General features: G+C 63.0%; 105 protein-coding genes, 1 other RNA gene and 7 pseudogenes (2 of these 113 running past the window's edge). 59 read left to right on the forward strand and 54 right to left on the reverse strand.

Annotated features, from left to right (window positions below; all coding sequences use genetic code 11):
* The 3 genes from G4G28_RS04985 to G4G28_RS04995 form a co-directional block, all read left to right on the forward strand.
* A protein-coding gene (locus tag G4G28_RS04985) for a TerD family protein (protein WP_182991085.1) crosses the window boundary here: on the forward strand, positions 1–385 show its 3' portion. Its footprint begins 191 nt before the window's first position; only the last 385 of its 576 coding nucleotides appear in the window; the start codon falls outside the window, past its left edge; its stop codon occupies positions 383–385.
* A gap of 62 nt (positions 386–447) precedes the next feature.
* A complete protein-coding gene (locus tag G4G28_RS04990) occupies positions 448–1143 on the forward strand; it encodes a TIGR00266 family protein (RefSeq protein ID WP_182991086.1) in 696 nt (231 codons plus the stop codon).
* 31 nt (positions 1144–1174) lie between these two features.
* Positions 1175–1756, forward strand: a complete 582-nt coding sequence (locus G4G28_RS04995; RefSeq protein WP_182991087.1) for a TerD family protein — start codon at positions 1175–1177, stop codon at positions 1754–1756.
* Between the two features lie 72 nt (positions 1757–1828).
* Here the strand turns inward: G4G28_RS04995 and G4G28_RS05000 are convergent, their stop codons facing one another.
* Genes G4G28_RS05000 through G4G28_RS05030 form a run of 7 tightly spaced genes read right to left on the reverse strand, consistent with a single transcriptional unit; the run spans position 1829 to position 6437 of the window.
* A complete protein-coding gene (locus G4G28_RS05000; RefSeq protein WP_183108099.1) occupies positions 1829–2608 on the reverse strand; it encodes a hypothetical protein in 780 nt (259 codons plus the stop codon).
* Positions 2541–3023: a hypothetical protein gene (locus tag G4G28_RS05005; protein WP_183108100.1), complete on the reverse strand. Its 483-nt coding sequence runs from the start codon at positions 3021–3023 to the stop codon at positions 2541–2543. Before G4G28_RS05005 ends, G4G28_RS05000 begins: the two co-directional genes overlap by 68 nt.
* Positions 2984–3745: an ABC transporter permease gene (locus tag G4G28_RS05010; protein WP_183108101.1), complete on the reverse strand. Its 762-nt coding sequence runs from the start codon at positions 3743–3745 to the stop codon at positions 2984–2986. Before G4G28_RS05010 ends, G4G28_RS05005 begins: the two co-directional genes overlap by 40 nt.
* The gene (locus G4G28_RS05015) at positions 3742–4206 is read right to left on the reverse strand and encodes a hypothetical protein (RefSeq protein ID WP_183108102.1); all 465 of its coding nucleotides are present in this window, start codon (positions 4204–4206) and stop codon (positions 3742–3744) included. Before G4G28_RS05015 ends, G4G28_RS05010 begins: the two co-directional genes overlap by 4 nt.
* 8 nt (positions 4207–4214) lie before the next feature.
* The gene (locus G4G28_RS05020; protein ID WP_183108103.1) at positions 4215–4601 is read right to left on the reverse strand and encodes a hypothetical protein; all 387 of its coding nucleotides are present in this window, start codon (positions 4599–4601) and stop codon (positions 4215–4217) included.
* A 47-nt stretch (positions 4602–4648) separates the two neighbouring features.
* Positions 4649–5590: a hypothetical protein gene (locus tag G4G28_RS05025; RefSeq protein WP_183108104.1), complete on the reverse strand. Its 942-nt coding sequence runs from the start codon at positions 5588–5590 to the stop codon at positions 4649–4651.
* Between the two features lie 7 nt (positions 5591–5597).
* Positions 5598–6437, reverse strand: a complete 840-nt coding sequence (locus G4G28_RS05030; protein ID WP_183108105.1) for an ABC transporter ATP-binding protein — start codon at positions 6435–6437, stop codon at positions 5598–5600.
* Between the two features lie 307 nt (positions 6438–6744).
* On the opposite strand from G4G28_RS05030, the gene G4G28_RS05035 reads away from it, so the two are divergent.
* Genes G4G28_RS05035 through G4G28_RS05045 form a run of 3 tightly spaced genes read left to right on the forward strand, consistent with a single transcriptional unit; the run spans position 6745 to position 9436 of the window.
* On the forward strand, positions 6745–7143 hold the full coding sequence (locus G4G28_RS05035) for a GntR family transcriptional regulator (RefSeq protein ID WP_182991092.1): 399 nt from the start codon (positions 6745–6747) through the stop codon (positions 7141–7143).
* Positions 7140–8012 (forward strand): ABC transporter ATP-binding protein, encoded by an 873-nt coding sequence (locus G4G28_RS05040; protein WP_182991093.1) that lies wholly within the window; start codon positions 7140–7142, stop codon positions 8010–8012. Before G4G28_RS05035 ends, G4G28_RS05040 begins: the two co-directional genes overlap by 4 nt.
* Entirely contained in the window at positions 8009–9436 is a 1428-nt protein-coding gene (locus G4G28_RS05045) for a hypothetical protein (protein ID WP_182991094.1), read from the forward strand. Before G4G28_RS05040 ends, G4G28_RS05045 begins: the two co-directional genes overlap by 4 nt.
* Positions 9437–9461: 25 nt before the next feature.
* Here the strand turns inward: G4G28_RS05045 and ggt are convergent.
* Positions 9462–11217: pseudogene (gene ggt / locus G4G28_RS05050) on the reverse strand (gamma-glutamyltransferase).
* 30 nt (positions 11218–11247) lie between these two features.
* Positions 11248–11637 (reverse strand): hypothetical protein, encoded by a 390-nt coding sequence (locus G4G28_RS05055; protein ID WP_182991095.1) that lies wholly within the window; start codon positions 11635–11637, stop codon positions 11248–11250.
* A gap of 140 nt (positions 11638–11777) precedes the next feature.
* Here G4G28_RS05055 and pstS point away from each other — a divergent pair, with 140 nt between their 5' ends.
* Positions 11778–12821 (forward strand): phosphate ABC transporter substrate-binding protein PstS, encoded by a 1044-nt coding sequence (pstS, locus tag G4G28_RS05060; protein ID WP_182991096.1) that lies wholly within the window; start codon positions 11778–11780, stop codon positions 12819–12821.
* A 326-nt stretch (positions 12822–13147) separates the two neighbouring features.
* On the opposite strand, the gene G4G28_RS05065 is transcribed toward pstS, so the two are convergent.
* The 6 genes and pseudogenes from G4G28_RS05065 to G4G28_RS05085 form a co-directional block, all read right to left on the reverse strand.
* Positions 13148–14071 (reverse strand): hypothetical protein, encoded by a 924-nt coding sequence (locus G4G28_RS05065; protein WP_229425465.1) that lies wholly within the window; start codon positions 14069–14071, stop codon positions 13148–13150.
* A 146-nt stretch (positions 14072–14217) separates the two neighbouring features.
* Positions 14218–14898 (reverse strand): TorF family putative porin, encoded by a 681-nt coding sequence (locus G4G28_RS05070; RefSeq protein WP_182991097.1) that lies wholly within the window; start codon positions 14896–14898, stop codon positions 14218–14220.
* Entirely contained in the window at positions 14856–16142 is a 1287-nt protein-coding gene (locus G4G28_RS05075) for a S8 family serine peptidase (protein ID WP_229507898.1), read from the reverse strand. The genes G4G28_RS05070 and G4G28_RS05075 overlap by 43 nt, the downstream gene beginning before the upstream one ends.
* On the reverse strand, positions 16139–16441 hold the full coding sequence (locus G4G28_RS25290; protein ID WP_229508134.1) for a hypothetical protein: 303 nt from the start codon (positions 16439–16441) through the stop codon (positions 16139–16141). Before G4G28_RS25290 ends, G4G28_RS05075 begins: the two co-directional genes overlap by 4 nt.
* Before the next feature lie 274 nt (positions 16442–16715).
* Positions 16716–16787, reverse strand: a pseudogene (locus G4G28_RS25295) (hypothetical protein); the annotation flags it as partial.
* Positions 16784–17371 (reverse strand): RNA polymerase sigma factor, encoded by a 588-nt coding sequence (locus G4G28_RS05085; protein WP_229425467.1) that lies wholly within the window; start codon positions 17369–17371, stop codon positions 16784–16786. The gene G4G28_RS05085 and the pseudogene G4G28_RS25295, both read right to left, overlap by 4 nt.
* A gap of 664 nt (positions 17372–18035) precedes the next feature.
* Between G4G28_RS05085 and G4G28_RS05090 the strand changes: the two genes are divergently transcribed.
* Together G4G28_RS05090 and G4G28_RS05095 are read left to right on the forward strand one after the other, a co-directional pair.
* The gene (locus tag G4G28_RS05090) at positions 18036–18455 is read left to right on the forward strand and encodes a hypothetical protein (protein ID WP_183108106.1); all 420 of its coding nucleotides are present in this window, start codon (positions 18036–18038) and stop codon (positions 18453–18455) included.
* Positions 18456–18521: 66 nt separating this feature from the next.
* Positions 18522–19706: a hypothetical protein gene (locus tag G4G28_RS05095; RefSeq protein WP_182991101.1), complete on the forward strand. Its 1185-nt coding sequence runs from the start codon at positions 18522–18524 to the stop codon at positions 19704–19706.
* A 183-nt stretch (positions 19707–19889) separates the two neighbouring features.
* Here G4G28_RS05095 and G4G28_RS28850 read toward each other — a convergent pair whose 3' ends face one another.
* From G4G28_RS28850 to G4G28_RS05115, 5 genes are all read right to left on the reverse strand, one after another.
* Positions 19890–20579, reverse strand: a complete 690-nt coding sequence (locus G4G28_RS28850; RefSeq protein WP_182991102.1) for a tetratricopeptide repeat protein — start codon at positions 20577–20579, stop codon at positions 19890–19892.
* A 153-nt stretch (positions 20580–20732) separates the two neighbouring features.
* Entirely contained in the window at positions 20733–21137 is a 405-nt protein-coding gene (locus G4G28_RS24885) for a hypothetical protein (RefSeq protein ID WP_210283284.1), read from the reverse strand.
* Positions 21138–21443: 306 nt separating this feature from the next.
* The gene (locus G4G28_RS05105; protein WP_182991103.1) at positions 21444–21761 is read right to left on the reverse strand and encodes a hypothetical protein; all 318 of its coding nucleotides are present in this window, start codon (positions 21759–21761) and stop codon (positions 21444–21446) included.
* Positions 21742–22212: a hypothetical protein gene (locus G4G28_RS05110; RefSeq protein ID WP_183108107.1), complete on the reverse strand. Its 471-nt coding sequence runs from the start codon at positions 22210–22212 to the stop codon at positions 21742–21744. The genes G4G28_RS05105 and G4G28_RS05110 overlap by 20 nt, the downstream gene beginning before the upstream one ends.
* A gap of 87 nt (positions 22213–22299) precedes the next feature.
* On the reverse strand, positions 22300–22545 hold the full coding sequence (locus tag G4G28_RS05115; protein WP_182991105.1) for a hypothetical protein: 246 nt from the start codon (positions 22543–22545) through the stop codon (positions 22300–22302).
* Positions 22546–22802: 257 nt separating this feature from the next.
* Between G4G28_RS05115 and G4G28_RS05120 the strand changes: the two genes are divergently transcribed.
* Genes G4G28_RS05120 through G4G28_RS05125 form a run of 3 tightly spaced genes read left to right on the forward strand, consistent with a single transcriptional unit; the run spans position 22803 to position 27280 of the window.
* Positions 22803–23690, forward strand: a complete 888-nt coding sequence (locus G4G28_RS05120) for an ABC transporter ATP-binding protein (RefSeq protein ID WP_182991106.1) — start codon at positions 22803–22805, stop codon at positions 23688–23690.
* Between the two features lie 12 nt (positions 23691–23702).
* Positions 23703–24557: an ABC transporter permease subunit gene (locus G4G28_RS27980; RefSeq protein WP_308601801.1), complete on the forward strand. Its 855-nt coding sequence runs from the start codon at positions 23703–23705 to the stop codon at positions 24555–24557.
* 35 nt (positions 24558–24592) lie between these two features.
* Positions 24593–27280 carry a M1 family aminopeptidase gene (locus tag G4G28_RS05125; protein WP_308601802.1) on the forward strand — a complete coding sequence of 896 codons (2688 nt, stop codon included), beginning with the start codon at positions 24593–24595 and terminating at the stop codon, positions 27278–27280.
* A 51-nt stretch (positions 27281–27331) separates the two neighbouring features.
* Here G4G28_RS05125 and G4G28_RS05130 read toward each other — a convergent pair whose 3' ends face one another.
* The 8 genes from G4G28_RS05130 to G4G28_RS05165 all read right to left on the reverse strand — a co-directional run bounded on the left by G4G28_RS05130 (position 27332) and on the right by G4G28_RS05165 (position 36388).
* A complete protein-coding gene (locus G4G28_RS05130) occupies positions 27332–28036 on the reverse strand; it encodes a LytTR family DNA-binding domain-containing protein (RefSeq protein ID WP_182991107.1) in 705 nt (234 codons plus the stop codon).
* Complete coding sequence (locus tag G4G28_RS05135; protein WP_182991108.1) at positions 28033–29118, reverse strand: sensor histidine kinase; 1086 nt, start codon at positions 29116–29118, stop codon at positions 28033–28035. Before G4G28_RS05135 ends, G4G28_RS05130 begins: the two co-directional genes overlap by 4 nt.
* 159 nt (positions 29119–29277) lie before the next feature.
* Positions 29278–30168, reverse strand: coding sequence for an RNA polymerase sigma factor RpoH (gene rpoH, locus G4G28_RS05140; protein ID WP_182991109.1), 891 nt, complete (start codon positions 30166–30168; stop codon positions 29278–29280).
* Between the two features lie 467 nt (positions 30169–30635).
* Positions 30636–31556: a permease-like cell division protein FtsX gene (gene ftsX, locus G4G28_RS05145; RefSeq protein ID WP_183108108.1), complete on the reverse strand. Its 921-nt coding sequence runs from the start codon at positions 31554–31556 to the stop codon at positions 30636–30638.
* A complete protein-coding gene (locus tag G4G28_RS05150; RefSeq protein WP_182991110.1) occupies positions 31553–32266 on the reverse strand; it encodes a cell division ATP-binding protein FtsE in 714 nt (237 codons plus the stop codon). The genes ftsX and G4G28_RS05150 overlap by 4 nt, the downstream gene beginning before the upstream one ends.
* Before the next feature lie 20 nt (positions 32267–32286).
* Positions 32287–33411 carry a signal recognition particle-docking protein FtsY gene (gene ftsY, locus G4G28_RS05155; protein WP_182991111.1) on the reverse strand — a complete coding sequence of 375 codons (1125 nt, stop codon included), beginning with the start codon at positions 33409–33411 and terminating at the stop codon, positions 32287–32289.
* A 229-nt stretch (positions 33412–33640) separates the two neighbouring features.
* A complete protein-coding gene (locus G4G28_RS05160; protein ID WP_182991112.1) occupies positions 33641–34414 on the reverse strand; it encodes a DUF4261 domain-containing protein in 774 nt (257 codons plus the stop codon).
* A 264-nt stretch (positions 34415–34678) separates the two neighbouring features.
* Entirely contained in the window at positions 34679–36388 is a 1710-nt protein-coding gene (locus G4G28_RS05165; RefSeq protein WP_182991113.1) for a thiamine pyrophosphate-binding protein, read from the reverse strand.
* Positions 36389–36605: 217 nt separating this feature from the next.
* Between G4G28_RS05165 and G4G28_RS05170 the strand changes: the two genes are divergently transcribed.
* Both G4G28_RS05170 and G4G28_RS05175 read left to right on the forward strand, forming a co-directional pair.
* The gene (locus tag G4G28_RS05170) at positions 36606–37496 is read left to right on the forward strand and encodes a hypothetical protein (protein ID WP_183108109.1); all 891 of its coding nucleotides are present in this window, start codon (positions 36606–36608) and stop codon (positions 37494–37496) included.
* 63 nt (positions 37497–37559) lie between these two features.
* Positions 37560–38051: a YcxB family protein gene (locus G4G28_RS05175; RefSeq protein ID WP_182991116.1), complete on the forward strand. Its 492-nt coding sequence runs from the start codon at positions 37560–37562 to the stop codon at positions 38049–38051.
* 306 nt (positions 38052–38357) lie between these two features.
* Here the strand turns inward: G4G28_RS05175 and G4G28_RS05180 are convergent, their stop codons facing one another.
* On the reverse strand, positions 38358–38648 hold the full coding sequence (locus G4G28_RS05180; protein WP_182991117.1) for a hypothetical protein: 291 nt from the start codon (positions 38646–38648) through the stop codon (positions 38358–38360).
* A 14-nt stretch (positions 38649–38662) separates the two neighbouring features.
* Here G4G28_RS05180 and pepA point away from each other — a divergent pair, with 14 nt between their 5' ends.
* On the forward strand, positions 38663–39289 hold the full coding sequence (gene pepA / locus G4G28_RS05185; protein ID WP_182991118.1) for a flocculation-associated PEP-CTERM protein PepA: 627 nt from the start codon (positions 38663–38665) through the stop codon (positions 39287–39289).
* A gap of 544 nt (positions 39290–39833) precedes the next feature.
* Here the strand turns inward: pepA and G4G28_RS05190 are convergent.
* Positions 39834–41003: a serine hydrolase gene (locus G4G28_RS05190; RefSeq protein ID WP_182991119.1), complete on the reverse strand. Its 1170-nt coding sequence runs from the start codon at positions 41001–41003 to the stop codon at positions 39834–39836.
* Between the two features lie 304 nt (positions 41004–41307).
* On the opposite strand from G4G28_RS05190, the gene G4G28_RS05195 reads away from it, so the two are divergent.
* The 5 genes and pseudogenes from G4G28_RS05195 (at position 41308) to G4G28_RS05215 (ending at position 44392) form a co-directional block, all read left to right on the forward strand.
* Positions 41308–41811 (forward strand): nuclear transport factor 2 family protein, encoded by a 504-nt coding sequence (locus G4G28_RS05195; protein ID WP_182991120.1) that lies wholly within the window; start codon positions 41308–41310, stop codon positions 41809–41811.
* A gap of 115 nt (positions 41812–41926) precedes the next feature.
* An RNA gene (gene rnpB / locus G4G28_RS05200) (RNase P RNA component class A) lies at positions 41927–42275 on the forward strand.
* Positions 42276–42330: 55 nt separating this feature from the next.
* Positions 42331–43828: pseudogene (gene glpK, locus G4G28_RS05205) on the forward strand (glycerol kinase GlpK).
* Entirely contained in the window at positions 43825–44145 is a 321-nt protein-coding gene (locus G4G28_RS05210) for a hypothetical protein (RefSeq protein WP_183108110.1), read from the forward strand. The pseudogene glpK and the gene G4G28_RS05210 overlap by 4 nt, the downstream one beginning before the upstream one ends.
* 7 nt (positions 44146–44152) lie before the next feature.
* On the forward strand, positions 44153–44392 hold the full coding sequence (locus G4G28_RS05215) for a PH domain-containing protein (protein ID WP_183108111.1): 240 nt from the start codon (positions 44153–44155) through the stop codon (positions 44390–44392).
* A gap of 12 nt (positions 44393–44404) precedes the next feature.
* Here the strand turns inward: G4G28_RS05215 and G4G28_RS05220 are convergent.
* Together G4G28_RS05220 and G4G28_RS05225 are read right to left on the reverse strand one after the other, a co-directional pair.
* Positions 44405–45101: pseudogene (locus tag G4G28_RS05220) on the reverse strand (fumarylacetoacetate hydrolase family protein).
* A gap of 76 nt (positions 45102–45177) precedes the next feature.
* On the reverse strand, positions 45178–46140 hold the full coding sequence (locus G4G28_RS05225) for an AAA family ATPase (RefSeq protein WP_182991125.1): 963 nt from the start codon (positions 46138–46140) through the stop codon (positions 45178–45180).
* 455 nt (positions 46141–46595) lie between these two features.
* Between G4G28_RS05225 and mraZ the strand changes: the two genes are divergently transcribed.
* From mraZ to lpxC, 19 genes and pseudogenes are all read left to right on the forward strand, one after another.
* The gene (mraZ, locus tag G4G28_RS05230; RefSeq protein ID WP_182991126.1) at positions 46596–47024 is read left to right on the forward strand and encodes a division/cell wall cluster transcriptional repressor MraZ; all 429 of its coding nucleotides are present in this window, start codon (positions 46596–46598) and stop codon (positions 47022–47024) included.
* A 7-nt stretch (positions 47025–47031) separates the two neighbouring features.
* The gene (gene rsmH / locus G4G28_RS05235; RefSeq protein WP_182991724.1) at positions 47032–47994 is read left to right on the forward strand and encodes a 16S rRNA (cytosine(1402)-N(4))-methyltransferase RsmH; all 963 of its coding nucleotides are present in this window, start codon (positions 47032–47034) and stop codon (positions 47992–47994) included.
* Positions 47991–48263, forward strand: a complete 273-nt coding sequence (ftsL, locus tag G4G28_RS05240; protein ID WP_182991127.1) for a cell division protein FtsL — start codon at positions 47991–47993, stop codon at positions 48261–48263. Before rsmH ends, ftsL begins: the two co-directional genes overlap by 4 nt.
* Positions 48260–50044, forward strand: a complete 1785-nt coding sequence (locus tag G4G28_RS05245; protein WP_182991128.1) for a penicillin-binding protein 2 — start codon at positions 48260–48262, stop codon at positions 50042–50044. The genes ftsL and G4G28_RS05245 overlap by 4 nt, the downstream gene beginning before the upstream one ends.
* Positions 50034–51579, forward strand: a pseudogene (locus tag G4G28_RS05250) (UDP-N-acetylmuramoyl-L-alanyl-D-glutamate--2,6-diaminopimelate ligase). The gene G4G28_RS05245 and the pseudogene G4G28_RS05250 overlap by 11 nt, the downstream one beginning before the upstream one ends.
* Positions 51579–52946 (forward strand): UDP-N-acetylmuramoyl-tripeptide--D-alanyl-D-alanine ligase, encoded by a 1368-nt coding sequence (murF, locus tag G4G28_RS05255; protein ID WP_182991129.1) that lies wholly within the window; start codon positions 51579–51581, stop codon positions 52944–52946. Before G4G28_RS05250 ends, murF begins: the two are co-directional and overlap by 1 nt.
* Positions 52947–54116 carry a phospho-N-acetylmuramoyl-pentapeptide-transferase gene (gene mraY, locus G4G28_RS05260; protein WP_182991130.1) on the forward strand — a complete coding sequence of 390 codons (1170 nt, stop codon included), beginning with the start codon at positions 52947–52949 and terminating at the stop codon, positions 54114–54116. It abuts the gene before it with no gap.
* Between the two features lie 26 nt (positions 54117–54142).
* Positions 54143–55632, forward strand: a pseudogene (gene murD, locus G4G28_RS05265) (UDP-N-acetylmuramoyl-L-alanine--D-glutamate ligase).
* Entirely contained in the window at positions 55632–56849 is a 1218-nt protein-coding gene (ftsW, locus tag G4G28_RS05270) for a putative lipid II flippase FtsW (protein WP_182991131.1), read from the forward strand. The pseudogene murD and the gene ftsW overlap by 1 nt, the downstream one beginning before the upstream one ends.
* A gap of 20 nt (positions 56850–56869) precedes the next feature.
* The gene (gene murG / locus G4G28_RS05275) at positions 56870–57934 is read left to right on the forward strand and encodes an undecaprenyldiphospho-muramoylpentapeptide beta-N-acetylglucosaminyltransferase (protein ID WP_183108435.1); all 1065 of its coding nucleotides are present in this window, start codon (positions 56870–56872) and stop codon (positions 57932–57934) included.
* Between the two features lie 20 nt (positions 57935–57954).
* Positions 57955–59394, forward strand: coding sequence for a UDP-N-acetylmuramate--L-alanine ligase (gene murC / locus G4G28_RS05280; protein WP_182991132.1), 1440 nt, complete (start codon positions 57955–57957; stop codon positions 59392–59394).
* Entirely contained in the window at positions 59391–60347 is a 957-nt protein-coding gene (locus tag G4G28_RS05285; RefSeq protein ID WP_275944334.1) for a D-alanine--D-alanine ligase, read from the forward strand. The genes murC and G4G28_RS05285 overlap by 4 nt, the downstream gene beginning before the upstream one ends.
* A gap of 2 nt (positions 60348–60349) precedes the next feature.
* On the forward strand, positions 60350–61168 hold the full coding sequence (locus G4G28_RS05290; RefSeq protein ID WP_182991133.1) for a cell division protein FtsQ/DivIB: 819 nt from the start codon (positions 60350–60352) through the stop codon (positions 61166–61168).
* Positions 61169–61180: 12 nt separating this feature from the next.
* A complete protein-coding gene (ftsA, locus tag G4G28_RS05295; protein WP_229507899.1) occupies positions 61181–62410 on the forward strand; it encodes a cell division protein FtsA in 1230 nt (409 codons plus the stop codon).
* Between the two features lie 148 nt (positions 62411–62558).
* On the forward strand, positions 62559–63752 hold the full coding sequence (ftsZ, locus tag G4G28_RS05300) for a cell division protein FtsZ (RefSeq protein WP_182991135.1): 1194 nt from the start codon (positions 62559–62561) through the stop codon (positions 63750–63752).
* A gap of 299 nt (positions 63753–64051) precedes the next feature.
* Positions 64052–64270 (forward strand): hypothetical protein, encoded by a 219-nt coding sequence (locus tag G4G28_RS05305; RefSeq protein ID WP_182991136.1) that lies wholly within the window; start codon positions 64052–64054, stop codon positions 64268–64270.
* 137 nt (positions 64271–64407) lie between these two features.
* Entirely contained in the window at positions 64408–64911 is a 504-nt protein-coding gene (locus G4G28_RS05310) for a peroxiredoxin (RefSeq protein WP_182991137.1), read from the forward strand.
* Between the two features lie 138 nt (positions 64912–65049).
* Positions 65050–65892, forward strand: a complete 843-nt coding sequence (locus tag G4G28_RS05315; RefSeq protein WP_182991727.1) for a DMT family transporter — start codon at positions 65050–65052, stop codon at positions 65890–65892.
* A gap of 104 nt (positions 65893–65996) precedes the next feature.
* Positions 65997–66932: a UDP-3-O-acyl-N-acetylglucosamine deacetylase gene (gene lpxC, locus G4G28_RS05320; protein WP_182991138.1), complete on the forward strand. Its 936-nt coding sequence runs from the start codon at positions 65997–65999 to the stop codon at positions 66930–66932.
* A gap of 266 nt (positions 66933–67198) precedes the next feature.
* Here the strand turns inward: lpxC and G4G28_RS27985 are convergent, their stop codons facing one another.
* Together G4G28_RS27985 and G4G28_RS27990 are read right to left on the reverse strand one after the other, a co-directional pair.
* The gene (locus G4G28_RS27985; protein WP_308601808.1) at positions 67199–67486 is read right to left on the reverse strand and encodes a hypothetical protein; all 288 of its coding nucleotides are present in this window, start codon (positions 67484–67486) and stop codon (positions 67199–67201) included.
* The gene (locus G4G28_RS27990; RefSeq protein WP_308601809.1) at positions 67474–67668 is read right to left on the reverse strand and encodes a hypothetical protein; all 195 of its coding nucleotides are present in this window, start codon (positions 67666–67668) and stop codon (positions 67474–67476) included. The genes G4G28_RS27985 and G4G28_RS27990 overlap by 13 nt, the downstream gene beginning before the upstream one ends.
* A 277-nt stretch (positions 67669–67945) precedes the next feature.
* Here G4G28_RS27990 and secA point away from each other — a divergent pair, with 277 nt between their 5' ends.
* The 3 genes from secA to G4G28_RS05340 all read left to right on the forward strand — a co-directional run bounded on the left by secA (position 67946) and on the right by G4G28_RS05340 (position 72669).
* Positions 67946–70726: a preprotein translocase subunit SecA gene (gene secA, locus G4G28_RS05330; RefSeq protein ID WP_182991140.1), complete on the forward strand. Its 2781-nt coding sequence runs from the start codon at positions 67946–67948 to the stop codon at positions 70724–70726.
* A gap of 183 nt (positions 70727–70909) precedes the next feature.
* Positions 70910–71938 carry an OmpA family protein gene (locus G4G28_RS05335; RefSeq protein WP_182991141.1) on the forward strand — a complete coding sequence of 343 codons (1029 nt, stop codon included), beginning with the start codon at positions 70910–70912 and terminating at the stop codon, positions 71936–71938.
* An 11-nt stretch (positions 71939–71949) separates the two neighbouring features.
* Positions 71950–72669, forward strand: a complete 720-nt coding sequence (locus G4G28_RS05340) for a hypothetical protein (protein ID WP_183108112.1) — start codon at positions 71950–71952, stop codon at positions 72667–72669.
* A 59-nt stretch (positions 72670–72728) separates the two neighbouring features.
* Here G4G28_RS05340 and G4G28_RS05345 read toward each other — a convergent pair whose 3' ends face one another.
* Both G4G28_RS05345 and G4G28_RS05350 read right to left on the reverse strand, forming a co-directional pair.
* Positions 72729–73751 (reverse strand): peptidoglycan-binding protein, encoded by a 1023-nt coding sequence (locus G4G28_RS05345; RefSeq protein ID WP_182991143.1) that lies wholly within the window; start codon positions 73749–73751, stop codon positions 72729–72731.
* A 22-nt stretch (positions 73752–73773) separates the two neighbouring features.
* The gene (locus tag G4G28_RS05350) at positions 73774–74508 is read right to left on the reverse strand and encodes a transglycosylase SLT domain-containing protein (RefSeq protein ID WP_182991144.1); all 735 of its coding nucleotides are present in this window, start codon (positions 74506–74508) and stop codon (positions 73774–73776) included.
* A 288-nt stretch (positions 74509–74796) separates the two neighbouring features.
* Between G4G28_RS05350 and argJ the strand changes: the two genes are divergently transcribed.
* The 4 genes from argJ (at position 74797) to G4G28_RS05370 (ending at position 78944) form a co-directional block, all read left to right on the forward strand.
* The gene (gene argJ, locus G4G28_RS05355; RefSeq protein ID WP_182991145.1) at positions 74797–76035 is read left to right on the forward strand and encodes a bifunctional glutamate N-acetyltransferase/amino-acid acetyltransferase ArgJ; all 1239 of its coding nucleotides are present in this window, start codon (positions 74797–74799) and stop codon (positions 76033–76035) included.
* Positions 76036–76048: 13 nt separating this feature from the next.
* The gene (locus G4G28_RS05360) at positions 76049–76936 is read left to right on the forward strand and encodes an ATP-binding protein (RefSeq protein WP_182991146.1); all 888 of its coding nucleotides are present in this window, start codon (positions 76049–76051) and stop codon (positions 76934–76936) included.
* Between the two features lie 263 nt (positions 76937–77199).
* A complete protein-coding gene (locus G4G28_RS05365; protein ID WP_182991147.1) occupies positions 77200–77610 on the forward strand; it encodes an NUDIX domain-containing protein in 411 nt (136 codons plus the stop codon).
* 32 nt (positions 77611–77642) lie between these two features.
* A complete protein-coding gene (locus G4G28_RS05370) occupies positions 77643–78944 on the forward strand; it encodes a D-amino acid dehydrogenase (RefSeq protein ID WP_182991148.1) in 1302 nt (433 codons plus the stop codon).
* Positions 78945–79123: 179 nt separating this feature from the next.
* Here the strand turns inward: G4G28_RS05370 and yidD are convergent, their stop codons facing one another.
* The 5 genes from yidD to G4G28_RS05395 form a co-directional block, all read right to left on the reverse strand.
* Positions 79124–79606 (reverse strand): membrane protein insertion efficiency factor YidD, encoded by a 483-nt coding sequence (gene yidD, locus G4G28_RS05375; RefSeq protein WP_182991149.1) that lies wholly within the window; start codon positions 79604–79606, stop codon positions 79124–79126.
* A 2-nt stretch (positions 79607–79608) separates the two neighbouring features.
* A complete protein-coding gene (gene yacG / locus G4G28_RS05380) occupies positions 79609–79797 on the reverse strand; it encodes a DNA gyrase inhibitor YacG (protein ID WP_182991150.1) in 189 nt (62 codons plus the stop codon).
* A 30-nt stretch (positions 79798–79827) separates the two neighbouring features.
* Positions 79828–80583 carry a cell division protein ZapD gene (zapD, locus tag G4G28_RS05385; RefSeq protein WP_182991151.1) on the reverse strand — a complete coding sequence of 252 codons (756 nt, stop codon included), beginning with the start codon at positions 80581–80583 and terminating at the stop codon, positions 79828–79830.
* 64 nt (positions 80584–80647) lie between these two features.
* Complete coding sequence (gene coaE / locus G4G28_RS05390) at positions 80648–81298, reverse strand: dephospho-CoA kinase (RefSeq protein WP_183108113.1); 651 nt, start codon at positions 81296–81298, stop codon at positions 80648–80650.
* Entirely contained in the window at positions 81256–82167 is a 912-nt protein-coding gene (locus tag G4G28_RS05395) for an A24 family peptidase (RefSeq protein WP_183108114.1), read from the reverse strand. The genes coaE and G4G28_RS05395 overlap by 43 nt, the downstream gene beginning before the upstream one ends.
* 331 nt (positions 82168–82498) lie before the next feature.
* Here G4G28_RS05395 and G4G28_RS05400 point away from each other — a divergent pair, with 331 nt between their 5' ends.
* The 5 genes and pseudogenes from G4G28_RS05400 (at position 82499) to G4G28_RS05420 (ending at position 88101) form a co-directional block, all read left to right on the forward strand.
* A complete protein-coding gene (locus G4G28_RS05400) occupies positions 82499–83173 on the forward strand; it encodes a hypothetical protein (RefSeq protein ID WP_182991154.1) in 675 nt (224 codons plus the stop codon).
* Complete coding sequence (locus tag G4G28_RS05405; protein ID WP_182991155.1) at positions 83166–83993, forward strand: RES family NAD+ phosphorylase; 828 nt, start codon at positions 83166–83168, stop codon at positions 83991–83993. The genes G4G28_RS05400 and G4G28_RS05405 overlap by 8 nt, the downstream gene beginning before the upstream one ends.
* Before the next feature lie 106 nt (positions 83994–84099).
* Positions 84100–85275, forward strand: a pseudogene (locus G4G28_RS05410) (aminotransferase class I/II-fold pyridoxal phosphate-dependent enzyme).
* A 534-nt stretch (positions 85276–85809) separates the two neighbouring features.
* Complete coding sequence (locus tag G4G28_RS05415) at positions 85810–86712, forward strand: phospholipase D family protein (protein ID WP_182991157.1); 903 nt, start codon at positions 85810–85812, stop codon at positions 86710–86712.
* 423 nt (positions 86713–87135) lie between these two features.
* Positions 87136–88101: a hypothetical protein gene (locus tag G4G28_RS05420; RefSeq protein WP_183108115.1), complete on the forward strand. Its 966-nt coding sequence runs from the start codon at positions 87136–87138 to the stop codon at positions 88099–88101.
* A 564-nt stretch (positions 88102–88665) separates the two neighbouring features.
* On the opposite strand, the gene G4G28_RS05425 is transcribed toward G4G28_RS05420, so the two are convergent.
* Both G4G28_RS05425 and G4G28_RS05430 read right to left on the reverse strand, forming a co-directional pair.
* A complete protein-coding gene (locus tag G4G28_RS05425; protein WP_182991159.1) occupies positions 88666–89007 on the reverse strand; it encodes a hypothetical protein in 342 nt (113 codons plus the stop codon).
* A 20-nt stretch (positions 89008–89027) separates the two neighbouring features.
* Positions 89028–90587 carry a hypothetical protein gene (locus G4G28_RS05430; protein ID WP_182991160.1) on the reverse strand — a complete coding sequence of 520 codons (1560 nt, stop codon included), beginning with the start codon at positions 90585–90587 and terminating at the stop codon, positions 89028–89030.
* Between the two features lie 789 nt (positions 90588–91376).
* Between G4G28_RS05430 and G4G28_RS27995 the strand changes: the two genes are divergently transcribed.
* Together G4G28_RS27995 and G4G28_RS28000 are read left to right on the forward strand one after the other, a co-directional pair.
* Positions 91377–91511 (forward strand): hypothetical protein, encoded by a 135-nt coding sequence (locus tag G4G28_RS27995; protein WP_308601819.1) that lies wholly within the window; start codon positions 91377–91379, stop codon positions 91509–91511.
* A gap of 21 nt (positions 91512–91532) precedes the next feature.
* Positions 91533–92087 (forward strand): porin, encoded by a 555-nt coding sequence (locus G4G28_RS28000; RefSeq protein WP_308602415.1) that lies wholly within the window; start codon positions 91533–91535, stop codon positions 92085–92087.
* 333 nt (positions 92088–92420) lie between these two features.
* On the opposite strand, the gene G4G28_RS05440 is transcribed toward G4G28_RS28000, so the two are convergent.
* On the reverse strand, positions 92421–93098 hold the full coding sequence (locus G4G28_RS05440) for a hypothetical protein (RefSeq protein ID WP_182991161.1): 678 nt from the start codon (positions 93096–93098) through the stop codon (positions 92421–92423).
* A gap of 300 nt (positions 93099–93398) precedes the next feature.
* Here G4G28_RS05440 and G4G28_RS28855 point away from each other — a divergent pair, with 300 nt between their 5' ends.
* The 3 genes from G4G28_RS28855 to G4G28_RS28860 all read left to right on the forward strand — a co-directional run bounded on the left by G4G28_RS28855 (position 93399) and on the right by G4G28_RS28860 (position 94369).
* A complete protein-coding gene (locus G4G28_RS28855; RefSeq protein ID WP_374039793.1) occupies positions 93399–93725 on the forward strand; it encodes a hypothetical protein in 327 nt (108 codons plus the stop codon).
* 115 nt (positions 93726–93840) lie between these two features.
* Positions 93841–94149, forward strand: coding sequence for a hypothetical protein (locus G4G28_RS05450; RefSeq protein ID WP_182991163.1), 309 nt, complete (start codon positions 93841–93843; stop codon positions 94147–94149).
* A gap of 91 nt (positions 94150–94240) precedes the next feature.
* The gene (locus G4G28_RS28860) at positions 94241–94369 is read left to right on the forward strand and encodes a hypothetical protein (protein ID WP_374011284.1); all 129 of its coding nucleotides are present in this window, start codon (positions 94241–94243) and stop codon (positions 94367–94369) included.
* A gap of 1092 nt (positions 94370–95461) precedes the next feature.
* On the opposite strand, the gene G4G28_RS05460 is transcribed toward G4G28_RS28860, so the two are convergent.
* Positions 95462–96733 carry a hypothetical protein gene (locus G4G28_RS05460; RefSeq protein WP_182991165.1) on the reverse strand — a complete coding sequence of 424 codons (1272 nt, stop codon included), beginning with the start codon at positions 96731–96733 and terminating at the stop codon, positions 95462–95464.
* A gap of 344 nt (positions 96734–97077) precedes the next feature.
* On the opposite strand from G4G28_RS05460, the gene G4G28_RS05465 reads away from it, so the two are divergent.
* Entirely contained in the window at positions 97078–97725 is a 648-nt protein-coding gene (locus G4G28_RS05465; protein ID WP_182991166.1) for a hypothetical protein, read from the forward strand.
* A 390-nt stretch (positions 97726–98115) separates the two neighbouring features.
* Here the strand turns inward: G4G28_RS05465 and G4G28_RS05470 are convergent, their stop codons facing one another.
* Complete coding sequence (locus G4G28_RS05470; RefSeq protein WP_182991167.1) at positions 98116–100044, reverse strand: UvrD-helicase domain-containing protein; 1929 nt, start codon at positions 100042–100044, stop codon at positions 98116–98118.
* Positions 100044–101993, reverse strand: coding sequence for an ATP-dependent endonuclease (locus tag G4G28_RS05475; RefSeq protein WP_182991168.1), 1950 nt, complete (start codon positions 101991–101993; stop codon positions 100044–100046). Before G4G28_RS05475 ends, G4G28_RS05470 begins: the two co-directional genes overlap by 1 nt.
* Positions 101994–102433: 440 nt before the next feature.
* Between G4G28_RS05475 and G4G28_RS05480 the strand changes: the two genes are divergently transcribed.
* Positions 102434–103578, forward strand: a protein-coding gene (locus G4G28_RS05480; protein WP_182989678.1) for an IS3 family transposase whose coding sequence is annotated in 2 segments (ribosomal slippage) — positions 102434–102692 and positions 102692–103578 — 1146 coding nt in all. Because the reading frame shifts where the segments join, the coding sequence is not laid out codon by codon here.
* A gap of 148 nt (positions 103579–103726) precedes the next feature.
* Here the strand turns inward: G4G28_RS05480 and G4G28_RS05485 are convergent.
* The 7 genes from G4G28_RS05485 to uraH form a co-directional block, all read right to left on the reverse strand.
* Entirely contained in the window at positions 103727–104962 is a 1236-nt protein-coding gene (locus G4G28_RS05485) for a type II secretion system F family protein (RefSeq protein WP_182991169.1), read from the reverse strand.
* Positions 104963–104991: 29 nt separating this feature from the next.
* A complete protein-coding gene (gene pilB / locus G4G28_RS05490) occupies positions 104992–106716 on the reverse strand; it encodes a type IV-A pilus assembly ATPase PilB (RefSeq protein ID WP_182991170.1) in 1725 nt (574 codons plus the stop codon).
* A 341-nt stretch (positions 106717–107057) separates the two neighbouring features.
* Entirely contained in the window at positions 107058–108626 is a 1569-nt protein-coding gene (locus tag G4G28_RS05495; RefSeq protein WP_183108116.1) for a methyl-accepting chemotaxis protein, read from the reverse strand.
* A 127-nt stretch (positions 108627–108753) separates the two neighbouring features.
* Positions 108754–109161, reverse strand: coding sequence for a hypothetical protein (locus G4G28_RS05500; protein ID WP_182991172.1), 408 nt, complete (start codon positions 109159–109161; stop codon positions 108754–108756).
* Between the two features lie 10 nt (positions 109162–109171).
* The gene (locus G4G28_RS05505) at positions 109172–110428 is read right to left on the reverse strand and encodes a hypothetical protein (protein ID WP_182991173.1); all 1257 of its coding nucleotides are present in this window, start codon (positions 110426–110428) and stop codon (positions 109172–109174) included.
* A 240-nt stretch (positions 110429–110668) separates the two neighbouring features.
* Complete coding sequence (locus G4G28_RS05510) at positions 110669–111226, reverse strand: ClpP family protease (protein WP_182991174.1); 558 nt, start codon at positions 111224–111226, stop codon at positions 110669–110671.
* A 254-nt stretch (positions 111227–111480) separates the two neighbouring features.
* Positions 111481–111834 (reverse strand): hydroxyisourate hydrolase, encoded by a 354-nt coding sequence (gene uraH / locus G4G28_RS05515; protein ID WP_183108117.1) that lies wholly within the window; start codon positions 111832–111834, stop codon positions 111481–111483.
* 121 nt (positions 111835–111955) lie between these two features.
* Between uraH and puuE the strand changes: the two genes are divergently transcribed.
* A protein-coding gene (gene puuE / locus G4G28_RS05520; RefSeq protein WP_182991176.1) for an allantoinase PuuE crosses the window boundary here: on the forward strand, positions 111956–112601 show its 5' portion. 302 nt of this gene lie beyond the right edge of the window; only the first 646 of its 948 coding nucleotides appear in the window; the start codon lies at positions 111956–111958; the stop codon falls past the right edge of the window.

Raw genomic sequence — 112601 nt, forward strand, 5'->3', positions numbered from 1 at the left:
CAACCTGAAATCAAGCGACGGCTCCGTGGTCCACTCGGGCGACAACAAGACCGGCGAAGGCGCGGGCGACGACGAAACCGTCGCCATCGACCTGACGAAGGTGCCGGCCGACGTCGACAAGATCGTGCTGGCCGTGACCATCCACGACGCCGACACCCGCCGCCAGAACTTCGGCATGGTCGGCAAGGCCTTCATCCGCTGCATCAATGCCAGCGGCGACGCGGAAATCGCCCGCTACGACCTGTCGGAAGACGGCTCGACGGAAGCTGCAATGATCTTCGGCGAGGTGTATCGTAACGGCGCCGACTGGAAGTTCCGCGCAATCGGCCAGGGCTTCCAGGGCGGCCTGGGCCCACTGGCCAAGAACTACGGCGTCAACGTCTAATTGATAGGTTTGCAGTCCCCGCCAGCGGGGGCTGTCTTTAAAAAAGAGGAAGCCTTAAAAAAATGCCAACTTTTACCGTGACCGGGGATGTCGATCCCTTCCTGCATGTGTCGATGAGGCGCGGCGAGACCATCTATTGCGAATCCGATGCGATGGTGATGATGGAATCGACGCTCGACCTGAAAGGCAAGATGAAGGGCGGGCTCGGCAGCGCGCTGATGCGTACCTTCGCCAACGGCGAGTCCTTCTTCCAGCAGCACATCGAAGCGACCCGCGGCGACGGCGACTGCCTGCTCTCGCCGACGCTGCCGGGTGCGATGCAGGTCGTCGATGTCGGCCCGAACAACTACATCATCAGCGACGGCGCCTTTGTCGCCGCCACGTCCGGCGTGGACCTGAAGGTGCGCACCCAGAGCGTCGGCAATGCGCTGTTCGCCAACAGCGGCGGCTTTTTTGTCACCGAGACCTCGGGTTCGGGCCAGGTGGTGGTGTCGGGATTCGGTTCGATGTCGGTGCTCGACGTGGAGCCGGGCAAGGACGCCATCATCGACAACTCGCACGTCGTGTGCTGGGACAGCACGCTGCGCTACGAGATCTCGATCACGACCGGTACCAGTGGCGGCTTCCTCGGTAACCTGATCAACAGCCAAACCAGCGGCGAGGGCATGGTCCTGCGCTTTTCGGGCAAGGGCAAGGTCTACGTGTGTTCGCGTAACCGTGCCGCCTTCAAGGCATGGATGCAGGCGCCCGCCAAGTAACGTCGCTCTTACGCGCACAAGGAGAAATACAATGACTGTCAGTCTGCAAAAAGGCCAGAAAATCTCGCTCTCGAAAGAGGGCGGCGGTTCGCTCACCCGTGTCACCATGGGACTGGGCTGGGATGCCATCAAGTCCAAGGGTTTCCTCGGCTTCGGCGCCAAAACCGAAAGCGTCGACCTCGACGCCTCGGTGGTGATGTTCGACGAATCGAACCGCGTGGTCGATACCGTCTGGTTCCGCCAGTTGAAGAGCAAGGACGGCAGCATCGTCCATACGGGCGACAACCGCACCGGCGCCGGCGACGGCGACGACGAGCAGATCAACGTCGATCTGTCCGCCGTGCCGGGCAACGTGAAATCGCTCGTCTTCACCGTGAACAGCTTCACCGGCCAGAACTTCTCGCAGGTGCAGAACGCCTACTGCCGCCTGCTCGACGCGACCGGCAACAAGGAAGTGGCGCGCTACGACCTGTCGGTGCAGGGCGCCCACACCGCCCAGGTGATGGCCAAGCTGTACCGCCACAACGGCGAGTGGAAGATGCACGCCATCGGCGAAAACGCCAGCGGCCGCACCTTCGACGACCTGATGCCGTCGATTACGCCCCACCTGTAATCTGATCGTTGTGTAAAAAAGACCGGGGACGCGTCCCCGGTTTTTTTGTTTACGTGCGCGAAAACTGCCGCTTCAGTCGTCGCTTGCCGGGTCCACCGGGAGGCACACCCATGGCTCATACATCATCACCGCTTCCACCCTGATGCCTGGCTGGAAGCAGATTTCGCCGCGCGTGATCAGGTCCATGGGCACCGCCGCGGAATACGTGCCCGATTCCGACCGGCTGGCGTAGCGGTGGCGATAGCTGGACGAGTCGGCGCTTTTGCCGGGCCGGTAGCGCACCAGCACCGTGGCATCCTCTGGCACGGGCAGGTCGAAACGCAGCGCAATGGCGTACGCGCCGTCCTCGTCCTCGTCCTCCTGTTCGACCAGGCTGCCGCGCGGCCGCGGCAATTGCGCGATCTGGCGCGCATACTTCGCTTCCAGTCCCTTCAGGTGGCGCGCATAATCGTCCAGCACGAGGTCGAGGTCGAACCCGGCCAGCTGGAACGCTGTCTGCCACAGCGCATAGCCGTTCAGGTCGCGCGGAAAATCCGCGCTTGCCAGGGCTTGCAGCAGGGTTTTCGGCGCTGCCGCGCCGTAGCGCTTGACCAGGCGGTCGACCAGAATCGCACCCAGCGGGTACTTGAGGTTGTCGTCCACCGTCCCGGCGAAGGCTTCCTGGTCGGCCAGCTGGCGCGGCGCGAGCATCCGCCGTGCCGAGACGGTGGCCGCCGCCAGCTCCTGCTTCGGGGTCACCCCGGCCTGCCGGTCCAGCGTGTTTTCCACCCATTCGGCCAGGCCTTCATTGAGCACCATCATCTTGTCCAGTTCGATCGAACGGGCGCCGCCGGCCAGGCGCGCCGCGAACACGTGGGCCGTCTCGTGCGCCAGGGGTGGAGGTCGCGTCCTTGCCGTTCACGTGCATGCGGATGCGGTCCTGGTAGGCCGTGCCGGCGTGGTTCTCGGTCGTGCCGGACAGGTCGACGTCGATCGGCGCCGCCCCTTCGATACCGAGCAGGGAGGCGACGGCGGCGAAGGTGCGGTCGGCCTCGTCGACCAGGGGACGCACCCGTGCGCTGCTCAGGGCCGGGTAGCTGAAGCTGTAGTGGCGCGTGCTCGCATGGGCACCGGCGATGGGCACGAATTCGAGGGCATCGGCGCGATCGCTGTCGCCGGCGCTCCCATCCTTGCCCTGCCTGTCGCGCTTGGCCACCAGCATGAAGCCCGCCAGCATGGCGGCCACCATCAGTGCGATACCGAGCCGCACGAGCCATCGGCGCGCCATGCCGATACGCTGCACCCGTGCGCGCGCACCTTGCCCGCGCTGGAGAACAGGACGAAGGAGAACGAGGCGAACAGCAGCGCCGCGCCGAGCTGGGTCCAGATGGTGGCCATGGGGAGCCGCCAGGTGGTCCCGGTAAAGCGCAGGCCCAGCAGGTCGGCGGTGTTGAGCAGCGCCGCGATCGACGGCGACCATTCCTGCAACAGCTTGATCCCGATCGCGCACAGCGCCAGTGCCAGCCAGGCCACATGGCGCAGGAAGCCCAGCAGCATGCCCGCCGTCAGCGCGACGGCAGTCGTCAGGCAGCACAGCGCGAACATCGTCAGCAGCAGCGTGGGCCGCAAGGCATGGTTGAGCGAGTCGTGCGTGGCCGCGTGCAGACAGGCGTGCATCAGCAGTGCGCCGGCAGGGAAGATCAGCAATACCAGCATCGCGGCGTTCAATTTCGCCATGAAGATGGCCCGGCGCGTCACGGGCAGGCCGTCGAGGAATTGCAGGGTGCCTTCGTCGATCTCCCGGATGAGCAGGTTGACGCCCAGGGCGAATCCCAGCAGGATCTGCATGGCCCCGAGCTCGTCGGACACCAGTTGCAGCCGGTCCGCGAAGGAATGGGTGCCGAAGGGGACGAGGAAAACATCGACGAGATCCATCAGCAGAAGCGCGAGCACGACCCAGACAAAGGGGCGCAGGCTGCGCAGCTCCTTGCGCAACAGGGCGCCGTTCATTTCACCTCCCAGCGCTGTGCCGCCAGCCTGGCACTGCAGCCGAGCAGCGCGTCGCGCCGCTCCACCGCGGTGAACAGGCGGGTGCCGCGCGCGAACGACGCCGGCAGCACGCCGGCGCGGGTGCTGTCGACCCTGGACAGCGCTTCCGGCGCGATTTCGCCATCCCATGGCCCCAGGGTCCGGTACAGGACCGAGAACGGCGGCACCTCGCCGGCCGCCGGCCCGGTCCGGTAATGCACCTCGAAGGTGTTCCCCGCCATGCGCTGCGCGCTGAAACGCACCTGCGGTACGGCGATCCGGTCGAGCGTGCCCGCCATGCGTGCCTGTTCGGCCTTGAACAGTGCGTCGAACTGCCGCGTCAACCTGGCCTGGCCCGGCGCGCCTGCCTGTGCCAGCAGCGCCGCAAAACCGGGGTCGAGCAGCGAGGCACGGGCGTCGCCCGGCGGGCGCTCGGCCAGCACCGAACGGCTCAGTACCGGAAGCGCGGCTCGCCCATCTGCTGGGCCAGCGAAGCGACCATCCTCCACGCCAGCGCATCGGCAAGGCAGGGGCCGAGCTCCTCGCGCACGCTCAGCCACGCGTGTACCGCGCGTTCGGCACCGCGGCCCCGGGCCTGCAACAGGCGCGCCGCGAAAGCGGCACGCAGCGCCAGCTTGTCCTGCTGTTGCGGCAGGTCGCGCGCCACCAGCCACTGCGCGGTACCGTCGAGCAGCCAGCGCCGGCTTTCCTCGGCGGCGCGGCCATGCGAATACCATTCCATCCACGAGGCCAGCGCATAGGCCCGGAATCCTTCGCGGTCGAAGCTGTCGCTGGTAAAAGCTGCGCGTACCACCACCCCGTCGGCATTGGGCAGCACCGCGCGCTGGAAGGCATCGCCATCGAGGGCATCGTCAGGCAGCGCCGTCAGTGCGGGAGTGTCGTGCAGGCCCAGAAAGCCTGCATGCGCGCCAGGTCGATTGAGATCGCATTGGCCAGCTGCTGGGCGACGCCTTCGGGGCCGGCGTCGCCGACCGCGACGGCCGGGCCGCCCTCGCTGCGCACCGCGTGCGCCAGTTTGTAGGGCGGCTTGGGTTTGCGTGCCTCGATCACCGTGAACGCCATGATCACTGCCAGGAAGCTGATGGTGACGGCGGATTTTTCGCGCGAGCGCATCCGGCGCGACAAGGCCACCACCAGCGAGCCTTCGGCCGACAGCGCCAGCGCGAAGGTCGCCACGACCAGCGCCGCGGCGATGCCGCAGGTGACCAGCACCTCCGACAGGGGCAGCACCAGCCTTTCGTAAACCATCGATTCCTGCGCCAGGTAGAAAGGCGCCCAGTTCTGGATAGCCAGTTGCCCGACGGCGTTCGCCGCCATCGTGCAGACAGCCAGCATGCTCCAGATGACGTAACGGTAACGGCCGGTCAAGCCGATGGCGAAGGCCAGTGCATAGCTGAACAAGGCGAAACTGGCGCTGCGGATGGCCACCATGGCGACGTAGTGCGGCGTCAGCGTGACCTTGTGGCGCGCCAGGAGCAGGGTTGCGCCCAGGCAGGCGCCCATCGCCAGCAAGAGCAGTGCGCACCCGAGCAGCCATTTCACCGCCAGCACCTGGGTACGGCTGACGGGCAGGGTTTCCAGGAACAGCTGGGTACGGCCCATGTATTCGCGCACGACCAGGCGGTTGGCCAGCACCAGCGCCATCAGGGGCACCATGATCGCGACAATTTTCTGATAGGCCACCATCGGGCTGCCCATGATCCCCGCCGCGCGCAAGGCGACAGCCTGCCCGAGCGCCAGCAACAGCAGCATGGCCAGCAGCACCCAGCGGTGCTCGCGCCACTCCTTGTAGAGGAGGGCGCGCATCAGGCGGTCACGCTGTCGGTGCGGGCAAAGGCCAGGAAGATGTCTTCCGGGACAGCCGCTCGGCGACGGCGCCTGGCGGCAAGGTGGCCCCGTCCCATAGCGTTGGATCGGCCTGCCAGATATCGCCGCGCAGCCGCGTGAAACCCTCGCCGGGAATCGCGTCGTCAAGCGCGACGATGCGCCGCACCTGCGTGCGCAAGGCACCGACTTCGCCCTCGAAACGGCAGCTGCCGGCCTGCACGATGCCGACGCGCTGTGCGAGCTGCTCCACCTCGCCGACCAGGTGCGAGGAAAACATCACCGTCGTGCCCTGTTCGCGCTGCAAGGCCTGCAATTGATCGTTGAACTCGCGCCGTGCCACCGGATCGAGCCCGGCCGTCGGTTCGTCCAGCAGCAGCAATTCCGGGCGCGGCGCCAGCGCCAGCGCCAGCCCCAGCTTGGTGCGTGTGCCGCCGGACATCTCCGACGCGCGCCGGTCGCGTGGCACGTCGAGCATGCGCAGCAGGCGCTGGAATTCGGGCGCGTCCCAGGTCGGATAAAAGCTGCCGACAAAATCGCCTAACTGGTCGGCCGTCATCCAGGGATAGAAATTCGGTTCCTGGCAAACGTAGCCGATGCGTTGCTTGAGCCCGGCCGGCATGCGTTTCACAGGGCGGCCGAGGACGGTGATGCTGCCGCTGTCCGGACGCAGCAAACCCATCAGCAGCTTGAGGGTCGTGGTCTTGCCGGCGCCGTTACGGCCGAGGAATCCGAACATTTCGCCCTGGCGCACGGTCAGGTTCAGGCCATCGAGGGCTTGCACCCGGCCATAACGGTGGGTGACGGATTCGAGCTCGACAGCGTTCATGTTGTTAACCGGAAATTAAGTTCGGTCATTATAGTATTGCCGATTGGTATTTTGGCAAGCTGTGCCGCGGGTTGCGGATCCGTTCGCAAGCGGATCATTCGTAGCGTAGGCGGGTTCCCCGCCTACGCGTTCAAGTTGTCCATGCTGACCGCTCTGGCGTCATGCAGGCATGGGTTGTACGCGTAGGCGGCGCATGGGCAACGGGAATGCGCACATTGCGGTCCGAGCCGCCTACCCTACGTTCAATATTTCTTGACATGATAGGGAAGCGAGTCTACTGTATTAATTAACTAATACAGTAGACACCATGACCTCCCACACCGCCCAGCTGTTTTCCATCACCACCGGCTCCTCCGAGCCGATCTATCGCCAGCTTGTCGAGCAGGTGCGGCGCATGGTGGCCGCCGGCCAGATGGCGCCCGGCGATGCCATGCCCTCGGTACGCGAAGTGGCGCAGTCGCTTGCGCTGAACCCGATGACCGTCTCCAAAGCCTACAGCCTGCTCGAAATGGAAGGCCTGCTGGCGCGCCGGCGCGGCATGGGCATGGTCGTCGCCGACCGCGTGCAGACAAGGCAAAGCGCCTTTGAACGCGCCGAACTGCTCAGACCCACATTAGAACGCGCCGCCATGGAAGCGCGTCAGCTCGAACTCGATCCAGACACCGTCCTCTCCCTCTTCACCCAGATCCTGAAGGAACAAGCATGAATACACCGATCGTCCAGCTGTCTTCGATCAGCAAGCAATTCGGCACTACCCCCATCCTCGCCAGCCTTGACTGGCAAGTGATGCCGGGCCAGGTCATCGGCCTGCTGGGGCGTAACGGCGCCGGCAAGTCGACCCTGCTCGAATGCCTGCTCGGCCTGCGCGAAACGGATGGCGGCAGCGTGCGCATCTTCGGCGAGGACGTGCGCAAGCTGTCCGACGCGAGCCGTGCCCGCATCGGCTACGTGCCGCAAAAGTCCGACCTGTTCGACTGGCTGACGCCGCGCCAGATGCTCGACTATTTCAAGGCCCTGTACCCGCGCTGGAACGATGCCAAGGTCGATGCGCTGCTGGCCCGCTGGGGCTTCGACCAGCGCATGCAGAACAAGGCGATCAGCAAGCTGTCGGGCGGCGAGCAGCAGCGCCTGTCGATCATCCGTGCGCTCGGCCCCGACCCGGATTTGCTGGTGCTCGACGAACCGGTATCGGCGCTCGACCCGATCGGCCGTCGCGACTTCCTGCGCGAACTGATCGACGGCGTGATCGAGCACGGCACCACGGTCGTGTTCTCGACCCACATCCTGTCGGACCTGGAGCGGGTGGCGCTGGACATCGCCTTCCTGAAGGACGGTACCATCACCCTGCAGGGCCAGCTCGACGAATTGCTGGAGGGCGCACGCCGCGTCACCGGCCCCGGTGCGATCCTCGACGGCGTGAAACTGGCCGGCGAATTGCGCCGCCAGCGTAGCCGTGACGGCACCGTCAGCGTGGTCACCCATGGCGGCGCCGTGCTCGGTGCGGTGGGCCAGCAGGCCGGCGTGCGCGTCGAGCCATTGAGCCTGGAAGACCTGTTCATCGAGGTGACGCAATGATCGCCGCCCTGAGGGATTACGCGATGCTGTGGCGTGCCGCGCTGGCGATCAGCCACCGGCGCACCAACCTGATGCTGGGCTGCATGGGCCTGGTGCTGGGCGCTACCGTCGCCACCCTGGTCATGCTCAAGAACGGGAATCCCGTCACCGCACTCGCCTACGCCCTGCGCGCCGTCTACGTGGTGCTGGCATTCGGCTGGCTGATGTATTTCGTTCCCGGCGCGATGAAGCTCAACACGCCGGCGAATGCCATCCTGGTGCCGCGCATGCGGCGCCGGCTGCGCGAGCTGACGGTGCTGGTGTGGGTTTCCGCGATCGTACTCAGTACCCTGATGACGATTGGCACGCCGATGCGGGTGTCGTATGTCTTCCTCGGCACCGGCTTCTGGCTGGCCGCCATGGCCCTTGGACGCAGCGGCAACTTCTGGGGCAAGTGCCTGCTGTTCGTGCTGCCGCTGTTCCCCATCCTGCATTCGTCGATACCGCCCGACTGGCGCGCGCTGCTCGTCACCGCACCGGTGCTGGCGGTGGCCACGATGCTGATGCTGGCGCTGGCGGCTTACACGCTGGAGACGATGTTCCCCAACGGTGGCGACCGTCATTACAGGCTGCAGGCCGAACAGAAGCTGATGACCGACCAGATGAGCATGGACGGCCAGTTCAGGCAGGCACGCACCCCGCGCCTGGGGCTGTGGGCCTACCAGGCGGTACTGCGTCGCGATATCGCAGGCCGCAGGGACGGGGCACTCCTGATGCACGTGCTCGGCCCGGCTACGCACTGGACCCAGCGCAACCTGTCGCTGCTGGCCCTGGTTCCGGGTGCCGCAATCGCCATGTTCCTGCTGCGCTACCAGTCCAGCGCCGCCACGCTCGAGATGATCGCCGAGGGCAGCTGGGTAGCCGCCTCATCGGCTCTGTTGGTCCAGCTGTTCGACTACGAGGGCCGCTCGATGCGTCTGGTGCACACCCGCGGCGAGCAGTCGCTGGTACGGCTGGCGCCCGGCATTCCGGGCAGCGCTGCCGCGTTCAACCGCAAGCTGGGCTGGCGCCTGCTGCGCGCTGCCTTGCTCGAGTGGGCCTGCATCACCGCGGTCGCGGTGGCAGTCGTCGCCATCACTGGCGGATCGAACGAGACCTTGTGGCGGGAACTGTTCATCTGCTGCCTGGCCCTGCCGCTGATTGCATCGAACCTGCGCGACCACGCCCGCCGCAGCGGCTCGGCCGGGTGGTGGATCGCGTTGGGGCTGGCCGCTTCGCTGGGCCTGTCGTTCGCTGTCGCAGTCCCGCTCGGGCGCATGCTGGATACGCCGGTCCTGCCGGTGGCAGCACTGGTGTCAATCGCGCTGGGAGCGCTGGCGGTAACGCTGCGCTGGCGCCGCGTGGCGGGCGCTCCCCACGCCTTCCCGGTGGGGCGCCTGGCCTGAACTGCAGCCGATGTTCAGCTGACCTTCAATGGCCGCGCTTCTGCACCAGCGCCGTGCCTACCCCGTGACGGCGGCCTTCGCTGACCGCCGTCACGGTGCCATCCGGATTGAACACGATGGCGTTCGCCGCGCCGATTTCCTCGGCCGGCTCTTCCCACTTGTGGCCGAAGGCTTCCAGCGCCTTCGCCTGCGCCGTGCCGGCGAAGCCCGGTTCGACCGAGGTGACGGCGCTATTTCTCTGCGAGAGGCGCGGGGCGTTCAGCGCCGCGTCCATCGGCATGCCGAGGTCGAGGTAATTGACGATGGTCTGGAGGACGGTGGTGATGATGGTCGACCCACCCGGACTGCCGATGGTGAAGGCGGGCTTGCCGTCTTTCAGGGCGATGGTCGGCGCCATGCTCGAGCGCGGACGCTTGCCCGCTTCCGGCACGTTCGGGTGCGGGCCTGAAAAATCGAAGTCGGTCAGCTCGTTATTGAGCAGGAAACCGTAGCCCGGCACGACGATGCCGCTGCCGCCCCAGGACTCGATGGTAAAGGTGTACGACACCACGTTGCCTTCCTTGTCCGACACTGTGAAGTGGGTCGTGTGCGCACTCTCGCGCTGCAGCGGGCGCGTTTGCGGACGCAGCGGCACGCTCGGATCCTGTTGGTAGCCGTACGGGTCGCCCGCCGCCACCACGCCGGCCGCGCGCTGCATGTCGATCAGCTTGCGGCGCTGGGCGGCGAAGTCTTTCGTCAGCAGCCCAGGCACCGGCGCATCGACGAACTCGGGGTCGGCCAGGTAGGCATTGCGGTCGGCGAAGGCAAGCCGGCTCGCTTCCAGGTACAGGTGTTCGGCCTGGGCGCGCGGCATCGCTTTCAGGTCGTAGCCTTCGAGGATGTTCAGTGCTTCGGCCACGGCCACGCCGCCGCTGCTCGGCAGGGGCATGCCGTAGATATCGTAGCCGCGGTAAGTGCTCTTGACCGGCTGGCGGATGCGGGCTTCGTAGTTGGCCAGGTCCGCCAGCGTCATGCCGCCGCTGCGCACGCGCAGGCCCGCTGCGACGGGTGGCTTGTTGACGGTGTCGACGATGGCGCGCGCCAGCGGGCCTTCATAGAAGGCTTTCTGGCCGTGGGCGGCGATCTCGCGGTAGGCCCTGGCCATGCCGGGGTTGCGCAGCAGCGTGCCGGGCTTGACCGCCTTGCCGTCAGGGCCGAGGTAGAGCGCGGCGCTCGTCGTGAACTGGGCGAATTTTTCTCGTTCAGCGCCGTCATGCTGGAAAAATGGTCGGTAACGACGAAACCCTTCGATGCCACGTCGATGGCCGGCGCCAGCACCTGCTTGAAATCCATGCTGCCATAGCGCGACAGCGCCTCGTGCCAGCCGCGCACGGTGCCCGGTACGCCGACCGAGGCGCCGCTGGCGACCGCTTGTTCGAAGTCGATGGGCGCGCCGTTTTCCGGGAACACGTTCGGCGTCGTGCTGGCCGGTGCCGTCTCGCGGTGGTCGATCGTCACCACGCGCCTGTCCTGGCAAGATAAATCACCATGAAGCCGCCGCCGCCGATACCGCAGCTGTACGGGTCGGTCACGCCCAGCGTCGCGGCCGCGGTCACGGCGGCGTCGATGGCATTGCCGCCCTTGTTCAAGATGGCGAGCGCCGACTGCGAGGCTTTTTCGCTGATGGTGGCGACGGCGCCGCCGCTGCCGGTAGCAACCGGGGTCCTGGCCAGCGCCGGCGGCGCCTGCAGGACAATGGAAAGGGTCAGGGTGCAGGCGAGGGCGGTGGCTGGACGGGTCATGGATGGGCTATGGTGGCTAGGAATGTGGACTCACGCCGGCTTGACGCGCAGCCTGACGGGAAGGGTTGGCGCCGCACCCTGCGGTGGCGGCGACGCGGCGATCGATTCGTCGAGCTCGATGCGGGCGCCGGGCAGCAGCGCGCTCGCATGGCCGGGTTTGCCGGGTTGCAGTTCGAAGCGTTCAGCGGGGCCGTTCTTGCCCTGCAAGCTGAAGTGGTAGGCGAGGACGCCGGCCCAGACGCAGTGCACGCCCGGCGGGCAGCGGCTGTCTTCGACGCTGTCGTAGGTCAGCGTGAGGCCGGGTGCAATCTGCGCACTCGCGTGCAGCGCCAGCGTGATGGGGCCCGGCGGCCCACCGCCGGGTGCGGCGCAGGCAGCCATGGCGGCGCAGAAGACGGGCAGGGCGAATAGATGGCGCATCTGGTCTCGGATCGCGAAGATGTCGGTCAGTGCAGGATAGCAAAAATGCCAGGCCACCGGCGCATGGTGCCGGTCATACAGGCGTCATATTCGCTCGCTAGACTGCGCTCGTCTCTCAACCAACCCGAGTTTCGCCAATAATGAAAACCAAGCACATGTTCAAGACGATGATTGCCGGCGCCGCCGCTGCCTTTGCGATGACTTCCTCGTTCGCCGCGGACGTCACCGGCGCGGGCGCGACCTTCCCGTATCCGATCTATGCGAAATGGGCGGAGAGCTACAAGGCCGCCACCGGCACCGGCATGAACTACCAGTCGGTCGGCTCGGGCGCGGGCATCAAGCAGATCAAGGCGAAGACGGTCGACTTCGGCGCCTCGGACATGCCCCTGAAAGCGGCCGAACTGGACGAAGCGGGCCTGATGCAGTTCCCGGCCATCATGGGCGGCGTCGTCGCCGTCGTGAATGTCGAAGGCGTGGCACCTGGCCAGCTGAAGATGACCGGCCCGGTGCTGGCCGACATCTACCTCGGCAAGATCACCAAGTGGAACGCGCCGGAAATCGCCGCCCTGAACCCGGGCGTGAAACTCCCTGGCGACGACATCACCGTCGTCCACCGCGCCGACAGCTCGGGCACCTCCTTCCTCTTCACCGACTACCTGTCGAAGACGAATCCCGAATTCCAGAGCAAGATCGGCGCCGGCACCGCCGTGAAGTGGGCGACGGGCGTGGGCGGCAAGGGCAACGAGGGCGTCGCCGCCAATGTCCAGCGCATCAAGGGTTCGATCGGCTACGTCGAATGGGCCTACGCCAGGAAGAACAAGCTGGCGCACACCCAGTTGAAGAACCGTGACGGCCAGTTCCTGCAGCCCGACGACGAGCACTTCAAGGCCGCCGCCGCCAGCGCCGAATGGACCAAGACCCCCGGCTTCGCCGTCGTGCTGACCGACCAGCCGGGCAAGGCCAGCTGGCCGATCACGGGCGTGTCCTACATCCTGATGCACAAGTCCCAGGAAGATGCCGCCAAGGGCAGGGAAGTCGTGAAGTTCTTCGAATACGCCTTCAGGAACGGCGCCGCCGCAGCGGCCGAGCTGGACTACGTGCCGCTGCCGGCATCGGTCATCAAGCTGGTGCAGGGCGTGTGGAAAGTGCAGTTGAAGGACGCGTCGGGCGCGGCAATTTACTGATTGCGGGCGGACGCAGAGCCGCAGATTTACCGTAGGGCTGGCGGCGGTCTTTTACAGGAGGCCGCCGTTTTTTTGGGGTGGGATTCTCGTAGGGTGGGCTCTCGAGCCCACGCGGTACGGCAGTCGATCAAGGAGCATGTTTGATCTCGCTGCTCCCGTTCACGGTGTGGCTGTCTTCATGCGAGTTCAGGAAGCGCCGTCTCATTAGTGATGAGACCGCGTGGGCACAGGTGCCCACGCTACGAAAACTGACCGGGTACAGGACAGGCCGCCAGTCTCAAACGATGACACCGCGTGGGCACGGAGTGCCCACCCTAAGAACAGCATTACTGCGGATAGCGCGGCTTCAGGCGATCCGCCTCGGCGACCGGGAAGGGCGAGCCCAGTACGGTCGATTCGCCGCGGGTGCGGTTGCGGGCCTGGCACTTGTGGGTGCAGACCGTTGCCGGCGGCGCGACCTCGGTGGCGTCTTCACCCATCACTTGCCCCATGCGGCCGCCGCTGGCGACCGACCATTGCGACACGCCGCCGCAATGGAGCACGTTGCTGATGGCGCCGGTGCGCGTCACGATCTGGTTGGTGCAGCTTGGTGCGGTGATGCGGTCGGCGAACTGCGGGCTGTCGCGGCCGACGAACTTGCGCGAGTAGTCGTTGCCGAAGTTGATGCGCGGCGTGACCTTCAGCGTGGTGTCCTTGTAGGCGACCGTGTCGCCCTCGCGGTTACGGAAGTTGCGGTTGTCGTAGTAGAAGGCGCTTTCGGCCAGCTTGTGCGTGAACACGGTCTTGGTCTCGTCGGTGCGCTGCACTTCCATCTGGAACAGGCCGCCGTTGGCGCAGTCCTTGGCCTGGATTTTCATGGTGAGGCCCGGACCGCTGCGGGTCAGCACCATGTCGGCCGAGCTGCTCAGTTCCACGCTGACGCTGCCGTTCAGGACCAGGCCGCGATGGTCGGGCATCTTGCTCTCGAATACCGGGGTCGCCTTGCCGCCGGTGATGTCGACCGGATTCGGCGCGCCCGTCATCGTGTAGTTCAGCACGCCGAAGCTGGCGGCGTCGACGTCGAACTGGATATATTTTCCCTGCACGCGAAACACGGAGCCCACGCTGCCGGCTGCGACGCTGGTCGTTTGCGAACCGCTCTTGCCGAGCACCGTGAAGCCGCCGCCTTCGCAGCCGGTGGAGTCGGCGGCAAAGGACGATTGTGCCGCAAACAGCAGGCCGATGCAGCAAGCCGAGATCAATTTTTTCATTCTTTTCTCCTGAGGGTTGGACCGGTGCAGGGACCGGTCCGTTGACGATGACGCTTCGTTCGCACCCGGCGCGTCGGCCTTGCCAGGTGCTTCAACCCGTTAATACCGGTCAGTCGCCCGAAGGTTCACGTCGCGGAGAAAAAAATTCAGAACTGCCGGCTGACGCTGGCGGTGAAGGCCGGCGCAGGGGCGGCCGGCAGGTAGGGATGCCAGGTTTTCTGCAGGCCCGCCTGCAGCAGGTAGCCCTTGGTGCGCGTGGCGAGCGCTGCGCGCAGGTCGCCGCCATCGCCAGTCGCATCGCGGTACTCGCCGAAGGGACGGCGCAGGCCGGCATGGACGGCCAGGCTCACGTTGTCGGTGAGGGGATAGGCATCGTTCAGGTCGAGGTAGACGCTGCGCCCTTCGCCGTAGTAGCGCGGCGAGTAGAACAGCCGCGCGCTGGCGCGCCCCATCAGCAGGCCGACATGGAGTTCGCTGTAGTCGAACTGGCTGCTGCGCGGGAAGGCGCTGCGGGTAATGCCGGCGTCCAGCGTTATTGTGGGCGAGATGCGCTGGGCGCGGCCGCCATAGGCGATCAACTGGCTGCCGCTGCGTCCTTCCAGCCGGACGGGAGACGCAAAGCCGCCCACATACCAGCCGGCCGCGGCGTCGTGCTCCACCCGCAACTGCAGCACCGGCCGCGTATCGAGGGCAACGCCACGCGCCGCATAGGCCGAGAGCAGGGACAGGTTGGCGCTGGTCTGGCCGTGCGCGCTGCCGGCGCCGCACAGCAGGACGAAGGCGGCTAGGGTGAAACGGCGCGGGTTGTGGCGGAGCTTTGGGAACATTGGCAAACGCAGGCGTCGAAGGCCCGCCGGAGGGCGGCGCAAGCGTCTATGTTACCAGCCGAGGAGGCCGCCGCGGCGTCGAGCATGCGCCGCAGCGACTGGGCGTTGGCGCGTGGCTGCAGCTGCGCCAGCAGGGCGGACAGGCCCGCGACGTGGGCGGCGGCATAGGACGAGCCGGACACGACGCCCCAGCGCGTGCCCGGCATGCAGCTGGGGATGTCGGTGCCGGGCGCATACAGCATGGTCGACAGCGGCAAGCGCCGTTCGCCGCCGCGCCCGACCGCGATCACGCCAGGGTGGGCGGCCGGAAAGCCGCCGTCGGCGCGCTGCGGATCGGCCGCGCCGACCACGATGACGCCGCGCGCCAGTGCCGCATCGAGCAGGCTTTGCAGCAGCCGGTCGGGTGGCCCGCCCAGGCTCAGGTTAATGATGCGCGCGCCGTTCTCGAGCGCGAAGTTGATCGCCTTGCCCAGCGTGAAGCTGTTGCAGCGCGCCGGCTGGCGCGCTTGTTCCCAGCAGGCGCGCAGCGCCATGATCCTGGCACCCGGGGCGACACCGGCGATACCGACGCCGTTGCCCGTCTGCGCGCCGATGACGCCGGCGACCGCGGTGCCATGGGTCTCGGCGGCATCGGGCACGTCGTCGACGAAATTGCGGCGCAGGACCAGCTGGCCGGCGAGATCGGGGTGCGATGCATCGACGCCGCTGTCGATCACGGCGATGTGCACGTTGCGGCCGGTGCTGATGCGGTGCAGGTCGGCCAGGTGCCAGTCGCGCGCGGCCGGCTGGATCGGGTAGAGCGGGTCGGCGCTGCCGAGGGCCCTGAAATCCTCGATCGATTGCGCCCACACCACGCGCGCATCGTGCGCCAGGGCGTCCAGCACCCGTTCGAGCGGCGTGTCGTCGGTTTCCTCCATCAGGAAGCAGTCGACGCCGATCGCCGGCATCGACCAGTTGTCGCGTACCCGCAGGTGGTGGCTCGCAGCGAGTGCCTGCGCCAGGCGGCGGCGTGCGGCGCCGCCGCTGTCGTCGTTGTAGCCGCCGCCGTAGGCGCCGTCGGCGTGGAAGTGGTCTGGCGGCAGGCGCAGCATGACCAGGAGCTGGCGCTGCGTCGCCGCGGGAGGAGGGGCAACCGCAGGCGCTGCCTCGGCCGCCGGCACAGGGTTCGCCTCCTGCGCGCCGGCACCGTCAGAGAAGGCCAGCATGAGGACGAAGGCCAGCAGCAGGACCAGGACGCGTGTCACGGCTGGCCTCCCGCGCCCAGCTGCTCGGCCAGGGTGACAGCCGGTTCGGCGCGCAGGCGGGTCACGGTCTTGCCCGGTTCGTCCTCGGTATCGAGCAGCCAGGCGCCGGTGACGGTCGGCCCGCCGACGACGCGTGCGCCGCTGGCCTGCACGATACGGCGCAATTCACGCTCCGGCGTATCGGGATTGAAGGTCACGACCAGGCTGCTGCGCTGGCCGGCATCGGCGCCGAGCAGGCGATAGGCATCCGTGTTTGCGTCGGGGCTTGCGGGCGCGCGTGCCAGCAGCAGTGCCAGCACGGCGATGGCGCCGAACTGCAGGGCGACGGCGGTACGCAGCCAGCGGCCGTCGTTCGCTGCAAGGCGTGCGCCAGCCTGGCACGGGCGGCGCCGGGTCCGCGACCGGCGGCAAGGCGGCCGGCGCGTCCAGCTGCGGCAGCAGGCGCGCCAGCGCCGCCTCGGCGTCGAGCTGGGGCGCTGGCGCCGGACCTGCGGCGCGCAGCGTGTGCAGCATCGACAGGTCGAGGCGACAGGCGGCGCACACCTGCAGGTGGGCTTGCACCCGGTCCCGTTCGGTGCCGGTGAGGCTGCCGTTCGCCAGCCAGGGCAGCAGCTCCTGGGCTTCCTGGTGTGCAGGGGTATTCATGGCCGGTTCTCCAGCTGGCCGTCGAGCAGGACGGCGAGACGTTTACGCGTGTGGAACATGCGCGTCTTGATCGTGTTGACGGGGCACTCCATGATGTCGGCGATTTCCGGATAAGTCATGTCATGATAAAAGGTCAGCTGGAAGGCAATGCGCTGCGCCAGCGGCAACGTGGCAAGGGCAGCGTCGACCGCATGCGCCAGGCGCCCCTGGTCGAACTGCCATTCGGGGCGGTCGCTCTCCAGGCCTTCGCGTTCGTCGGCAAGGGCCTCGACCGGTTCGTCCAGTGCCTGCAATGCCTTGCAGGCGCGCCGGTAGGCAATCGCGAAAACCCAGGTCGACACCTTGCTGCTGCCGTCGAAGGTCGCCGCCTTGCGCCAGACGGCCAGCAGCGTGTCGTTGACGATTTCCTCGATCAGCGGCGCGCTGCGCGTCATCCGCTGCAGGAAGCGCGTCAGTCGCGGGAAATAGGCGCGGTACAGGGTCTCGAAAGCGCGCCGGTCGCCGGCCGCAACCCGGCCGACCAGGCAGGCTTCGCCCGCCGGCGTCCTGGCCAGGCTTGCAATGTCATCGCTCGTTTTTTCCACGCACGTCTCTCCCCGCATCTTTCCGCTGCCCGGTATATACCCGCCGGCCTGGAAAAGGTTCAATGGGGTGTGCAACGTGGTATGCCTGGCGATTGTCGCACGTGGTGTGCGGGCTTGCTACATGGCAATTGCGACTATGTGGGGGAATTGCAGCATGCGCAGGGCGGCCAGGCGTTTCGATCGACTGCGTCAACGAACAATCTAGGGATTATTTCCGGATCACTGCCGTACGAGGCGATGATTTCGTCGATCCGGATGTCCGCAACTGACCCACAACCGACGGTCACTTCAGCCTTGAAAACGCCCGTCTCATAACCAAAACCAACTTACGGACAACTAATAAGACGATGGCGATGGCGAAAAAACCAAGCAGTAAAAATTCTCGAAGCCAAAAAGCGATGAAGGACTACAAGCTAATCGGTGGTCCACTGACTGAAGGGTATGTATAGGCGTAGTACATCAAAAATGCGAGCAAACAGACCCCACCGACAAGCTGCAATCCTTGATTTGCAGAGGGTGATTGTTTCCCTTCACCGTTACCCGTCTCATCCATGCAAATCCTTTTTGCAGCCGAAAATTGCCGTCGACGAGGGCGGCCCAACCACATTCCACTGAAGCCCGCATCCCAGTTTTGAAAAGCAGTTGAACAACGGCGATATTTTAGTTGCTGGCTTACCAACACTCCGGTAGAGTTCTTCGTGATGACTGTCCGCGCTGCCTAGCTCGATCACTTCCGCAACTTGTCGAACTCATACCTAAAAGTGATTCATGTTTTTCTTATTCACGCGTATGGGCGGGCTCGTTCGGTCGTTCGGGTGGTGTCACTCCCCAGGCGAGCAAGATTCTGCCCAAGCCGAACACGAGGTACGGCATCACGCTGAACAGGCCGGTAGGTGTGTTCCTGATGACGGCCGAGATATCGGCCCCGATTAAATATCTCGCCGGCTTGCTGCTCGATGGGAAAGGGTACGCGCACGATCACCCCTTTTTGGACGAAAAAAGTCATCCGTTGGGGCCCACCTCCAACCTGCTTCCCTTCGGGTATTTGGCAATCATGATTCCTGCCTTTATCGTCGTGTTCTGAGCAATCTTCACGCTGATCCAGCCGCACGCCGCACCTGCTTTCCTGCGCAACCAGAGACTTCTCTCAATGCTTTATATCTTCCTGCTGCTTATAGGCCTCATCATCCTGAACCTGTCCGCCAGCCGGTCGATCCGGCGTGGCGCCGACACCAGGTACAAACAGAACATGTTGATTGCGATGATCTGGCTGGTGCCCTTCATTGGCCTGTTCATGGCGACCGGCCACATCACGCAGCATGCGCCTACGGCCAGGAAGCATGAACCGCTGCAAGGTACAGTTGACGGCTCTGCGCCCATGATCGTTCGGGTTGCCGGCTGCCCCGACTTTGATGTCCAAAGGCAGCTCGTGGAAGTACACGGATTCCCCGTCATCTCTGCGGACGCGTTTGATCATTGGCTCGCCGCCAGCCCGCAGGCCTCCACAGCCGACATGGCCTGCGTTGCCAAGGCATGGCTGATGCACATGCGTGAAGCCTGTGGACCAGAGTTCCGGCTCTTTGAAACTGAGCACGCCTTTATCCTGTCGCCACTGGAAAGCGGCGTTCTGCGGGCGACCGGCATCTTCATGGCCACCACGCGCAGGCGCATTACGGCCGTGCTGCGTGACCTGGCCGTATTCCCGGCGGGTAGCAAGAGCGTTCTGCTGGTGCTGCATGACGAAGACGCGTACTACCAGTACGTATCGGCCTACTATCCGGACAACGGCGAATTCTCCTTCAGTAGCGGCATGTTCATTAATTCCAGTGTGCCTCACTTTGTCGTCCCGCTCGCCGAACTCGCTGCCATTGAAGCGGTGATCGCGCACGAGATGACCCACAGCGCGTTGTCGCACCTGACTTTGCCGCGATGGCTCGATGAAGGCCTGGCCGTGAATACCGAGCAGCGCCTGACCGGTGTGCCTCGCCTTATCTACACGCCCCACGAGCTGCATGAAAAGCACCTGCGCTATTGGGGCACGGCGGAAATGCAGCAATTCTGGACCGGCGAATCCTTCTTCCGCACCGACGATGGGAACCTGCTCTCCTACGAACTGGCACGCATCCTGGTTTCGCATCTTTCCGCTGACTGGGACCGCTTTACGCGATTCGTCACCCATGCACAGCGCGAAGATGGCGGCGGGCTGGCTGCCCGCGAGCACATGAACGTTGAATTGGGCGCATTGGTTTGCGCTTTGCTGGAGCAGCCTTTTTCGGCAGATTGGGAGCCTGTAGCGGTATCGCACGTCCAGGCTGCTTGTGCGCACGCATCGTGACACGTGTCGATGAAAAGTCTTGTAGCGTTGATGACGGCGGCAATGGTTGTTGGCTACGCGAGCGCGCTCGTCGCCGACCCGCGGCGCGAGCCGCCAGGGCTGAAATCCCTTTGTGACAATTCGTGTTCATCACAACAAGCGCAAGCCGTTCGCTAGTTTCTCGTAGGCGGCCTTGCTTCTCTACTAGCGAACCGCCTGACAAGCTTGTTTGTATCCTCCAGTGCACGAGCTCTTGAAAAGACGCTGCGCAGTAACCACGTCCCTGCGTACGCCAATTCCATTGTGATACAGGTATGCGAGGTCGCCGCATGCTTGCGCCGAGTTTCCATTGCAAGCCTTTCTGAGCCATGTGGCGCCCAGCACAGGGTCCGCGCTGACATTCTGTCCAAACACATACCTGATGCCGAGGTCCCGGCAGGCGACCATATCCCCGGCCTCGCAGCTCCTGCGATATAGCGCGAGTCCGGCTGCACTATTTGCTGGGACGCCGACACCTCTAAGCAGAAAGTCTGCAAGGTTCGTGCAGGCCATCATATCCCCGCCCTCACATGCCTTGCGATACAAGGTCGCGGCTTTCGGGTTATCTACCGGGGTTCCCATACCGCGGCCGTAGAGCGAACCGAGATTGGTGCACGCGAGGGCATAGGTGGCATCGCATGCTCTCCGGTAGTAAGGAAGCGCGGTAGCGGCCTCGTTCAACCTATACTCAAAATACGTTCCGGCTTTATAACAGGCCTCAGGAGATCCTCCGGCACATTGGGCCTCGAGCTTTTCGCGCTCGCCCGCCACGCACATACCGGCCACGGCTGTCAGAACGATCGCTAGCAATACGCCAGTTCGGCCTACACGCCTCGTTTTCTTCGATCTCATCATATTTGAGCGACTCGTTTCGACCCGAAACGAAACCGCGGTCTACCGGATTCGTTTTCTGTCAGGAAATTTTTATGGCGGAGACTTGGGTTGGCTGTCGAAGGTCTGCTCTCGACCCTATTGCAGACCTTGGGCACTGCGAAATCTGACACAGTTTCACGGTGCAGTGTTCGCTCCAGCATGTTCAAGCGGAGAGAGCCCAAGGATTGCTCTTAAAGACGAACCTGAAGCATAGATGATATCGGCAACGCGCACCCGCCCGGCAGAGCTGTAGCCTAGATAGCTGATGCATCGCCTTTCTGGAGCGGTCGATTCCAGGCACATCTGGACTCTACGCGATGAGGAAGTTCGCCTTATCGAAAGTGGGGCTTTGTAATCAGGGTCTTGGGAATCATAAAGGACGTCGAAATCAATTCGACAGACTTCTTTGGAAGCTTCAGCGCACTGCCTGTCACGAACAAGCGCGCGTGCCAGGTCTGGCCGGAAATACTTTTCAAGGATGGCTACCGACGCCTTCTGTACAGGCTCGTCGTTTCGATGCTCCGCATACAGGTTCTTCACCACCGTCTCAAGATCGTTCCCACCTTCGGCGGCAGAAGCGCAGCCAGAGGAAAAGAGTATGAACGCGCAAACGAGAACGCGATGTATCGCAGGCATACCGGTAGAGAGTCGCATTACGTTGAAATCCTTCTGCTTCGTTGTCGTAAAACGTCCGCTCCTGGCCGATGACAGTCCTTCGTGAAGCGGCCAGTGTACAGGACAGGTTGTCGGCAAGGATGTGTTTGCAAGTGGATGCCTGCCTGGTGGACATCCGCTACCGATCCATTGCGTACATTCAAATCGTCGAGTGAAAACCCGATGGAATCGCTATGCTTCGTCCAGAAGACGGAGAACATGGAGTCTGGAGAATACGGCAAACGCCCAGACAATGAACGGAATCAGCATTCCCCAAAACACGACATGCCAATAGCGAGCCTTCTTTTGGAAATACGGACGCGATGCACGGTTCCCGCTCCAAAAGAAAAGAGGTGCCGCGACAAGCCAGAAGAACAAGAATGGGTACCCAAGTCTGTCCGATGCAAGGAAACCATAAAGAAAGACAAACGGAAATCCCCAAGCTGGCGCGAAGTCGCGCCAGAAAATCCTGGCTGTTTTGATGAGCGTGTCAGGGCGTTCTTGCGTCATGGCTTTCAAATGCAGGGTTAATCGAAGCGATATCGACCGTTGGCTCCTGGCCGATAACAGACGTTCGTGCAGATGTCAGTGTACTAGCCTGCCCGCGCAAGCTTGCCCGGTTTCCTGCTTCCTCTTGCGTATCACTGTAGCGAGCGCTGATGCCGGCGTAGGTCAGCACGCCTGCAAGCAGCGTCCAAAGCACCAGGTCCGTCAATATCGCGCGTCTGTGCTTGCGTTTGCGGAGGGCAAACTGAACGGCGCTACCGACAACGAAGAACACGACAGCAATGCCAAGCCCGATCATCGCCATGAAGACCAGTGCGCCGAAGGCGTGCTGGCCATCGCCCGGATACGTTTCACCCCACCATAGATGAGAAAGCGGTAATACGCCTGCGAGCGATATTGCCAGGCACAGTCTCAGGGCCGCCTGGAATACCGGATGAGGTAGCGGAATGCGCATCGTGTTTCTGCCCATGTTCATGCATCGGCTGGTCGCTGGACATCGCCCGGCAGGCCGCCAGGAAGAAACCTCATCAACCAGAACGGGTTATTTCGTTACCAGGCTCTTTTTGTCTCGCGCATAATCTTTCAGTACCTCGGTGACGACCAATGCCACGCCGACGATCAAGAACATGTATTTCAGTGGCGCGGGGATCGCGGTCGGCAACAGCCTGTCGAACACCACGAACGCGGCAAAGCATGCGGACCAGGTGGCGTCCATCCAGCGCCGTCGCAGAAGCGACATGAACGTCGCCGCTATCCAGAGTACGACAGGCCAGTCATTCCAATCCATCGGTGTCTCCATGTGATATCGATGTGGTCCATCTGTTTCAGCAGGCCAGGGCTCGCATGCCGGGTATGCCAATTCCCGTCATCATAGCAATACGACCAGCCCGATAATGCGTGAATTGTCACCGCAAAAAGCCTGTCCACTCATCCCGGCTTTTTACCGTTCACCACGAAAAACCGCCACTCGTTGTTTCCAGATAGAAGCACACCGCATCCGCCGCTACCTTGAACGTATCCATTCGACCTTCAAGGAGCCCCGCCATGCTATCGATACACCAGCTTCATAAAACCTATGCCAACGGCGTGCACGCGCTGAACGGCATCAGCCTCGAGATCCCCACCGGCATGTTCGGCCTGCTCGGGCCGAATGGCGCCGGCAAGTCCTCGCTGATGCGCACCATCGCCGGGTTGCAGGAGCCGGACAGCGGCAGCATCCACTTCGACGGCCGCGACGTGCTCGCGGACAGGGACAGCCTGCGCCGTGAGCTGGGCTACCTGCCGCAGGAGTTCGGCGTCTATCCGAAAACCAGCGCGCTCGAGCTGCTGAACCATTTCGCGGTGCTCAAGGGATTCACGCGGCGCGGCGAACGCAAGGAGATGGTGGAGGCGCTGCTGCAGAAGGTGAACCTGTGGGATGCGCGAAAGCGTGCGGTGGCTGGTTTCTCCGGCGGCATGCGCCAGCGCTTCGGCATCGCCCAGGCCCTGATCGGCGCACCCAGGCTGGTGATCGTCGACGAGCCCACCGCGGGCCTCGATCCGGATGAGCGCAACCGTTTCCTGAACCTGCTGGCGCGCATCGGCGAACAGGTGGTCGTGATCCTCTCGACCCATATCGTTGAAGACGTGACCGACCTGTGCCCGCGCATGGCGATGATCGCGCGCGGCCAAGTACTGGTCTCGGGCAAGCCGCAGGAGGCGATCGCGCAGCTAGCCAGCCGCGTGTGGCGCAGTTGCGTGGACGAGGTCCAGCTGGACGAATACCAGCGCCGCTTCGCCGTGCTGTCGACGCGGCTTGTGGCCGGCAAGCCGCAGATCAACGTGTACGCCGAGACCCAGCCGGAAGAGGGCTTCACGATGGTCGACCCCAGCCTGGAAGACGTGTACTTCCTGCAGCTGCGCGCGACGCAGTCCAACGCCGCGCTGGCCTGAGGAGCTTCCAACATGTGGAAAGAATTCTTCCGTTTCGACCTGCGCTACCAGTTGCGCCAACCGATGCTGTGGCTGGTCATGGTGGTCCTCGCGGCCATGGCCTTCGCCAGCGCCGGCAGCACGTCCTTCCGCATCGGCGCCGGCCCCGCCGGCATCGGCAACGTGCACCTGAACGCGCCGGGCGTGATCGCCAACCAGCTTGGCGTGCTGTCCATGATCGCGATGCTGCTGGTGACCGTCTTCATCGCCGGCGCCGTGCTGCGCGACAGCGAAAGCGGCATGGCCGACCTGCTGTATGCCGCGCCTTTGAGGAAACGCGATTACCTGTTCGGGCGCTTCCTGGCCGGCTTCACGGTCTGTCTGCTGATCTTTGCCGCGATCACGGCGGCGATGATGGCTGGCTCGCTGCTGCCGTCGATCGACCCTGCGCGCCTGGGCGCGTTCTCGCTCTGGCCCTATGCCTGGAGCTTCGTCGTGCTGGTCGTGCCGAACCTGCTGTTCGTGGCGGCGCTGCTGATGCTGCTGGCGACCGTGACCCGTTCGATGATGATGGTGTACGTGGGCGTGCTCGCCTTCATGGTGCTGTGGTCGGTCGCGGCGGTGCTTGACGCGGGGAATGGCAGCGCGTCGCTTTCCCTGCTGCTCGATCCCTTCGGCGTGCGCGTGCTGGCACACCTGACCCGTTACTTTACAAGTGCCCAGTTGAATGCCGAGTTGCCGCCGCTGTCGGGCCTCCTGCTGGCCAACCGTGTGCTGTGGACCGTCATCGCCCTGGCCATGGCAGGCGCCACCGTCGCGCTGTTCAAGCCGCAGCATGCCGGCAGCGGCCGCCGCTTCGGCAAGGCGCGCAGCCAGCCGGCCCGGTAGGGGCTGCGCCGGCGTCGTTCGCCAGGGTCGCTCCGGTGCGCCGCATTGCGCCGCGCTTCGACGGCTGGACCGCCACGGGCCAGGCCTGGCATCTGCTGCGTTTCGACCTGCGCGCCACGATGCGCAGCCTGCCCTTCCTGGTCATGCTGCTGCTGGCGCTGGCCAACTTCATCGCCAACTACACCATTGGCGGTGCGCGCTTCGACAGCGTGCCGTATCCGCTGACGCGCCTGATGCTGGACGAGCTGGCCGGCGGCATCAACGCGATGCTGGTGCTGGTGCTGCTGTTCTACAGCGGCGAGCTGGTGCACCGCGACCGCCAGCTGCGCATCGCCGACGTCAGCGACGCCACGCCGGTGCCGGGCTGGATGCCGCTGCTGGCCAAGACCGGCGCACTCGCTGCCGTGGTGCTGGCCTTCCTGGGCGCCGGCGTGCTGACCGCGGTCGCGATCCAGCTGTTCAAGGGCGGTGCGCCGGTCGAGGCAGGGCTGTACGTGCAGGGCACGCTCCTCAACGCTGCGTACTTCATCATCGCCGGCATGGCCCTGCTGGCGCTGCAGACGCTGGCCAATAACAAGTATGCGGGCTACCTGCTGGGCGCCGCGCTGGTCGCATCCGGCAGCGTGCTGGGCCTGGAACACAAGCTGGTGAGCTTCGCCGCCATGCCGCAGCTCGTGTATTCGGACCTGAACGGCTATGGCCACGCTTTGGCCGGCTGGTGCTGGTTTGCGCTCTACTGGAGCCTGGTCGGCGCGGCGTTGCTGTTCCTGGCGCAGGCTTTCCGCGTGCGTGGTCCGGCCCCAGGCTGGCGCGCGCACCTCAAGAGCGGCCTGCGCGGCTTGCGCGGCGGCGCAGGCCTCGGCCTGGCGCTGAGCGTGGCCGCCAGCGTGGCGGTGGGTGGCTGGATCTACACCAACACGAACGTGATCAACCGCTATGAGTCGAGCGCGGCCCTGCTCGACAGGGCGGCCGACTACGAGAAGCGCTACCGCGGTTTCCTCGACCTGCCCAATCCCAGCCTGACGGCGGTGCGCGCCGATGTGGCGATCTACCCGGCCGAGCGCCGCGTCACCATCCGTGGCAGTTACCAGCTCCGCAACAAGACCGGTGCGCCGCTGGACACCCTGCGTATCCAGTTGGACCCGGCCGCCATCACCCGCCTGACCCTGGTGCCTGCGCACACGGTAACGCTGGACGATGCGCGCCATGGCATGCGCGTGCTGAAACTGCGCGAACCGATCGCGCCCGGCGCCAGCCTGCCCTTCGGCTTCACCGTCGAGGTGCAGGGGGAGGGCTTCACCAGCAGCGGGGCGCCAGACAACATCCACCATAACGGCACCATGTTCACGTCCGAGAACTTCTTCCCGAAATTCGGCTACGTGCAGGCAAACGAGATCGACGACCGCGCCGAGCGCCGCCAGCGCGGGCTGGGCGAGCCGCACCGCATGCCGCTGCTCGACGACCCGGCCGCACGCAAGGCCAACTTCTGGAAGCTGTTCGGCTTCGACGCCGACCTGGTCGACTTCGAGACCACGGTCTCGACCAGCGCCGACCAGGAAGCGATTGCACCCGGCACGCTCGTGCGCAGCTGGGAAGAGGGCGGCCGCCGCTACTTCCACTACCGGATGGACGGGCCGATCCTGCCTTTCTTCGTCTACCAGTCGGGCCGCTGGAACGTGAAACGCGCCGACTGGCACGGGGTGCCGATCAGCGTCCGTTACGATGCCAGGCACCCGTACAACGTTGACAGCATGGTAAAGGGCACCCGGCGCGCGCTCGACTATTACAGCGCCAGCTTCGGCCCGTACCCGCACAAGGACGTGCGCATCACCGAGTTCCCGCTCTACCAGCAGTATGCGCGCAGCTTCCCCGGCGTGATCCCGTTCTCGGAGTCGCTCGGCTTCATCAACGACCTGCGCGATCCCGATGGCGTCGACCACGTCTTCTACGTGACGGCGCACGAAGTGGCGCACCAGTGGTGGGGCGACCAGGTCATCGCCGCCAACGCCCAGGGCAGCATGATGGTGACGGAATCGGTGGCCGAGTATGCGGCGCTGATGGCGCTCGAGAAGGAGTTCGGGGCCGCGAAGACCCGCCGCATCCTGCGTTTCGACCTCGACCAATACCTGGCGGGACGCGGCAAGGAACTGGTGGTCGAGCAGCCGCTCGTCAAGGTGGAGAGCCAGCTGTACATCGGCTACCGCAAGGGCAGCATGGTGTTCTACCGCCTGCGCGAGGAAATCGGCGAGGCAGCCCTGAACCGCGCGCTGAAGAATTTCGTGAGCGCGCACCGCTACCAGACCGCTTCCTACGTCACCAGCCGCGACCTGCTGGCCGCAATCCGCGCCGAGACCCCGGCGGATAAGCAGGACCTGCTGACCGACCTGTTCGAACGCATCGTCGTCTACGACAACCGCGTGAAGGCGGCGGCCGCGGTGCAGCGCCCGGACGGGCAGTGGGACGTGACGATGCAGCTGCAGCTGGCCAAGCTGGAGGCGGACGGCAAGGGCAAGGAAAGCCTGCGCACCTACGACGAGCCGGTGGAAATCGCCGTGTTCGCCGGTGACCGTGAGCTGATGCGCGGGAAGCGCATGATGCCCAGCGGTGACTCGAGCGTGACCGTCACGGTCAGGGAGAAGCCGTCGGAGGTGGGTGTCGATCCCTACAACATCCTGATCGACCCGGTGCCAGGCGATAACCGCAAGGCGGTGAGCCTGAACTGAGACAGGCCGTATCGACAAGGCGGATGGTGCCGATGGCACGATCCGCCGGCATCACAATCCGTTGAGCTGCCTGAACTGCGCCGCACGCCGCCGCGACATCGGCACCTTCAAGTCGTCCTTCAGCGTCAGCACCATGCTCCCCGCTGCTGATGGCGCGATGCCGACGACGAAATCCAGGTTCACGATCTGGCGCCGGCTGACCCTGAGGAAGCGCTCCGGATCGAGCTTCGCTTCCAGCTGGTTCAGGGAGCGCAGCAGCAGCGGACGGTTGCGGTCGAAGTAGACCCGCGTGTAGTTGCCCTCCGATTCGAACAGCACGATCTGCTCCAGCGCCACGAACCAGCAGCGCTCCCCATCCTTGATGAACACCTTGCCGTCCGGCGCCTGGCGCTCGTTCTTCTGCGCGTCCGGTGCCCTCGAAGCCTTGTTCACGGCATGCGCCAGGCGCGCGGGCTCGATGGGTTTCAACAGGTAGTCGAGCGCGCTGACGTCGAAGGCACGCAAGGCGTACTGGTCGAAGGCGGTGGTGAAGATGACCGGCGGCGGATCGTCGAGGGAAGCGAGCAGGTCGAAGCCGCTCCCGCCCGGCATCTGCACGTCAAGGAAGACCAGGTCCGGCCGCAGTTCCTCGATGGCGCCGCGGCCATCGACCGCGTTCGCCGCTTCGCCCACCACCTGCAGGGCAGGGTGGACGGCAAGCAGCCGGCGCAGTTCGAGGCGTGCCAGGCGCTCGTCGTCGATGATCAGGACATTCATGTGCTCTCCAGTGGCAGGACCACGTGCGCGATGACCCAGCCATCGCGTTCGGCCAGGGTGCAGCCGGCGCGGGGGCCAAACAGCAGGGACAGCCGCCTGGCGGTATTGGCCAGTCCCAGGCGGGTGGAGTCGCTGGCCTGCGCGAGACGCCCCTCGTTGGCCACGGTCAGCTCGACCCCATCGTCCTTGCGGTGCGCCCCGATACGTAGTTCGCAAGGGCCGATGCTGGGCTCGACCCCATGCTTGACCGCGTTCTCGACCAGGGTTTGCAGCGCCATCGGCGGAATCGCGACGGCCTCCAGGCCCGGCTCGATGTCCATCGTGATGCGCAGGCGTTCGTCGAAGCGGTGCTTTTCCATGCCGAGGTAGGCCTCGACGGCCGCCAGTTCGTCCGCGAGCGGCACGGTGGCCGTCTGCCCGGCACGCAGGCTGTGGCGCATCATGCCGCCCAGCTGGCCGACCGCGCGCGCGGCGAGCTCTGGGTCGTGGAAGATCAGCGCGCGGATGCTGTTCAAGCTATTGAAGAAGAAGTGGGGATTGACCTGGGCCTGCAGGGCGCGCAGTTCGGCGTCCTTGACGCTGACCTCGAGCTGCAGCTTTTCCAGCTCGAAGCGCAGCGCGCGCCGCCGCGCCAGCATCGTCGAATAGCAGAGCGTCCAGACCGCGAACAGCGCGTACCACAGCAGGCAGAGTAAAAACAGCAGGCTTGGCGCCTCCGGATCGGCGAGCAAAGCCCCATGCCGGAACACCAGGTCGGACAGCGCCAGCACGCCGGTCTGCACCACGCTCAGGACCAGCAGGCCGCTGAGGATACCCTTGAGCGGTGGCGGGCCGTGGCGGTCGATCCAGCCGCGCCGGCGCAGGAACAGGCGCCAGCAGTGCGATACCAGCAGGCCGCTGACGATGCACATGAGCTTGGCGAGGACGAAGCGCAGGGCGGCCTCGCCGAAGTTGTTCAGGGTGGACAGGATGGCCACCAGGGCAAGGCCGCCCCAACCACTGAGTTGGAAAAGCCAGTAGTCGCGCGAGGAAGAGGTACTCAGCTCGGCGCCGCGGAAAGGGATGGTGCTCGGGCTATCCATGCATAAACGAGAACGTGTTCATTTATTCATGGTACTGCATTTGTTGCCGACAGAACAAAAATCGCGGGGCGGTGACGCTCCAAGCGCCCAATAAAAAACGGCGGCCCCTTGCGGAGTCGCCGTTCGGCGTTTGCCCAACGCCCGGTAAAAGCCTGATGCTTACACGTAGGCGGCCAGCGCGCCTTTCATTTTCTTCAGCGCCGCCGATTCGATCTGGCGGATGCGCTCGGCCGACACGCCGAATTCCTCGGCCAGCGTGTGCAGCGTGGCGCCTGAGCCGTCGTCGTTCGCCAGCCAGCGCGCTTCGACGATGCGGCGCGAACGCGGGTCGAGCTTGCCCAAGGCCGTTTCCAGGCCTTCGGACTGCAGGCGCGTGACCTGCTCGGCTTCCAGCACCCGGGTCGGTTCCTGCTGGTCCGACGACAGGTAGGCGATCGGCGAAAACTTGTCGTCTTCGTCGTCGGTCGGCGCTTCCAGCGCGATGTCGCGGCCCGACAGGCGGGTTTCCATCTCGATCACTTCTTCGCGCTTGACGTCGAGGAGCTTGGCGAGATCGTCCACCTGCGTCGGGGTCATCGCATCCAGGCCCACCTTGTTGCTGCGCAGGTTGAAGAACAGCTTGCGCTGGGCCTTGGTCGTGGCGACCTTCACAAGGCGCCAGTTCTTGAGGATGTACTCGTGCATCTCGGCCTTGATCCAGTGCATCGCGTACGATACCAGGCGCACGCCCTGGTTCGGGTCGAAACGCTTCACGGCCTTCATCAGGCCGATATTGCCTTCCTGGATCAGGTCGGCATGCGGCAGGCCGTAACCGAGGTAGCCACGCGCGATCGACACCACCAGGCGCAGGTGCGAGAGCACCAGTTTTTGCGCGGCATCAAGGTCGTTCGCTTCCCGCAGACGCTTCGCCAGCGAAACTTCTTCCTCATGGGACAGCATTGGCAGGCGGTTCACCGCGGAAATATACGCGTCGATGTTACCGAGATTGCCAGTGAAACCGAGTCCCAGAGCACGGCTGCCGGTTGGAACCAATGCGGATTGTGCGGACATGTTGTTTTCCTCGTAGAGTAATCTGTGCTGCGCCGGCACCCCGGCCGGGACAATCCCGACGGTGACCGCCCCATCTCGAAGCGGGCGCTCGCGATACCGTTTACATTCACTTGAACCATATATTAGCACTCTCACAGGGTGAGTGCTAGCGAGCCCCTGGCGACGGGCGGCTGTTTAAGTCTGGCTAAAGTATTGCGCTGAATCAGCTTTGTTCAGTCGCTATTGGATTCTCACTGTAGAGCGGAACAATGCGCGACTATTGATCTAAATCAAGCGTCTAGGGCGATAAATCACCTTAGGTCACAGCCTAAGTGGTCGCGACAGGCGCATTCTGTTAAATGCCGCACAGAGAGCAAAGTTCCGAATCGAGCGAGGCATCGTCCTACTTGTGCATTGCACGTTGACGCACAAAGCAGGACGGTTCAGGGAAATACTGGGAGGAAGGCAGCCAGTACTGCCTTTTGCACTTAATTCAAGCGCGCAAGATGGCGTTGCACAGACAGCAAGGCGCCGATCAGGCCGAGGCCGGCGCTGATGGCAAGCAAACCGGCGATTTCCAGGCCTCCCAGTGGTGCCAACTGGAATTCCGAGGCATACAGGCGTGCGAATTCGGCAATGGCCGCGTTCAACGGACGCAGGGCCAGCAGCACCGCGCCCAGCGCCACCGCGCCGGCGCAGATGCCGAGCAGGGCGCCCGTATAGTAGAACGGGCGGTGGATGAAGTTGTCGGTTGCGCCCAGCAGTTTCGACACGGCGATTTCCTCGCGCTGGGTCAGCACCTGCAGGCGGATCGTGTTGAACACGACGGCAATCACCACCACGCCCAGCGTGATCGCCAGCAGCAGCAGGGCCAGGCGCAGGATGCCCAGCAAGGCGGCCAGGCGTTTCACCCATGCGGAGTCGACTTGTACCGTATCGACACTGGGCAGGGCGCCCATCTGCTCGACGATGCTGTCGATGCGCGCCGCGTCCGCCGTACTGGAAAAGCCCTCGAGCTTCATTACATAGCTGTCCGGAAGCGGGTTGTCGCCCAAGGTGTCGAGCGCCGCCGACAGGCCGCTGCGTTCCTTCAGGTCTTCGAGCGCGCGCTCGCGCGGCACGAAGGCGATGCGGGCGTGGCTGCCCTGCAGGATCTGGCGCAGCTGGGGCTCGATTGCCTGCGCGTCCTCGCGCGAAGCGCCCGGCTTGACGAACAGGCTGATCTCGGGGTCCACCGACAGCTGCTCGGACATCGGCCGCACGTTGTCGAGCAGGGTGATGCCGGCGAAGGGCAGGGCCAGGGCCACCGCCACCACCAGCACGTTGAACAGGAAACTGCCCGGCGCCTTGCGCACATGGGCCAGGGCCGCGCCGAGGGCGAAGCGGTGTTGGCGGATCCAGGGGCTCATGCCGCACCTCCCTCGGAGGCGGGCGCATGGCCGGCATCGGCTCGGGCGTCGACGCGGCCGGCATCGACGAGTTGCCCATGTTCCAGCCGGATCACGCGTGCGGCGCCGTCGAGCACCTGCTCGTCGTGGGTCGAGATGACGCAGGTGACGCCGACGGCGTGGAAAGCGCGCAGGGCGTCGAGCACCTTGTCGGCGGCCACGCGGTCGAGATTCGCGGTCGGCTCGTCGGCCAGGATGATCTGCGGGCGGTTGACGATGGCGCGGGCGATCGCCACGCGCTGCTGTTCGCCGCCGGAGAGTTCCAGCGGGTGCGCGCGGGCGCGATCGAGCAGGCCCACCTTGTCGAGCGCGGCGCGGGCACGGCCCTCGGCCTGCGACCTCGGCGCGCCGGACACGAGCAGCGGCAGCATCGTATTGGCGAGGATGTCGCGGTCGTTCAGCAGGCGCTGGTGCTGGAAGATCAGGCCCAGCTTACGGCGCAGGAAAGGGATACCCGCTTTGCGCAGTTTGCCGATGTCCTGGCCGAACACCACCACACGGCCGCTGCTGGGGCGTTCGATGGCGGCCACCATTTTCATCAGCGTCGACTTGCCGGCGCCGGACGGGCCGGCCAGGTACACCAGCTCGCCCTTGTCGATGTTCAGGGTGACGTCGCGCAGGGCGGTGGCGTCGAGGGAATATTTCTTGGAAACGGAATGGAACTCGATCATCGGTTCAGTGGACCTTACTGTTATCCCAGCAGCGCTTCAACGAACTCGTCTGCACTGAAAGGCTGCAGGTCGTCCAGCTTTTCGCCCACGCCGATGAAGTACACCGGTACCGGACGGGTGCGGGCGATTGCGGCGATGACGCCGCCCTTGGCAGTACCGTCGAGCTTGGTGATGACCAGGCCGGTCAATTGCAGCGCATCGTCGAAGGCTTTCACTTGCGCCAGCGCGTTCTGGCCGGTATTGCCGTCGATGACGAGCAGGGTTTCGTGCGGGGCGCCATCCATGCCCTTGCCGATCACGCGCTTGATCTTCTTCAGCTCTTCCATCAGGTGCAGCTGGGTCGGCAGCCGGCCGGCGGTATCGACCATGACGACGTCGACGCCGCGCGCTTTGCCCGACTGCACGGCATCGAAGGCGACGGCAGCCGGGTCGCCCGATGCCTGGGAAATCACGGTGACGTTGTTGCGCTGGCCCCAGACCATCAGCTGCTCGCGCGCAGCGGCGCGGAAAGTGTCGCCGGCGGCCAGCAGCACCGATTGGCTGGAGCGCTGCATGTGCTTGGCGAGCTTGCCGATGGTGGTGGTCTTGCCGGCGCCGTTGACGCCCGCGATCATCATCACCAGCGGCTCGTGGCGGCCCAGCTCCAGCGGTTTTTCCAGCGGGCGCAGCATGTCGACCATGAGCTGCTTCAGTGCGGCCTTGACGGCAGCGGCGTCGAGCAGCTTGTCTTCCTTGACCTTGCGGCGCAGGTTATCGAGCAGGAACTGGGTGGCGTCCATGCCTGCGTCCGACATCAGGAGCGCGGACTCGAGTTCCTCGTACAGGTCTTCGTCGATGCGCGCACCGACGAACAGCAGCGACAGGTTGCTCGAGGTCTTGGACAGGCCGGCCTTCAGGCGCGCCATCCAGGATTTTTTCTTCTCCGCCTCGGTGGTCGGGCGCTCGGCCGTTTCCTCGATGAAAAGGGCCGCTTCGGAGATCGGGGCCAGGGCGCGGGTGAAGCCAGGCGCCGGCGTTTCCGCCACAGGCGCGGCGGCGATATCCTCGGCAGGCGAGTCCACTACAGGCCGATCCGGGACGGGCAGGTCCTGCGCCGGTGCCGGCGTTTCGGGGGCAGCTTTTTTTCTCTTGAAGAAACTAAACATGAATTGATTGGTGGAGGTAATGCATGCACATGCCGGACCTGGGGCCGGCACGATGAAATGGGGTCGCGCGTATTCTACCAGAGGGCAAACCTTCCGAATCGTCAAGTCCGGAGGCGCGAGCTGTGCACAAACGCGACAGTTGCGCGTGCCCGGTAGCCGGCCATGCGCTGCCGCTGCAGGCCGGACCGGGCCTGGAGCCGGCCCCGCAAGATCGTGACAGGGAGGGCGCTCAGTGCACCAGCCGGCCCCACCAGTTGCCCTTTTTCTCGGGCGCGACCGCTTCCAGCCGCCAGCTGCCATAAGGGTTGTTGAAGAGCGAGTCCGGACCGTAGTCGACCGGCGTCGCGGCGACGATGCGGTAGACCGGCGCCCCTTCGCTGACCGAGAAGGTATGCCCGACCTCGATGTCGTGGGCCTCGAGCAGGTAGCGCGTGAAGGTGCGCAGCAGGTCGGCGGCAGCGGTACGGTCGATCGATCCCTTGCCGATGGCCATGACGGCTTCCGGCAGGCCGAAGTTGTGCATGCCGCAGGAATACACCTCGTGGCCGGACACGACGAACACGACCAGGGCGCGGTGCGCGGTCAGCAGGGGCAGCTGCTCGCACATCTCGGTCCAGTAAGCGGGGCCATGGGCAATGCCGGTGCTTTCCACTTTCACGCCCAGCCCGCCGGCGTCGACCAGGGCCGCGCCTGCACGCATCATCGCCTCGGCCGCCTCGCGCGAGCCGCCCTTGCCGATCAGGTACACCACGCAGCGGTGTTCGCCCACGTCGTCCATTGCCCCTGAGGCGGCCCAATGCGGACCGGCCACGCGGAAGGCGGCGCTCACCTCGGGATCGGCGGCGCCGTACACGAGTTCGCAGGTAAAGCCTGTTTCGGCGTCGCGCAGCAGGTTTTCAATCAGCAGGTGGCCGCTGTCGCCGTCGGCGATGTCGTCGGCCAGCGCCTGCTGGCTGTCCCATGGTCCCGGTATGCACAGGATTAGTTCTGGTGTGTCGTTCATGTCGGTGGGTCTCCTCATGGCGCAGCCGGCCCATGGATATGGGCGGGATACGCAATCCAGTACAGGAAGAGTGTTGCACGAAAGGCAGATCGGGTGTCGCCCTGTATTGCCGAGCGGATTGATCAGCAGCGTGCGGGCAAAGACCCACGGGGCGAAGGCGTCCGAGCGGAACGCGCCGCGCTCATCCTTCGCACCCATGGGCCTGCGCCGCATCGCCGTTCACCGGGATGCGGCGCAGGCAGCGCCTCCGAGAGGCTGGAGGGCTCAGCCGGCCTTGGCGGCCTCGGCCGCCTGACGCATCGCGTCGAGCGTCATGTTCGGCGTAATCAGGTTGCCGTCGTAACGCAGTTCGATCAGCGCCGGCATTCCCTTGCCGTTGGCATGTTCGAGGGCCCGCGCCAGCGCAGGGGCGAAGTCGGCGGTGCGTTCGACGATTTCGCCATGGCCGCCATAGGCGCGTGCCAGGGCCGCGAAGTCCGGGTTATGCAGGGTCGTGCCCGACACGCGGCCCGGATAGGTCTTTTCCTGGTGCATGCGGATGGTGCCGAACATGCTGTTGTTGAAGACCAGGATGATGACGCCGGCGCCGTACTGCACGGCAGTCGCCAGTTCCTGGCCGGTCATCATGAATTCGCCGTCGCCGGCGAAGGTCAGCACCGTGCGCTCTGGATCGACGATCTTCGCCGCCACGCCGGACGGCACGGCATAGCCCATCGCGCCATTGGTCGGCGCCAGCTGGGTGCGCATGCCGCCGTAGCGCCAGAAACGGTGTGCCCACGAGGCGTAGTTGCCTGCGCCATTCGTGACGATGGTGTCGCGCGGCAGGGCGCTTTGCAGGTCTTGCACCACCTGCCACAGGTCGAGCGGGGCATCAAGCGGGCTCGCATCGCGGAAGATCGGCGGCTGCGCCTGCCAGGCGGCCAGTTCCGCGCGCGCTTCCTCGACCGTGTGGCGCCAGGCGCTGCTATCGACCGGTGCCATCGCCGCCAGCATCGCGCAGGCTTGCGGCGCGCCGCTGGCGATCATCAGGTCGGCCTGGTAGACGCTGCCCAGTTCCTCGGGGTCGGCGTGGATGTGCACCAGGCGCTGCTGCGGGACGGGCGAGGCCAGCAGGGTATAGCCGCCGGTTGTCATTTCGCCCAGGCGCGGGCCGATGGCAATGACCAGGTCGGCATTTTTCACGCGCGCGGCCAGCTTCGGATTGATGCCGATGCCGACGTCGCCGATATAGTGGGGGTGTTCGTTGTCGAGCAGGTCCTGGAAGCGGAAGGTGCAGGCCACTGGCAGCGCGTTCGCCTCGGCGAAGCGTTGCAGGTCGGCGCAGGCTTGCGCATTCCAGGTACCGCCGCCCAGCAGCACGACCGGGCGCTGCGCTTCGGCCAGCAGGCCGCGCAGGGTGTCGATCTGCTGCGCGGACGGCGCGCCCTGCACCGGCTGGTAGCTGCGCGTGTTGGCCACTTCAGCCGTGTCGATCAGCATGTCTTCCGGCAGGGCCAGCACGACCGGGCCGGGGCGCCCGCTGGTGGCCACCTGGAAGGCGCGTGCGATGTACTCGGGAATGCGGTCGGCGCGGTCGATCTGCGCCACCCATTTTGCCATCTCGCCGTACATGCGGCGGTAGTCGATTTCCTGGAAGGCTTCGCGGTCGACGAAGTCGTTGCCGACCTGGCCGATGAACAGGATCATCGGTGTCGAATCCTGGTAAGCCGTGTGCACGCCGATCGAGGCGTTGGTCGCGCCCGGACCGCGGGTGACGAAGCAGATGCCGGGCTTGCCGGTCAGCTTGCCGTAGGCCTCGGCCATGAACGCGGCGCCCCCTTCCTGGCGGTTGATGACGAAGCGGATATCCGAATCGTGCAGCGCGTCGAGCACGTCGAGGTAGCTTTCGCCAGGCACGCCGAAGGCGGTATCGACACCGTGGACGTGGAGCGCGTCGACCAGGATCTGGCCGCCGCTGCGGGAAGGGTGCGTCATGTCTCTGTCATCCTTGTGGATTAATAGTCAGGGCATTCTATGCGAGTGCCCCAGCTCAGGCTTTTGAAATGGCGACACGAAATTTCAGAAACGACAAGGGCCGGCGGTGCAGCCAATCGCGCCGAAAATAATTGTCGACCTGCAATGGTTCCCGCGCTAGACTTGTCAAATTAATCATTCGAGGGAGCGCGCGATGCCGATTTCACGACGCCAGCTGGTGCTGGGAGCATTGGCCGCGGGCACCGTCCTGCCCACCATCGGACATGCGGCCGGCGAGCATCCGCTCGACAAGGTGGCGGTCTGGCTGGTGCCGCTGGACGACTTCCCTGAAGAAATGGCTGCGACGCTGGCAAGAATCCTGCAGGCCGACCTGAAGATCAAGCTCAGGGCCAGCGGGCGCCTGCCGCCGCTGGATATCCCGACCCTGCCCGGGACCGACCAGGCCATCAGCGAAGAGTTGCTGCGCCTGGCCCTGCCGGCGTCAAAAATGGCGACCGGATCGGACAGCTATCGCGTCTTCCTCACCATGCGCGACATCAACGCACGCTCGGGCAACTTCCGCTTCCAGTTCGCCACCCACGCGCCCCGCCAGGCCTGCTCGGTGGTGTCGCTCGCGCGGCTGCTGGAGTACAAGGACGGCGAACCCCGCATGAGCGAACGCAGCGCGCTGCGCCTGCACAAGATGGTCAAGCGCGCGATCGCCGAACTGCACCTGGGCTGGCGCCGCTCGCCCGATCCGACGGACCTGATGTACGCGCCGCTGGTGAACCTGGCCGATATCGACCGCATCGGCCTCCCGGCACCGCGAGCGCGCTCCGGCTGGCGCGGCGCCGGCGCAAACGCCACGCACGACGACGATTTAAGTACTCAACCAAAAATAAATGTGTTTTTGGCTTCCAGAACCGGCGCGTTGCTGCGTCGGCTCGCGTCCGCTTGCGGGGCAGTGCTCGCACTGCGGCGCTCTCGCCGTCTTGCACCGCATCCGAACCGGCACGTCCGGTTCTGTTTGCCAAAATTCCCATTTATTTTCGGTCGAGTACTTAGCTGCAGGTTTCAGGCGCCTGGCGACACATCGGTTTGTTTTGGCAGCGACAATACCGTTTGGTGATCCATTCGAAGGTTTTTAATTGGCAGAAGTAGACGGTAGAAAACTCAACCAGACTCATACACCATGCCACTCGAAACAACCCTCATCTATAGCGAGTCGCTGATTCGGCAAGCGACGTTTGCCTACTGGCGTCGAACAGTCGGCGTATTTTTTGTGCCGGTGCTGCTGGCGCTGACAGCGTGCTTCCTTGTACTCCTCATGCAGCGCGATCTCTCGTGGATAACGGGGATGATCGGAACGGTCATTGGTTTCGGTTATCTCATCTCGGCCAGTCTGTATGTTGTTCACTACAGGAACTCGCTTGCAAAATTTCGTCGTTTCAAAGATGCGATGGTTACATTTCACGCGGACAATAACTCGTTCACGATGAAGTCCAGTGCTGGAACATCCACTCTTCACTGGGCTGCCGTGAAAGAGGTCTGGAAATTCGAAGACGTGTGGCTTCTGCTATTTTCGAAAGCCCAGTTCAGCACGCTGCCTGTCGCAAATCTTTCGCCGGAACTACGACAACTCATTGTCGGCAGTGTCGAATCAGCCGGCGGCAAGGTTCTCTGAACCGCGGTCAGGCCAGCTGGGGTCAGTCTAGCTGGGGTCACAGGCTAGCTGGGGTCAGGTCTGACATTTGGACACGATCTCAGCCATACATCTTGATGAAGTTTCCAAAAGTAGAGCTCGTGTCTATTTGTCAGACCTGACCCCGGCGTTTTGAGCCGTCGTTATTGCTGTCGTTATTGTGACTTCGTCGTTATCGCCGGCTGTTCAGGACTTGCGTGCACATGCAATCCAATGCGCCTTTGTTTGTCGACGACATTGACAGCTTGGACGGCTTCATAAAACCAGGTTCTATTAAGTACTTGTTATTTAAGCATCTTTGTGCTTGGCATGTAAATTGCTTGTTAGAAATTTTCTGTGCAACATCAATTTATCTCGGAAGACAAGATGAAAATTCTGAAGAAACTGGTTTACGCTGCGGCCGTTGCGATGTCGATGTGTACTGCCCACGCTGCTCCTATCGTCAATGAATGGGTATTCAACCCGAATGGCGGCGGCTTCGACAACGGTCAGCAGGTTTTTGAATACCTGGACGTGAACGGAAACAGCTTTTTTGCCCTGACGCGAACGGACGGGAATAGCTACACGTTCAGCCAGCATGCCGTCTCAACATCGTGCAAGCCGACTCGAACGGGAGGCTGTTCCCCATTAGCTACCCAGGCGGCAACATCACTGCGATGTTTGAAGCGGACGGCACAGGACGCTTTGGAGATGCGCTCAGTTTCAGCCGCGGGACGATCAGGATGTATCAGAACCCGACGAATTTGGAGTACGGCGGCACCAAAGGCATTTACGGCGCCAACCTTGGAAATCTCATCGCGAGCTTCGATGTGCTCGGCGGTGGAGGCGATGTTGACGCGAGCGGCAGCCCGACCGCGAGCGGTCAGGTCAATGTGCTGGCACGCGTGAACATGGACTCGCTCATGCCAGGTTATTTCTTCCGTGGCGACGGCAGCGACCTGTGGGATAAGACAGTCGTGCAATTCCGTTTCGCGAACGCAAATGTCATCGGCCTTCCCAATGCATTCCTGGTCGATGAAGTTGCATGCCAATACGCCGGCTTTACGGGCCCAGGGTGCAATGGTACGGAGTTCGCCAATGCGCCAGGCGAATACTTCTTCGTTGGAAATAACGGTCAATTTATCGTATCCGAAGTGCCAGAGCCGGGTTCCCTGGCCCTGTTCGGTATTGCCATGCTCGGCGCCGGTATCGTCGGCCGCAAGCGCGCTGCCCAATCCTGATCGATTGGCATCGATAATCAGGAAAAAGACGGCGCTTCCGAGGTGCCGTTCCAGCCAGGACAACTGGGGGAACACTGAGCATCTCCTGATGCTCAGGCGTCCGACCCCTGGGGCCCGGTAGCACGGTATGGGCGAGACGCGTGGCGAACCGGGGTCAGGTCTGACATTTGGACACGATCTCAGCCATACATCTTGATGAAGTTTTTAAACGTAGAGCTCGTGTCTATTTGTCAGACCTGACCCCGGCGTTATTTTTCAGACCTGACCCCGTGGCGAACTGGGGTCAGGTCTGACATTTGGACACGATCTCAGCCATACATCTTGATGAAGTTTTCAACCGTAGAGCTCGTGTCTATTTGTCAGACCTGACCCCGGCGTTATGAGCCCGCCGGTAGGAATGACCCCGCCGTTTAGGAACAGGCGAGGAGCAGGCCCTTGCACGGTGTCGAGGTCAATGCCTCAGCCAGGCTGCGGCACCGTGCGTACCGTTGCGCTCAGAGAAACCAGACCGGCGCGGCGGCTATTTCTCCACCGACAAAGCCGGTCATTTCGGTTTGGCCGGACTCAACTGCGCAAACAAACTCCCGGCCAAGCCCATCAACACCTGGTCGGCGCCCATGTCCGGCCCTGCATTGGCCACCATCAGTGCCCCGGTCCCTTGCTCGGGAAACAGCACTGCAATGGCCAGCCAGTTGCCGTCCGAGCCCTGATGCACCAGGACGGGACCCTGGCGGCCCGCGATCGATTGCTGCACCCCCCAGTCGAGGCCGGCTGGACTGCCCGGCTGCGCCGTCTGCATCAGCCGGTAGGACGCAGGCGAGAGCAGCTTGCCCTTGCCTGCCGCCCCGGCCAGCTGGTCCAGATTGAACTTCGCCCAGTCCTCCAGGCTCATGTGCAGGAAGCCCGCGGGCGCGTACATGCGGGGCGCGCCGTCGTTGAGTCGCGCCATGTGGCGCATCGGCTTACCGTGCTGGTGGCCACGATTCTGACCCTCACCGGTGTTGCCGAAGCCGGCACGCGTCATGCCCAGCGGCTTGAATACCTCTGCGCCCATCAGCTCCTCGTAGCTTGCATGCGCAGCGCGCTCGGCGATGACGGTGGCGACAATGAAGCCGGCGTTGCTGTAGCTGAAGGTGCCTGCTTTCGCTTCAGGCTTGTCCTTGAGTGCGACGGCTACATAGCTCAAGCGCTGCTCCGCGCTCGGGCGGCCGTCGCGGAAAAATTTCACCATCGTCTTATCGTTGCGCAGGTCGCGCGGAAAGCCCGCGCGGTGCGAGAGCAGTTCGACCAGGGTCACCTTGCGGTATTCCGGCCGCATGCTTCCCGCCATGTCGGGGAGCATGGCGTCGAGCGGAGTGTCCCATGCAAGCACGCCGCGTTCGACCAGGCGGGCAATCATGGCTACTGTCATGACCTTGCCCGTCGAACCGATCAGCCACACATCGTCGAGCGTCACCGCGGCCTTGCTTCCCGCCTCGCGCACGCCCAGCACGGTCTGCGCCGAGACGGCACCGTCGCGCAGGATGACGGCGCCGACAGCAGGCACTTTCGATCCGGACTTTGCCGATGCGATGGCGGCCGACAGCTCCTCCGATGGGGTCGCGGCAGCTACTGCAGCCAGGCTGAAGGCGGCAACGCCGAAGAGAAATCGTTTCAGCATACTGAATCCCTTTTTTTGATTTTGGTAGCCGAAGTGTAGCGGGCGCGATGGCAACCTGGTCTATATTGCGATGAGTGGAAGAATGCCGGCAATAGAATGCAGTAATTGCTGCCAAGCTCACTGGATACACGCAGTTTCTCCTCGGTCGTCCGGCCCTCAAGGAGTCAATAGCACCGGCATGGGGCCAGACGCGGCCTCTGAAGATCGTGTGGCAGGCTTACTCGCCTTGAAGCGCTGCGCCGTTTGTCGCCGACCAGTGCCGTTCAACCCATCGAGTCCACCGCTTGTCTCGGCAGGCTCGTGCTACGGTCACCGGCTGCATATGCTGTCGGCTCGATGAACTCACTCCAACCGGCATATGAAACTCGCTCTCACCGCGGCCTTGCTGGCCACGCTCGTCCATCCGCTCACCGCAGCCGCGCAAGTCACCAATGACAACTGGGAAACCACATTACGACAGTTTGACAGCGACTACTGGAAAGCCTTTAACAGTTGCGAAGTGCAGAAAATGACGATGATGAATGCCGAGGATCTGGAGTTCTATCATGACCTTGGTGGTCCGATGCGCGGCCGGCAGGCATTTGCGGATGCGACCAGCAGGAATATCTGCGGCAAGCCGGACTGGCGCCTGCGCAGGGGAGAAGTGCCCGGAACGGTCCAGTACTACCCGCTAAGGAACAATGGGACTGTATATGGTGCGGTCATCACCGGTGAGCATTACTTCTACCACCTGAACAAGGGCCAGCCCGAGCGGGTGGAGGGAAGGGCGCGTTTTACGCATACCTTGCTGCTCAAGGATGGGCAGTGGCAGGTTGGGCGGATGCTCAGTTTTGATCACGGGCCGGCAAAACAAGCAGAGTAATGACACCGTCACTATCCCGCCAGGCTGAACGCTCACCTGTAGCAGGCGTGTCAAGGTGTCGCCAGGCCATCTCCGATCGCCTGGAAGATCGCGCATCGGTTACAATGCTGACCGTGAAGCAGGCCAGACAGCCGCTGGCTGGCACCTGCAAGGGTGCCGGCGGGAGGAAGGTCCGGACTCCACAGAGCGGGGTGACGGTTAACGGCCGTCCGCTGAAAGCCAGGCGCAAGCCGGGTATAAGGCGAGGAACAGGGCCACAGAGACGAGCGTATTCAGTTACGGTGAAACGCGGTAACCTCCACTCGGAGCAATTCCAAATAGGCACGCGTTGATGTTGCTCGCGGAGCGTGCGGGTAGGAAGCTTGAGCGCCGGAGTAATTCGGCGCCTAGAGGAATGGCTGTCATAGGGGCGTCCCGCAAGGGAGACCACTACACAGAATCCGGCCTATCGGCCTGCTTTACACTAATTCTTGTGCCCGGTCTCACGCCGGGTGCCATCTCGTCAGCGGCGGAGTGGTCATGCCTCAACATGTACCTCAATACATCCTTGCCCTCGACCAGGGAACGACCAGCTCCCGTGCCATCCTGTTCGACCGCGAAGGCCAGGTCGTCGTCTGCGCCCAGCAGGAATATCCCCAGCACTTTCCCCAGCCCGGCTGGGTCGAGCACGATGCCCTCGACATCTGGAACAGCCAGCTTGCCTGCGCGCGCCAGGTGCTGCGCGACTCCGGCATCGCCGCCAGTCAGATTGCCGCCATCGGCATCGCCAACCAGCGCGAGACCACCGTTGTCTGGGACCGGGCCACGGGCGAACCGATCGCGCGCGCCATCGTCTGGCAAGACCGGCGCACGGCCGGCGCCTGCGACCGCCTGCGTGAAGCAGGCCATGCACGACTGATCAACCGCAGCACCGGCCTGGAGCTGGACGCTTATTTTTCCGCCACCAAGCTGCAGTGGCTGCTGGAGAACGTGCCGGGCGCGCGGGACCGCGCCGAGCGCGGCGAGCTCTGCTTCGGCACGGTCGACAGCTGGCTTGCCTTTCAATTGTGCGGGCGCCACGTCACCGACGTCAGCAACGCTTCGCGCACGATGCTCTACAACATCCACACGATGCGCTGGGAGCCGGCCTTGCTCGACCTGTTCGGCATTCCGGCAGCGATGCTGCCGGAAGTCGTGCAGTGCCGACCGCATCGGCACCGTGCGCGAGGAGTGGCTGGGCGCGGCCATCCCGCTGATGGGTATTGCCGGCGACCAGCAGGCCGCCACCTTCGGCCAGGCCTGCTACGCCAAGGGCATGGTCAAAAATACCTATGGCACCGGCTGCTTCATGCTGATGCATGCCGGCTATGTGCCGCCGGTCTCGCGCAACCGTCTGCTGGCCACCATCGGCTGGAAGGTCGATGGCCGCGTCGACTACCTGCTCGAAGGCAGCGTCTTCATGGGCGGCGCCACGGTCCAGTGGCTGCGCGATGGCCTCGGCATCATCAAGCAATCGAACGAAGTCGAGGCGCTGTCCATGTCGGTGCCCGACAGCGGCGGCGTGATGCTGGTGCCGGCCTTTGTCGGCCTCGGTGCTCCGCACTGGGACCCGTATGCGCGCGGCACCATCGTCGGCATGACGCGCGGAACCACCGCCGCCCACATCGCCCGCGCCGCGGTGGAGGCGATCGCCTACCAGAGCGCGGAGCTGCTGGCGGCCATGCAGAAGGACGCGGCCTGCCCGGTAACGGAAGTGCGCGCCGACGGTGGCGCCGCCCGCAACGACTTATTAATGCAGTTCCAGGCCGACCTGCTCGGCGTGCCGGTGGTGCGCCCGGCGGTTACCGAGACGACGGCGCTGGGCGCGGCCTACCTGACCGGGCTGGCGCAGGGCTTCTGGAGCTCGCGCGAGGAAATCGAAGCCTTGTGGCGCGCCCAGCGCCGCTTCGAGCCGGCGATGGCGGCCGAGCGCCGTGCCGAACTGCGCGCACGCTGGGCGCGGGCTGTCGAGCATGCCAAGGGATGGGTGGAGCATTGAGCGCGGGGCAGGGAGTCGCGTTCGCGATCGCGCCCGCGGGACCGGGCGCGTACTGGCTGCTCGCCGCGATCACGCTGCTGGCCTGCGCCGCGCCCCTGGTCGTGATCCGCCGCGATGGCCTGGGGCTCAGTTTGAAGAACATTGGCCTGGCCGCCATCCTGGTGCTGCCGTTCACGGCTTCGCTGGCCTATGGGGTGCGTGACAACAGCTTGCGCGTGGAGGACGGCAGGATCCTGCTGCGCGCGGCGCGTTTCTATCAGCATGACCGGCCGCTCGCCGATTTCGACCTCGCGCGGGCGCGTCGGCGGCGGCTATGACGAGATCATGGAAGCGCAGCTCGGCCTGCGCCGCAACGGCATCGGCTTGCCGGGCTACGCGGCGGGACGCTTCATGGGACCTGGCAAATCGACGATCTTTGCGCTGCTGACGGACCGCAGCAGCGTCGTGTTCCTGCCGGCGAAGAGCGGGCCGTCGCTGCTGATCAGCGTCGAACAGCCGCAAGCGTTTCTTGCGGCGCTACGCGGCACGCACCCGGCATCCGCAGCTGCCGTCCTGCACCCCTGAGCCGGCAAGGACTTACCGCTCGACGATCTCCAGGTCGAACTCGTCCACCCCCGCCACTTCGCCATGCACCCGGTCGCCAGGCTTCAGGGCTCCGACCCCGCCCGGCGTCCCCGTGAAGATCAAGTCCCCCGGCGCCAGCGTTACCAGGCGAGAGAGGTGGCTGATGATGTCGGCGATCGGCCAGATCATTTCGTTCAGCGAACCATCCTGGCGCACTTCGCCGTTGACCGTCATGCGGATGCAGGCGTCCTCGGACGGGTGGCCGAAGCTGCTGACCGGACGCAGCGGGGAGCAGGGCGCGGAGGCGTCGAAGCCTTTCGCCATGTCCCAGGGCCTGCCGTGCTCCTTGGCGACGGCCTGCAAGTCGCGCCGGGTCAGGTCGATGCCGACGCCATAGCCCCAGACCTTGCCGAGTGCCTCGTCGGCGGGAATGTCGGCGCCGCCGGCGCAGGGCCACCACCAGTTCGATCTCGTGGTGCAGGTCTTCCGTCGCCGGCGGGTAGGCGAGCGTGCCCTCGGCCGGCACCACGGCGTCGGCCGGTTTGGTGAAGAAGAAGGGCGGCTCGCGGCTCGGATCGCTGCCCATCTCGCGGGCATGGGTGGCGTAGTTGCGGCCGACGCAGAAGACGCGGCGGATCGGGAAACGGGCGCTGCTGCCGTAAATGGCGAGCGAAGGCGTGGCGGGCGGCGTGATGGCGTAGTCGGGCATGGGATCTCGCGTGGACGGTGGAGCCTTCATTCTACCGGCGCCTGCGCACTCCTCGCGCGCCGTACCACGCCCGGGTTCAGAACCCGATCCGGCTCCGTCCCGGCAGCCCGCGCAGGCGCACGTCCTCGAGCATGATGTGCCCGCGCCCACCCGCGACCGCATAGCCCAGGCTGTCGAGCAGGGTCTTGCGCAGGTCGCGCGGCGAGACCGGCGCCAGTTTATCGAGCACGGCGTCGCCCAGCAGCGCGTCGAAACCGGTCAGGTTCAGTTCCTCCAGCAGCGAAGCATACATGCGCTGGGCGATGCCGGCCGCCTGGTCTGGCGTGGGCGCCGGCACCTCGTAGACGGCCATGCGATTGAGCAGGGGAGCGGGAATGCCTTCGACCGAATTCGCCGTCAGCACCCAGAAGATCTGGCTGGCGTCGACTTCGACGTCGATGAACTCGTCGCGGAAGGCGCGTGCCGTTTCCGGTTCCAGCAGTTGATAGAGGGCGGCGAGCGGGTCGGACTGGGAGGAACCGGTCGCCTTTTCGACTTCGTCGAGGACGACGACCGGGTTGGCATACTGACCACGCACGAGGCGCTCGGCCACCTTGCCGCACTTGGCGCCGCGCCAGCTGGCCGAGCTGCCGGTGATGACGAAGCCGGCCGACAGCGCGTTCATGCTGATCAGTTCGCAGTCGGTACCCATCGCCCGCGCCAGGCGCTTGGCGAAGTGGGTCTTGCCGACACCGGGCCCGCCCAGCAGCAGGATCGGCATGACATTGAAACCCTTGTTGCCGGCATGGGCCAGGCGCAGGTAGCGCGCCAGGTCATCCAGTACTTCATCGAAGTTCGGGCATTCCTCGAACAGGGGAGACAGGGCGTCGATCGAGGAAGGCGTGGTCACGAAGCGCTCGGGGCCGGTATCGAGCATGCGCTCGTAGAAGGCGTCGAGTTCGGGGGAGCGGCCGCGGCTGCGGTCGAGGGCGTCCTGCACGTCGAGCAGGTCGTAGACGGCGCGGGTCCGGGCGAGGGTGAGAGGGGTGGCGAAACTCACTTTATTTCTCCTGTGCACGCATCACATCCCGACTGCCGGCCGTCGCCGAACTGTCGGGCGATGGAGAAATCCTAACCCTTTCCGCATGAATCCGCAATTTCCCAACCGTGCCCTGCGCGCCTGCTGATCTTGCTGTCGGAAAAGTCCTAAGCCTGTAAATATTTTCCTAACGTCAACGATACAACACCTCATCCCAGATGAGGTTGCACTTTCAGTGTTAATCCTAAGTGCTTAATTTTCCGAGAGATTTTCTATTCATACTGCTTGAGCGAAGTTGTCTAAGTCCTTAATTTCATTGGAAAAATGCGAATTTTTCCTGTTGGAATTCGCTTGACCAGTAACAACGCTTCCTCTAAAGTGGGAAACAGTGTGAAAAAGTGCAGTTTTGTGGGAGAAGTTCAGGTCTCCCGGCGCGCAAACAACTAAACTGATAACTCTCCAAAGCTAGGTAAAACGTGTTTCAAGGCGCGTCAGCGATCAATCTCGATGCGAAAGGCCGGATGTCCATTCCGGCAAAGCATCGTGACGCCCTCGCGCTGCAATGCGAAGGACGGCTTACCTTGACCCGCCACCCCCACGGCTGCCTGTTGTTTTTCCCGCGTCCCGTGTGGGAAACCCACCGCGACCAGATCGCCGCCTGGCCGATGTCCGCCCGTGCGTGGCAACGCATTTTCCTCGGTAACGCCTGCGATGTCGAGATGGACAGCGCCGGCCGTGTCCTGATTTCTCCCGAACTGCGCGCCGCCGTCGGCCTGGAAAAGGAAGTGATGATGCTCGGCATGGGCACCCACTTCGAGATCTGGGACGCCGCCAAGCTGGCCGCCGACGAAGCCGCGGCCGTGGCCGGCGGCATGCCTGATGTCCTTTCCAACTTCTCTTTCTGAGGCACCGATGATTCCTGCGCATTCGGTGCCCGAATTCCAGCATCGCACGGTGCTGCTCGACGAAGCGGTCGACGCCCTCGACCTGGCCGGCCCACGTGCCGACGGTATCTATATAGATGGCACTTTCGGCCGTGGCGGCCACAGCCGCCTGATCCTGTCGCGCCTGGGCGAGAAGGGCCGCCTGTTTGCTTTCGACAAGGACCTGCAGGCGATCGCCACCGCCGAGACCATCGACGACCCACGCTTCACGATCATCCATGACAGTTTCGCCACCATGGGCGCGGCGCTGGCCGAACGCGGCATCGCCCGCGTCGACGGCATCCTGCTCGACCTGGGCATCTCGTCGCCGCAGGTGGACGATGCCGCGCGCGGATTCAGCTTCCGCAACGACGGCCCGCTCGACATGCGCATGGATACGACCCGCGGACTCTCGGCCGCCGAATGGATTGCCACGGCGCCCGAACAACAACTGGAAAAGGTAATACGCGATTATGGGGAAGAACGGTTTGCTTTTCAGATTGCAAAGGCGATTGTTGCTCGCCGGGCAGTCGAACCAATTTCAAGCACACGACAGCTTGCCGCAATCGTGGCAGACGCGGTCAAGACTCGGGAAAAGGGCAAGGATCCGGCCACCCGTACCTTTCAGGCTATCCGGATTTTCATCAATCAGGAGCTTGAGGACCTCGAGGCAGGATTGACCGCTGCCTACGCCATGCTCGCGCCCGGTGCGCGCATGTCCGTCATCAGCTTCCATTCGCTCGAAGACCGCATGGTCAAGCAGTTCCTGGCCAGCAAAGCCAAGGTCGCCCAGCCGGACCGCCGCCTGCCGATCCGCGCCGTCGATCTGCCGCAGCCGCTGATGAAGCTCATCGCCAAGATCAAGCCGTCCGATGAAGAGGTCGGCGCGAATCCGCGCGCCCGCTCGGCGGTGCTGCGCGTGGCCGAGCGCCTGGAGGACACGGCACGATGAGCAACAAGCTCAATATCTTCCTCGCAGCCGGCCTGATCGCCTGCGGCCTGACCCTGGTCAACGCGCGCTACCAGGCGCGCCACCTGTTCATCGAGCTCGAGCGCCTGCAGCAGCACGCGCGCCAGCTCGACATCGACTGGGCCCAGCTGCAGCTGGACCAGTCCACCCTCGGCAAGAGCGAGCGCATCGAGCAGATCGCGCGTACTGAACTGAACATGACGCCCCTGACGCCTGCGCGCACCCAATACCTGACCGAGGACGCCAAATGAAGCGCGACAAGCCGTTCAACGCCAATCGCGTCGCCGCTTCGAAGGGCATGGCTTTCTCGAAGAGCCCCGTGCTGGCCGTGCGTTTGCCGGACTGGCGTTCGCGCGTGATGCTGTTCGTGCTCTTCGCCGGCTTCATGACGCTGGCCGGCGCCGCCGTCTACCGCCAGGTCATCAACGACGAATTCCTGCAAAAGCAGGGCAAGAACCGCTACGAGCGCACGCTCGAGATGCCGGCCACGCGCGGCAAGATCATGGACCGCAACGGCCAGGTGCTGGCTTCGTCCCTGCCGGTCAAGGCCGTCTGGGCCGTGCCGGAAGACGTGCTGGCCTCGCCGCCGGAGAAGATCGCCGAACTGGCGCGCCTGCTCGGGATGCCGGAAGCGGAACTGCGCAAGAAGCTCGACTCGAACCGCACCTACGTCTACCTGAAGCGCCAGGTCGAGATGGAGGTCATCGCGAAGATCGAGAAGCTGAAGATCAAAGGCCTCGACACGAACAAGGAATACAAGCGCTTTTACCCGCAGGGCGAAGTCATGACCCACATGGTCGGCTTCACCAACGTCGAAGACGTCGGCCAGGAAGGCATGGAGCTGGCGCAGCAGAAAAGCCTGGTCGGCGTGCCCGGCAGCCGCCGCGTGATCAAGGACCGCTTCGACCGCGTCGTCGAAGACCTGGGCATCCTGCGCGAGCCGCACGACGGCAAGAACCTGACCCTGTCGGTCGACAGCAAACTCCAGTACATCGCCTTCACCAGCATCAAGAACGCGGTCGAGAAATTCAACGCCAAGGCCGGCGCCGCCGTGGTGCTGGACGTGCACACGGGCGAGGTACTGGCACTGGCGAACTACCCGACCTATAACCCGAACGACCGCACCAAGCTCACCGGCGAGCAGCTGCGCAACCGCGTCATCACCGATACCTACGAGCCGGGTTCCATCATCAAGCCGATGACCGTGGCCCTCGCCCTGGAGACGAAACGCGTCACCCCGAACACCGTGTTCGACACGGGAGCGGGGCGCATCGTCGTCGGCGGCCACGCCATCCGCGACTCGCACCCGAAGCCCATGCTGACCACCAGCGGCATCATCCAGAAGTCGTCGAACGTCGGCGTCGTGAAGATCTCGCAGATGATCCCGCCGCAGGAAATGTGGGAGCTCTACACCAAACTCGGCTTCGGCCAGGCACCGCGCTTCGGCTTCCCGGGCCCGGCCGCCGGCCGCGTGCGTCCATGGAAATCCTGGCGCCCGGTCGAATACGCGAACATGGCTTTCGGCCACGGCCTGTCGGTGTCGCTGCTGCAGATGGCACGCTCGTACATGATCTTCGCGCGCAACGGCGACATGATCCCGCTGTCCTTCGTCAAGCTCAGCGAAGAGCCGGTCGGCCAGCAGATCATCTCCCCGAAAACGGCGGCCCAGGTGCGCACCATGCTCGAATCCGTCGTCAGCCCGGAAGGCACGGCTTCGCGCGCCCAGGTGGCCGGCTACCGCGTCGGCGGCAAGACCGGTACCGCGCAAAAGATCGTCAACGGCCGCTATTCGCAAACCAGCTATGTCGGCTCTTTCGTCGGCATCGCGCCGATGTCGAAACCGCGCTTCGTCATCGCCGTCATGGTCGACGACCCAAAGGGTGCCGTGCACACCGGCGGCGGCGTGGCCGCGCCAACCTTCGCCGACCTCGCAGCCAGTGCGCTGCGGGCCGATAACATACCGCCGGATTCGTCGGTCACCGACATCATCATTCCGGAAGAACCACTCGAGGAGAGCCTGGATGGCGCTTAGCCCGCACCAGATTCGCCAGTCAGACCTGGCCCGCTGGGTAGTTGCCGCCGCACCAGGCGGCAAACTCGTTTCCGACTCGCGCCAATTGCAGCCGGGCGACGTCTTCTTCGCCTATCCGGGCGACGCCGGCGACGGCCGCCGCTACATCGCCGCCGCCGTCGCCGCCGGCGCTGCCGCCGTGGTCTACGACGACCGCGACTTCACCGGGATGAATCCATCGATGTGCCGCACCTGGCCGTGCCCGACCTGAAGCGCCAGGCCGGTCCCGATCGCGCACGCGTTTCTCAGCATGCCGGACGTCGACATGTTCACCGTCGGCGTGACCGGCACCAATGGTAAAACCTCCTGCGCCGTCTGGCTCGGCCAGGCGATTGCCAGCCTGGGCGAGACCGCCGCCGTGATCGGCACGCTGGGCGTGGGCATGTACAAGGGCGCTGCCGCACCGACCTTCATCGAAACCGGCTACACGACGCCCGACGCCGTGCTGCTGGCCAGCCGCCTGGCCACCGTGCGCGAAGCCGGCGCCCGTTCGCTGGCCATCGAAGTCTCGTCGATCGGCCTGGACCAGGGCCGTACCAACGGCATGCACTTCGACGTGGCCATCTTCACGAACCTGACGCGCGACCACCTCGACTACCACGGCGACATGGCCAGCTACGAAGCGGCCAAGCGCAAGCTGTTCGAGTGGCCGGAACTGCAAACGGGCGTCATCAACCTCGACGACGCGGCCGGCCGGCGCCTGGTCGCGCACCTGCGCGCCACCCGCCCCGAGCTGGCCATTACCGGCTACACGCTGCAGGACGAAGCGGCGCAGCCGGCCATCGAGGGTGACCATCCTCCGTGCGGCGAACAAGCGCAGCCGTCCTACCGGCGCCGAATTCGTGCTGGAAACGAGCCAGGGCAGCCTGCCGGTCAGGACGCAACTCGTCGGCCACTTCAACATCAGCAATGCGCTGGCCGTGCTGGGCGCCCTGCTGGCCAAGGGCGTCGAACTCAAGCGCGCCGTCGCGGCCATCGAAGCGCTGGTGCCGGCCCCGGGCCGCATGCAGCAGGTCGGCGGCCAGGATGCGCCGCTGGTCGTGATCGACTATGCCCATACGCCGGACGCGCTGGAAAAGACCCTTGGCGCGCTGCGCCAGGTCGCGACCGAACGCGCTGGCCAGTTGTGGTGCGTGTTCGGCTGCGGCGGCGACCGCGATCCGGGCAAGCGCCCGCAGATGGGCGCGATTGCCCAGCTGGCCGACCAGGCCATCGTCACCAGCGACAACCCGCGCAGCGAAGACCCGGCTGCCATCATCGAGCAGATCGTGGCCGGCATGGACGGGCAGGCCGCTTCGCGTCGCCAGGCGATCGAGGACCGCGCCGCCGCCATCCTGTACGCCGTCAAGCATGCTGGTAAACAGGACGTGATCCTGCTGGCCGGTAAAGGCCATGAGCCCTACCAGGAGATCAAGGGCAGGAAGATGCCGTTCTCCGATGCCGAACACGCCACGCTGGCCCTGAGCGCACGGCTCACCATGATGAGGACGCATTGATGCGCGGTTCGCTCGCACAACTGGCAAGCGCGATCGACGGCGCCGTCCTGCAGGGCGACGCTGCTTTCGAGAGCGTCTCGACCGACAGCCGCACCGCCAATGCCGGCGTGCTCTTCGTCGCCTTGCGCGGCGAGCGTTTCGATGCCCACGACTTCCTGCCGCAGGTGGCCGCGAATGGCGCCGCCGCGGTGGTGGCCGAGCGTTTGCCGGAGGGCTGGACCCTGCCGGCACTGGTCGTCCCCGACACGCTGGTGGCCCTGGGGCGCATCGCCAACAGCTGGCGCCGTCAGTATGCGATTCCCGTGATCGGCGTCACCGGCAGCAACGGCAAGACCACGGTCAAGGAAATGATCGCCTCGATCCTGGCCGCCGCGGTCGGCATCGATGCGCGCCTGGCCACGCAAGGTAACCTGAACAACGAAATCGGCGTGCCGCTCACGCTGATGCGCCTGGAATCCTCACACCGCGCGGCGGTGGTGGAACTGGGCATGAATCATCCCGGCGAGATCGCGCGCCTGGCGGCGATTGCCGAGCCAACCGTCGGCCTGGTGAACAATGCCCAGCGCGAGCACCAGGAATTCATGCACACGGTGGAAGCCGTCGCGCTGGAAAACGGTTCGGTGTTCGCGGCACTGCCGGCAAGCGGCGTGGCCGTCTATCCGGGCGACGACACCTACACCCCGCTGTGGCAAGGCCTGGCCAAATGCCGTAGCCTGACCTTCGGCTTGCTTGATGCCTGCGACGTGCGCGCTACCTTCAGCAGCACCGGTTTCGGCAACGCGCTGCAGGTGACGACCCCTGAAGGCGGCTTCGCATTGAACCTGGCCGCCGCCGGCGAACACAATGTGCGCAATGCGCTGGCGGCGATCGCCTGCACGCTGGCGGCCGGCATCGAACAAAGCGTGATCGTGCGCGGGCTGGAGGCCTTCGCCCCGGTGGGCGGGCGCCTGCAGCGCAAGCAGGCCGTCAACGGCGCGCTCGTCATCGACGACACCTACAACGCCAATCCGGATTCGATGCGCGCCGCGATCGATGTGCTGGCCGCCTACCCGGCGCCGCGCTTCCTGGTCATCGGCGACATGGGGGAAGTCGGCACGCAGGGCCGCGAATTTACCGAGGAAATCGGCGCCTATGCGCAAAGCCGCGGCATCGAAACGGTGCTGGCGACGGGTGAACTCTCCACCCACCTGGTGGCGCACGGCGCAACACACTTCGAGCAGTTTGACGAATTATTGGCAGCACTGGACAAGCAACTGGGCGGCAATTCGGACGCAACTGTGTTGGTGAAGGGCTCGCGTTTCATGAAAATGGAACGCGTCGTCCATCACCTGACTGGATCAACAGCTACTCCCAAGGACGCTCACTAAATGCTGCTCTGGCTTGCACAATACCTCCAGGACTATATCGGTCCGATGCGGGTCTTTAACTTCATCACCTTCCGCGCGGTCTTCGCCACGATCACCGCGATCGCGATCGGCCTGTTCACCGGCCCGGCCGTGATCCGCAAGCTGACCGAGATGAAAGTCGGACAGGCGGTCCGCACCCAGGGTCCGCAGACCCACCTGAAGAAACACGGCACCCCGACCATGGGCGGCGTGCTGATCCTGATCGCCATCGCGGTCTCGACCCTGCTGTGGTGCGACCTGTCGAACCGCCTGATCTGGCCGGTGCTGATCGTGACCCTCGGCTTCGGCGCCGTCGGCTGGGTGGACGACTACCGCAAGGTGGTCTACCAAGACCCGGAAGGCATGCGTTCGGGTGAAAAATACTTCTGGATGTCGCTGGTCGGCATCACCGCCTCGCTGTATCTCGCGTTCTCGGTGTCGGCATCGACCCCCTGGGGCGTCGCCCAGCTGTTCTGGACCTGGGTGCAGTCCGGCTTCTCGCTCGACCTGCCGCCGAAAGCCGACCTGATCGTCCCCTTCTTCAAGACCATCAGCTATCCGCTGGGCGTGTGGGGCTTCATCGCGCTGACCTATTGCGTGATCGTCGGCTCCTCGAACGCGGTGAACTTCACCGACGGCCTCGATGGCCTGGCCATCATGCCGACCGTGATGGTGGGCGGCGCCCTCGGCCTGTTCGCCTACCTGACCGGTAACGTGACCTATTCGAAATACCTGTTCATCCCGCACATCGCGGGTGCCGGCGAACTGCTGATCTTCTGCGGTGCGATGGCGGGCGCGGGCCTGGCCTTCCTCTGGTATAACGCGCACCCGGCGCAGATGTTCATGGGCGACGTCGGCGCGCTGGCCCTCGGCGGCGCGCTCGGCACCATCGCCGTGATCGTGCGCCAGGAGATCGTGCTGTTCATCATGGGCGGCGTGTTCGTCGCCGAGACGCTGTCGGTGATCATCCAGGTGTCCTGGTTCAAGTACACCAAGAAGCGCTACGGCACCGGCCGCCGCGTGTTCCTGATGGCGCCGCTGCACCACCATTTCGAACAAAAGGGCTGGAAAGAGACCAAGGTCGTGGTTCGCTTCTGGATCATCACGATGGTCCTGGTCCTGGTCGGCCTGTCCACGTTGAAACTGCGCTGAAACCGCCTTAACTGAAACTGCAATCGATGAACTACGAAGGCAAACTCGCACTGGTACTGGGGCTCGGCGAATCCGGGCTCGCGATGGCGCATTGGCTGGGCCAGTGCGGCGCGCGCGTGCGCGTGGCCGATACGCGTACCGAGCCACAGCGCCTGCCGGCGCTGTATGCGGCCGTGCCGAATGCCGAATTCGTCGGCGGCGCCTTCACGGCGAGCCTGCTGGACGGCGCCGATTTCGTTGCCGTGAGCCCGGGCCTGGCACCGAACCGCGAGCTGGCCGGGATCGTCCCGGCGGCGGCTGAACGCCTTATCCCCGTCTGGGGCGAGATCGAACTGTTCGCCCAGGCGCTCGCTGCGCTGAAGGCGGAGCGTGGCTATGCGCCGAAAGTCATCGCCATTACCGGCACCAACGGCAAGACGACGGTGACGAGCCTGACCGGTCTGCTGTGCCGCCGCGCCGGCCTGATACCCGCGTGGCCGGCAACATCAGCCCGGCGGCACTCGACGTGCTGCGCGAAGTGCTGGCGGCCGACACGCTGCCGCAGGCCTGGGTGCTGGAACTGTCCAGCTTCCAGCTGCACACCACGGTCAGCCTGAATCCGGACGCGGCCACCGTCCTGAACCTGACCCAGACCACCTCGACTGGCATGGCGACATGGCCGCCTACGCGGCGGACAAAGCGCGCATTTTTGGTGCCGACACCGTGCGCGTCCTGAACCGCAATGACGCGCTCGTCATGCAGATGGCCGCCGCGGGTGCCGCGCACACGACTTTCGGCATCGACGAGCCGGACGCGCCGCACGCGATGGGCATCGTCAACGAACGCGGCGTGCTGTGGCTGGCCACCGCCGTGCCGGGCGAAGCGAGCGAGAAGAAGTTAAAAAAGGGGAAGTCGCCGAACCCGTCGAGTTCACGGTGAACCGCCTGATGCCCGCCGACGCCCTGAAAATCCGCGGCCTGCACAATGCCTCGAACGCGCTGGCCGCGCTGGCCCTGTGCCGCGCCGCCGGCCTGCCGCTCGCGCCGCTGCTGCACGGCCTGCGCGAATACGGCGGCGAGCCGCATCGCGTCGAGCTGGTCGCCAGCATCGAGGGCGTCGACTTCTACGACGACAGCAAGGGCACGAACGTGGGCGCCACCGTTGCCGCGTTGGAGGGCCTGGGCAAGGCCTTCACCGGCGAGCAGCAGATCCTGCTGGTGGCCGGTGGCGACGGCAAGGGCCAGGACTTCGCGCCGCTGGCCGGTCCCGTCTCGCGCCATGCCGGGCCGTGCTCCTGATCGGCAAGGATGCGCCGGCGATCCGGCTGGCTCTCGAGCCGACCGGGGTGCCGTGCTTCGACTTCGAATCGCTGCCGCAGGCGGTGCGCCGCGCCGCCGGCCTGGCCCGTGGTGGCGACTGCGTGCTGCTGTCGCCGGCCTGCGCCAGCCTCGACATGTTCACCAACTACGCGCACCGCGCCCAGGTCTTCGTCGACACCGTGCGCGAACTGGCCCTCGACAAGGGAATGGAGATCTGATGGCCTTCCAGATTCCCTTCAAGTTCTCGGGTTCGAGCAGCGATGCGGCGATCGCCGAGCGCGCGCGCCCGTCGAAAATGATGGACTACGACCAGCCGCTGGTGTGGGTCGTGCTGCTGCTGATGCTGTTCGGGATGGTGATGGTGTATTCGGCCTCGATCGCGCTGCCGGACTCCCCGAAGTTCGCCTATGTGCAGGGCCGCCACGAGTACTTCCTGTACCGCCAGGCCGGCTTCATCGCGGTGTCGATGCTGGCCGCCTACATCACCTTCCGCGTGCCGGTCGTGTTCTGGCAGCGCATGGCGCCGCTGATGTTCGTCGGCACCCTGGTGCTGTTGATGCTGGTCCTGATTCCTAACGTGGGCGTCTCGGTCAATGGCGCGCGCCGCTGGCTGTCGCTGAAGGTGTTCAACCTGCAGCCCTCCGAGATCATGAAGGTGGCCGTGGTGCTGTACGCGGCCGACTTCACGGTGCGCAAGCAGCAATACATGCACAAGCTGACCAAGGGCTTCCTGCCGATGGCGGTGGCAATCGGTTTCGTCGGCCTCCTGCTGCTGCTCGAGCCCGACCTGGGCGCCTTCGGCGTCATCGTCTGCATCGCCATGGGCATCCTGTTCCTGGGCGGCTTCAACATGATCTGGTTCGGCGGCATCGCCTCGGTCCTGGTCGCGCTGTTCGTCTCGATCATCGCGCTTTCGCCGTTCCGGCGCGAGCGCATCTTCGCCTACCTCGATCCCTGGACCGGCGAGAACGCGCTCGGCAAGGGCTACCAGCTGCTGCACTCGCTGATCGCCTTCGGCCGCGGCGAAATCACCGGCGTTGGCCTCGGCAACAGCGTGGAAAAGCTGCACTACCTGCCGGAGCCGCACACCGACTTCATCATGGCGGTCATCGGCGAGGAACTCGGCCTGATCGGCGTGCTCGTCGTCATCGCCCTGTTCTACTGGCTGATCAAGCGCGCCTTCGACATCGGCCGCCAGGCGATCGCCCTCGAGCAGATCTTCGCCGGCCTGGCCGCGAAGGGCTTCGGCATCTGGCTCGGCGCCCAGACCTTCATCAACATGGGCGTGAACCTGGGCCTGCTGCCGACCAAGGGCCTGACCTTGCCCCTGATGAGCTATGGCGGTTCGGGCGTGATGCTCAACTGCGTGGGCCTGGCGATCCTGCTGCGCATCGATTACGAAAACCGTGTGCTGATGCGGGGAGGGCGCCTGTGAGCAAGCCCGTGAAAAAGCTGATGATCATGGCAGCCGGCACCGGCGGCCACATCTTCCCTGGCGTCGCGATCGCCCAGACCATGCGCGAGCGCGGCTGGGAAGTGAGCTGGCTGGGCACCGCGCACGGCATGGAACGCGAGTTCGTGCCCAGGCACGGCATCCCGATGGACTCCATCGATTTCGCCGGCCTGCGCGGCAAGGGCCTGAAGCACACCGTGACGGGCGCCTTCAAGATGGCGGCCAGCTTCACGGCCTGCCTGCGTTTCATCAAGCAGAGGAAACCCGACGTCGTACTCGGCATGGGCGGCTATGTCACGGTGCCGGGCGGGATGATGGCGCGCCTGCGCGGCATTCCGCTGGCCCTGGTGAATGCCGATGCCGCGCTGCTGTTGTCGAACAAGACGCTGGCACCGATGGCCGACCGTGTGCTGTTCGGTTTCCCGGCCGATTTCGGCAAGGCGGCCGGCAAAGCGGTCGTCACCGGCAACCCGGTGCGCCAGGCGATCCTCGACCTGCCGGCGCCCGCCGAACGCTTCGCCGGGCGCACGGGTCCCTTGCGCGTGCTGGTCGTCGGCGGCAGCCTGGGCGCGAAGGTGCTGAACGACAGCGTGCCGGCGGCACTGGCGCTGATCGACGCGAACGTGAGGCCCATCGTGACCCACCAGTCGGGCAAGAAGAACATCGATGCACTGCGTGCGGCGTATGCGCAAGCGGGCGTGTCCGCCAACGTGGTCGACTTCATCGACGACATGGCCGGCGCCTATGCCCAGGCCGACCTGGTGATCTGCCGCGCCGGTGCGATCACGGTGTCGGAACTGACCGCCGCGGGCGTGGCCAGCGTGCTGGTGCCGTTCGTCGCCAGCACCACGGGTCACCAGCGCGACAACGCGATCTGGATGGCGCAGCAGGGCGCGGCCGTGCACCTGGCCCGGGGAGACCTGTCGGCACAACACGTGGCGCAGCTGCTGCAGAACACGAGCCGCGCCGACTGCCTGGCGATGGCGCAGGCGGCGCAAGCGGTCGGCCGGCGCGATGCCAACGCGGCGATTGCCGGCGTCCTTGAGCAACTGGCGAATAACAAATAAGAACAAGCGAAGAACAGACAATGAAACACAAGATCAAGCATATTCACTTCGTCGGCATCGGTGGCAGCGGCATGAGCGGCATCGCCGAGGTGCTGCTCAATCTCGGCTACAAGGTGTCGGGTTCGGACCTGGGCAGCAATGCCGCCAGCAGCCGCCTGAAGGACCTGGGCGCGCGCGTCTACCTCGGCCACGCCGCCGACAACATCCTCGGTGCCGACGCCGTCGTCACCTCGACCGCGGTGAACGAAGCCAATCCGGAAGTGGTGGCCGCGCGCGCCGCGCAGGTGCCCGTCGTACCGCGCGCGATCATGCTGGGCGAGCTGATGCGCCTGAAACGCGGCATCGCCATTGCCGGCACCCACGGCAAGACCACGACGACCAGCCTGGTCGCCTCGGTGCTGGCCCAGGGCGGCCTGGATCCGACCTTCGTCATCGGCGGCAAGTTGAACAGCGCCGGCGCGAACGCGAAACTCGGCACCGGCGACTACATCGTCGCCGAAGCCGACGAATCGGACGCCTCCTTCCTGAATCTGACGCCGATCATCGAGGTCATCACCAACATCGACGCCGACCACATGGAGACCTACGAGCACGATTTCGAAAAGCTCAAGGCCGCTTTCGTGAATTTCACGCACCGCCTGCCGTTCTATGGCCGCGTGATGCTGTGCATCGACGACCGCCACGTGCGCGCGATCCTGCCGCAGGTGACGAAACCCGTGACGACCTACGGCTTCTCGGAAGATGCGCAAGTGCGCGCTCTCGACGCCTATGCCGACGGCGTGCACATGCACTTCACGGTGCGCCAGGAAGGCTATCCGGATACGAAGTTCGTGCTGAACCAGCCGGGCATGCACAACGTGCTCAACGCCTGCTCGGCCATTGCGATTGCGCGCGAGATCGGCATCGATGACGCGGCCACCGCCCAGGGCCTGCTGGAATTCCGCGGCGTCGGCCGCCGCTTCACCCGCTACGGCGAAGTCGCATTGGAGGGTGGCGGCAGCTTCACCCTGGTCGACGACTTCGGCCACCACCCGGTCGAGACCGAGGTGACGCTGGCCGCGGCGCGCGCCGCCTACCCGGGCCGGCGCCTGGTGCTGGCTTTCCAGCCGCACCGCTACAGCCGCACGCGCGACCTGTTCGAAGACTTCGTCAAGGTCCTGTCGACCCCGGACGTGCTGCTGCTGGCGGAAGTGTACTCAGCGGGAGAGATGCCCATCGTCGGCGCCGATGGGCGTACTCTCGCCCGTTCGCTGCGCGCCGGCGGCAAGGTCGAACCGATTTTCGTGGAAACCATCGCCGAGATGCCCGACGCGATCCGCCAGGTGGCACGTGACGGCGACGTCGTGCTGACCATGGGCGCGGGTTCGATCAGCGGCATTCCGAATCAGCTGACTGCGCAACGGACTGCGCAACAAGCGCCACAGCCAGCGCAACAACCAACCTTGAAGGTCGCATCATGAGTGAAATCCTGACCAACTTCGGCAAGGTCGGCGTCCTGTTCGGCGGCCGTTCGGCCGAGCGCGATGTGTCGATCATGTCGGGCACCGGCGTGCTGAACGCCTTGACGAGCCGCGGCATCGATGCCCATGCCTTCGATCCGGCCGAGCGCAGCATCGCCGAGCTGGCGGCCGAACGATTCGATTGCGTCTTCATCGCGCTGCACGGCCGCTACGGCGAAGACGGCAGCCTGCAGGGCGCCCTCGAGCAGCTCGGCATTCCCTACACCGGCAGCGGCGTCATGGCCTCGTCGGTGGGCATGGACAAGATCACGACCAAGATCATCTGGCTGTCGAAAGGCATCCCGACCCCGCGCTATGCGACGGTGGCGCCGGGCGCCGACCTCGACGCCATCGTGGGCGACCTCGGCCTGCCGCTGATCGTCAAGCCGCCGCTCGAAGGCTCGACCATTGGCATCACGAAGGTGAACGCCGCCGAGGAACTGGAAGCGGCGGTCGCCCTGGCCGCCGGTTTCGACGAAACCGTGCTGGTCGAGGAGTTCGTCACCGGCCGCGAGTTCACGGTCGCCGTGCTCGGTTCGGGCAAGGACGCGCGCGCGCTGCCGATCGTCGAAATCGTCGCTCCGGAAGGCAACTACGACTACCAGAACAAGTACTTCACCGACGACACGCAATACCACTGCCCGGCCCAGCTTCCCGCGGAGTTGACCGAGGAAATCCAGCGTCACGCCGTCGCCGCCTACCGCGCGCTCGGCTGCGAGGGCTGGGGCCGCGTCGACGTGCTGGTGCGCGAGAGCGACATGCGTCCCTTCCTGCTGGAGGTGAATACCTCGCCCGGCATGACGGGCCACTCGCTGGTGCCGATGGCGGCGCGCGCGGTGGGCATCGGCTATGAAGACCTGTGCATCGAGATCCTGCGCTCGGCGCGCTGCAAGATGGTGAAGGCACAAGGATAAGCATGTGGCATGACGTACGCGCCCTCAACGCCACCGCCAGCGCACTGCTGGCGGCAACCCTGCTCGCGGCCATCGCAAGCGGGGTGTGGTGGTTGTCGCAGCGCCCGATGTTCACCCTGCGCGGCGTGCGTGTCGAGAGCCTGTACGGCATGGAACTGAAGCACGTGAACGAACTGACGGTCAGGAACAGCGTCCTGGGCAAGCTGCGCGGGAACTTCTTCACGACCGACCTGGACCAGGTACGCACGACTTTCGAGGCGGTGCCCTGGGTGCGCCGCGCAACGGTGCGGCGCGAGTGGCCGAACCAGCTGATCGTCGAGGTCGAGGAACACGTGGCGCTCGGCACCTGGGGCGAAGGCCGCCTGCTGTCGGTGAAGGGCGATGTGTTTACCGCCAACCTGGCCGAAGCCGACGACGACCACGAGCTGCCGGCCTTCGCGGGCCCGGTCGGCAGCGAGAAGGAAGTGCTGGCGCGCTTTTCCGAGCTGCGTTCCTGGTTTGCGCCGGTGCAGCTGGTGCCGCAGGCGCTGTCGCTGTCCTCGCGCTACGCCTGGACGGTCAAGCTGGACAACGGCATGAGCGTGGAGCTCGGCCGCGAGCAGGACAAGGACACCGTCAAGGCGCGCGTACTGCGCCTGGTGGGTGTCTACCCGCAGCTGGTGGCGCGATTGCAGGAAGGCCGCATCGACACGATCGACACGCGTTACGCGAACGGACTGGCATTGTCGTCCGCGGCCCTGAGCGTGCCGGCCGATGCGAGCAAGCCGGTCAAGGCAGCAAAGAAAAAACCAAGTACCAACAAGACAACCAAGCATATCTAAAGCAGGCGAGCAATGACAAAAGACGCGAAAAACCTGATCGTCGGCCTCGACATCGGCACCTCGAAGGTGGTGGCGGTCGTGGCCGAGGTGATGTCCGACGGACGCCACGAGGTCATCGGCCTCGGTCAGCACGAGTCGAAAGGATTGAAGAAGGGCGTGGTCGTCAACATCGAGGCCACGGTCGAATCGATCCAGCGCGCGCTCGAGGAGGCCGAGCTGATGGCCGACTGCAAGATCCGCAACGTGTATGCCGGCATCGCGGGCAGCCATATCCGTTCGTTCAACTCGAGCGGCATGGTGGCGATCAAGGACAAGGAAGTCACCGCCACCGACGTCGCCCGCGTGATCGAGACGGCCAAGGCAGTGAATATCCCGACCGACCAGCAGCTGCTGCATACGGTGCCGCAGGAGTTCATCGTCGACAACCAGGAAGACGTGCGCGAGCCGATCGGCATGAGCGGCATCCGCCTGGAGGTGCGCGTGCACATCGTCACCGGCGCGGTGTCGGCGGTGCAGAACATCGTCAAGTGCGTGCGCCGCTGCGGCCTGGAAGTGTCGGACCTGATCCTGCAGCCGATGGCCTCGGCCGACGCGGTGCTGACCCACGACGAGAAGGAACTCGGCGTGGTCCTGATCGACATCGGCGGCGGCACCACCGACATCGCCGTGTTCAGCGATGGCGCCATCCGCCACACGGCCGTGATCCCGATCGCCGGCGACCAGATCACCAGCGACATCGCGATGGCGCTGCGCACGCCGACCGGCGAAGCCGAGGAAATCAAGCTGCGCTACGGCGTGGCCAAGCAGGCGCTGGCCGATCCGGGCGAAACCCGGAAGTGCCGGGCCTGGGCGACCGCGGTCCGCGCGCGCTCGCGCCAGGCGCTGGCCGCCGTGATCGAGCCGCGCGTCGAGGAGCTGTTCGCGATGGTGCAGCAGGTGGTGCACGAATCGGGCTACGAGGGCGTGCTCTCGTCGGGCATCGTCCTCACCGGCGGCACCGCGATCATGCCCGGCATGATCGACATGGCGGAAGACATTTTCCTGAAACCGGCGCGCCTTGGCACGCCGGAGTATCGCGGCCAGCTGGCCGACGTCGTGCGTAGCCCCCGCTACGCCACGGTGCTCGGCCTGCTGCTGGAAGCGAAAAAACAGTATTTGCGGGGCCACATCGTGACTAGGCAGGACGGCTCGGTAAAGGCGGTGTGGCAGCGTATGAAGGAATGGTTCTTGGGGAATTTTTAAGCAGCACGTACAGCACCCGATTCAGCGTCTTTGATTCGATACAAAAAGCATATTTTTTTACATTACTTAGCAGTGTCCGGCCTTCAAGCCTGATAACCTTACGAGCTTGACGCGTAGATACTGCACTTGAATATTAGGGAGTCACATCATGGAGTTCGATATGGTCGATAACGCAGCACTGGGAACGGTGATCAAAGTCGTCGGCGTGGGTGGTGCAGGCGGCAACGCGGTGCAGCACATGATCAACAAGGGCGTCTCCGGCGTCGAGTTCATCGCCGCCAACACCGATGCCCAGGCGCTTGCCGCATCGAGCGCGAACAACATCATCCAGATCGGCGAGTCGGGCCTCGGCGCCGGCATGCGTCCTGAAGTCGGCCGCCAGCTGGCCGAGCAGACCCGTTCGCGCATCGAGGATTCGCTGCGCGGCGCGCACATGGTCTTCATCGCCGCCGGCATGGGCGGCGGTACCGGCACCGGCGCCGCGCCCATCGTGGCCGAAGTGGCGAAAACCATGGGCGCCCTGACGGTGGCCGTGGTCTCCAAGCCCTTCTCCTACGAGGGCCAGAAGTGCATGGACATCGCCGAGCAGGGCCTGGAAGAACTGTCGAAGCACGTCGACTCCCTGATCATCATCCTCAACGAAAAGCTGGAAGAGATCTACGAAGACGAATCGATGCTCGAGTGGATGAAGCACGCCGACGACGTCCTGAACAACGCCGTCGCCGGTATCGCCGAGATCATCAATGTGCCGGGCCACATCAACGTCGACTTCAACGACGTCAAGACCATCATGAGCGAGCAGGGCAAGGCCATGATGGGGACGGCCACCGCCGCCGGCGTCGACCGCGCGCGCATCGCGGCCGAACAGGCGGTCGCTTCGCCGCTGCTCGACGGTATCGACCTGTCGGGTGCCAAGGGCGTGCTGGTGAACGTCACCGCGTCGCGCGGCCTGAAAGGCAAGGAGATCAAGGAAGTCATGGCTGCCGTGCGCGCTTTTGCCGCACCGGACGCGTCGATCGCACAGGGCATCGCCTACGACGATTCGATGGGCGACGAGATCCGCGTGACCGTGGTCGCGACCGGCCTGGGCAAGAACAAGAAGATGCAGCTGGTGCAGCCGCAGCAGGTGCTGCGCACCGGTACCTACAACGCGCCGATGATGGGCACGACCCCGCTGACCGGGGGCGTGACCATGGGTGCGGCCGGTATCGGCGGCAACGACGGCATGAAGCAGCCGGCCGTGTGGCGCCGCGAGCAGGCATCCGAGCAGGTGCGTGCGATGCAGAACAACGGCGTCGAGACCTACGACATTCCGGCCTTCCTGCGCAAGCAAGCCGACTAAGCTTGTCGACAGTTCGATTCAAAACCGGGACCGTGGCGCAAGCTGCGGTCCCGGTTTTTTTCTGGCCGTCACGGCTGTGCGGGCGTGCGCCGCCGCAATGTCGGTCGCGCAACAGGAGTCTGGACGAGAAAATAATAAATTTTTCCAGAAGCACAAGTTCCATGAACAATCGTGGCATAATTTTCCCACCCTCATGTTGCCCGGCTTATCGGTTTGATCGGTATCGCCTGGCGCTGGCATTGTCGGTGCTTTTAATCAAAACAACGAAGAGCATTTTTGGATCTCACTGGAGAAATTTCATGAACAAGACCGTTGTAATTGGTGTCATCCTGGCGATGTCTACCGCAGTCGCCATCGGCGGCGGTGTCGAGCCCACGCCCACCGACAAGATCACGATCGAGACGACCACGGACGATACGAACCAGACCAGTCCGGCATTCGAGGAGGAAAGTGCGGCCGCCATGGCCGAAGCCTCCGATATCTGGCCTGGCTTGCAAGATAACAAGCAGATCAAGTAAGCCCTTCCCGTTGTGACAAGCTGGGCGGCCATGCGCCGCCCAGCGATCCTTCTTGCTCTTCCGGGGGCGTCCCGTGCAAGCCCACGCCAGTTCAGGCATACTGCGGCCTTTCCAAAATAACACTTGAGGAGTACCGCATGAGCATCAAGATTGGCGACCGCCTGCCGGAAGGCACCCTGGCTGAATACATCGAGACCGCAACCGAAGGCTGCGCGCTCGGTCCGAATACCTTCGAGGTAACCAAGCTGGCCGCTGGCAAGAAGATCGCGATCTTCGGCCTGCCGGGCGCCTTCACGCCAACCTGCTCGGCCCAGCACGTGCCGGGCTTCGTCCAGAATGCCGAGGCGTTCAAGGCCAAGGGCGTCGACGAAATCTGGTGCATCTCGGTCAACGACGCGTTCGTCATGGGCGCCTGGGGCCGCGAACAGAAGGCCACTGGCATCGTGCGCATGATGGCCGACGGTAACGCCGCCTTCAGCAAGGCCCTCGGCCTGGACGCCGATTTCTCCAAGCACGGCATGGGCACGCGCTCGCAGCGCTATTCGATGCTGGTCGAAGACGGCGTCGTCACCCAGCTGAACGTGGAGCAGGGCGGTTTCGAACTGTCGAAGGCGGAAACGCTGCTGGCGCAACTGGGCTGATCCCGGTCCGGCTCGCAGTCGAGCTCGCAGTTCAGATACCACCAGAACGGCGCCTCGGCGCCGTTTTTGTTCTCATCGAATCACCGAAAGGCCCGGCACATGCGCCACATTTCCGGCAACCTGCGCAGCATCTACGCGATGCTGGCCGCAGTGGCCATGTTCGCACTGATGGACACGGCCATGAAGCTGCTGTCGGCGCACTACCCGGCAATGCAGGTGGCGGCGCTGCGCTCGCTGTCGTCCCTGCCGCTGGTGTGCGCCTGGGTGGCCTGGCGCGGACGCTTCGGCTCGATGCTGCGGGTACGCTGGTCGCTGCAGTTGCTGAGGGCGGCCGTCGGCATCGCGATGCTGGCCCTGTTCGCCTACGGTCTCAAGAAACTCTCGCTGGCCGAGGCGTATTCGATCTTCTTCATTGCACCGGCCCTGATCACGGCCTTGTCCGTGTTCGTACTGAAGGAAAAAGTAAACCTGGCGCGCTGGATGGCGATCGCGGTGGGCATGGGCGGCGTGCTGGTTGTGTTGCGGCCGGAAGGCGAGGGCATGCTCACGCTCGGCGGCCTGGCCATCCTCGGCTCGGCCGTCTGCTATGCCATCTCCGCCATCGGCGCGCGCGTGCTGGCCCGCTCCGACAGCAGCGAGCAGATCATGTTCTGGCTGATGCTGATGATGGCGGTCGGCGCCACCGTCCTGGCCGCGCCCGAGTGGGTAGACCTGGATCCTGCCCATGCGTGGCTGCTGTGCGGGCTGGCCGTGAGCGGCTTTTTTGGCCAGCTGGCCATCACCGAGGCCTTCAGCCATGGGCAGGCGTCGGTCGTGGCGCCGTTCGAGTATTCCGCCCTGGCCTGGGGCGTGGCGATCGACTGGCTACTCTGGCAAACCCTGCCCGACGGCTACACGCTGCTGGGCGCGGCGATCATCGTCGGCAGCGGGCTGTACCTGATTCGCCACGAGAAAAGCCACAGCGAAGCCGAGCACCCCTGAGACACGCTTCAGTGTGTCGCGCGTCCGCAGCGTATGGCTGAGCTGTTGCCTCTCTGCAAGGGCCGAGCCCGGCACCGATTGGCAAGCGCATATATAATCGGCGCATGCTCAAACAACGAACCATCAAAGAACTGGTGCGCACCATCGGCGTCGGCCTGCATTCGGGCCGCAAGGTCGAGCTGACGCTGCGCCCGGCACCCAGCAATACCGGCATCGTGTTCCGCCGCGTCGACCTCGACCCGGTGGTCGAATTCCCATCGAGCGCGGAAGTGGTGGGCGATACGCGCATGGCCTCGGTGCTGGTCAAGAACGACGCCCGCGTGTCCACGGTCGAACACCTGATGTCGGCCTGTGCCGGCCTGGGCATCGACAACCTCTATATTGAAGTGACGGCCGAGGAAATCCCGATCATGGACGGCTCGGCCTCGTCCTTCGTCTTCCTGCTGCAGCAAGCCGGCGTGCAGGATCAGGATGCGCCGAAGAAATTCATCCGCGTGCTGAAGGAAGTCGAAGTGCGCCAGGGCACCGGCAATGCCGAAAAATGGGCGCGGCTGAAACCCCACGACGGCTTCAAGCTCGATTTCTTCATCGAGTTCAACCACCCGGCGGTGGACGGCACGACCCAGAACGCCTCGGTCGATTTCGCCCAGGTGTCCTACGTGCACGACGTGGCGCGCGCCCGCACCTTCGGCTTCATGCAGGATGTGGAAAGCCTGCGCGGCATGGGCCTGGCACGTGGCGGCTCGCTGGAAAACGCGATCGTGATGGACGAATACCGCATCCTGAATGCGGACGGCCTGCGCTACGACGACGAGTTCGTGCGCCACAAGATCCTCGACGCCATCGGCGACCTCTACCTGGTGGGCCACCCGCTGCTGGCGGCCTACGAGGCGCACAAGTCCGGCCACGCCCTCAACAACGACCTGCTGCGCGCCTTGCTGGCGCGGCCGGATGCCTACGAGATCGTGTCCTTCGACGCGCTCGAGGGCGCGCCGGCTTCGTATGTGAAGCAGATGAAGGAAGAGTGGGCCTGGAGCTGACGGGTGCGGCGTGACGGGAACCATGTGCTCGCCGTTTGACGGGCGCATTGGCGACGTAGGGTGGAGTCCTGACTCCACGCGGGGTCATCACATGATCAAAGGCGAAGTGCGCCATAGTCGAACCGATGAGACATCGTATTCGCAGGCGCACCGGCCGGTGCAAGGGCGCCGCTATCCGAAGGGTGGGACCGCGTGGAGTCAGGACTCCACCTACGGTTCTGCCTCGGCGGCCCCTGCCCTGGGCCCTTCGATCGGTTGCGCGGCGTTCAACCCGCGCGCCGCCTGGCGGCCAGCCGCTTGATCGCCGCCACCAGCGCCGCGTTCTGCGGCGTCTCCGGCAGGCTTTCTCCCAGTTCCTCGAACGCATCCACCGCCGTCGGCGGCAATTCCAGCACGCGCGTCTCTACCCGCTCGGGCATCGCGCGCGTCACCTGCACCTTCAGGCGCGTGGAGCTGACCTGCCAGCCGCGCCCGAGCAGGGTGGACTGCAGCTTGGGCAGTTGCTGCTTCAGGCGCGCGGCCACCGCCGAACTCGGCACGGTCAGCACCAGCACCCCCTCCGGAAGGACAGGACGTCGCAGTTGCCGAACATCGAGGGCAGGGCGGCGCCGACGTCGCGCTGCAGGTCGGCCATGCGCATGGCGGTCGGCAGCAGGCGCGCCATGCGTTCGTTCGAACGCAGGAAGTCGGTCGCCTCTTTCGACGTCTGGCGGTCGCGGGTGCCGTAGATATGCATGGGTCGGTGGAAGGTGGTGGCGCGGGGCGCGCCCGGAAGATCGGTGAAAACAGGCGCCAACATACCACAAGCCGGCACTTCCCGTAGCATGCGGCAGTGGACGATGCAATTTGATAACATTCTTTCGCGCACGAACCTTGTTATCTAGCCCACAACCCCCAAGTGTGGCCGGATCGCATGATAAAATCAGTCGCTTTTCGCCATAGGCGGTCTCAGGCCGGTATCTTTTTGATATCATCCTTGCTCTTTTAGCGGCGTCCTTTTTAAGAAACTTAGCATGTCATTACTGACCCAGATTTTCGGCAGCCGCAACCAGCGTCTGCTCAAGCAATACCAAAAAACCGTGCGTCAGATCAACGCGCTCGAGCCGGAGATGGAGAAGCTGTCGGACGCCGATCTCCAGGCCAAGACCCCCCAGTTCAAGGAACGCGTCGCCAATGGCGAGTCGCTCGACGACATCCTGCCGGAAGCCTTTGCCGTCTGTCGCGAAGCCGCGAAACGTGTGCTGAAGATGCGCCACTTCGACGTGCAAATGATCGGCGGCATGGTCCTGCACCAGGGCAAGATCGCCGAAATGGGCACGGGCGAAGGCAAGACCCTGATGGCAACCCTGCCGGTCTACCTGAACGCACTGTCGGGCAAGGGCGTGCACGTCATCACCGTCAACGATTACCTGGCCCAGCGCGACGCCGATTCGATGGGCCGCCTGTACGGCTGGCTCGGCCTCACCACGGGCGTGAACCTGTCGCAGATGGACCACGACAGCAAGCAGACCGCCTATGGTTCCGACATCACCTACGGTACCAACAACGAATTCGGTTTCGACTACCTGCGCGACAACATGGTCTACGAGGCGCGCGAACGCGTGCAGCGCGGCCTGAACTTTGCCGTGGTCGACGAAGTGGACTCGATCCTGATCGACGAAGCGCGTACGCCCTTGATCATTTCCGGCCAGGCCGAGAACCACACCGACCTGTACCACCGCATGAACGAGGTACCGCCGCAGCTGACCCTGCAGATCGGTGAAGAAACGCCGGACGGCAAGGGCGAGGTCGAAGTCCCGGGCGACTACACCAAGGACGAAAAAGCGCACACCGTGCTGCTGACCGAAGCCGGCCACGAAAAGGCCGAGGCCATCCTGACCAAAATGGGCCTGCTGCCGGAAGGCGCCTCGCTCTATGACGCAGCCAACATCACGCTGATCCACCACCTGTACGCGGCCCTGCGCGCGCACGTCCTGTACCACAAGGACCAGCACTACGTGGTGCAGAACAACGAAGTCACCATCGTCGACGAATTCACCGGCCGCCTGATGACGGGCCGCCGCTGGTCCGACGGCCTGCACCAGGCCGTGGAAGCCAAGGAAGGCGTGCGCATCCAGAACGAGAACCAGACCCTGGCCTCGATCACCTTCCAGAACTACTTCCGCATGTACACCAAGCTGTCCGGCATGACCGGTACCGCCGACACGGAAGCCTATGAGTTCCAGGAAATCTACGGCCTCGAAACCGTCGTCATCCCGCCGAACCGTCCTTCGCAGCGCAAGGACCGCCAGGACCAGGTGTACAAGTCGGCGCAGGAAAAGTACAACGCGATGCTCATCGACATCCGCGACTGCTACGAGCGCGGCCAGCCGGTACTGGTGGGTACCACCTCGATCGAGAACTCGGAACTGCTCTCAGGCATCCTGACCAAGGCCAAGCTGCCGCACAACGTCCTCAACGCCAAGCAGCACGCCCGTGAAGCGGAAATCATCGCCCAGGCGGGCCGTCCGAAGATGATCACGATCGCCACCAACATGGCCGGCCGCGGTACCGACATCGTCCTGGGCGGCAATGTCGAGAAGCAGATCCAGATCATCGAAGCGAACAACGAGCTCTCGGAAGCCGACAAGGCCGCCCAGTCGCAGAAGCTGATCGACGAATGGCAGTCGCTGCACGACCACGTGGTCGGCGCCGGCGGCCTGCACATCATCGGTACCGAGCGCCATGAGTCGCGCCGCGTCGACAACCAGCTGCGTGGCCGTTCCGGCCGCCAGGGCGACCCGGGTTCCTCGCGCTTCTACCTGTGCCTGGACGATCCGCTGCTGCGCATCTTCGCGGGCGACCGCGTGCGCGCCATCATGGAACGCCTCAAAATGCCGGAAGGCGAGCCGATCGAGGCGGGCATCGTGACCCGCTCCATCGAGACCGCCCAACGCAAGGTCGAGGCCCGCAACTTCGACATCCGCAAGCAGCTGCTCGAATACGACGACGTCGCCAACGACCAGCGCAAGGTGATCTACAGCCAGCGTAACGAGCTGCTGGAAGCGACCGACATCTCCGAGCTGATCGCCTCGCTGCGCGCCGGCGTGTTCACCGACGTCGTGCGCACCTACGTGCCCGCCGAGTCGGTCGAAGAGCAGTGGGACATCAAGTCGCTGCAGTCGGTGCTGGCTGCGGAATGGGCGCTGGACGTCCCGCTCGAGCAGATGCTGGTCGACGAGCCGAACCTGAACGACGACGACATCCTGGAAAAAGTGCTGGCCGCGGCCGACGCTTCCTACAACAGCAAGATCTCCATCGTCGGCAAGGATGCCTTCGGCGGCTTCGAGCGCAACGTCATGCTGCAAAGCGTCGATACCCACTGGCGCGAGCACCTGTCGGCGCTGGATCACCTGCGCCAGGGCATCCACCTGCGCGGCTACGCGCAGAAGAACCCGAAGCAGGAATACAAGCGCGAAGCCTTCGAACTGTTCGGCGCCATGCTGGACCAGATCAAGAACGAAGTCATCCGCACCGTGATGACCGTGCGTATCCAGACCCGCGAGGAAGTCGAGGCGGCGGAAGCGGCCATGGCGGCCCAGGCGGCGCACCTGGAAAACATCAACTACCAGCACGCCGACTTCAACCCGGCCGCGGCGCCGGAAGAATTGCTCGCACCGAACCCGACGGGCTCGTCGAGCGCGGTGGCGGCTGAAGACCACAGCACCTACATGGGCGTGAAAGTCGGCCGCAACGACCCTTGCCCTTGCGGCAGCGGCAAGAAGTTCAAGGCTTGCCACGGCAAGCTGGCGTAAGCAGCATTGCGTTTCGCATGAGCAAGAACGGCCGGAGCAATCCGGCCGTTTTTTTTGGCCGATGGGCTGCCTTGCCATGCCCCGCGCAATTGTTGTAAAAAGTGTAATTTCGTGAGATTTTGCGCGTTCGTAACGCGCTACAATCCGGCTCTTCGGTACGTCAAGACCATGGGAGAGGCGGGCATGCAGATCAACAGGACATTCGGCGCCTTGTGGCGCATCCACTCGGGACGCATCGCGCGCGCAGGCATGCTGGGTGTGGCAGCGCTGGCGCTGGGCATGGCGTCCGCCGCGGAGCTGCGCGATATCCCGGGCGCGAGCGACAGCCCGGTGGTGTCGCGCTACCAGGGCTCGATCCTGGACGCGGCCGGCGGCGAGCCGCTCGGGTTCACGCGGGTCGTCGACCTGGAGAAAGGCAAGCCGGTCCTGCGCCAGGTGGAAGGGCGCATCACCAATCGCTTCTACTTCGGACCGAAGGGCGCCGCTGCGCTGGAAGTGTTGCGCAATTATCGCCAGGCGCTCGAAGCGGCAGGCTTCCAGGTCGTCTACGCCTGCGAAGAACCCCAGTGCGTGAAGGACAAGGTCCAGAAGCTGGTGCAGGAACTGCCCAAGGAAGCCAGGGGAATCGGCAGCAATGTCATGGCCCGCAGCATGTTCAACAGCGGCTACCAGCCCGGCTTCAACCTGGTCAGCGCGCGCAAGGCGGCCGGAAGCGGCCATGTCTACGTGCAGGTCGCGATGTCCATCGATTCCGGGTCCGGCAAGACGGCTGGGCGTGTGCAGCAGCTGGTCCAGGTCGTGGAACCGGCCACCGCGCAGACCGGCAAGGTGACGGTCGATGCCAAGGCCATTGGAGACATCCTCAAGCGTGACGGCAAGATCGCCCTGTATGGCGTGAACTTCGATACCAACAAGGCCGTGCTGCGCCCCGACTCGGACGAGCAGCTCAAGCAGATGGCCGAAGCCCTGAAGGCGGCCCCGAACCTCAAGGTGTTCATCGTCGGCCACACCGACAACCAGGGCGACTTCGAGAACAACCTGGGACTGTCGCAGCGGCGCGCCCAGGCCGTGGCCGAGGCCCTGAGCACCCGCTACGGCATCGCCGCAAACCGCATGACGGCGCGCGGCGTTGCCAACCTGGCGCCGGTGGCATCCAACGAAGCCGACGACAGCCGCGCGCGCAACCGCCGCGTCGAGCTGGTGCTGCGTTGATGGGGAAAAGGATGAATCAGCATCGTATATTCCTTGCAGCCGTCTGCACGCTCGCGCTCGCGCAGGGCGCCGTTGCCGCGCCCGACAGCCGTTTCCTGATGCCGCCGGGGCTGTACCAGGTCGAGACCGTGAGCGACACCAGCCGCAGCGATGCCGCCGGCTCCCTGGACATCCGCAGCGTGACCGATCCCCGGACCGGCAACGTCGACAGCCGGTTCCGCCGCAGCGACGGCAGCCGCGGCAGCTACGCCGTGGCAGGGGAAGGGCCGCAGCGTGTCTGCATCCGCCCCGTCAAGACCGTCGACATCCCGAGGGAGCTGCTCAAGGACGGCTGCAAGGCGGCCAAGGGCGAAGTCGTGGGTGACAGCATGGTCTCGGTCAACGATTGCCCGTGGGGCCGGATCAAGACCACGCTGCGCCGGCTCGACGAGAAGACCTGGGAGTCGGTGACCGAATCGGTCATCAAACGGCCGCCGCTGGGCTCCGAAGCGGCGGGCGGCCTGCCCTTCCTGCGTGCGATGGCCGAGAAGATGGCGCGGGAAGGCAATGCCCAGGAACGCGCCGAAGCCCAGCGCTCGCTGGCCCTGTTCAAGCAGATGCAGGCCAGCGCCAGCGAGATGGGGCAGGCCGACATACCGCCCGAGGCAGCGGCGGCCATGCGCTCCGGCAGGGGCGCGCTGGAGCAGAAAACGGTGCAGCGCCTGACCCGCATCGGCGCCTGCCAGGGGTGATCGAGGCAATAACGGCGTCCCGAGGGACGCCGCTGCCGGGCCGCGGGACAACCCGCGCTTTACCAGGCCATCTTGTTCCAGGTATTGTCCCCAACGATCCCATCCACGCCCAGGCCCTTGGCGCTCTGGAAGCTGCGTACCGCGCTGTTGGTGCCCGAACCGAAGATGCCGTCCACTACCAGGCCATAGCCGCTTTCGTTGAGCTGGCTCTGGACGGCGCGCACCTTGGCGCCCGAGTCGCCCTGCTGGGTGACGATGGTCAGGGCCGGCCAGGTGGCGTTGCCGACGACGCCGTCGGCGCCCAGGCCGTGCGAGGACTGGAAGTTCTTGACGGCGTTCTGGGTGGCCGTGTCGAAGCTGCCGTTCACCGTCAGGCTGTAGCCCCATTGCTGCAGCAGGTACTGGATGGTACGCACGCGCTCGCCCGTGTTGCCGTACTGGACCAGCGGCCAGGACAGGGTGCTGCCGGTGCCGCCGCCACCGCTGGTGCCGCCGGCGACCAGGGTCTTGTAGCGCGGCCAGTCCCAGCCCGAACCCGGGTCGGTGTGGCTCTGGCCGGCGTAGTTGACGTGGCCCTTGACGTTGTAGAGCGAGTCGGAAGGCACCGCGTTCCAGCCGCTGCTGCCGTTGTAGACCTTCTGCGCCAGCCCGCGCGAGGCCAGGATGTCGCGCGTCAGTGCCGCCGAGGCGTTGTACATGGCGCTCGTGTACCAGGTGGCCGGGGCGTTGACATAGCCCTCGTGCTCGATGCCGACTGTGTAGCCGTTCGAGTTCCCGACGTGCCAGGCCTTGCTCGACTCGCGTACCATCTGCGTCACCTGGCCGTCCGAGGAGCGGATCACGTAGTGGGCGGAGACGCCCGCGCTGCAGTTCTGGAACCAGGAAATCGAGCCGGCGTAGGAGCCCTGGGTCGTGTGGATGGTCACGTGGGTGACCGAGGCGGTGCGCGCCGAGTAGTTGCAGCTGGCCGCCGGGTTCCAGATCGCCGGCGGGTAGTCGGTCGAGGCGGCGGCGGGGAGGGCCTGCATGCCGAGGGCGGCAAGGGCCAGGCCTGCAAGCAAGCCGTTCATGCTCTTTTTCATGGTATGTCCTGAGGAGGGTGGCTTACTCGTTGTAGGCGGGGGTGTCGACGAAGTCCGGTGCCGAGATCTTCGGATCGGGCACGCCGGTCTCTAAAGTGATGCGGCGCGCCGACAGCTTCCTCAGCTTGTCCTTGCCATAGACTTTTTCCATCTCGACGTGGCGCTGGCCGATCTTGTAGCCGCTGCCCTCGCGGCCCTGGCGGATCGCGGTCAGGATTTCATAGGTGTAGATTTGCGCCACTTCCGGCTGCGGGATGCCGCTGTAGCGGGCAACCGCGCTTTCCCATTGTTCGATCGGGAAGTTCTTCGTCTTGCGCGCGGCGTACTGCGAGAGCAGGGCGGCCGCGGCGCGGATGTTGCTGCGCACGTCAGTCATGACGACATCGGGCGAGACGCGGATCAGGGCCGCGCCCTGCGTGAGCGAGGTGCCGAAATAGGTGTCGTTGCGCAGGCCCATGATGCCGTAGGTGGGCGGCATGCCGCCGTGCGGGTCGGTGTCGATTTCGATTTGCGGCTCGTCGCTTTTCTTCAGCTGGCCTTTCGGTACGTGCGCAATCCAGCGGCTTTCCGCGTAGGCGATCGACTCGAGCAGTTCGACCGGGACGTTGAACTCTTTCGACGCCTCCCTGAAATACTGCTGATAGCGTTTCGCTGCGGCGCTCAGTTCGCGCGGCTGGCCATCGGCGAATGCGGATGGCGCGGCCATGGTGCCGGCGCACAGCGCGACGAGCAGCCGCGCCTTTATCGTTAGCTTCATTTTCCGTCTCCTGTCATGCATGTTATTAGCCCGTGGAGTGGGCACCTACCCGGCACCGAGGGCAACTCGGCAGGCCAGGTGCGATCGAGTATATGTACGCCTGGAGGGCGCACAATTGGCGTGCGACTCTCCCTACGGGGAGTTGACAAAGGGAGATGATTGGCGTTACGGATGAGTACAAAAGGCCGGCAGCGGCGGCGCGGCGTGGGGTGCATGGAACAGGGTCGCGCCCATCGCAGGGTGCGCGCAGTACAATATCGGATTCGACAACATTCCCAGAGAACCGCCATGGCCGTGAATTCCCCCCTGCCCGTCGCCGCCGACCTGAAACCGGTCGCCGGCTTCGAGATCGGCTTTGCCCAAGCCGGCATCAAGAAGCCCAACCGCAAGGACCTGCTGGTCATGAAGCTGGCCGACGGTGCCACCGTTGCCGGCGTGTTTACCCTGAACCGTTTCTGCGCCGCGCCGGTGCAGGTCAGCAAGGCCAACCTCGCCGCTGTCGGCAATGGCGGCGCGCCGATCCGCGCGCTCGTGGTCAACACGGGTAACGCGAATGCCGGCACGGGCGAGCCGGGCCTGGCCAATGCGCAGGCCACCTGCGCGGAAGTAGCGCGCCTGCTCGGCTGCGAAGCGCAGCAGGTGCTGCCGTTTTCGACCGGCGTGATCCTGGAACCGCTGCCGCTCGCGAAGATCGTCGCCGGCCTGCCGCAGGCGGTCGACAGCCTGACGGCGGATAACTGGTTCAATGCCGCCGAAGCGATCATGACCACCGACACCCAGCCGAAGGCGGCGTCCCGCACGGTCACCATCGGCGGCCACACGGTCACGATGACCGGCATCAGCAAGGGCGCAGGCATGATCAAGCCGAACATGGCGACCATGCTGGGCTACCTGGCTTTTGATGCGAAAGTGGCGCAGCCGGTGCTGGACGAACTGGTGAAGTATGCGGCCGACCAGTCGTTTAACAGCATCACCATCGACGGCGACACCTCGACCAACGATTCCTTCATGCTGATCGCCACCGGCGCCGGCAGCCTGGTCGTGAACGAAGCTTCCGGCGCCGACTACGAAGCCCTGCGCGATGCCGTCACCGATATTTCGCGCAACCTGGCGCAGCAGATCATCCGCGACGGCGAAGGCGCGACCAAGTTCATCACCATCACGGTGGAAGAGGGCCGTAGCCTGGAAGAGTGCCGCAAGATCGCCTACGCGATCGCCCACTCGCCGCTGGTGAAAACCGCCTTCTTCGCGTCCGACCCGAACCTGGGCCGCATCCTGGCCGCCGTCGGCTATGCCGGCGTGGACGACCTCGACGTGACCAAGCTCGATCTGTACCTGGACGATGTCTGGGTCGCCAAGGCCGGCGGGCGCAATCCGGACTACCAGGAAGCGGACGGCCAGCGCGTGATGAAGCAGTCGGAAATCACGGTCCGCGTCACGCTCAAGCGCGGCGACGCATCGGCCACCGTCTGGACCTGCGACCTGTCGCACGACTACGTCAGCATCAACGCCGACTACCGCTCGTAAGCGCGCCGCTGCCATGACATCGCTCGACCAGCTACTCCAGCGTCTTGACGGCCTGGTGACGCGGGTCGAGGCGCTGCTGCCGCCGGCCCAGCCGCGCGAGCCGGACTGGAAGCACGGTTTTGCTTTCCGCTGGCGCCGCCGTGCCGGCGGCGGGCATGTGCTGCAGCCGGTGGCCCATGCGGCCTCCATCCGCTTCGACGACCTGCAGCATATCGAAACGCAGAAGCACAGGATCGAGCAGAACACGCGCCAGTTCGTGGCGCGCCGTCCAGCCAACAACGTGTTGCTGACGGGCGCACGCGGCACCGGCAAGTCTTCCCTGATCAAGGCTTGCCTGAACGGCTTTGCCGGCCAGGGCCTGCGCCTGATCGAAGTCGACAAGGCCGACCTGGCCGACCTGCCCGACATCGTCGACCTCGTCGCAAGCAGGCCGGAACGCTTCATCATCTTCTGCGACGATCTGTCATTCGAGGAAGGCGAGGCCGGCTACAAGGCGCTGAAGGTGGCGCTCGACGGCAGCATCGCCACCCAATCGGACAATGTGCTGATCTACGCGACCTCGAACCGGCGCCACCTGATGCCAGAGAAGATGTCGGACAATGCGGCGTATTCGACCTCGGACGATGGCGACCTGCACCCGGGCGAAACGGTCGAAGAGAAGATTTCGCTGTCCGAGCGCTTCGGGCTGTGGCTGTCCTTCTACCCCTTCAAGCAGGACGATTACCTGGGGATCGTGGCGCACTGGCTGGCCAGTTTCGGGTGCACGCCGGAGCAGATCGCGGCGGCACGGCCGCTGGCGCTGCAATGGGCCCTGGGGCGCGGCTCGCGCTCGGGCAGGGTGGCCTGGCAGTTTGCGAAGGATTATGCGGGCAAGCTCGCCACGGAACCGGATCGTCAATGAACGTAGGGTGGGCACCTGTGCCCACGCGGTATGGCACGGTAGTGATATCGAAGAGACAATAGAAATGTATGGGCGGGCGTTTAGGGTACAAACCTTAATTCGACTTGCAACAGTGCCATACCGCGTGGGCTCAAGAGCCCACCCTACGAACCATTCGCCAAGCTTATCCCCCTCATCCATTTTGTATCGCCCGCCGCAACACCCCGCGTGCCGGCCGCTCCAGGCTGGCGTACAATATCGGGTTTCCCGGACCGGACCAGCCCATGCAACAAGCGACCACCCGGCCGATCGATGTGGCGGTCGGCATCCTGATGCGCCCGAACGGCGACGTGCTGCTGGGCCAACGCCCGGCGGGCAAGCCGTATGCGGGCTACTGGGAGTTCCCTGGCGGTAAAGTCGAGCCGGGCGAGGATATTTTTCACGCGCTGCAGCGCGAGTTTGTCGAGGAACTGGGCGTGCAGATCCTCAGCGCCACCGAATGGTGCGGGGTCGAACACGTCTACGAGCACGCCCATGTGCGGCTCCACTTTTTCATCAGCCGCGACTGGCGCGGCGAACCGCAAAGCCTGGAAGGCCAGGCCTTTGCGTGGCAAGGGGCAGTCGGCGTTACCCCGCTGCTGCCCGCTACCATTCCCTTGCTCGAGTGGCTCGATCAGCTGCGCTACGCAAGATAAAAAGCAGTCAACCAATCTGTTGAAGGATCTTCGTGAAAATCATCGTCTTGGGTAGTGGCGTCATCGGCACCACCACTGCGTATTACCTGGCCCAGTCCGGGCATGATGTCACCGTCATCGACCGCCAGCCGGCCGCCGGCATGGAAACGAGTTATGGCAACGCCGGCGAGATCTCGCCCGGCTATGCTTCGCCCTGGGCCGGTCCCGGCGTGCCGGCGAAAGCCGTCAAGTGGCTGATGATGCAGCACAGCCCCCTGGTCGTGCGGCCGAAGCTCGATCCGAACCAGTGGCGCTGGATGCTCTCGATGCTGGCCAACTGCAACCACAAGAGCTATGCGATCAACAAGGGTCGCATGGTGCGCCTGGCCGAGTACAGCCGCGACGTCCTCGTCCAGCTGCGCAAGGACACCAGCATCGCCTACGACGAGCGCAGCCAGGGCACCCTGCAGCTGTTCCGCACCCGGAAGCAGCTGGACGGCGCCGCCACCGACATCGCCGTGCTCGAGCAGTACGGCGTGCCTTATGAAGTGCTCGATCCGGCCGGCTGCGAAGCCTATGAGCCGGCACTGGCCAAGGTGCGCGGCAAGTTCGTCGGCGGCCTGCTGCTGCCGAACGACGAGACCGGCGACTGCTTCAAGTTCACCCAGAAGCTGGCCGGGATGGCCAAGGAACTGGGCGTGAAATTCCGCCACGGCGTCGAGATCAAGCGGCTGTCCGTCGAGGGCGACAAGGTCACGGGCGTGGTCACCTCGCAGGGCGAATTGAAGGCCGATACCTTCATCCTGGCGCTGGGCAGCTATTCGCCCTTCGTCCTGAAACAGATCGGCATCAGGATTCCGGTCTATCCGGTCAAGGGCTATTCGATCACGGTGCCGATCACGGATGCCGCCGGTGCGCCGGAATCGACGGTCATGGACGAGACCTTCAAGGTGGCGATCACGCGCCTGGGCGACCGTATCCGCGTCGGCGGCACTGCGGAACTCGCCGGCTACGACCTGACCCTGCACAAGGCACGCCGCGACACGCTGGAACACTCGGTCACCGACCTGTTCCCGCAGGGCGGCGATGTGTCGAAGGCCGAGTTCTGGTGCGGCCTGCGTCCGATGACGCCGGACGGCACCCCGGTGGTCGGTCCGACCCCTTACCGCAACCTGTTCCTCAATACCGGCCACGGCACCCTGGGCTGGACCATGGCCTGCGGTTCCGGCCGCGTGCTGGCCGACATCGTTTCGGGACGCCAGCCGGAAATCGGCCTCGAAGGCCTGTTCATGGACCGCTACGGCCGCGTCAACAAACCGGTGCTGGTGCCGGGCGGGATCAGCGTTACGGCATGACGCGTAGGGTGGGCACCCGTGCCCACGCGGTACGGGCGTGTCCTCGCATCGCATACGGCGAATCGTCGCTCGTGAGCGGAGGCGTCAACGTTTTCGCTTGCCATGTGAGCGATATCTCGTCGCAGTGGGCAAAAGGATGCGTGCGTAACCGCGTGGGCACGGAGTGCCCACCCTACTAACTACCTGAACAGGCGCCGTTCGCTGCGCTGGCGGCGCAGCCGGCGGCGTTCGCGCCAGTCGCGCCAGGCCTGTTTGGGATCGTCGCAGCCGCGGCAGTTACCGCAATCGGCACACTGGCACACATCGCAGGCCCAATCGGCGTTCCTGCAGGACAGGTCCTGCAAGTCGCACGACAGGTCGGGCAGGCAGGCGCCGTCGCAGGGGAGATCGCAGACTCCGCGCTGGTGATGCAGCACCGGATTGGGCACCACGGGACGGCGGCGATGGGTCTCGCCGCACAGGCGCAGGCGGCGCCGCAACAGCGCCACACCCCACCACACACCGAACCGTTCGATCACGCGATAGCCATGGGCCGAGCAGCTGGCCTGGCCGGTGGCGCAGCGGTAGGCGCAGGAAAACCCTTTATGCGGGGATAGAAAGCGCTGGTAGCCGCGGATCGCGGATAAAGCCAGGCTGGCAAGCAATCCGGGCTGGGTCGCCAAGCTCAGTGCGTTTCGTCGTCGAGCGGATTGTCCTGCAACTCGTTCGGCGCGGCACCCGGGATGGTGTATTTTTCTTCGGCCCAGGCACCCAGGTCGATCTGTTTGCAGCGCTCCGAGCAGAAGGGACGGTACTTGTTCTCAGGCGTCCATTCGACTTTCTTGGCGCAGGTGGGGCAGGCTACAACGGTCATGGCGGTACTTTTTAAACTCGGCGCGAAAACTTAGAAATTACAGAGCGTCAGCTCGAAAGGCACGTCTTCTTCCAGCGAGCGCGGCTTGAGGTCGCCGTCCTGGCTGGTGAAGCGCACCCACAGCATGTACTTGTTGGCGGAAATCTCGGGGATTGCACCCAGCGACTCGTCCAGGCCGAGGCGCAGCATGTGGTAGATCTTGCCTTGCAACATTTGCTGGTAGCTGCCGGAGACCGCGACCATCTTGCTCGGACGGCCCGAGTCGCGCAGCAGGCGCAGCACCAGGGCAAGGGCGTCGAACAGCGGCGCCAGCGGCCCGAACCAGCCCATGATGTCGGCGTGGCGCTGCTCGGCAGGGCGCTTTTGCCAGGCGTAATACGAAGGCAGGTCGAATTCGCAGGCGCCGCCGGGAATGATGGTGCGGCCGCGGATGCTCATCAGCCATTCGTTGTCGCGCACGTTCTGGCCGGTCTTGCCCTGGCTGCCCACGAGGGCGCTGCTGACCTGGTCGAGTTCGGACAGGATGGCGTCGAGCGCGTCGGCCGCCACCGCCGGGTTGCTGCGGTAGGTGAGCAGGCTCTGCTTTTGACGTTCGATTTCCTGCAGCAGGTCGGACTTCAGGTCGGCGCGGCCGGCCACTTCCAGCATGTCGAAGATCGTCGCGAGCGCGACGTGGTGCTGCATCGGATGGTCCTGTTGTACGAAGAACTTGAATTTCTCGTACAGGTCCTCCAGCCGCAACAACGTGCGAATGCGCTCGTTGAAAGGATATTCGTAGACGATCAAAGTGACATTCCCCTGAATGTGGGCTGGCGAGCAACTCCGTGATTCTGAACCATGCGCAGCAAAATTACAAACTCCGCTGCGTTGTAGCGGACAGGCGGGCGGCCTCGGCCAGGTAAAAGGCATGCAGGCGCTCCACCTGGGGCGCCAGCGCATCGATGCCGTTGTCGTTGACGACCACGTCGTCGGCCGCCGCCAGGCGCTGTTCGCGCGTCACCTGCGCCGCCATGATGGCGCGCACTTGAGCTTCGGATAAGCCATTCCTTGCCATCACGCGCGCCACCTGCGTCGCTTCGCTGCAGTCGATCGCCAGCACCCGCGTCACGCGTTCGCGCCAGGTGCCGGACTCGATCAGGAGCGGCACCACGTAGATGACATAGGGACCGGTGGCAAGGGCCGCGGACGCCGCGGTGGCCTCGCGGATACGCGGATGCAGGATCGCTTCCAGGCGGGCGCGGGCGCCCGGGTCGGCAAACACCAGCTCGCGCATCTTCGCGCGGTCGAGGGCACCCTCGGGCGTGGCGAAGCCGTCGCCGAACTCGGCCAGCAGGGCCGGCATGGCGGCGCCGTGCGGCGCGGTGAGGGCGTGGGCGATCTGGTCGGTGTCGACAAGCGTCGCGCCGAGCGCGCCGAACATGTCGGCCACGGTCGTCTTGCCGCAACCGATGCCGCCGGTCAGGCCGACGGAAAAAGCGGTGGGAGCGGTCGCAGGGGGCATGTCAGGCCGCCAGGGAACTGCTGCAGGCCGGCCGTCAGTTGCGGCCCGTAGAGCAGGGCGATCAGGCCGGCGGCTGCCAGGTAGGGCCCGAACGGGATCGGATTGTCGCGGCCGCGGCGAGCGAACACGATCAGGCTGATGCCGACGACAGCGCCCACCACCGAGGACAGCAGGATGATGGCCGGCAGCATCTGCCAGCCGAGCCAGGCGCCGAGCGCGGCCAGCAGCTTGAAGTCGCCATAGCCCATGCCTTCCTTGCCGCGCACCAGCTTGAAGATCCAGTACACGCTCCACAGCACCAGGTAGCCGGCGGCCGCGCCAATGACGGCGTCGCGCAGCGGCACGAAGGTCCCGTTCAGGTTGACCAGCAGGCCCGCCCACAGCAGCGGGTAGGTGAGGTCGTCGGGCAGCAGCTGGGTGTCGAAGTCGATGAAGGTCATCGCAATGAGCAGGTAGAGGAACAGCAGCGTCGCCAGGCCGGCGATGCCGCTGCCGAAGGTCCAGACCAGCAGGGCCGACAGTATCCCGGTCAGCAGTTCGACGGCCGGGTAGCGCGGCGAGATCGGCGCCTTGCAGTTGCGGCATTTGCCGCGCAGCGCCAGCCAGCTGACCACGGGAATGTTCTCGAGCGCGCTGATCTGGTGGCCGCAGTGCGGGCAGGCCGAGCGTGGCACCATCAGGTTGTAGCGGTCCGTGTGCGGCAATTCCTTGCCGCTCTCGTGGGCGACATAATTGTCCGATTCGCGCTGCATCATCTTCGGCACGCGGTGGATCACCACGTTCAGGAAGCTGCCGATCAGGAGGCCGAACAGGCCGGCCACCAGGGTAGGGCCAAACGATGCCGGGTCGGCGAAGAGAAGAGTTTCCAAAGGCTGGCTTCCGAAAAGATGAATGGTTCCGTAGATCAATCTATTTTAGGGGTTTTCGGCCGTTTTGGCGAAGCCGCCGTCGCTTGCGGGCGCCGCCGCTGCCACGTATGTCGCATGGATGCGCCAGGCTTGCGAGGTAGGCCAGGCTGTATTCCTTGCCGACGCGTGCACCTGGGCGGTTTTGTACCGACAGGGCAGCATGGGTACTTGCCTGTTTTCCTGCCCGCCTGCATGCCATCCTTGACGCATGCCTGCATAAACTGTAGTTAAAATAGGTTATGTGGGTTATGATGAGGGTGATCGAACCGATCTAATCTCAGCAGGAGGGAGCATGCGCACACTGGAATACGAGGGCCCCGGTATCTCGGCCCTGGCGGGCGACCCCGACGAGGTCGGCCGGCGCCTGCACCAGGTCGATCCAAAACAGGCGGTGGCGGTCGCCATCACCCACGTCACACCGCGCGAAGCGGCGGCGATCGCGGAAACGTTTGCCAGCATAGCCGACCTCGTGAAAACCATCGTCGGCAAGCACCACCGCGCATCGCTCGAAGCGATCGTCGAGGCGCTGGTGCCGAAGGCGCCGCCGACGCCGAACGAATTGCGCGAAGCGGCCATGCTGGCGCGGGCGCGCACCGCCGTGATCGACAGCGGCGACTGGATGACGGCGGCCGAGATCGCCTCGGCGGCAGGCTTCAGCACCACCAACACCAGCGCCCAGCCCAATAAATGGAAGCGCGAGCGCAGCATCTTTGCGATCCGCCACAACGGCATCGATTATTTCCCCAGCTACGGCCTCGACCCGCAGGCCGGCTACCGGCCGCGCAAGGCGCTGGCACAGCTCATCAAGACCTTCGGCGACACCAAGGATGCCTGGGGGCTGTCGTATTGGTTCATGTCCGCAAACAGTTTTCTTGGTGGCAAAGCTCCGCGCGAGCTGATCGCCACCGACCCCGAGCGCGTGATCGCGGCTGCCGCCGACGAAGTGGCCGGCGTGGCGCATGGTTAAACGGCCGGCCGCCAGGCCGGACGCGCGCAAGCCGGGTCTTGGAACGCCTGACAAACTGTCAGAGCAAGGCGCAGCGACGAAGACAGTCCACTCGTACGGCAAGGCGCTGCAACGCAGCCATGACGGTTTGTCAGGCGTTCCTGAACCAGGTCCGGACGGGAAGGCCGTCATCCCGGGCGTGGCCATCGCGCCGCCGCCCACCCTGCACCTGTCGACCACGCGCTGGCCGGCAGGCAGCATCCTCCATCGCGTGCATGCCGACGCCTACGGCGCCGTCGAATTCAACCCTGGCCTGAAGGGCAACGCGCGCTTCAGTCCGGTCAAGGATGCCGCCGGCAGACCGATTCCCACCCTGTATGGCGGCGCCAGCTTTGCCTGCGCGGCGATGGAATCGGTGTTCCACGACGTTCCCTTCGCACCGGGCTTCAAGTTCTATGACAAGGGCAAGCTCGCCGGCCAGGTGCATTCGCAATTCGACGCGAGCGAAGACCTGCTGCTGGCCGACCTCGGCAGCCGCGCCTTGCGCAAGCTCGGCGCACTGCGCAGCCAGTTGATCGACACCGAGAAAGACCAGTATCCGACCACGCGCCTGTGGGCCGAAGCGATCCATGCCGCCCACCCGCAGGTACAGGGGCTGTGCTGGATTTCGCGCCAGGACGACAGCGCCCGTGCCGTCGTCCTGTTCGGCGACCGCGTCGGTGAGGGGCTGCTGCGCCAGAGCGCGCCCTCGCGCAGCCTGGCGAACGATCCGCAAGCCTATGGCGAGCTGCTGGCGCTGGCCGAGCAGATCGGCGTCGATATCGTGCCGGGCCGCAGCTAGCGTCGCGGGCGCGCCGAGCAGGCGCCGGCAGGGGACAGTAGAATGCAGCACACCTGATTCACTCCCCGCACGTTTTTCAGCGGCACCTTCTTTACCCGATATCGACATGAAACTATCCCAACGCGCCCAGTCCATCGATCCCTTCTTCGCCATGGAATTCGGCAAACGCGCCGCGGTCCTGGAGGCGCAGGGACACCGGGTCATCAAGCTCAGCCTGGGCGAGCCCGATTTCGGCCCGCCGCCCGCCGTGCTGGAGGCCGCGCGCGAGCTCGTCGGCGGCGCGCTGCCCTATACCGCGGCGCTCGGCACGCCGGCCCTGCGTGCGGCGATTGCCGGCTTCTACCTGCGCGAGCATGGCGTGACGATCGATCCGAACCGGATCATCGTCACCGCCGGGGCCTCGGCGCGTTGCTGCTGGTGACGGCGGCGCTGGTCGATGCCGGCGACGAAGTCATCGTCGGCGACCCTTCGTATCCATGCAACCGCCAGTTCCTCAGCAGCTTCGGCGCCCGGTGAAACTGGTCGCGACCGATGCCGCCAGCCGCTTCCAGCTCAGCCGCGACAGCGTGCGTGCCAACTGGACGGCGCAGACCCGCGGGCTGATGATCGCCACTCCCTCCAACCCGACCGGCACCTCGGTAAGCCCTTCCGAATTGCGCGCCATCTGCGACTGGGCGCGAGAGCACGGCGCCTGGCGCATCGTCGACGAGATCTACCTGAACCTGGGCGACCGCGACGAAGCCGGCCGGCCGCCGCAGACGGTGCTGGCCTTCGACGACGGCGCCATCGTCATCAACAGCTTCTCGAAGTATTTCGGCATGACCGGCTGGCGCCTGGGCTGGACGGTGGTGCCGGAAGCAATGGTGCCGACCATGGAGCGCCTGGCGCAGAACTACTATATTTGCCCATCAACCCTGTCGCAGGGCGCGGCGCTGGCCTGCTTCACGGCCGAATCGCTGGACGTCTGCGAAGCGCGCCGGGTCGAGTTCGCCCGCCGCCGCGCGCTGGTGCTCGCAGGTCTCGCTGGCATCGGCCTGCCGGTGCCGGTGCCGCCGGACGGCGCCTTCTACGTGTATTTCGATGTGAGCGGAACGGGCCTCACGGCACGGGAATTCTGCGAGCGCGCCCCGAAGAGGTGCATGTGGCGCTCACGCCGGGCAAGGATTTCGGCCATGTCGGCGCCGATCGTTACGTGCGCCTGTCGTATGCGACCAGCGCGGAGAACCTGCAGGAAGCTGTGCGGCGCCTCGGAACGTTCATGGCGGGTCTGCACAGCGCCTGAGCGGCCGCGGCTGGCGGCGCCCGCCAGCGGCCCATCGCGCCCGTCGTTTGCGCGCCATCATCGAACGCATTGACGACCGGAGCGGGCGGATCGTGGCCTGTTCCGTCCTTGTGTCCAGGTGGCTCGCCGTTAAAAAAAAGGCCGAGCCCAGCGGCTCGGCCTCCATTTCCCGCAAGTGTTGTAGGTTCTCAGAATACTTCGCAGTAGCCGCCCGCTCGTTCAAAAGTACTTCTCAGGTATCTCGCAACATTTTTTCTCATAAAACCTCGCAGTTTTTCAACTACGGCGGCGGGAAGCATGCAATCTGGCACCGAAGCATGCGAACATCGACGCGTCCTCACCGCTTTGTGTAGCGGAGCTACGGTGAGAACAGGTGAGTAGCTCGGCTATACGAAAGGTTCGATTCGCGCTGCTCACACTGGGACACGATCGACCCAACGATCCTCGAGACCGATACGTCCTGACACGATTGCTGTGTTCAGCTAAATGAGCGAGGCAAGACAGAACCGAGCAGCCAAATCACGGAGGTAGTAGATGTTTTTAGAATCGGGTAGAGATATCGCGCAAAAGATTCAAGCGTTGATGGATGAGGAAATTTCTCAGCCACTGAGGTTGGCGGTCGCGTTTTGGGGCGCCGGCGCCGACTATCGACTACGGGGCGCTTGCAAGATCATCTGTGACCTGGAATCAGGTGCATGTAACCCGTCAGTGATCAGATCTCTGCTCGATCGAGAAAATTGTGTCACTTTGAAACTCAACGGTCTGCATGCCAAGGTGGTGATCGGGTCGGCAGGGGCAGTGGTGTCATCGGCAAATATGTCGACCAATGGTTTGGGTGCTGAAGGAGCCGATTCTAGCGGTACGATCGAGGCCGGATATTTTGTGCCCCCATCCACGCCCGACTATCAAAGGATGACCACATGGTTCGATCGACAATGGATGCAGGCGACACCGATAACCGAACGCGATCTCGCCGTGGCAGAGGCAAGGTGGGAATTCCGTAATCGTACGATGCCCGAAGACGTCGTTCCCAGCGCTGTCTCGACCATTCCTTCCTTTGACATCGATCCTTTCAGCTTATTGGAAGAGCAGATCGACGCAGACGATCGTTTGCGTGCCGTGAAGCCCGAGGTCTTCGCTTTGTTGAAGGTCGAACTGCCCAGCGTCGACAATCGCCGGCTCGGCAAGATAGCGACTTGGGCATGCCACCTCCTCTTGAACCAAGCGGGCTCGGGACGAGATCACTCTGCCGGTGACGGTGAAGCGCGCGGCCCGGCAACCGACGAGTGGATCGTCGGTCGATTTGGAACACAAAAGCGTTTGGAAACCGTTGCGAGCGTCGTCACTCTGCTGGAAACGATCTCTCGCTCGCCATCATTCTCGCGCGATGTCCGACGTGCGGCGACACGAGCATTGTCGGTGCAACCTTGGGGATGACCTGTACGGTGGGCCTGAGAGTTTGCGCCATTGTCCGTCTTGCCAGCGTTCGACGGAGAATCGATGCCAGCGCCGGTAGCGACGGATGCGCGTGTTCCAGGTGTGAAGGCCGGAGATCCCTACGCCGCCAAGGCGCGGCATTGAGCCGCCTCCGAATCGCTTCCGTGGGGGGCGCATGTCCCGCAATGCTGGCGGCAATGATGCCCCGCTCACTTCCCAGGCTAGCGCGGTAGCGGCGGAGGCATGAGCTAGGGATCTTAGTGCCCGCTTGCACAATCTGTGTTGGTGCTGCACCCCCAACGGGGAAGCTCAGCCTTTTCGGCTAAGATACGTCCTCAAGTTCATCCGGTCAGACGATCCATAAGTAAGTAAGCAGCCATGCCTAGAGCCAAGAATCAACGCACTCGTGTTCAAAAAACAGTAATGCTCGATACCAATTTATGGCGATATCTTTCCGATTTTGGAGGATTTGAACGAGTAATGTCGGTCGCGCAAGAAAATCGCGTGGCAATTTCTGTAGCCCCTGGTACAGTTTTCGAAATAAGAGAGTTGAAGGACGATGCAACAAGGAAGGCTATGCTGAGATTAGCGGCCGACCCTCGACTGAACCGGCTTATGCCAGAAGCATATTCGGAGGCAGAAGACTTCAAAAGCGAAGTCCGCCGCTTGCGTCCTAAATGGCTTCGGGAAAACCCAAATATGAAAGAGGTCAATCGACTGAAATATAGCTGGACACGTGTAAAAGGAGGCTTTTGGGAGCGTGCGCGGCTCGACATCGCTCCTCCAGTGACCGATGAATCGATGCGTGGCGCTACAGAAGTCGATGCAGCGCGTAGGGAGGCAATCGCGCTACGCGAAATCGTCAAAACGCAATATAAGCCCCAAGAGGCCGAGATACCGCTGACGAGCGTCTACTACGCTCCGCCCGATGATTCTTGGGCCCATCCAGTTGAATACTGGCGGGCCGGGGCGTGCTATATATGGACATCTGAGCTGATGTATTACACGAGTCCCTACCGGGAATGGATTGATGGCGAAGTTGATCACATAGAAATGCTTTGGGATTCACAGAGCTTTAAGAGCTTCTGGTATTACGAGGTCAAAGCCGAGAATATGAAACGGCAGTGGTTGCGTGGCGCGTTTGAATACTTGCAGCGCTGGTATAAAGTGACCTCGGGTACCCCAGGTGATTCTCTTCTCGCGTCGCATTTAGCGGAAGTTGACTCCGTCCTCTCCGCAGACAAGAATTTTGTACGGTTCGCCGAACGCTGTCATAAGGAAGCGCCATTCAAAACCGCTACGGCGATAAAGATTGCTGCAGGGGCGGCTACGGCAGACGAAATATGCGCGGCACTCAACGATATTGGGAAGGCATCCTTGAGCGATTAGCATCGCAAGGCAGATTGGACCGATCCGTACAACCAAATGACGCTCTTTACAGTAGCAGCAAATAAATATTTTGGAGAGTGAGTTACTGCGCAGTAGCTCTACGTCTGATAGTAGATAAAGCTACTACGAGCTACGTGAGAACACCGCGAATTCACTGAAGTTTTTCAGGCATTGTGAAGTATTCTGAGCACCTACACCGGCGATATGTAGGGACTCACGACATCTCGCAGTAGTTCCCCTCGAAACGGCCACCATTTCTCGGATACCTCGCAGTGCATATTCTCATAAAACCTCGCATTTTTTGAAATGCGAGGAGGAGAAGATTGCCAATCCGAACGCAAGACGCGACGCAGTCAGCAGGACGTGAAGCCCAGTTCAAGTAGCCGACTTGCTCGGCTGCCCTTGAAGAGGATCTGAGGTACGCTTCCAGCCAGTGGAACATATCCTGCAATGAGAACTTGCAGTTGCCGTAGGTTTCAGGCATGTCTCGCACTCTCATCCGTTGATTCCCCGGCGCCGGAGCTTAGCCGCGCCAGCCGTTACCTGGCGCGGTTAAGACTATCCTCAGAGGGCGGTGATGTTGTTTCCCTCGCGATCATACGTTTCTGACGATCCGCAAGCCGGGCAGCTATCGTGGGCCGGGAAGTTGCTCGCCTCGAGTACAAAGAATCCATCGGTGTTAATGCTGTCGACTTCGCACTCACTGAGCCAAGGCGCGTTTTCGGTCAGCCACTGCGGGTCGGCCGGCGGCGTGATCGTCACCCTTTCGAGCTCTCCGTCGAATTCATCCCCGACCCACTCCGGCTCGATGTTCTCGTCAGTGAGCCTGGTGTACGGCAGATCTATGGTCACGGTGCCGTGGCAATTGCGATCGGTGCCGTCCGGGCAGTGTGCTTCAATGCGCATGATGTAGTCCTCCTTGGTGATTAGTCGAGCCCGCGGTCGAGAATGTTTGCCGCCTGTGCGGCCAGCTTCACATGGTCGTCGAGACGTCGACGAAGCAAGTCTGTGTTATGGCAGCGCACCGGATGCTCGAGTGCCGCGACCAGGTATTGTGTAATCGCGAGCTTGTGCTCGTAGATTGACAGCTGGCCATACAGAGCGTGTGCGTGCCACTTGAGATGGTGGTCCCAAAAGCGCATGACGCCTTCCGGCACCCTCGTCTTGGCGTTGCGAATGTCGATCTTCTCCAACGCCGTAATGACGTTGCCGCGGTCGTTGGGCTGCCCTTGCCAGTAGGGCCGGTAACGCGTCGGATGGCACAACTGGTGGCACACGGCGGCCAGCGCAGCGAGCATGGACGTAGGCTGGAGCGGTGCGTCGCTGGCGAGAGCGCGAAGACCGTCCGCGCGGCCGAACGCGACCCATATCTCGAGTAGATTCAGCGCCAACGGAATAGCCTTAACGTAGTGCACGGCCCGGATTTCGTGGCCCAGGTAGTCCGACAAAATGGTGATGAAAGTTTCTGCATTTGCGTGTGCAAACGCCACGAACATCGAGAGCGGCAGTTTTGGATAGCGTGCACTGTCTCCGGTGCGAGCGCGTACGGCCCCATCGAGGATGGCCAGTTTCCCGGTGGGTGGTTTGACTTTGACCGTCGGCGTCATCTTCTCGGTCAACTCGCGCTGCGCCTGAGCATAGTTAAGAAATTCCAGTCCATGGCAATGCAGGCAAAGTTGCTCGTCAAGTGGGACGAACGCGGGCTTGGCTTCGATATCGTCGGTGGTCGCCTGGCGGGCGAGCATATCGCGCACCAGCGCCAGCATTTTTTCGAGGCGCGCGAAGTCGCCACCCGAGCGCTGGGCCGCGGCACTGAACAAGGCGTTCTCTATCTTGTCAACCTTCTCTCGCAACGCGATGTACAAGTCTTCGATCTCTTCGCGCCTTTCCGCCGGCAGTTCGACCGCCAGCTGCGTAATCAGATCAGCGAGCAAAGCGGTCCCGGCAACGGCCTTCTCATCCTTGACCGGGTAGGAAGTAGCCACTTCGAACGACGCCGCGTTATCGTCGCCAGGAGGAGTCAGGAACGCAAACAACTGAACCGGGCTTGCTGCGTTCATCTGGTAAAGCAGCTTGAGCACTTTCAAGGTCTTGCGCGCATCCTGCTCCATGTAGTCGCCTAGCGCGTGTCCAGTGAGGACCGGAACCTTTTTGCGGGCGTCTCTAAAGAAGTTCTCCGGACCGGTTGTCCTGCAGTTCTCGTCCGGCTCCAGTTCGTTCTTGAGCGCGCCGATGGTGGCCGGCGACGACGAATTCATATTGCCCAGGTCGAAATCGCCTGGGAACATGCGAGTGCGTTCGTCCTCGGTGAGGTGATCCAGCAGGAACTGCAGCACGCTTGACGACTTGCGACCGACGATTCGGCCGATACGATGCTCGGCGTACTCTCTGCCGAGCATATACTCGCGACAGAGGCCTTTGTCCTTGAGGTGAGGCAGCTTGGCGATCTGATACAGCAGCATTGATTTCATGGCATTTGACTGCATGGCTTCCCTTCTTGAGTTCGGAATTCCCGGGTAAAGTCCAGGACTGAATTCAGGATGCCAGAACGATCCTTACGCTCAAACGGGATTTTTTTTAACAGGGACAGGGTGATGTGTTCGCTGTAGTGTGAGCGCAGCTTTGGCTGGCGAGCTGTCCGGTAGGTTTAGGCGCTTTTTCTATCTCTTCTCACGCGCTCTGCAGCACTTCTTCTCATAAACTCCGCAGTTTGCCACTACGTGCTAAGCCAGCTTGGGGTGTTCGGTCAGGAAAAGACAGCCTGTTACCGGCTCGAGACCAGCGGCAAGTAGGGGGCGTGCGGACGAACATCCGGCCTGACTCAAATTAACCGGTCCTTTTTTTGTCGGTGCCGTGTCCACCGGATTGCCGACGGCGGTGACGGCGCCATTGGCGTCACGGTACACCGACCGCGCAGATCTCGAAGACAAAAAGATCGCCGGGCCCGAATTGCGTGCTGGCCAAGAAGGCGAAATACTCACGCGTGCCGTCGGCGTCGAATCGGAAGCCTGTCAACGCAGTCCTTGCATATCCTATGCGGCTTTTTATCCAGACACGAAGGAAACACAGATGAAAAGAAGTATTGCAGCACTATCGGTACTGTGCGCGACCTCGGGCGGCGCATGGGCGCAATCGAGCGTTGCGGTCTACGTCCTGGTCGACGTGGCCCTAGTCCGAGAAAGCGGCGGCACGGCCAGCTCGGTCACGAAGATCAGCAGCGGCGTTAGCACCGGCTCGCGCCTGGGTTCAAGGGCACCGAGGACACCGGTAACGGCATGTTGGCGCTGTTCCTGCTGGAGAGTGGCTTCCAGGCCGATGCCGGGGTCATGGGGCAGGGTGGGCTGCTGTTCGGCCGCAAGGCCTACGTTGGCCCGCAGGGCGGCTTCGGCATGGTGACGCTGGAACGCTAGTACACGCCGCAATACTTGGCGGTGGCCGCGCTTGATCCCTTCGGCTCTGGCTACGCGGGTGACAGCAAGAACTTGATGATCCCGACCGACAACGGCCCCGGCCGCATGGACAATACCATCAAGTACACTTCGCCAGCGGTATCGGGCGTCATCGCCGAAGTGGTGTATGCGCCTGGCGAGGTGGTAAACGACAACAAAGCGGGGCGTCAGTTCGGCCGCGGCCTGAGCTATCGCAACGGTCCGTTGATGCTGCGCGTTGGCTACCACAACAACGATACCGCGACCCTGAAAAACACCGGAAACGCGCGCAACCTCGTAGTCGGAGGCACCTACGACATCGGCAGCAACCGGGTGCACCTCGCCTACGCCATCAACAAGGGTTTGAACAGCGCGATGCCGCGCAATACAGCCAATCCCTTCGGCTACGCGACACTACCCGTTTTTTCGACCGACAGCTGTGATGTGCTGGTCGGCCTGACCGTGCCGTACGGCGCGCACACACTGATGGCTTCCTGGATCGGCAGGAACGACCGCACCCGCTTCAATCAGGACGCGCACCAGTTCGCTCTCGGCTAAAAGTACAACCTCTCGAAGCGCACCGACCTGTATGCGGTGTACGGACACATGACCAACAAGCATGGTGCCGGTTATACGGTCGCCAGCGCGGTCGAGAGCGGTACGGGCGACAAGGCGGTCGACTTGGGTATCCGGCACGCGTTCTAGAACTTTGTCACGGATGTGCAGCGGATGCGGTCAAGGTCCGGTGTAAACCTGACTTTGTATTTTCCGCAAGCGCCTGCTGAAGGATCTCGGGCTGACCTTCGCCAGTATTTCCTGTAGTACGAAAAATAATCAAGCTGCCCCAACCTGGCAACCATATCGAAGCCGGTTGGCGGCAGTGATAAACACTTAACTTACGACTTCTTCGATGTCGCCATCATCTGGTCGTTCATAATAGTCGTGATCGACCGCTGCGGAGATGTCCAGCGCCATGTCCGCTGCTAAGCAGACTCTGCCAGCTTTTTTTATACGGATTACACCACTGAACCGGATTTTATCGCCGGAAAACATCCTATCGGGGTCTTGATCCATATCGATCACCCCACTCACTGGCACAGCCCATGCTGACACTGCATCTCTCAGGGCTTCTGGATCACTAGCGAGTTCTGCAAACGCCTCGGAAAAATAGGCGTTCGTCTCGGCGGAGGCTGTGTTGACTGCTTCGTCGTGGAAGATTTCCTCGTCAATAAAACCGGACAATACGTCCTCGAAAAAATCGTCAGTGTTCCTGAACACTCGTGGAGCAGTGTTTTGACTTTCAATGCCCACGATAATCGCATCAATAATTTTCCCTAAGTAGCCATAAACTGCTAGGTCTTTCGCACGATTGGCGATGCACTCATCGTCGAGGATCAAATATGCCGCGCCATCTACTCCAGGATTTTCTTCAAATGATGCTAGGAGGGCTGCCAGACTGTTATAGCCAAGAGCGGCTGCGACTAGCTGCTGGATATGACCGAGCGAAACGGTCATGAACGACGCGGCAAGCTCGGTACGCGCGACGTAAGCGATACTACGGAAACTCATTGCAATTCTCCATTGCTGCGGTCGGAAGTCGAACGATTACGCATCCCCGCAGTGGAAAATCCAATGGTTGAGGAAGGCTTTCAGATATTGCACAGATGGGTCACTACTTGCCTTGATTGAGCCGTTCGCAACTCGGGCGGGCGCCACTGAGACGAATGTACACCTAACCTTTGCAGATTGCAACTAGAAGCGATCACGACAGCCAAGCCAAGTTGGCTTCCCCCTGTTCTGGGCGCCAAGGAGGAGTTCGATCCAAAGGAGCTTGCTCTTAACGACGCAACGCGTGAAGAGCGCCGTTCAGTGGCCGAAGACTTGGCAGCGGTAGCGAACTCATTTGATCAGTTAGTGCAGCATTGCAACGAAACAGAGAAGGCAACAGGGATCCGACCACAAATAGTCGTGACAGATCACGTTGATCATCCGAAGTTTCAATCCGGCACAAGATTGGTTCTCTTGTGCGTGCTAGGTGGCGCAAAAAGGGTGCTGGGTTCATCGCCTTCGGTGAACTTCAAACAACCCAGCGTAAATCTCGTCAATAATCTATCCTTACGGCAACCGAGAGTCTTTAATAAAGTAGCAATATTTCTGCGGTGGTATCTACTGTGGCGTAATAGCAAACTAGCGTAGCAATAGCACACATCCGGAAACACGCATCTAACTTCCTCTCATGGGTGCGCTTCGTTTTTTGGAATGTCGTAATATCCTCAATCTTGCACCTATGCCCAACAACTTGAGGAACGACATGAATGCGAATTGGAGGCCGGTATTCGCCGGTGCTGATGGCGATCGTCCGTTTAAATTGCAGGAGTATAACGATGGCGGTGATCGCGCCTTAAAAGTCGTAACAACCTATGGCAAGGACGAGATCCTGGGCGACGGCGTGGCCACGATTGGGCTACCTGTATCAGCCGACGAAGAAATGCACATAGATGCCCAGACACCAGAAGAGCTTCATGCAAAACTGCTTGAAAATGGGTTTAGCGAGATAGTTGCTGCGCAAATTGTTCGGCATGCGCGTCTGCCATCATCTGATCAGAACGACAGGAATTAGATCCTGATTGCACTTGCCAGTAGCACCTCGTTCGGCGCACGCAGATTCAGCTGGGCATCTCCATTTCGTAGGAACGTGGCACAGTCACCCAATGGGAGGTAAGCACTCTGAGCTGGACCGTGAAACACTTGCACGTCTGTGTATCAACAGTCCCGGCTTGCCTATGGTTTCGCTTGTCTGGACTCCTCACGGCCTGATTGGCGAGTTAGGGATGTGGTGATCCTCAGGGCCTAAGAGGAACCGCGCCGCGATATTTGCACGTTAACGGGCAGGTGCGGCGACGACACCGCGTAGTAAGCTAGAAGGGGGCGTGTAGTAACAGGCGCCGAGCGCAATTTGATCGACGGGGGATGCGGGAAGGAGGGGGTGGGAGCTATGTTTTCACATAGCTCCCGGGCACTACCCCTTTAGGTCACCGACGCAGCAGATACACGGCGCCAACAATTAGCACAAAGGCTAAAACGGGAGCGACACCCGAATGAGTAAGTAACAAAAAGCCACTTCCTACTTCGAGCATCACATGACCGAAAGGTGCTGGAGCCGTTGATGTAGTATTGGACATGTCCAATCTCCTTCAACATTGCCACCGGTCTCTTGAACGAGCCGGGCGGTGGCGTCCAGACTTTGCTGCCTATTTCTCTTACGCCAATCGTCAAGCGAAGGCCCAGTATGGAGTTGGCGGCAGCAACCCGACTGGCAGGTTACAGGCACCGCTAATTAGCGCCTGCTGTTCTTAACACTATCTAACGATCTTAACCGCAAGCGCCATAACGCGCAAATAGATTTCGAGCTTTAACGCTACCGTAGGTGCTAATCGACAGCGAACAGTTTCATTCGACTCTGTCACTGTCGGTAAAGACTGCCTCAACTGTTTGCCCAGACAGTAGCGCTACCGCGAACTACGTCACATCGCTACAAGTTCACCGCGAAGTTTTCGGAGACATACGAAGTACTCTGAGAACCTGCAGTCGCCCGCCGCCGCCAAGCAAGTTGTAGGAACTCACCATACCTGCAGTGGCTTCCTGTTCGAACCATGGTACTTCTCAGGTATCTCGCAGTACTTTTTCTCATAAAACTTCGCAATTTTTGAGTGCAGACGGCACAAAGCGTCCAATCTGGCAATGAGGAGCAATCTTCGTAGATTGTTTCCGTACGAGGGCTCGCAGGATGATCCAGAGAGATGAGCTGCTAAAAGCGGCCAAGGGCTTCGAGGAGAAGTGTTTGGGACCATGATATCAGTCCGTCTACAAACGCGGGCGTCATCTTAGCGCCTGGTCCGGTTCGGGTTGTGGTAGACGCCGTCTACTACGACTCACCCTGCGGGAGCGCCGCCTGCGCTAGGCCCCTCCGACTCCACACTATTCCGTGTCAGCGTTGCCATCATCGCCTCAGGAACGAGCATGTGATATGGCAGTTCATCCGAGTGCTCGTACTCGAGCACTCCCTCTGTGACACCCCAGAATCCGTCAACAGGGGTGAATCGTGGAGCGAGATTCTGCACTAGTTCTGAAAGCGGCTCGATCCACTCTGAAGGGGGCTTAATCGGATCAACGACTGAGAACAATTGTTCCAGAGCTTGCGATACTAGATTCGCTTCACCCCTGATGCTCAACGTCACCATGAGATCACCGAATGGCCATGTCAGCGAAATCGCCACTTTCTGCAAATTCAGTGTGAGAATGTCCTGGGGCAAGGCATTCGCGATGCCTGCGACAACTCCCATCATCATTTTAGGAAAATCGTCGTCTGCCCCGAAACCCATTCGCGCGAGATTGAGGACGCCATCTGTTGCTCCCACGGCGGGCACGTGGGAAATATCAATCTGTGTTCGTAGAAACGCGTCAACGGCCTCACATCCGGTCTCTACTGTTGGAAGTCGCCCTAGCCCAGGAATTGTCGCCCAGTTGTATCCAAGGGCGAAGCGCTCGTCTATAGTATTTCTCGCGAGGCTGATAAACGATGCGAGATCCGCTTCATCGGCAACCTCCGCGGTCGCTGCCGGGAGCGTGGGGGAAGCTTCAAATTCTTCGCTTGGAACTCCAAGGTACTCTGGGACAAGTGGATTACCTCGGAAGTAGTCGCTCATAAGGCGCTTCCAACGCTCGACAGGAAGCGGTCCGTCGAAACGAAAAAGCTTCGTGTATTCCGAATGTTTGCCAGCGCGATCGATTTGTGCATCGATCCGCTCAAAGTACGCCTCTGCCCGGTAGGCACGGATGGCACCATCGAAGTGTGTGATCGCCAATGCAGCAGGTGAAAATTCAGCATGTGTGTATCGACAGCCGTACATATCTTCGTCTAGTCCGCCTGAAGTATTCTCGATAAGTTCCTCAACTTCAGACGTTCGGAAAAAGACCAGCTTGCCGTCTACGTCTCGCGTCTCGCGTCTCGGGAGACTTCCACCAGAAGTGAGTCCTGTCAACACCCATTGGTAGCCAGGAAGATGTTGCTGTCCTTTGTACGCAGTAGGAAGCCGTACAGCCTGAATGTCATCGTCGAGGGCGCGCGCGATAAACTGCTGTGGTTTATGCTGAGTAAGCAGCTTACCTGTGCCCGTTTTATACGTGATCCCAAGGGTTGCCATGGATCCAGCTGTGGTAATTGGGGCTGATGGATTGTCGAGATACCGATCCACAACGCTGAGCCCCCGGAGGCGCATTTTCGAAATTAAGCAGCGTCTGCTCACGTGTTAGCGCTCATTACCTAGCCTTCGGGACCCAAGTGGTCATTCCAGCTTAGACGCTCAAATCATCATGGCAAGAACATTTTCATAAAAGCTGACCGAAAGCTGAACCTTTCTGGACAAGCATACTGAAAAACCCAATACTTGCTTCAGGAGCAACACTCGCGTACACTGAGCCATTCTGATAGTCCGCTTTCGGCCCATTAATTAGACATCTCCAAATGCCTCTTCCCATTCTCGACCACATGATTAGGCGCCAGAGCCCCGTTGTTGGGATGGACGCCGAGGATTTTTCGGATGTAGTGCTCTTTCGGGAGAGAGTAGAGAAACTGGCGAGCGCTCAAAGGAAGTACCAAGGAATTCCGATCTCCCGAACTACGCCCACCGAGAAGCCCGATGAATTCACATTCGAGGCTAACACTCCTGATGTAGAAGAGGTCGCGAGCCTAGCTCGGAACTTCAGATTCTTCTATGCCGACAAAGAGCCGACGCAGTTCCAAAAGATTCTGACGAAGGTGCGGCGACGCACTCAAGATGAATGGGCCGGCGGATACATGGATTGGTTGGCCGGCCAATACAAAGAGGCAATGAAGGCCACGCAGGTATCCGCTAATCTAGGTCATCCAGTTTCAAACAGAAGAATGATCGATCTCTGGTTTAACTCTGAGTTCTTTCACTCGGAGAAATCAAAGAAACAGGAGTTGGTAGATATACATACAGCCATCGGCGAAATGCCCTCACTATTCCAACTGTATGTCGCTATCGCACGCTGCTCTTCTTTCGTTAAAAATCTATATGCAGTGGTCCATGCCTTGGACGTTGGACACCAGTTCGTCTATACGCCTAATCACCATTTTGGACGGGCAAAATCGAAAGGGGAGAGCGATGTCTAATCCTTCCATTAGAGACGACACTTAACTACGAACCGTCTGCACAACGATTTTATGAGTGTGCCGTGTCGAACAATTGCATGCGCAGCCGATAGCAGACCTAAGTCAGCGGTACGAGCTGATATACACCATTGCTTCTTCATGCGGAAGTCGCCAAGATTCTTGCCGCTTGCCGCTTGCCGCTTGCCGCTTGCCAGCGCTTCGGCGATCTACCTCGGCTGACCACCGCGGCCGGTCCAGGTGTGGGAGGATACGGCTACAGTGAGCTGCGCGTTTGAGAGACCTACTCGTGTGGTTTTTGCCCATGCGATCACCGAAGGCAGGATACTTGGATAGCGTTGTATCGATCCTTGGACAGCGGCCAGCGTCAGCCTACCAAACCATATTTACGGATCACTTGGTCCAGTCCCAAATAACCCATCCTGCGGCTTGCATCAGCGGTAGTGATGCTTCAGGTGCCCGGTCAGCGTGGATCGCTATGGCTACCATGCCGGTCGCTCTCGTCACCGCAACAAAGATGTTGTGGAGTTGTGCCTTACGTACCGGGTCAGTCACCATATTTGCAGCCTCTTGTCCTAGAAGGTAGGGGATTAGTTCACTGAGGTCGTAGCGCTTGTTGACACATGACTCGAGCACCAGCGTCGCTAGATGCGTTTCGCCCTTGACGCCTGCAATCGTCGACAGATGAAGGTCAAAAGACTTGCCGTAGGCATCAATGCGCAGGGTGTTAGCCCCGCCAGGCCGTACAGCAAGTGGGGCCCTATCGTCGGCTTCAAACTCCGTCTCAGCGACGTTTGGCACCTGCGCATCCAACTCGATAAGGGGCTCGAGTCCCGTCAACAGTCGTTCTAGCGAGGTATCCCAAAGCTCCTGCGTTTCGGTGGCGTACTGGCCTTCGACGATGTCGAGCACGACGCGGTTCACGGCCTGCAGGGCTTGCGAGTCTTGATGGAGGTCCCTCCGCAACTGGGACCAACCAACCAAATCGCGAAGATCGGGGCGCCCGCAGTGTCTCAATAGCTTCAACACGGCAAGTCGCGCGCTGCCGGTACGCTTCGTTACATCCCCAGCGGTGTACTCGACTGTGCCTGCCTCACGGACGAGCCTGCAGATCGTTGATCGAGCGCCCGCAGGGCGGCTCGCGTCAATGACAAAGTCCGGCACATAGTCCTTGATGTGCCTCCCGACAGGCTGTTGCGCATTGCCTTCGCGCTTGACGCCACAGACTGCCTTGATCGGCCGTGAAGCTAGCTCGTTGGGAGCGAAGTTTTCGGCGGCCCATGTGCCAAACCGTTGAACCACGCTCTGTATCGTTGCGTCCGAATACAGGATCAGTGCAGGCTGCGCAACTGCTCTACCGCCACTGCCTTCTATGTGTCCGCCCACAAGCTTCAAGCGATTGGCTACATCCGCAATTAGGGGACCGAAGCGCAGGCTGGACGAAACCTCAAAGAACCCCGGTTTTGGGAAAGCGTGCGCATGGGTCCCGGCTCCTCGGATCAGGATCGCTTGGTTGATGTCCCCAAAGCGCTGAATGATGGCGTCTCCTAGGAATGCGTTGCTGAGCACGTCCAGTTGTAGGTCACTGGTGTCCTGCATTTCATCCATAAAGACCAGCGGGAAGCGATGGGCAATAGTGTCGTCTAGGGTCGGAGCATACTTCAGCGCCCTTTCTGCGAACGCAAACATGTCGTCATAACAGAGCCAACCATCCTTGGTAAGGCGGTTTTTAATCCGCTTGAGGGCATCGATGGTTTTGCCATTCGCAGGAAGTGCTGTCCGTGCGCTTGTGGTCAACGTCAGTTCGGGGCCACTGAATCGAATTCCTCGAATCGCGCTCGAACGCTCCCACTGAAATTTTTGTGGGAAAAGCCACCCTTTAACATCTACGTCCTTCTTTGCCAAGCTTAAAAATCTATCTCCGTACGCATCGTCATCAATCTCTTTTAGCTCGACTCCCCTCGCTCTAAGCCAAGGGATTGCCAAGTATTTGTTGATGAAGGTCTGGATGGTTCCGATGTAATGTGGGTAGGCCAGAAGTGCCTCGCCGCCAGGAAGGCTCAGAAGCCGTTGTTCGATTTCCTGCTTAGCCACGTTAGTGTGACTGAGAATACAGATTCCGCGATTCGCGTAAGGCCACTTTCGCGATAATAAGGCGAGTTTTGCCCCGAGCAGCGTTGTTTTTCCACTCCCAGGAACCGCCTGAAAATCTGCCGACTCCATGTGAAGCAAAGCCCTGATTTGGTCATCGCGATCAAATGACAGCTGGGGAAACCATTTGCCTAACTGCTTTAGGTCCTCAACATTTAACTGCACTGGCATCAGAGCGGCTCCAAGTGTGGCATAAGATGATTGAAGGTATTCGCTAAATAAGGCGGAAGCTTGTTGAAGAGCTCTTCACCCTTGCCACAATGCCCATTCCTGAGAAGTTCGGCCGCATATTGTGCTGAGATTGCTTTCGACAATCCATCTGCGAGCAGCTCGTACGCGTCGATGGCTATTGCTTCGTTTGCGCCTAGAGCTTCATCTTGTTCTTCGAGAAACTCCTTTGCCTCTTTCATGGTTTTGGCGCGTACTTCGGCTGTTAGTATTCCGTCCGAATTTTCGGCATCAGCGAGTTGGATTCCGGTGAACATCGCATCTCTGCAGCCAGAGGTCAAAAGGTCATATTCCAACGTCCACTTGTCGGAAACGAACACTTTCGTGTTCCCGCCTGCTGCTCGATCCACGCGCGCTTTGACGTGAGCTGCAGCCTCTTCACGTGAGAAGTCTGCTTCCTTCCGATTGCTGTGCTTCTTTCGTCCCTTCGGCAAGGCGACACCGGCTTTCTCCTTGTCCAATCGTCCTTGGACGTAGGCTACGCCATCTGGAACAATGTCCCGGTCGGTGACGCAAGCCACTGGAATCGGAACATGTGCACCTGTGAGGCTCTGAAAGATTCGGGCATATCGAAACAACCCCACTGATCCGACATTCACGACGGAAATACCGTTGGCCGTGAAAGAGCGACCGCAGGCCTCGGCAAGAGCCGGCAGCAAAAGCTCTTCTGCAGGTCCTTCGACGATCAGCACACCTCGCGCGAAAAACAGATTGGCTTTAGTCACGTCCAGGAACCTGGACAGGTACTTATAGTCGCTGTCATCAAGCTTTGTTTCATTCTTGCGCAAAGGAAAAGTTTTGCCTTTGCAGACGAGAATGACGTTCTCCACCGGAGCGCTAGCCGCGATATTCGGGCTGTGCGTGCTCAGGACGATTTGGATACCGTCTTTGGCGGCTCTCGAAGAGAGCATTTCCAGCACACGAGCTTGAAGTTGAGGATGGAGATGGGCTTCCGGCTCTTCAATAAGAAGGAGCGCGAGTTCCATGCCCGTGCCGAGCAAGAGCAGCTCGGTGGCCATGAACAGTACGTTGTTGTAGCCCAGACCCCGCTCGCAGGCCTCCGCATTGCCAACAGGTGAGGGGGCATCTAGGGTGAGCTCCATCTTTTCCAGCAATTGCACGAGAGAGGGCTCGGAGGCCATCTGGATGTCAGACAGCAGAGGTGCATCTTCAAAGCTCAACTCATTGAGATAGCTCTTGTTGAGCTTATCCCTGACATCCTTGATGATCGGGAACCCACTGATACGGTGCTGAGCTTGTGCCATGACCTCGACGAGGGTGTTAGGAATCACGTCGGGGTTCTTAGGATCAAATTTGTTGATCCCATGGTTTTTCATGGCCTTTTGAGCCCGGAGCACTTGGGAAAGCCTCGAGCCCTTCTTGGGGCGAAGCTCGGATACAGCATCTCTCAATGGCTTGAGATAAGTGGCGCGAATTAGGTCTCGGGCTGCTGCTCCGATTTCCGGGCCGTGGCCGCCGGCACCTGAATTAGTACGCACTATCGGCTGCAGGCTGCGGCTCTCCGTCGTATCGGTTCGTCTACGAGCGCGAAGGTGGATGACGAGATATGGCTCTTTATCGCGCTCAATGGTGAGCCAATCGAGTAGCGCAGCTTTCTGGTCCTTGGACAGACCGCCAAACTCAACCTCGATGCTTAGCTCTTCGGCGCGAGCGTCCTTGAATACGTGAAAGTCTAGGTCGTCGATGCGCAGGTAATCGTTGCTAGTTGTGGACAGGGCGTATCGAAGGGCATCCACGATACTGCTTTTACCGGCATCATTCTCGCCAACGAGGACGTTCAGGCCTTGGTTGAGAATCAGGTTAAGGTATTTTCCATCTTTCTCTGTCCCGAATGCTCGGAAATTGCAGGCTGTAATCCGACGAACGTACATGTTCCCCCCAGTCTTTTAAGTTCCTTAGTGTAACGGAACTTCCATTAGTCTAATGAGGAAGACCCTTGCGCTAGCGACAGTCAGTCATCCTTGCATGACTGCTAGAAGATCTAAAGGCAGTTGATCGCGGATCAAGTATGGACGTCAGCAAGCATTAGGAAGCAGGCGTAGAAGGACGAAGCTTTCGCGGCTGTCTCGTTGCGAGGATCTTAGATGCGTAAGTGCACGACTCAGGGCTACATTACCGTTTGTCGAGGCGTTCCCGGGCGTTAAAGGACTGCCAGGTCGAGCGCGCAAACGTTCAGGTAAGCTGTATGCCGATCGAGCCTATAATCATGAGCACGTCCAGCTTGGCTGCGCCGACTGCAGTATGAGGCATGGCCTTCCCCCACCAGCTCGGACACTTTCGATAGGTATGATGTCCCTATCGGAGGTATTACATGGCACGTGAAAGACGGTTGTTTTCAGAAGAGTTCAAGCGAGAGGCAGTCAAGCTGGTAGGCCAGCCTGGTGCGAGCAAGGCGGCAATTGCGCGAGACCTGGGCATTGGCGCGAACCTGCTGGGACGGTGGTGCAGAGACGCCAACGTGGATGCAGAGGTCACAGGCGGGAGCGAGAAGGTCTCAAGCCAGGAATATGAGCGCATGCGGCGCGAGCTGGCCAAGGTCAAGACGGAGCGCGACATCTTAAAAAAGGCGCTCGGCTACTTCGCAGCCGACCTCAAGTGAAGTACGGCTTCATCGCCAAATATCGAACCATCTGGCCGACGCGGACGATGTGTCGTCTACTCGGCGTATCGAGCAGCGGCTTTTACGACTGGTTCGGCCGGCCAGTGAGTGCGCACGAACGCGAGAATGCGCAGCTGCTCAAGGCCATCAAGCATAGCTACGAAGCCAGCGATGGCACATATGGTTCGCCGCGCGTAGTGCGAGACCTTATCGATGCTGGCTTCGCTTGCAGCGAGAATCGCGTAGCACGGCTGATGAAAGCAGCTGGCATCAAGGCTCGGCATAAGCGTCGCCGTGCACCAGGCCAGCTTGACGCGCCGATCCACGCCATTGCGCCCAACTTGCTGGACCGGCAGTTTGAAGCGACAGGCCCGAACCAGAAATGGGCAGCTGACTTTACCTATGTATGGACTGGCGAAGGCTGGCTGTTTGTCGCTGTTGTCCTCGACCTGTACTCGCGGCGTGTAGTGGGCTGGTCGATGCAACCGACAATGACGGCACAGCTGGTAATGGATGCCCTGCTGATGGCTGTTTTCCGTCGTGGCCGTCCTCGGGCAGTGCTGCATCATTCCGACCAAGGCTCCCAATACACCAGCGAAGACTTTCAGCGCTTGCTCGAGTCTCACGGCATCGTTTGCAGCATGAGCCGTCGTGGCAACTGCTGGGACAACGCTGCAATGGAAAGCTTCTTCTCGACGCTCAAGACCGAGCGCCTGAGCAAAAAGCACTACCGGACCCGAGATGATTTACGCGCTGACGTGTTCGACTATATCGAAAGGTTCTACAATCCACGCCGGCGTCATTCCACTATCGGCTACATCAGCCCGGTACAGTTTGAAAATCTAAAATGCGCCTAACGGAAGTGTCCGTGACGATGAGGGAAGGCCAGCAGTAGCTTTACGTCAGATAGAGGTAGAGCTACTGCGAACTACGTGAGAACGCTGCGAATTCGCTGCGAAGTTTTCTGAGACGCTGCGAAGTATTCTGAGAACCTACAAGTGTTGTTTAGACCACCGAACCGAGCTTGAAGATCGGCAGGTACATCGCCACCACCAGGCCGCCGATCAGCACGCCCAGGATGACCATGATCATCGGTTCCATCAGCGAGGAGAGGGCGGCGACGGCTTCGTCGACCTCGTCTTCGAAGAAGTCGGCGACCTTGCCCAGCATGCTGTCGAGCGCGCCGGATTCCTCGCCGATCGCCACCATCTGGGTCACCATGCTGGGGAAGACGTTCGAGTTCTGCATGGCCACGGTCAGGCTGGTACCGGTCGACACTTCGGTCTGGATGCGGCGGGTGGCGTCGAGGTAGACGGCATTGCCGGAGGCCCCGCCCACCGAATCGAGCGCCTCGACCAGCGGCACGCCGGCGGCGAACATGGTCGCCAGCGTACGGGTCCAGCGGGCAATGGTGGCCTTGCGGATCACGTCGCCGAAGACCGGCACGCGCAGCAGCAGGCGGTCCATGGTCTGCTGCATCTTGAGCGAGCGGCGCCAGGACTGGAAGAAGAAGTAGATGGCGGCGGCAATGCCGGGGAAGATCAGCCAGGCCCATTCGACGAAAAATTCCGACATGCCCATCACGATCAGGGTCGGCCCCGGGAGGTCGGCGCCGAAACTGGTGAACACCGATTTGAAGGCCGGCACCACCCAGATCATGATCACGGCCACGACGATGAAGGCGACGGCGAGAATGGCGATCGGGTAGGTCATGGCCGACTTGATCTTGGCCTTCAGCGCCAGCGTCTTTTCCTTGTAGATCGCCAGGCGGTGCAGCAGGTCTTCCAGGATACCGGCCTGTTCGCCGGCGCCGACCAGGTTGCAGAACAGCGGGTCGAAATAGCGCGGGTACTTGCGGAAAGCGTTGTTCAGGCTGGTACCGGTCTCGATATCGCCGCGGATGTCGAGCAGGAGCTTGGACATCGACGGATTCGCGTGGCCCTTGCCGACGATATCGAAAGCCTGCAGCAGCGGCACGCCGGCTTTCATCATCGTTGCCAGCTGGCGCGTGAACATGGTCAGGTCCTTGTCGGTGATCTTCTTGCCGGAGCGGTAGATCTTCTTCTTGACCTTGGTGACCATGATGCCCTGGCGGCGCAGGGTCACGTTGACGATCGCCTCGCCGCCGGCACGCAGTTCGCCACGGACGGTCTTGCCGGACTTGTCCTTGCCTTCCCAGGCGTAGACCGCTTCCTTGACTTGGGCACCGCCGCGGGCGCGGGTGGTGAGGGATGTTGCCATAGTAATCCTGTCAGTCGCTTATCTAGTCACTACTCGTTGGTACAGCCAAATACTTCCTCGATACTCGTCAGCCCCTGTTTCACCTTCATCAGGCCCGAGCGGCGCAGCGAGTTGACGCCGTCCTTCTCGGCCTGCTCGGCGATCTGCATCGAGTTGCCGTTCGCGAGGATCAGCGCCTCGATTGCCTCGCTGATCGGCATGATCTGGTAGATGCCGACGCGGCCCTTGTAGCCGGAGCCGAGGCAGCGTTCGCAGCCCACCGGGCCGTAGGGCTTCCAGTCGCCTTCCAGGTCGCTCTCGCGGTAGCCGGCGGCCAGCAGCGCTTCGGGTTCCATCTCGACCGGCTGCTTGCAGGTGCACAGGCGCCGTGCCAGGCGCTGCGCGGTGATCAGGATCACCGAGGAAGCGATGTTGAAGGGGGCCACGCCCATGTTCATCAGGCGCGTCAGGGTCGAGGGCGCATCGTTCGTGTGCAGGGTGGAGAACACCATGTGGCCGGTCTGCGCGGCCTTGATCGCGATGTCGGCCGTTTCCAGGTCGCGGATCTCGCCGACCATGATGATGTCGGGATCCTGGCGCAGGAAGGACTTCAGCGCCACCGGGAAGGTGAGGCCGGCCTTGTCGTTGACGTTGACCTGGTTCACGCCGGGCAGGTTGATCTCGGCCGGGTCTTCCGCGGTCGAGATATTGATGCCCGGCTTGTTCAGCACGTTCAGGCAGCTGTACAGCGAGACGGTCTTGCCCGAGCCGGTCGGCCCGGTCACCAGCACCATGCCGTAAGGGCGCGAGATCGCGTCGAGCAGCAGGGCCTTCTGGTCGGGGTCGTAGCCGAGCGCGTCGATGCCCATCTGGGCCTGGGTCGCGTCGAGGATACGCATGACCGTCTTTTCGCCGAACAGCGTGGGCAGGGTGCTGACGCGAAAGTCGATGGTGCGCGTGGCTGAGAGGATCAGGCGCATGCGCCCGTCCTGCGGCACGCGCTTTTCCGAGATGTCGAGCTTGGCCAGCACCTTGATGCGCGAGACCAGCTTGTCGCGGATCGACAGCGGCGGCATCGCATGGTCGCGCAGCACGCCGTCGACCCGCAAGCGGATGCGGTAGAACTTCTCGAAAGGCTCGAAATGGATGTCGGAAGCGCCCAGCTGCACCGCGTCCAGCAGGATTTTGTTGAGGAAGCGCACGATCGGCGCGTCTTCGACATCGTTGGTGGACTCCACCGGTACCGCGCTTTGCTCTTCCTCGGCGAATTCGATGTCGTTGTCGTCGCCGGCCAGGTCGCCCAGACTCTCGTCGGCGGACTTGGTCAGGCTCGACAGGAGCGCCAGCAGGGCGTCGTGGGCCACGATCACCGGCTCCACTGCCGCTTCGCTCTGGAACTTGATCTGGTCCAGGCCCTGGGTATTGGTCGGATCGGAGATCGCGACCGAGAGTCGGTTGCCGCGCTTGGCCAGGGCGATCACGCGTTGCGTCGCCATCAGCTTGATGTCGATCGCGCTGGCCGGCAGCGAAGCCAGGTTGAAGTTCGACAGGTCGAGCAGCGGATAGCCGAAGGTCTCGGCGCAGAACACGGCGAGCGACTGGGCATCGATGCCGCCGCTGGCGAGGAGTGCGTCGATGAAGCTGCTGCGGTCGGCGACGGCTTTCTTTTGGCAAGCATCGGCTTGCGCCGCGCTCAAACGGCCGACCTGCACCAGCGCACGCGCCAAACCCGACATCGGTGTGCTTGAGGTCGTGTTCGGGAGGACTGCTGCCATAAGAACCGTAAAAGTAGAGGAGCGACTGAAGGCGGCGCCTGGGAATAACCGGACGCCGGACTCTTTGGATGATGCCTACAGGCATTCCTTTTGTAAAGCATTTAGGTAGCGCAAGATGCGTACACACCACGGAGACGAATATGCAAGACGCCTCAGGGACAGGATTCTGTTGGCGTTTCGCCAGCAGATGTTAGCGACGCATCAACGAGTGTGGACATCGCGATATCGATGATGCAAAAAGAATAATGGATGAGCCGGCTTGCCTTGATGGTGCGGCGCGCCGGCCATGGGGCAAAAAAAACAGCGCCCGCAGGCGCTGTTTTCCAGGAGCTGTCCTTCGATCAGCGCAGTGCCAGCGGAGCCGGGCGCGTCGCGACAGCCGGGGCGCCGCCGTGTTCGGCCAGCTTGAACACCGACAGGGCGCCGGTCAGCTGGCCGGTCTGCTCGGTCAGCGATTCGGCGGCGGCCGAGGCTTCCTCGACCAGGGCCGAGTTCTGCTGGGTCATCTCGTCCATGCTGTCGATGGCACGGCCGATGTCCTCGATGCCTTCGCTCTGGCGCTGGCCGGCTGCCGAGATCTCGGCCATGATGTCGTGCACCTTCTTGACCGAGTCGACGATCTGGCCCATGGTCACGCCGGCCTGGTCGACCAGCGCGCTGCCGGCATTGACCTTCGAGACCGAGTCGCCGATCAGTTCCTTGATTTCCTTGGCCGCCGCGGCGCTGCGCTGGGCCAGGTTGCGCACTTCGCCGGCCACGACCGCGAAACCACGGCCCTGTTCGCCGGCACGGGCCGCTTCGACCGCCGCGTTCAGCGCCAGGATGTTGGTCTGGAAGGCGATGCCATCGATGACCGAGATGATCTCGACGATCTTCTTGGCCGAGGTGTTGATGTCGCCCATGGTGCTGACGACGCCACCCACGACCTGGCCACCGCGGGTGGCAATGTCGGTCGCGCTCACCACGAGCTTGTTCGCTTCGTTGGCGTTGGCGGCGTTCTGGCGCACGGCGCCGGTCAGCTCGTCCATCGCACGGGCGGTGCGTTCCAGGCTCGCGGCCTGCGATTCGGTGCGGCCGGTCAGGTCGGCATTGCCGCTGGCGATCTCGGCGCTGGCAACGGCGATGGTCTCGGCCGAGCCCTTGATTTCGGCAACCATCGTCGCCAGGCGGGCGCGCATGTCCTTCAGCGCCACCAGCAGGCTGGCGGTATCGCTCGGTTCGGTACGGATATCCATCGCCAGGTCGCCGGCGGCCACGGCACGGGCGATTTCGCGGGCATATTCCGGCTCGCCGCCCAGCTGGTGCCAGATGGCGCGCACGACGAACCACGACACCAGTGCCAGCGCCGCCACCACCACGATGGCGGTGAAGATCATGGTCCAGAGCACGCGGCTGACGTTGTTGGCGCTGCTGACGATGCCGGCCTTGAACTGTTCCTTGGCCTTGGCCTGGGTCTTTTCCAGGTCGGCGTTCAGGGCCGCCAGCGTGCTTTGCATTTTCGGCACCACGGCTTGCGGGTCGCCTTGCTCGAGTTCGAGCATGATGCGCGCGGCCGACAGCGCCGGCGCATAGTATTCGTTGAATTCCTTCAGCAGGCGTGCGCCGTTTTCGCGCTGGCCGTCGATCTGGCCGAACTGCTGCAGGTGGGTGCGGACCTTGTTGGCCTGCTCGCCGACTTGCTCGATGCGCGCCTTGTCGCCTTCGGACACGGCGTCGCGCAGACCGTCGGTGATGTCGCCGATCTCGAGCGTGAGAGCCTTGGATGCGTCAAGCACCGGGTAGTCGGTACGCTCGGTGGAATTGATCGACTCCAGCGCGTCGTTCGCGATCATCGCGGACACGCCTACGCCGAGGCCGAAAATCAGGGTCGAAATGACCGGTAGTGCCCAGATTCTGCGCTTGATGCTCATATTTCTCGTCTCTCTCGTCTCGCTACTAACAATACACAACTGACAATGCCCGCTTTCCTACGTACTAAGCCCTGGCGGCTCATGGAGCGGCCAGGGCGGCGTTCAGGAAGCGGGCTTCCAGTCTTGTTTACGGCGCGGTGAAGACAACCTTGACGGTGGAATCGACAGCGCTTTTCTCCATATAGCCGATTGCCTTCGGATTGCCGGCAACGGCAGCCTTCACGGCGGCGCTGTTGGCCACTTGCGCGGGCATCGTGGCCTTGCCGGTGAACACCAGCTTCGACCACAGGGCCTTCGCTTGCGACGCATCCTTGTCGGTCACCTTCTTGTAGAACTCGCCACGGATGGCGGCGTCTTCAGGCTGGTCGATCGGGGTCATGCTGCTCGACTTGCCGAGGAAGAACTGGGCAACCTGGTCCTTCGACATCGAGGCTTCGGCGGCCTTCGGGTTCACCACCACCACGACTTCGGCGAATGCCGGGATCGAGGCGGACAGGGCGAGGGCTGCAACAGCCATGGTCATTGCGTTTTTCATGGCGTGCTCCTTAGAAAACGAAGTCGAGGGCGACTGCGCCGACGGTGATGTCGCGCTGGAAACCAGGCGCGGCGTTGATCAGCAGGCCGTTGCCGACGGCCGGCTTGACGCGGTCGATCTGGGCTTTCAGCGCCATCGAGTTATGGAAGTCCCAGCGCATGCCGAGCGAAGTGGTGCTCTGTTCGCCCTGGCCGGTGCCGTAGTACGGCAAGCCGGCGACGTAGCCGCGCAGCGTTGCCATGGTCGGGGTACAGGCGGCCGGGTAGCCGGCCGGGCAGGCCGCTGGCACGACGTTGGTCGGGAAGTCGTCGATCTTCAGCTTGCTCTGGATGAAGTACGGCAGGACCTTGCCGAAACGGTAGCCGCCCATCACGTACCACGAGGTGGTCGAGGTGACATAGCTGTTGTTCTTGCGCTTGGCAAATTCACTCTGGGCGACAATGTTGTTCCAGTCCATGGTCAAGCCCACCGAGGTGAACGAGCCATCCTTGTCGATCGGGGTAAGTTGATCAGCCAGCGTGTTCAGTTGTGGCATCCGGTAGCCGGTACCGGCAGCGCGCAGGTTGTTCAGCAGGTTACTCAAGTTGCTCGAACCCGTGATGGTAATCTTGGCGTCGACGCGGCTGAAGCGGGCCGTGAACGGACCATGTTCGGCCGTCAGGTTGACGCTCGTCGTATGGTTTGCCTCGGCAGTCACGCCACCGACGATCTTCGCCTGACTACGGCCGAAGCCCACGTTACCGGTAATGGTGGTGTCGCCGAAGCTCTGCTGGTAAGTCGCATCGATGCCGTCCAGGGCGCTATACGGTACTTGCGAATACATCTCGACGGGGGCGCGCAGGAAGTTGTTGGCGTAACCTACGTTGCGGAAGTCCGAAATCATGAACGTCGGCATGGCGGTACGACCAATGCGGAAGCTGAAGTGATCATTGACACGGACTTTTGCGAAGCCCAACGACAGTTCGGCACCGAAGTCGTCCTCCGCGTCGCGGCGCACGAGGCCCTGGCCGGTAAAGGACAGCCAGCTATTGACGCCGATGTCAGCCTGCAAGCCGAGGTTCGAGTCGACGCCAGTGCTTGGGGAATTCCTCTTGGCGCCGGAAGCCTGATTGGCGCGGCCAAATTCGGCCTGGTCGGTATTGCTGAAGGTCAGGGCGCCGGTGCCGAAGCCACTGATCTTGACAGTCGGTGCCGTCAATTCCTGGGCGAAGGCCGACGAGAGTGCCAGCGGCAGGGCCAGCGCGACGACGATAATCTGCTTATTCATAAGACAACCTGTAACAGATGCTGCGTTTATAAGATTTAGTTCTTGTTGTGGTACGTCAGATCGCTCGGAAGCGTGAATTGACGGAAATGATTGTATCCATGAGGCAAAAGTGCTGACAAGCAAAAGAGCACCGATTCCAGGCAAATAAGGCCAGGAGGCGGTGCTCTGTTGTGTGGCTGAAACAGTAGAATCAGTAACCGATGTTTTCTCTACAAGTTTCGATTTCGTATTGGTAAGAGATCAGTTCCACCAGTGCGTGGTCGAGCCCATCGGCGGCAGGCGCGCCTGGGTTGCCTCGTGCACGAGGCCGGCCCGCACCGCCTGTTCGGCGGTATAAATACGGGCATTGCCGAACAGGTGGGGGCGGATGTCGCACGCTTCCGGCGCGCCGCGGGTGGCCTCGTCGAAGATGCTGGCGTAGCGCTCGGCATCGAAGTCCAGGCATTCGCGCCATTCCGACACGCGCGAATGGTCGGCCGCCACCAGGTTGCCGAAGCCCCAGTGCAGCGGGTGGATCAGGAAGCGCGAGCCGGGGCAGGCATAGCGGCGCTCGCCGGCAAGGAAAATGACGACGCCCACGGATTCGACGCTGCCGATATTGAAAGTGGACAGCGGAATGGGGAGCGATTTCAGGAAGAAGTAGAGCGCAAAGCCGGCTGTCATGTTGCCGCCCTCGGAAGACATGTGCAGCTCGATTTCGCTGGCACCGCTTTGCAGGGCTTGCAGGCACATGTTGCGCACGCTGCAAGCGGAACTGGCGTTGATGGGTCCGATGAAATGAACGATATGCAAGGACATTGGCGCTCCTGTCGTGTAGGCACAGGATAACAAGTTTCGCGCGGGGGGTGCGCTCGGCAAGGCCGAGCGTCGGGGTTGCTCGGCAAGGCCGAGCGTCGGGGTTGCTCGGCAAGGCCGAGCGTCGGGGTTGCCCGGCAAGGCCGAGCGTCGGGGTTGCCCGGCAAGGCTACCGGTAGGGTGGACGGGTCCCCCGTCCACCCTACGGATGCGGCAAGCATTCTGCTACCGCTTCCGTACCCTCTGTCAGTGAGACACTAGCTGCCCCGGTAAGTGGAATACGACCAGGGCGTGACCACCAGCGGCACGTGGTAATTCTGCGCCGGGTCGGCCACGCCGAAGGCGATCGTCACGCGGTCGACGAAGCGTGGCTCGGGCAGGGCGACGCCCTGGGCGGCGAAATAGTCGCCCGCGCCGAACACGAGTTCGTAGCGGCCGGCGCGCAGGGTCTCGCCCTCGAGCAGCGGCGCATCGCAGCGGCCGTCGGCATTCGTGCGCGCCTCGGTCAGCAGGCTGCGGCCCGTCTCCGTGACGGCATACAGCGCAATCGCCACGCCGGATGCCGGGCGCCCGTGCGCGGTGTCGAGCACGTGGGTGCTGAGTTTGCCCATCGCTTCTCCTATATGTTGGTGGTGAACGACGCTATTGGCGGGATCATATACCGATGACGATCCGACAATATATGATCCTCCATATACCCATCATCCCGCGGCCGTCACGGCTTGCCGAATCATGAACCCTGACTACCCACGCGACCTGGTCGGCTACGGCCGCAATCCTCCCCACGCGCGCTGGCCTGGGGGCGCGCGCATCGCCCTGCAGTTCGTGCTGAACTACGAAGAGGGCGCGGAAAATTCTGTCCTGCACGGCGATCCGGCTTCGGAGACATTTTTATCCGAAATCATAGGGGCCCAGGCTTTTCCGATGCGCCACATGAGCATGGAGTCGCTCTACGAATACGGCTCGCGCGCCGGCCTGTGGCGCCTGCTGCGCCTGTTCGAGGAGCGGGAGTTGCCGCTGACCGTCTTCGGCGTCGCCATGGCCTTGCAGCGCAATCCCGATGCGGTGGCCGCCTTTCGCGAGCTCGGCCACGAGATCGCCTGCCACGGCCTGCGCTGGATCTCGTACCAGAACGTCGACGAAGCGCTTGAACGCGCCCACATGGCCGAGGCGGTGGCGATCATGCGCGAGCTGACCGGCGAGGCGCCGCTCGGCTGGTACACCGGTCGCGATTCGCCGAACACACGCCGCCTCGTGGTCGAGCACGGCGGCTTCGCCTACGATGCCGACCATTACGGCGACGACCTGCCGTTCTGGCAGAACGTGGCATACCAAAACGCCGACGGCGTGCGGGCGGAGCGGCCCCACCTGGTGGTGC

Origin of the sequence: Massilia sp. Dwa41.01b (genome assembly GCF_014171775.1) — a bacterium.
Classification (GTDB): Bacteria; Pseudomonadota; Gammaproteobacteria; order Burkholderiales; family Burkholderiaceae_D; genus Telluria.

What these genes read in the sequence shown, in the direction of transcription:
- G4G28_RS05160 (WP_182991112.1), bottom strand. Translation starts at nt 34,414, where the DNA reads ATGAACGACACACCAGAACTAATCCTGTGCATACCGGGACCATGGGAC.
- G4G28_RS05290 (WP_182991133.1), top strand. Translation starts at nt 60,350, where the DNA reads ATGTGGCATGACGTACGCGCCCTCAACGCCACCGCCAGCGCACTGCTG.
- G4G28_RS05350 (WP_182991144.1), bottom strand. Translation starts at nt 74,508, where the DNA reads ATGAAGCTAACGATAAAGGCGCGGCTGCTCGTCGCGCTGTGCGCCGGC.
- G4G28_RS05340 (WP_183108112.1), top strand. Translation starts at nt 71,950, where the DNA reads ATGAATCAGCATCGTATATTCCTTGCAGCCGTCTGCACGCTCGCGCTC.
- G4G28_RS04990 (WP_182991086.1), top strand. Translation starts at nt 448, where the DNA reads ATGCCAACTTTTACCGTGACCGGGGATGTCGATCCCTTCCTGCATGTG.
- G4G28_RS05165 (WP_182991113.1), bottom strand. Translation starts at nt 36,388, where the DNA reads ATGACGCACCCTTCCCGCAGCGGCGGCCAGATCCTGGTCGACGCGCTC.
- G4G28_RS05365 (WP_182991147.1), top strand. Translation starts at nt 77,200, where the DNA reads ATGCAACAAGCGACCACCCGGCCGATCGATGTGGCGGTCGGCATCCTG.
- G4G28_RS05405 (WP_182991155.1), top strand. Translation starts at nt 83,166, where the DNA reads ATGGTTAAACGGCCGGCCGCCAGGCCGGACGCGCGCAAGCCGGGTCTT.
- G4G28_RS05460 (WP_182991165.1), bottom strand. Translation starts at nt 96,733, where the DNA reads ATGGCAACCCTTGGGATCACGTATAAAACGGGCACAGGTAAGCTGCTT.
- G4G28_RS05420 (WP_183108115.1), top strand. Translation starts at nt 87,136, where the DNA reads ATGCTCGATACCAATTTATGGCGATATCTTTCCGATTTTGGAGGATTT.
- G4G28_RS05025 (WP_183108104.1), bottom strand. Translation starts at nt 5,590, where the DNA reads ATGCGCGCCCTCCTCTACAAGGAGTGGCGCGAGCACCGCTGGGTGCTG.
- G4G28_RS05135 (WP_182991108.1), bottom strand. Translation starts at nt 29,118, where the DNA reads ATGGATAGCCCGAGCACCATCCCTTTCCGCGGCGCCGAGCTGAGTACC.
- G4G28_RS05045 (WP_182991094.1), top strand. Translation starts at nt 8,009, where the DNA reads ATGATCGCCGCCCTGAGGGATTACGCGATGCTGTGGCGTGCCGCGCTG.
- rsmH (WP_182991724.1), top strand. Translation starts at nt 47,032, where the DNA reads ATGATTCCTGCGCATTCGGTGCCCGAATTCCAGCATCGCACGGTGCTG.
- yacG (WP_182991150.1), bottom strand. Translation starts at nt 79,797, where the DNA reads ATGACCGTTGTAGCCTGCCCCACCTGCGCCAAGAAAGTCGAATGGACG.
- G4G28_RS27995 (WP_308601819.1), top strand. Translation starts at nt 91,377, where the DNA reads ATGTTGGCGCTGTTCCTGCTGGAGAGTGGCTTCCAGGCCGATGCCGGG.
- G4G28_RS05500 (WP_182991172.1), bottom strand. Translation starts at nt 109,161, where the DNA reads ATGAAAAACGCAATGACCATGGCTGTTGCAGCCCTCGCCCTGTCCGCC.
- G4G28_RS05315 (WP_182991727.1), top strand. Translation starts at nt 65,050, where the DNA reads ATGCTGGCCGCAGTGGCCATGTTCGCACTGATGGACACGGCCATGAAG.
- G4G28_RS05115 (WP_182991105.1), bottom strand. Translation starts at nt 22,545, where the DNA reads ATGGATTGGAATGACTGGCCTGTCGTACTCTGGATAGCGGCGACGTTC.
- G4G28_RS05465 (WP_182991166.1), top strand. Translation starts at nt 97,078, where the DNA reads ATGATTAGGCGCCAGAGCCCCGTTGTTGGGATGGACGCCGAGGATTTT.
- G4G28_RS05415 (WP_182991157.1), top strand. Translation starts at nt 85,810, where the DNA reads ATGTTTTTAGAATCGGGTAGAGATATCGCGCAAAAGATTCAAGCGTTG.
- G4G28_RS05310 (WP_182991137.1), top strand. Translation starts at nt 64,408, where the DNA reads ATGAGCATCAAGATTGGCGACCGCCTGCCGGAAGGCACCCTGGCTGAA.
- G4G28_RS05180 (WP_182991117.1), bottom strand. Translation starts at nt 38,648, where the DNA reads ATGCTGGCTGAACGTGTAGCTATTCCCGTCCGTTCGCGTCAGGGCAAA.
- G4G28_RS05120 (WP_182991106.1), top strand. Translation starts at nt 22,803, where the DNA reads ATGCTATCGATACACCAGCTTCATAAAACCTATGCCAACGGCGTGCAC.
- coaE (WP_183108113.1), bottom strand. Translation starts at nt 81,298, where the DNA reads ATGCCCCCTGCGACCGCTCCCACCGCTTTTTCCGTCGGCCTGACCGGC.
- murG (WP_183108435.1), top strand. Translation starts at nt 56,870, where the DNA reads ATGATCATGGCAGCCGGCACCGGCGGCCACATCTTCCCTGGCGTCGCG.
- G4G28_RS05400 (WP_182991154.1), top strand. Translation starts at nt 82,499, where the DNA reads ATGCGCACACTGGAATACGAGGGCCCCGGTATCTCGGCCCTGGCGGGC.
- G4G28_RS05305 (WP_182991136.1), top strand. Translation starts at nt 64,052, where the DNA reads ATGAACAAGACCGTTGTAATTGGTGTCATCCTGGCGATGTCTACCGCA.
- ftsA (WP_229507899.1), top strand. Translation starts at nt 61,181, where the DNA reads ATGACAAAAGACGCGAAAAACCTGATCGTCGGCCTCGACATCGGCACC.
- G4G28_RS05360 (WP_182991146.1), top strand. Translation starts at nt 76,049, where the DNA reads ATGACATCGCTCGACCAGCTACTCCAGCGTCTTGACGGCCTGGTGACG.
- G4G28_RS05095 (WP_182991101.1), top strand. Translation starts at nt 18,522, where the DNA reads ATGCTTTATATCTTCCTGCTGCTTATAGGCCTCATCATCCTGAACCTG.
- G4G28_RS05010 (WP_183108101.1), bottom strand. Translation starts at nt 3,745, where the DNA reads ATGAACGGCGCCCTGTTGCGCAAGGAGCTGCGCAGCCTGCGCCCCTTT.
- G4G28_RS05485 (WP_182991169.1), bottom strand. Translation starts at nt 104,962, where the DNA reads ATGGCAACATCCCTCACCACCCGCGCCCGCGGCGGTGCCCAAGTCAAG.
- murC (WP_182991132.1), top strand. Translation starts at nt 57,955, where the DNA reads ATGAAACACAAGATCAAGCATATTCACTTCGTCGGCATCGGTGGCAGC.
- secA (WP_182991140.1), top strand. Translation starts at nt 67,946, where the DNA reads ATGTCATTACTGACCCAGATTTTCGGCAGCCGCAACCAGCGTCTGCTC.
- ftsX (WP_183108108.1), bottom strand. Translation starts at nt 31,556, where the DNA reads ATGAGCCCCTGGATCCGCCAACACCGCTTCGCCCTCGGCGCGGCCCTG.
- G4G28_RS05035 (WP_182991092.1), top strand. Translation starts at nt 6,745, where the DNA reads ATGACCTCCCACACCGCCCAGCTGTTTTCCATCACCACCGGCTCCTCC.
- pilB (WP_182991170.1), bottom strand. Translation starts at nt 106,716, where the DNA reads ATGGCAGCAGTCCTCCCGAACACGACCTCAAGCACACCGATGTCGGGT.
- lpxC (WP_182991138.1), top strand. Translation starts at nt 65,997, where the DNA reads ATGCTCAAACAACGAACCATCAAAGAACTGGTGCGCACCATCGGCGTC.
- G4G28_RS05425 (WP_182991159.1), bottom strand. Translation starts at nt 89,007, where the DNA reads ATGCGCATTGAAGCACACTGCCCGGACGGCACCGATCGCAATTGCCAC.
- G4G28_RS05040 (WP_182991093.1), top strand. Translation starts at nt 7,140, where the DNA reads ATGAATACACCGATCGTCCAGCTGTCTTCGATCAGCAAGCAATTCGGC.
- G4G28_RS05005 (WP_183108100.1), bottom strand. Translation starts at nt 3,023, where the DNA reads ATGGCGCGCCGATGGCTCGTGCGGCTCGGTATCGCACTGATGGTGGCC.
- pstS (WP_182991096.1), top strand. Translation starts at nt 11,778, where the DNA reads ATGAAAACCAAGCACATGTTCAAGACGATGATTGCCGGCGCCGCCGCT.
- G4G28_RS05285 (WP_275944334.1), top strand. Translation starts at nt 59,391, where the DNA reads ATGAGTGAAATCCTGACCAACTTCGGCAAGGTCGGCGTCCTGTTCGGC.
- rpoH (WP_182991109.1), bottom strand. Translation starts at nt 30,168, where the DNA reads ATGTCCGCACAATCCGCATTGGTTCCAACCGGCAGCCGTGCTCTGGGA.
- G4G28_RS05215 (WP_183108111.1), top strand. Translation starts at nt 44,153, where the DNA reads ATGGAAGCGCAGCTCGGCCTGCGCCGCAACGGCATCGGCTTGCCGGGC.
- G4G28_RS05030 (WP_183108105.1), bottom strand. Translation starts at nt 6,437, where the DNA reads ATGAACGCTGTCGAGCTCGAATCCGTCACCCACCGTTATGGCCGGGTG.
- G4G28_RS27990 (WP_308601809.1), bottom strand. Translation starts at nt 67,668, where the DNA reads ATGCATATCTACGGCACCCGCGACCGCCAGACGTCGAAAGAGGCGACC.
- G4G28_RS04995 (WP_182991087.1), top strand. Translation starts at nt 1,175, where the DNA reads ATGACTGTCAGTCTGCAAAAAGGCCAGAAAATCTCGCTCTCGAAAGAG.
- mraY (WP_182991130.1), top strand. Translation starts at nt 52,947, where the DNA reads ATGCTGCTCTGGCTTGCACAATACCTCCAGGACTATATCGGTCCGATG.
- ftsZ (WP_182991135.1), top strand. Translation starts at nt 62,559, where the DNA reads ATGGAGTTCGATATGGTCGATAACGCAGCACTGGGAACGGTGATCAAA.
- G4G28_RS05245 (WP_182991128.1), top strand. Translation starts at nt 48,260, where the DNA reads ATGAAGCGCGACAAGCCGTTCAACGCCAATCGCGTCGCCGCTTCGAAG.
- G4G28_RS05110 (WP_183108107.1), bottom strand. Translation starts at nt 22,212, where the DNA reads ATGCGCATTCCGCTACCTCATCCGGTATTCCAGGCGGCCCTGAGACTG.
- G4G28_RS05430 (WP_182991160.1), bottom strand. Translation starts at nt 90,587, where the DNA reads ATGCAGTCAAATGCCATGAAATCAATGCTGCTGTATCAGATCGCCAAG.
- G4G28_RS05440 (WP_182991161.1), bottom strand. Translation starts at nt 93,098, where the DNA reads ATGAGTTTCCGTAGTATCGCTTACGTCGCGCGTACCGAGCTTGCCGCG.
- argJ (WP_182991145.1), top strand. Translation starts at nt 74,797, where the DNA reads ATGGCCGTGAATTCCCCCCTGCCCGTCGCCGCCGACCTGAAACCGGTC.
- G4G28_RS27980 (WP_308601801.1), top strand. Translation starts at nt 23,703, where the DNA reads ATGTGGAAAGAATTCTTCCGTTTCGACCTGCGCTACCAGTTGCGCCAA.
- G4G28_RS05070 (WP_182991097.1), bottom strand. Translation starts at nt 14,898, where the DNA reads ATGTTCCCAAAGCTCCGCCACAACCCGCGCCGTTTCACCCTAGCCGCC.
- G4G28_RS28850 (WP_182991102.1), bottom strand. Translation starts at nt 20,579, where the DNA reads ATGATGAGATCGAAGAAAACGAGGCGTGTAGGCCGAACTGGCGTATTG.
- uraH (WP_183108117.1), bottom strand. Translation starts at nt 111,834, where the DNA reads ATGGGCAAACTCAGCACCCACGTGCTCGACACCGCGCACGGGCGCCCG.
- G4G28_RS05195 (WP_182991120.1), top strand. Translation starts at nt 41,308, where the DNA reads ATGAAACTCGCTCTCACCGCGGCCTTGCTGGCCACGCTCGTCCATCCG.
- ftsY (WP_182991111.1), bottom strand. Translation starts at nt 33,411, where the DNA reads ATGTTTAGTTTCTTCAAGAGAAAAAAAGCTGCCCCCGAAACGCCGGCA.
- G4G28_RS05505 (WP_182991173.1), bottom strand. Translation starts at nt 110,428, where the DNA reads ATGAATAAGCAGATTATCGTCGTCGCGCTGGCCCTGCCGCTGGCACTC.
- ftsW (WP_182991131.1), top strand. Translation starts at nt 55,632, where the DNA reads ATGGCCTTCCAGATTCCCTTCAAGTTCTCGGGTTCGAGCAGCGATGCG.
- G4G28_RS05105 (WP_182991103.1), bottom strand. Translation starts at nt 21,761, where the DNA reads ATGACGCAAGAACGCCCTGACACGCTCATCAAAACAGCCAGGATTTTC.
- ftsL (WP_182991127.1), top strand. Translation starts at nt 47,991, where the DNA reads ATGAGCAACAAGCTCAATATCTTCCTCGCAGCCGGCCTGATCGCCTGC.
- G4G28_RS05150 (WP_182991110.1), bottom strand. Translation starts at nt 32,266, where the DNA reads ATGATCGAGTTCCATTCCGTTTCCAAGAAATATTCCCTCGACGCCACC.
- murF (WP_182991129.1), top strand. Translation starts at nt 51,579, where the DNA reads ATGCGCGGTTCGCTCGCACAACTGGCAAGCGCGATCGACGGCGCCGTC.
- G4G28_RS05055 (WP_182991095.1), bottom strand. Translation starts at nt 11,637, where the DNA reads ATGCGCCATCTATTCGCCCTGCCCGTCTTCTGCGCCGCCATGGCTGCC.
- G4G28_RS05130 (WP_182991107.1), bottom strand. Translation starts at nt 28,036, where the DNA reads ATGAATGTCCTGATCATCGACGACGAGCGCCTGGCACGCCTCGAACTG.
- G4G28_RS05065 (WP_229425465.1), bottom strand. Translation starts at nt 14,071, where the DNA reads ATGAAAAAATTGATCTCGGCTTGCTGCATCGGCCTGCTGTTTGCGGCA.
- G4G28_RS05345 (WP_182991143.1), bottom strand. Translation starts at nt 73,751, where the DNA reads ATGAAAAAGAGCATGAACGGCTTGCTTGCAGGCCTGGCCCTTGCCGCC.
- G4G28_RS05510 (WP_182991174.1), bottom strand. Translation starts at nt 111,226, where the DNA reads ATGTCCTTGCATATCGTTCATTTCATCGGACCCATCAACGCCAGTTCC.
- G4G28_RS05470 (WP_182991167.1), bottom strand. Translation starts at nt 100,044, where the DNA reads ATGCCAGTGCAGTTAAATGTTGAGGACCTAAAGCAGTTAGGCAAATGG.
- G4G28_RS05175 (WP_182991116.1), top strand. Translation starts at nt 37,560, where the DNA reads ATGCCACTCGAAACAACCCTCATCTATAGCGAGTCGCTGATTCGGCAA.
- G4G28_RS05495 (WP_183108116.1), bottom strand. Translation starts at nt 108,626, where the DNA reads ATGAGCATCAAGCGCAGAATCTGGGCACTACCGGTCATTTCGACCCTG.
- G4G28_RS05335 (WP_182991141.1), top strand. Translation starts at nt 70,910, where the DNA reads ATGCAGATCAACAGGACATTCGGCGCCTTGTGGCGCATCCACTCGGGA.
- G4G28_RS28860 (WP_374011284.1), top strand. Translation starts at nt 94,241, where the DNA reads ATGGGAGGTAAGCACTCTGAGCTGGACCGTGAAACACTTGCACGTCTG.
- G4G28_RS05475 (WP_182991168.1), bottom strand. Translation starts at nt 101,993, where the DNA reads ATGTACGTTCGTCGGATTACAGCCTGCAATTTCCGAGCATTCGGGACA.
- G4G28_RS05450 (WP_182991163.1), top strand. Translation starts at nt 93,841, where the DNA reads ATGAATGCGAATTGGAGGCCGGTATTCGCCGGTGCTGATGGCGATCGT.